The sequence below is a fragment of the Stenotrophomonas sp. 8(2023) genome, assembly GCF_030345295.1.
In the GTDB taxonomy this organism is placed as follows: Bacteria; Pseudomonadota; Gammaproteobacteria; order Xanthomonadales; family Xanthomonadaceae; genus Stenotrophomonas; species Stenotrophomonas muris.
Genome location: NZ_CP128404.1, coordinates 2807314 through 2921964, shown reverse-complemented (window position 1 = coordinate 2921964; position 114651 = coordinate 2807314). Strand labels below are relative to the sequence as shown.

Here is a 114651-nt window from a genome sequence, read left to right as displayed (position 1 = left end):
ACCCTGCTCGACTGCCGCCAGTTCCGCCCGGCCAATCCCTGCGGTGTGGGCGAGTCACCGCGCTGCGAAGCGGCGCTGGATCCGCGCATGAGCATGCTCGGCACGGGGCAGGAAGCGTGGTTCACGCAGTCGATGGCCGCCGCGCAGGGCACGCGCTGGAACGTGGTGGTGCAGCAGCTGCTTATGTCGCAGCTGCGGCTGGACGGCGGCACGCCACGCGAGCGCTTCTGGAACGACGCCTGGGATGGCTATCCCGCCGCACGCAGGCGTCTGCTGCAGGCGATGCAGGCAGGCGGGCAGGGCAACGCCATCGTGCTGGGCGGCGACTGGCATTCCACCTTCGTCAACGACCTGAAGCTGGATTTCGACGCGGCCAGTGCGCCGGTCGTGGCCACCGAATTCATCGCCCCGGCGATCAGCAGTGGCGGCGACGACACGCCGTACGGGCCGTACTACGGGCCGTCGATTCCGCAGAACCCGCATATCCGCTATTTCGACGGCGACCGCCGCGGCTGGTGGGAGCTGCAGCTGAACCGGCAGACCGTGGACGCCGAGCTCCGCTTCGCCGACAGCGTGCTGCGCCCCGATGCCGCAGTGCGTACCGCGGCGCGATTCCAGGTGGTCCACGGCCGACCGGGGGCGGTGCAGCTCCTGTAGAGCCGAGCCCACGCTCGGCTGTCGCGCGCAGCGCGGGTTTTCTGTGATCTCAACGAAGAGCAGCCGAGCGTGGGCTCGGCTCTACAACGACGGCCCTGCACCGGATTTCATCGCCCCCAGCCCGGTTTCGTCGCAAACCGTTTGCCGGCGGCGAGGGCGGGGCGCCAAGGTGTCCGCAGGCGGCAGGGTGCCGCCCCAAGGAGACCGTGATGAAGACCCTGTTCGCGCTCGGTGTGTGGTGCCTGCTGTTCGTGCTGTGCTGGCCGCTGGCGATCCTCGCCCTGATCGTCTGGCCGTTCGTGTGGCTGCTGAGCCTGCCGTTCCGCCTGATCGGCATCACCTTCTCGGCGTTGTTCGCCTTCCTGCGCGCGCTGTTCATGCTGCCGGCGCGGTTGCTTGGCGGCCGGGCGGTTCCCGCATGAGGAGGGTGCTGCTGGCCGGTCTGGTTCTGTTGCCAGGCCCGGTGCTGGCCGCACCCCCGGCACCCCCGTCGGCGTGGCTGGAGCGCGAGCAGAGCGCTGCGGCTGACGAAGCCAATGCAGCGGCGGTCCCTGCGCCGAAAGCCGAGGCGCGCTGCCGGGTGGTCAAGCAATGGAAGGCCGGCGATACGGTGGTACAGCACAGGGTCTGTGAGGATCCACCGAAGAAGCCGGCTGGAAAGGTGTAGCGCCGGGCCCATGCTCGGCGGCCTTTGCAGGGCAGCCGAGCGTGGGCTCGGCGCTACAGGGAAACGGGCAACAAAAAAACCCGCCGAGGCGGGGTTTTTCGTCTGCAGGTGAGTGCCGACCAACGGTCGGCACCTACCATGATGCCGATCAGTTCGCCTTGTGGATGGCGCGCTTGCTGACCGCCATCGCCGCGTCGTGGACCACTTCCGACAGCGACGGGTGGGCGTGGCAGATGCGGGCCAGGTCATCGGCCGAACCGCTGAACTCCATGGTCAGCACGCCTTCGTGCACCAGCTCGGAGACGTTGGCGCCGACCAGGTGCATGCCGAGGATGCGATCGGTTTCGGCATGGGCCAGGATCTTCACGAAGCCTGCCGGCTCGATCATCGCCACGGCACGGCCGTTGGCGGCGAACGGGAAGCTGCCGGCCTTGTACGGAATGCCTTCGGCCTTCAGCTGCGCTTCGGTCTTGCCGACCCAGGCCAGTTCCGGTTCGGTGTAGATGACCCACGGGATGGTGTCGAAGTTGACGTGGCCCGGCAGGCCGGCGATCAGCTCAGCCACCGCGATGCCTTCCTCGAAGCCCTTGTGCGCCAGCATCGGGCCGCGCACGCAGTCGCCGACTGCCCACACACCGTTGACGCCGGTGTGGCAGTGCGCATCGACTTCGATCTGGCCGCGCTCGTTGATCTTGACGCCGGTGCCTTCGGCCAGCAGGCCCTTGGTGGCGGCGCGACGGCCAACGGCCACCAGCAGCTTGTCCACGGTCAGGGTCTTTTCGCCTTCCGCGTCGGTGTAGGTGACGATGACTTCCTTCTTCTTGCCCTTGCCGGTGATCTCGGTCTTGGAGACCTTGGCATTGAGCTTGATGTCCAGGCCCTGCTTCTTGAATTCCTTGGCAGCCGCCTTGGCCACTTCCGCATCGGCAGCCGCCAGGAACTCCGGCATGGCTTCCAGGATGGTGACTTCAGCGCCCAGGCGCTTCCACACGCTGCCCAGTTCCAGGCCGATCACGCCAGCGCCGATCACGGCCAGGCGGTTCGGCACTTCGGTGAAGTCCAGGCCGCCAACGTTGTCGACGATGGTCTCGCCGTCGAACTTGGCGAACGGCAGTTCGATCGAATCCGAACCGGCCGCGATGATGACGTTGGTGCCCTTCAGCTCGACGATGGAACCGTCATGCTGGGTGACCTTGACCACGTTGCCCGGCTGCAGTTCACCGAAGCCGTAGTAGGCGGCGACCTTGTTGGCCTTGAACAGCATGCCGATGCCGCCGGTGAACTGCTTGACGATCTTGTCCTTGCGGCCAACCATCGCCTCGACGTCGATCTTGGCATCCTTGAAGCTGATGCCGTGGTCGCCAAAGATGTGGCCCATGTTCCAGAACTGGCGCGAGGAATCCAGCAGCGCCTTGGACGGGATGCAGCCCACGCGCAGGCAGGTGCCGCCGAGGGCCGGCTTGCCGTCCTTGCCCAGCGCTGCATCGATGCAGGCGGTCTTCAGGCCCAGCTGGGCCGCGCGGATGGCAGCGTGGTAACCGGCCGGGCCGGCACCGATGACGACGACGTCGAATTGTTCAGCCATTGAATTATTCCTTGATGCATTACCAGAACCCCTCCGCGCAGGCGCGGAGGGGCGGGAGGTGTCTTACAGGCCGAACAGCATGCGGCCCGGGTTTTCCAGCTGGTTCTTGATGTCCACCAGGAACTGCACCGAGTCCTTGCCGTCGATGATGCGGTGGTCGTAGGACAGCGCCAGGTACATCATCGGCGCGATCACGACCTGGCCGTTCTGGGCGATCGGACGCTCCTTGATGGCGTGCATGCCCAGGATGGCGCTCTGCGGCGGGTTGATGATCGGGGTCGACAGCAGCGAACCGAAGGTGCCGCCGTTGGTCACGGTGAAGGTGCCGCCCTGCAGTTCTTCCAGGCCCAGCTTGCCGTCACGGGCCTTCTTGGCGTAGTCGGCGATGGTCTTCTCGATGTCGGCGAACGACATGCGCTCGACGTTGCGCAGCACCGGCGTGACCAGGCCCTTCTCGGTCGAGACGGCGATCGAGATGTCCGAGTAGCCGTGATAGATGATGTCGTCGCCGTCGATCGAGGCGTTGACCAGCGGGAAGCGCTGCAGCGCGTTGGCGGCGGCCTTCACGAAGAAGCTCATGAAGCCCAGCTTGATGCCGTGTGCCTTGACGAACTCGTCCTGCAGTTCCTTGCGCGCCGCCGACACCTTGGACAGGTCGACTTCGTTGAAGGTGGTCAGCATCGCGGTGGAGTTCTTCGACTCCATCAGGCGCTCGGCGATGCGCTTGCGGATGCGGGTCATCGGCACGCGCTCTTCCGGGCGTGCGCCACCGGCCTTGCCGGCGCCGCCGTTGCGGGCGAAATTGACGATGTCTTCCTTGGTGACCGCGCCGCGACGGCCGGTGCCGTCGACATCGGCCGGGTTCACGCCTTCAGTGATGGCGGTGAAGCGGGCGCCCGGCGGCAGCGCATCGGCGGCCGACTTGGCGGCCGGGGCCGGCGCAGCGGCAGCGGCCGGAGCCGGAGCGGCGGCGGCCGGAGCAGCGGCCGGAGCGGCCTCGGCGGTCGGTGCCGGAGCAGCTGCAACGGCGCCTTCCTCGATGATCGCCACGACCTGGCTGGAGGTCACGGTCGAGCCTTCGGCGAACTTGATTTCCTTCAGCACGCCGTCGACCGGCGACGGCACTTCCAGGACGACCTTGTCGGTTTCCAGGTCAAGCAGGTTTTCGTCGCGCTTGACAGCGTCGCCCACCTTCTTGTGCCAGGTGGCGATGGTGCCGTCGGCGACGGATTCGGGCAGTACCGGGGCTTTGACTTCGGTGGCCATTGCGGGAGCTTCCTGGTTTGTCTTCTAAATAGGGGGAGGATTATTCAGCGAACGTGTCGTTGAACGGGTTGACCAGTGCGTCGGCGATCAGCTGCTGCTGCTCGCGGACGTGGTCAGCCATGTGACCGGCAGCCGGCGAGGCCGAACGTGCGCGACCGGCGTAGTGCAGGTTCTGGCCATCGGCCAGGCAGAACTGCAGGTGGTGGCGGATCTGGTACCACGCGCCCTGGTTCTGCGGTTCTTCCTGCGTCCACACCACGTCGGTGGCCTTGGCGTACTTCTTCAGTTCGGCCGCCAGCAGCGCACGCGGGAACGGATACAGCTGCTCCACGCGGATGATCGCCACGTCGTCCTGGCCACGCTTGATCTGGTCCTCCAGCAGGTCGTAATAGACCTTGCCCGAGCACAGCACCACGCGCTTGACCTTCTTGGCGTCTGCGTTGGCGTCGCCGATCAGGTGCTGGAACTCGCCGTTGGCCAGCTCGTCCAGGGTCGACACGGCCAGCTTGTGGCGCAGCAGCGACTTCGGCGACATCACCACCAGCGGCTTGCGGGTGGTCATGTGCAGCTGGCGACGCAGCATGTGGAAGGCCTGGGCCGGGGTCGACGGCACGACCACCAGCATGTTCTCCAGCGCGCACAGCTGCAGGAAGCGCTCCAGGCGCGCCGAGCTGTGTTCCGGGCCTTGCCCTTCATAGCCATGCGGCAGCAGCAGGGTCAGGCCGGAAATGCGGCCCCACTTGGCTTCACCGGCGGCGATGAACTGGTCGATCACCACCTGGGCACCGTTGGCGAAGTCGCCGAACTGGCCTTCCCAGATGCACAGCGTGTTCGGATCGGTGGTGGAGAAGCCGTACTCGTAGGCCATCACCGCTTCTTCGCTCAGCAGCGAATCGATGACGGTGGCCTTCTCCGGCGAATCCACCAGCTGCCGCAGCGGCATGTAGTAGTTGTCGGTCTTCTGGTCGTGCAGGATCGCGTGGCGATGCGTGAACGTACCGCGGCCCACGTCCTGGCCGACCAGGCGCAGTGCATGGCCTTCGTCGAGCAGGGTGGCGTAGGCCAGGTTCTCGGCAAAGCCCCAGTCGCCCGGGATCTCGCCGGCGGCCATCTTGCGGCGGTCGTCATAGACCTTGGCCACGCGCGAGTGCAGCTGCACTTCATCGGGAATGGTGTTGATCAGCTTGGCCAGCTCGACCAGCTTGTTCTTCTCGACCTTGGTCGAGACCGGGTCGGACAGCTTGCCTTCCAGCAGCTTCGGCCAATCGACGAACAGCGGGCTGCTCGGCGGGGTCTTCTCGACCTTGGCCAGCTCGGTGGTCACTTCACCGGCGTCCAGCTTCTCGCGGTAGGCATCGACCATCGCCTTGCCGGCGCCGGCGGCGATCACGCCCGCCTTTTCCAGCTGCTCGGCGTACATCTCGCGGGTGGTCGGGTGCTTGCGGATCACCTGGTACATCAGCGGCTGGGTGATCGCCGGTTCGTCGGCCTCGTTGTGGCCCCAGCGGCGGTAGCACATCAGGTCGATGACCACGTCCTTGGCGAACGTCTGGCGGAATTCGAAGGCCAGCTGTGCGGCGAACACCACTGCTTCCGGGTCATCGCCGTTCACGTGCAGCACCGGCGCGGCGATCATCTTCGCCACGTCGGTGGCATAGCGCGTGGAACGCGTATCCAGCGGGTTGGAGGTGGTGAAGCCGACCTGGTTGTTGACCACGATGTGCACGGTGCCGCCGACGGCGAAGCCGCGGGCCTGTGACATCTGGAACAGTTCCATGACCACGCCCTGGCCGGAGAAGGCCGCGTCGCCGTGGATCAGGATCGGCATGACCTGCTTGCGCGCGGTGTCCTTGCGGCGCTCCTGGCGCGAACGCACGGAACCGGCCACGACCGGGTCGGCGATTTCCAGGTGCGACGGGTTGAACGCCAGCGCCAGGTGCACCGGGCCGCCATCGGTGGCGACGTCGGCGGAGAAGCCCATGTGGTACTTCACGTCGCCGGCCGAGGCGTGCTCGTCGTGCTCGAACTTGCCTTCGAACTCGTCGAACAGCTTGCGCGGGTTCTTGCCCAGGGTGTTGACCAGCACGTTCAGGCGGCCACGGTGGGCCATGCCGATCACCACATCCTTGACGCCATCCTTGCCGGCGTTGCGGATGATGGTGTCCATCATCGGGATCAGCGAATCGCCGCCTTCCAGCGAGAACCGCTTCTGGCCGACGTACTTGGTGTGCAGGTAGCGCTCCAGGCCTTCGGCCGCAGTCAGGCGCTCCAGGGTGCGGCGCTGGGTGTCAGCGTCCAGCTGGTAGTTGCCACCGGCCGCTTCCAGCTTCTTGTAGATCCACTGGCGCTGCTCGACCTCGGAGATGTGCATGAACTCCGCACCGATCGAGCCGGTGTAGGTCGCCTTCAGGCGTGCCAGCAGGTCGCGCAGCTTCATGCGCGGCTGGCCGCCGACGCCGCCGGTGCTGAACTCGCTGTTGAGGTCGGCATCGGACAGGCTGTGGAACGGCAGGCCCAGATCCGGGGTGTTGACCGGTGCGGCCAGGCCCAGCGGATCGAGGCGGGCGTCCAGGTGGCCGCGCGAACGGTAGGCGGTGATCAGACGACCGACATTGCGCTCGCGCTCGTCGCCTGCACCGTTACCGGTACCGGCCTTCAGCGCATCCTTGGCCGCGTCCGCAATGTGGGAGATGACGGCCGAGTGCGGAATGTCACCTGCTTCGCGGCCCTTGAAGCCGTCGAAGTAGGTTTTCCATTTGGGATCGACACTATCCGGGGAGACCAGGTACTGCTCGTACAGGTCCTCGACATAGGAGGCGTTGCCGCCGGCGAGTTGCGAAGATTGCGCAAACTGCTTCAGTTGATTGTCCACGATGGAGGGTGTTGATTCGCTTTGTGGGGTATGGCTTCAGAAGGACCCGGCAGGAAGATGAATAGCCCTGCGCGGGCGCGTTCAAACAGCCAAATTGTACCCCCAACCGGACACGAAGGGGCACCACCACAGGTATCCCGCGTCCGCCGGTGCCGGTTCCAGACAGGTTCGGTCGGCTGTGCCGACTCAGATGCCGAGCGCACGCAGTTCGCTGCAGACGCGCGAACGGTCCCAGACACGCTGCAATTGCTGCTCGAACGGCTGCGAACGTGCTGGCAGCGCGATGCCGGCCTCGCCGTCGAGGCGATGGCCGATCAGACGAAAGTAGAAGTCGCCCGCATCGTTGAGCAGGCAGGCCGAGGCCAGCGCGCGGTCGACCGGATCGCTGACCTCGCGGAACTGGATCACGCTGGGCAGGCGCTGGGCCAGCGCCAGCAGCGGCGACCCGGCAGACGCGATCGCGGCGGCGTCGTGCACGATCACCCGCAGCTGCTTGTCGTGGCGGGCGGTGACGAAGCGGCGCAGGGCGGACTGTACCGGGGGCGCGTCGAGCAGCCCCGGGTCCAGTTGGCGGCTGTGCAGCCACAGCTGGCGACGGGCGCGGTGGATGATGGCCGTGGTGATCGCCACCGCCTCGGCGCGGCTGTCGATGGCGCTGGCCACGCCCAGCCGGCGGCGCATCTGCTGGTGTCCGATGCCGGCTTCCTCGAACACCTCGCCCTCGGGCAGGAAGCCCTGGCGTGCATAGAAATCGCGCGCGGGCAGCTGCGCGTGCAGGTGCAGTTCGGCCAGGCCGAGCCGGCGCCCGGCTTCGACCAGGGCCGCCAGCAGGGCCTCGCCGACCCCGTTGCTGCGATGGGTGGCCAGCACGGCCATGCGGCCGATGCGGCCGTCCGGAGCCAGCCTGCCGGTGCCGACCGGCTGGCCGTCACTGTCCAGCGCCAGCACATGGGCACTGACCGGGTCCAGCGCATCGCGTTCCAGCTCGGCGGCGATGCCCTGTTCCTGCACGAACACGCGTTGGCGCACGTCGTGGATGGCAACGTGGGCGTCGGCGTGGCTGACCTGCTGGACCCGGATCATGACGATGGCTCAGGCCCGGCCGGTGCTGTCGTCTTCGTCGTCGTCCTCGAAGTTGACGATGACCTCGATACCGTCGTCGTGCACGGTCACGGAGTGGACATCGTCGGACACCGCGTCGGCGTCGATCGTCTCGACGCGGTCGCGGCCTTCGACGACCTCGCCGAGCACCACGGCATCCTCGCTGTCTTCCTCGTCTTCGGCCTCGTACACCTCATTCGGGTCGATCAGCTGGAACACACCACCGACCAGCAGCTGCTGGACCACGGCACGGCCCTTGTCGGACAGGCCGCGATAGGCGGCGGCGTCGAGCTGCTCGGCGCCGGCCAGGCGCTGCGCGTCCTTCACCGGCAGCGCGAAGTCCTGGCCGCTGACATACAGGCTGGCGCCACGCTTGGCCCGGCGCCAGGCCAGGCGGGCCCACGGGTGGCGCTGCAGCAGCATGCCCGAGGCCAGCGCTTCGACCACTTGCTCCGCGGCCGGCGCGGCCTGGTGGGCCATTACTTCGCCGGCGGCGCGGTAGGTGGTGATGAAGCGGCCGAACCAGTCACCCAGCTTGTCCGGGTCGTTCATGCGGATGGCGTTGAGGGCGGTGATCACCCGCGCCATCGCCACCGTGTCGATTTCGTTCGGGTCGGCCGGCACCTTCAGGTCGGCATCCTGGTAGCGGATGTTCTCATCGGCATCGGCGATCAGGGTGTCCAGATAGTCGCTGATCAGCTCGGCAGAAGACGGCGCACGCATGCCGAACGAGAAGGTCAGGCAGGGGTCTTCGGCGACGCCGTGGTGCGGCACGTTCGGCGGCAGGTACAGCATGTCGCCCGGCGCCAGCACCCAGTCGTGGGTGGGCTTGAACACCTTCAGCAGTTTCAGCTCCACGTCCGGGCGGAAGCCCAGCGGCGGCTGCCTGCCCTTGATCGATTCGCTCGCATCGATCTGCCAGCGGCGGTGGCCGTGGGCCTGCAGCAGGAACACGTCGTACTGGTCGACATGGGCGCCGACCGAGCCGCCGGTGGCGGCGAAGCTGATCATCACGTCATCCATGCGCCAGCGCGGCAGGAAGCTGAAGTGTTGGATCAGGGCGCGCACGTCCGGGTCCCACTTGTCCACGTCCTGCACCAGCAGGGTCCAGTCGTGGTCGGGCAGGGCGGGGAACACGTCTTCCTGGAACGGGCCGGTGCGCACGCGCCAGCCGTCCTGGGCCTTGTCGTGCTCGATCAGGCGCGCCAGCACACCTTCCTCGCAGGCCAGCCCGGCCAGGTCTTCCGGCTGTACCGGGGTCTGGAAATCCGGAAAGGCATTGCGGATCAGCAGCGGGCGCTTCTGCCAGAAGTCGCGCAGGAAGGTGGCCGGCGCCATGCCGAGCGGCTGGCCAGGGCGGGCGGTGACTTCGATCAGGGGGGCGGAGGACTTGCGGGCGGCCATGGGGGAATCCTTGCAGCGGAAAGCGGGAGGGGCGGCGTGGCGGGCCGCCAAGGGTTCCATTGTCCGCCGTTCGTCGGGATTGCGCACGTGCGGTGGTTTGTCGCGGGGGGGCCGGCCAACGGCGGAGCCCCTCGTGGCGGGGTCTGGGTTGGTCGCTGAAAGCAAAAGCCGGGTTTGGCCGGGCGGGTGGGCTGCGCGGGGGACGCTGCAAGTACGTCCCTGTAAGCTTGGCCGCCGCATCCATGCGGCGGACACCCCCGCGCAGCCCACCCGCCCGGCCCCTGACAGTTTCCTGCGTGGCCCGCCACGGAATGGAAGAAGAAGATCAAAGGCAACAGTGGGTCGCGCGCTGCGCTTGCTCATGCCCTTGTAGAGCCGAGCCCACGCTCGGCTTGCTGTTGCCCACGCCCAAAAGCAGCCGAGCACGGGCTCGGCTCTACAAAAGACCCTCAAACAAAGACGGACGCGGCGAAGCCGCGTCCCTCTTTCAAATTCCGTCCCGACAACCCAATGCTCTTCGATCCGTCACCGGGAATCTGCCAGAGGTGGGGCGGGAGGGGCCAGCGGGACCGTTGGCGCCATGGATGGCGCCATCGAGCCCCCATGGATGGGTTCACGGCGTGTCCCGCTGGCCCCTCCCGCCCCACCCAGCTAGCAGCAATCCAGAGCCGCTCTTGACGTTGCTATTGCCGTTGCCGTTGCCGTTGCCTGCCGCAGGCAGCGCCCGCGGCCGCCGCCGCAAGCAAACCCCTTAAATCTTCTTCGCCAGCGACTCAGCCAGGCCGGTGTAGCTGCCCGGGGTCATCTCAAGCAGGCGCTGCTTCGCATCCGCCGGCAGCTCCAGCCCCTGCACGAACGCACGCATCGACTCGGCGGTGATGCCCTGGCCGCGGGTCAGCGCCTTCAGCTGCTCGTACGGGTTCGGCAGGCCGTGGCGGCGCATCACCGTCTGCACGGCCTCGGCCAGCACTTCCCAGGCTGCGTCCAGATCGGCATCCAGGCGCTGCGGGTTCACTTCCAGCTTGCCCAGGCCCTTGGCCAGCGAATCCAGTGCCACCTGGCTGTGGCCGAACGCGGTGCCCAGCGCACGCAGCACGGTGGAATCGGTCAGGTCACGCTGCCAGCGGCTGATCGGCAGCTTCGCGCTGAAGTGCTCGAACAGCGCGTTGGCGATGCCGAAGTTGCCTTCCGCATTCTCGAAATCGATCGGGTTGACCTTGTGCGGCATCGTCGACGAACCAACTTCGCCTTCCTTCAGGCGCTGCTTGAAGTAGCCCAGCGAAACGTAGCCCCAGATGTCACGGGCCAGGTCGATCAGGATGATGTTGGCGCGGCGTGCGGCATCACCGATCTCGGCGATGTTGTCGTGCGGCTCGATCTGCGTGGTGTACGGGTTGAACACCAGGCCCAGGCCGGTCACGAAGCGCTCGGCGAAGGCTGGCCAGTCCACGTCCGGGTAGCTGGCGATGTGGGCGTTGTAGTTGCCCACCGCGCCGTTGATCTTGCCGGCCAGTTCGACCGCGGCAATCTGCCGGCGCTGGCGCTCCAGGCGCGCGACCACGTTGGCCAGTTCCTTGCCCAGGGTGGTCGGCGAGGCGGTCTGGCCGTGGGTGCGCGACAGCATCGGCTGGCCAGCCTGGGTGTGGGCCAGGGTGCGCAGGGTGCTGGCGATGCCGTCCAGGGTCGGCAACAGCACCTCGCGGCGCGCCTGTTCCAGCATCAGGCCGTAGCTGAGGTTGTTGATGTCTTCGCTGGTGCAGGCGAAATGCACGAATTCCAGCGCCGGCGCCAGCTCGGCGTCGTCCTTCAGCTGTTCCTTGATGAAGTACTCCACCGCCTTGACGTCATGGTTGGTGGTGCGCTCGATCTCCTTCACGCGCGCGGCCTGGGCCGGGCTGAAGCTGGCGGCCAGCGCGCGCAGGCGGGCGATGGCAGCGTCGGAGAACGGGGCCAGTTCGACGATGCCCGGCTCGGCGGCCAGGGCCAGCAGCCATTCCACCTCGACCGTGATGCGGGCCTTGATCAGGCCGTACTCGGAGAAGATCGGGCGCAGGGCGTCGACCTTGCCGGCATAGCGGCCATCGAGCGGGGACAGGGCGAGCAGGGCGGAATCGGACATGTCGGCAGGGCTGGGACGAGCGGCGGGGCCGATATTCTACGACGTGCCGGCGGGGCGTGCCCTGTAGAGCCGAGCCCACGCTCGGCTGCTTCGGAGAATCCGGCGCCCCGCGGGCAGCCGAGCATGGGCTCGGCTCTACAACACGGCCCTGCGGACGGAACGATCTGGCCCGTCCTCGTCATCCCACGCTGCGGGCAAGGGAGTATCGTTGGCGCAGCCGCCAGCCCGGGAAGCGACACCCTGCCAGCCGCCGCTTCCCTTTCCCCAACTGAAGTAGTGCGGAGTTGATGCAATGAGCAGAGCTGCAAGCAAGGGTTTCAGAATTGAACACGACAGCATGGGCGAACTGCAGGTGCCTGCCGACGCCCTGTGGGGCGCGCAGACCCAGCGTGCCGTGCAGAATTTCCCGGTGTCGGGCCAGCGCATGCCGCGCGGTTTCATCCGTGCCCTGGGCCTGGTCAAGGGCGCTGCCGCTGGCGTCAACGCCGAGCTGGGCCATCTGCCCAAGAACGTGGCCAAGGCCATCCAGACCGCTGCCGCCGAAGTGGCCGCCGGCACCTGGGACGCGCAGTTCCCGATCGACGTCTACCAGACCGGTTCTGGCACGTCCTCGAACATGAATGCCAACGAGGTCATCGCCACCCTGGCCAACCGTGCCGGCAAGGCGGGCAAGACCGCGGTGCACCCCAATGACCACGTCAACCAGGGGCAGAGCTCCAATGACGTGATCCCGACCGCGTTGCGCGTATCGGCGGTACTGGCGGCACATGAGCAGCTGCTGCCGGCGCTGGTGCACCTGCGCAAGACCCTCGACAAGAAGGGCCGCAGCCTGCGCAAGGTGGTCAAGACCGGCCGCACGCACCTGATGGATGCGATGCCGCTGACCTTCGAGCAGGAGTTCGGCGCATGGTCGGCACAGCTGGCCTCGGCACAGGAACGCATCGAAGACAGCCTCAAGCGTGTGCGCCGGCTGCCGCTGGGCGGCACCGCCATCGGTACCGGCATCAATGCCGACCCGCGCTTCGGCGCGCAGGTGGCCAAGGCGTTGAAGCAGCAGACCGGGTTCAAGTTCGACAGCGCCGAGAACAAGTTCGAGGGCCTGGCCGCGCAGGATGACGCGGTGGAACTGTCGGGCCAGCTCAATGCACTGGCGGTGGCGCTGATCAAGATCGCCAACGATCTTCGCTGGATGAACGCCGGTCCGCTGGCCGGGCTGGGCGAGATCGAACTGCCGGCGCTGCAGCCGGGCAGCTCGATCATGCCGGGCAAGGTCAACCCGGTGATTCCGGAAGCGACGGTGATGGCCTGCGCGCAGGTGATCGGCCACCACACCGCGATCACCGTGGCCGGGCAGACCGGCAACTTCCAGCTCAATGTCACCCTGCCGCTGATCGCGGTGAACCTGCTGGATGGCATTGGCCTGCTGGCCAATGTGTCGCGCCTGCTGGCCGACAGCGCGATTGCCGGGCTGAAGGTGCGTGAGGATCGCGTTGCCGAAGCATTGGCGCGCAACCCCATCCTGGTCACCGCGCTGAACCCGATCATCGGCTACGAGAAGGCGGCGGCGATTGCCAAGCGTGCCTACAAGGAGCAGCGTCCGGTGCTGGATGTCGCGCTGGAGGACAGCGGCCTGGATGAAGCCGAGCTGCGCCGCCTGCTGGACCCGGCCGCACTGACTGCCGGTGGCATCCACGCGGGGGGCGGTGGCGGCGGCGGTTGATCTGCCGGTCGTAGGGCCGAGCCCATGGCCGGCTGCTTCCTGGACCTGGGCCGAGCATGGGCTCGGTTCTACAAGAGGAAACGCCGCCCAGGGGGCGGCGTTTTTTCAGCGACGGTCGGCGACGATGTTGCCGAAGGTGTCGGTGTAGTCCTTGAACTCGGGGATGCGCTGGACCAGGTCGGCCGGGATCACTTCCATGCCTTCCGGCGGCTGGATCTTCACCGGCTGCATGTTGGGATCGGCCGGGGCGGCGACCAGGGTGTTCTGGCGCAGCACCTGCAGCTTGCCGAACATGGTCTGCAGCATCTGCTTCTGTGCCTCGTCCAGCGGAATCTGGATCTCGTCCACCTTCATCGAACCATCGCCGAGGATGATGATGTTCGGCGCCGGCGGGCGACGCACAGTGACCATGCCTTCGCTGACGGAGATCTTTGGCTTGCCGCGCTCGGCGCGGTGGTTGCGGTAATCCTTGTCACAGCCGACCAGGCCCAGGCAGAGCAGGGCGGCCAGCAGCAGGAACAACTTCTTCATGGCATTCGGTTGGGGGGCCTCCGGGGCCGCCATTGTAAGCCGGCCGGCGCACGACGGCCGGCAGCGGGGCGCCGCTGCCGGCCGGGTGCGCTGATCTGTCACAGGCCTAGCGTTGGACCACGGTGTCCTTGCCGCAGTCGTCGACGTCACTCTGGTCCATCGTTGCGTAGGGCTTGAACGCCGGCAGCTCGCGCGCCAGTGCCTGCTGGCTGGCCAGCATCGCCGGCAAGCGGTTGCAGATGCGCTTGGCCTGGGCTTCGATCTTCTCCGCCTCGGCATTGATCCGCTTCTCGATGCCTTCGCTGTCGCCGCTGAAGATGCCCTTCAGTGCCTCCCCGGCAGCGCTGGCGCCGAGCTTGGCGCCGGCCAGGCCGACATCCATGCCGTCCATCGCAATGGCGACGACGTGGCCGCGGTACTCCAGCAACCGCTGTCGCTGGGCCTCGTTGGCCGGCACGTCCTTGCCGTCGATCAGCAGGTGGCCATCCGGCGTGATCTCCGCACGCGGCTGCTTGTCGGCGGAGATGTTGATGTTGCCCTGGGTAATGTCCTTCCGGGCATCAGCCATGGCCTCCTTGACGGTCTGGCCGACGCCGCTGGTGGCTTCGGCGACGCTTTTGCCGACGGTCTTGTCGGGCGTGGAAGAAGTGCCGCCGCAGGCGATCAGCGGCAGGCACAGCAGGGTGGCAGGCAGCAGGCGCAGCAGGTTCATGGCAACTCCCTCGAATTGGTCCGGTGGCGGTTACTTGTTGCGGGGCAGGGTGACCGTGCCGCCGACGTTGCGGTGGCCGACATCGCCGCTGCCGCTGTGGTCGACGGTCAGGCTGCCGCGCACGCCGTCGACCTGGATGTCACCCGAACCATGGCTGCGCACGTGCACGTTGCCGCCGATGTCGGACAGGTCGACATCGCCCGAGCCGACCACGCCGACCTCGACGTTGCCTTGCACGCGCTTGAACCCGATGTCGCCGGAACCGACCGTGTCCAGCCGGGCGTTGCCGCGGACATCGCTGATCTTCAGGTCACCGGAGCCGACGGTGCCGGTGACCGCATCGCCGCCGATGTTGCGCGCCTTGACGTCGCCGGAGCCGAGCGACAGCAGGTTCAGCGAGCCGCCACCGTCGATGTCCAGGTCACCCGAACCCACCGCTGCGTGGATGCTGCCGCGGGTGCCGCGAACGATCGCGTCGCCCGAGCCGACGTCCACGCTCAGCGATTGGGCGTTGTCCACGCTGGCATCGCCGGAGCCGACCTTGAGCTGCAGGGGCAGGTTGTCGGGCACGCTGCCGCGGATGTCGAGCCACGCATAGCTGTTGCCCAGGCTGATGCCGCTGTGGCGGCCGTCGCGGCGCAGGCTGACGACCAGCTTGTCGCCTTCCCTGCGCTGCTCCAGTACCAGCTGGTCCAGCCATTCCTGGCTGGAGGCGCAGGCGCGGCCATCGAGCTGGCCACCGCCCTTGCTGGCGACGACCTTCAGGTCATGCTGGTTCACCTCCAGCACCACCGCCTTGGCGCCGGCCACATCCAGCTTCAGCGTGCGGGCGGCGGTGAACTTGCAGTTCGGAGCATCGGCGGCCAGCGCCGACAGAGGCAACAGCAACAACGCAGAACAGGCGAGCAGGGAACGCATGGGTGGTGCCTCCGGGTGGATGGAATCAGATCTCGCCGGCGCGCTTGCGCAGGCGGATGGCGAGGACGATGAACACGACACCGACGGCGGCACCGATCCATAGTTCCGGCATCGCCAGCGACTTCAGCTGCGAGGCCGGGGACATCAGGCTGACCACCGATTCGAGATCGCGACGCGTGCCTTCCTCGGCGCTGAGGCGATACACCAGGTCGGTGCCCGGCACGCCACCCAGCAGCAGGCGGCCAACGATGTTCTGCCAGAACCAGCCGGTGGTCAGGCCGATCAACGGCATCACCTTGGTGGTGCTGACAATGACGCCGGCGAACAGCGGCAGCATCACCGCCCACAGGAACGGTTTGGTGCGGGCCCAGGCCGAGCACAGCAGCAGCCAGCCGGCGGTGGGCAGGGCCCACAGGGCGTAGACCGGAATCCAGGCCAGGTGACCGGCGGCCAGGGTCAACGGGCTGGCCGGGCCCCAGATCAGGGTCATCGGGCTGCCACCGTGCATCAGCGCGACGATGCTGATCACCAGCATGAAGCCGAACATGGTGATGATGCCGGCGATCACCGCGATCAGCGGGGCCACGACCAGTGCGCTGATCACCTTGGACAGCACGGTCTGGGTGTCCGACAGCGGCAGCGACTTCCAGAACAGGATGCTGCGGTCGCGACGGTCGTCGTACAGGGCGCCCAGGCAGTAGAAGAACACCACGAAGGCCAGCACCAGGAACGGCCAGGCCGAGCTGAGCACCAGGGTCAGGTCGAGGCCGTTGCCGAGGTCGGCCAGGTCCTTGGCGCTGATGTCGCGGGTCAGCAGGGCCAGGTCCAGGCCGTTGATGTTCACGCTCTCGCCGTCGACATGCAGTGCGCCGTTGCGTGCTGCACGGTTCAGTGCAAACAGGCCGAAGGCGATGCCGACGGTGCTCATCACCAGCGAGATCAGGCCGGCGATCAGCGGCGCATACAGGAAACCGCCACGGTTCTCCCAGTACTCGCGCTTGAGCAGCCAGCGCAGGGTGCCCATCGGGCTGACGGGGTGGTTGACGGCAGTCATGCGTAGGTCCCCTTCATGATGGCGACGAACAGATCGGCCAGGCCCGGGCTGCGGGTCTCGCCAAGGGTGGAGAGCTGGGTGCGCGGCACACCGTCGAACAGCATTACGGTCTTGCCGAACGTCAGGCTGCGCTCGTCGATCGGCTTCAGCGCACGCGCGGTCTCCAGCTGGTCGGCGTTGACCAGAAGCTCGGTGTAGCGCTGGCCGACATCGTCCATTTCTGCATCGAGCACGATGCGACCATCACGGATGAACATGACGTCGCTGAGGATGTGCTCGATCTCCTCCACCTGGTGGGTGGTGACGATGATGGTCTTCTGTTCGTCGAAATAATCTTCCAGCAGGCGCTGGTAGAACTCCTTGCGGTACAGGATGTCCAGGCCCAGGGTGGGCTCGTCCAGCACCAGGATGCGCGCATCGATGGCCATCACCAGCGCCAGGTGCAGCTGCACGATCATGCCCTTGGACAGTTCGCGCACGCGCTGCTTCGGCTGCAGCTTGGTGTTGGCCAGGAAACGCTCGCAGCGGGCACGGTCGAAGCGCGGATGGACACCGGCGACGAAATCGATCGCTTCACGGACCTTCAGCCAGCGCGGCAGCACGGCGACGTCGGCAATGAAGCAGATGTCGTTCATCAGCGCGTCGCGGTGCTGCCGCGGGTCGCGGCCGAGCACGCTCAACTCACCTTCCACCGAGGTCAGGCCGAGGATGGCCTTCAGCGCGGTGGTCTTGCCGGCGCCGTTGGGCCCGATCAGGCCGACGATGCGCCCGCTCGGAATGCTGAAGCTGGCATTGTCGAGGGCCACGGTGGTCTTGTAGGCCTTGCGCAGGCCTCGGGCGGTGATGACCGGTTCACTTGCAGTGCTATTCATCAGACTTTCCCCTGGGGCAGCAATTCGTCGAGGCTCAGGCCCAGGCGCTGGATGCGCTCCAGCACCGCCGGCCATTCTTCGTTGAGAAAGCGCTCGCGCTCGCTGCTGCGCAGCTGCGTGGCCGCCTGCTCGGTCATGAACATGCCCAGGCCGCGGCGCTTCTCGACCAGGCCTTCATCGGCCAGTTCCTGGTAAGCGCGCGAAACGGTGATGGGGTTGAGCTGGTAGTCGGCGGCCACCTGGCGCACCGAAGGCAGGGCATCGCCCGGCTTGAGGATTCCGTCGAGCATCATGGCGATCACGCGCTCCTTCAACTGACGGTAGATGGGAGCGCCGTCGCTCCACTGGATGTCGCTCATATTCAGCTCCGTGGGGTCAGCGGCTGTGCGAACGAGAAGTACGGCATGGACAGGGAGCTGTGCAGCCGACGCGGGGGAGAGGGGGAGGGATCGGCGTTCCCGGCCGGCGAAACGGATGCATCCTGCGCACTGTCGGCGGAGGCGGGAGCGGTTGGCATGGCCAGCCAGGCCAGCACGATCAGGGTCGAAACGGCAGCGGCCGCGGGTGCGGTGAGGTTGCGACGGATCCGGGCGTTCATGGCTCCCCCTGTCTCAGGTGACTGGTGTTGTATGCAACTATAACACCGGCACGCCCACGTGCAACCCCTTGCCGTGCCCAACTGATGGCAGGGGTGGTCAAACCGTTGAAATATCCCCTTATCCCCTTGATTGAAAAGGGAAACGGAATTGTCGTGCGGGCCGATCACGCCCTGCCTTCCATTCAGCGTTGTCCATGCTATGTCATCCCTGCGCCGTTGAGGGTGGGTCCTCCCGGGAAAGGCCACGCCGCGCAAAGCCGCCGGCGCCCGCCGCAACAAGGGGCAACGGAGCCCGGTGCTATAGTTCGGCCGATTCCCGGCCGCTATCGGCCGGCCCTGTGAATGGCTACCGCGGACTGCTCTCGATGCCCCTGCCGACCGTTGTTCCGCGCCGACTGCGCGGCCTGTCCCTGTTGACCCTGCTGGTGGCCGGCCTGGCCGGTTCCGCCCACGTGCTGGCGGCCGATCTGCTGGACCTGGACTATCGCCCGCTGGCAAGCAAGCAGCAGGTCAACCTGCAGCAGCGCTACCACGGGCAGGTGCTGCTGGTGGTCAATACCGCAAGCAAGTGCGGCTATACCCCCCAGTACGAAGGCCTGGAGGCGCTGCAGAAGCGTTATGCCGGCCGCGGCTTTGCCGTGCTGGGTTTCCCGTCCAACGATTTCAAGGGCCAGGAACCGGGTGACGAGAAGCAGATCCAGGATTTCTGCACGCTTACCTATGGCGTCAAGTTCCCGATGTTCGAGAAGGTGCACGTCGTCGGTGCGGAGGCCACGCCGCTGTACCAGCGGTTGACCGCAGCCACCGGCGTGGCGCCGGGCTGGAACTTCCACAAATATCTGGTCGGCCGCGATGGCAAGGTCATCGCCCAGTTCGCCAGCAAGGTGACGCCGGACGATCCACAGCTGACCGCCGCCATCGACAAGGCGCTGGCCGTCGCTCCTACGCATTGATATCCGGCACGGATGCCTCGACATCGACGGCATGCGTGCGACAATGCTTCTTTTCGCGCCGACGTCGGCGCCCAGACACTTCCAGGAATGCAGCGAATGAAGATGGGAATGCGCGGCGCCGCGGCGTCGGTTCTGATTCTGGCGATGGGCACTTCGGGTGTCGCTCTGTCGCAACAACCGGCTGCCCCCGCAGCCGCCAAGGAGACCGCAACCTTGAATTCCCCCAAGCAGAAGCTCGGCTACGCCATCGGCCTGGACGTCGCCAAGTCGTTCACCCCGATCGCCGATGAGATCGATGTGGCCGCGTTGCGCACCGCCGTGGAACGTTCGTTCGAAGGCCTGCAGCCGCAGATCACCCAGGAACAGGCCAAGGCCACCGATGCCGCACTGCGCCAGGTCGTGATGGCCCGCAGCGGGCAGCAGGTGCCGGGCATGGCGCCGGGTTCGCAGCCGCCGAAGGTCGACCGCGTCAAGGTGTCGCAGATGATCGGTTCCTACTCGGTCGGCCCGTCGCTGGCACAGCTGAAGGACGACATCGATGTCGCCTCGCTGTTTGACGCGATCAGCACCGGCCTGAGCAAGGGTCAGCCGAAGATGACGGAAGCTGACGCGACCGCCACCATCCAGGCGTTCATGGGCAGCAAGCAGGCCGAAATGCAGGCCAAGGCCGCCGCTGCCGCGCAGACCAACCGCGAGGAAGGCAATGCGTTCCTGGCCAAGAACAAGACCCAGCCGGGCGTGGTAACCACCCCGTCGGGCCTGCAGTACCAGGTCATCCGCCCGGGCAGCGGCGAGCGTCCGCTGCCGAGCAGCAAGGTGCGCGTGAACTACGAAGGCAAGCTGCTCAACGGCACCGTGTTCGACAGCTCCTATGGTCGCCAGCCGGCCGAGTTCGGCCTGGACCAGGTGATCAAGGGCTGGACCGAAGGCGTCGCGCTGATGCCGGTCGGTTCGAAGTACCGCTTCTGGATCCCGGGCGAGCTCGCCTACGGTGAGAACGGCACCCCGGGTGGCCCGATCGGCCCGAACGCGACTCTGACGTTCGACGTCGAGCTGCTGGGCGTCCTGCCGTAAGCGACCACGGAGCCAGCACGGACATGCGCGTTGCGATTTTCGGTACCGGTTACGTAGGGCTGGTGACCGGTACCTGCCTGGCCGATGTCGGCCACCAGGTGGTCTGCGTCGATATCGACCAGGCCAAGGTCGATGGCCTCAACCAGGGCATCATCCCGATCTATGAGCCGGGCCTGGAACCGATGGTGAAGGCCAATCACGCCGCGTCGCGGCTGACGTTCACCACCGATGCCGCAGCCGCGATCGGCCACGGCCAGGTCGTGTTCATCGCCGTCGGCACGCCGCCGGACGAGGATGGCAGCGCTGATCTGCAGTACGTGCTGGCCGTGGCCCGCACCATCGGCCAGCACATGAGCGTGCCGACCGTGGTGGTCAACAAGTCGACGGTGCCGGTGGGCACCGCCGACAAGGTCCGTGCCGCCATTGCCGCAGAGCTGGCGGCACGTGGCGCCGACATCGCCTTCGACGTGGTGTCCAACCCGGAATTCCTGAAGGAAGGCGACGCCGTTGCCGACTGCATGCGTCCGGATCGCATCATCATCGGTGCGACCAGCGCCGAGTCGGTGGCGGTGATGCGGCGCCTGTATGCACCGTTCAACCGCAACCACGACCGCGTGGTGGAAATGGACGTGCGTTCGGCCGAGCTGACCAAGTACGCCGCCAACGCGATGCTGGCGACCAAGATCTCGTTCATGAACGAAATCGCCAACATCGCCGAACGTGTCGGCGCCGATGTGGAGCAGGTCCGCCAGGGCATCGGCTCGGATCCGCGCATCGGCTGGCATTTCATCTACCCGGGCGCCGGCTATGGTGGCTCGTGCTTCCCCAAGGATGTGCAGGCGCTGGCCCGCACCGCGCAGCAGGCCGGCCTGGAGCCTAAACTGCTGAACGCCGTGGAAGCGGTCAACGATGCGCAGAAGGGCCATCTGTTCGCCCTGGTCCAGCGCCATTACGACAAGGGCGAGGACGAAGGCGTGCGTGGCAAGACCTTTGCCGTGTGGGGCCTGGCATTCAAGCCAAACACCGACGACATGCGCGAAGCCTCCAGCCGACGCCTGCTGGCGCAACTGTGGGAAGGCGGTGCGACGGTGCGTGCCTACGATCCGGAAGCGATGCATGAGGCGCAGCGCATTTTCGGTGAACGCGATGACCTGGTGTTCTGCAGCAATGCCAGCGAGGCGCTGCAGGGCGCCGATGCACTGGTCGTGGTGACCGAGTGGAAGCAGTTCCGCAGCCCCGATTTCCAGACGCTGCGCGAGCAGTTGAAGGACGCGGTGGTGTTCGACGGCCGCAACCTGTACGAGCCGGCGGACGTGGAAGCAGCGGGCCTGGCGTATTACGGCATTGGCCGGGGGCGCTCGCTGCATGTCTGATCTGCTGCCAACCGAACGCGAGCAGGCGCTGGAAGCGCGCCTGGTCGAACTGGAAATGCGCGTGTCCTTCCAGGAACAGGCGCTGGCCGAACTGAGCGATGCGCTGGCCGATGCCCGCATGCAGGGCATGCGCAACGCCGACGTGCTGCGCGTGCTGCTGGAAGATCTGGGCAAGGTCCGCAACGCGCTGAATTCTTCCGATCCGGCGAGCGAACCGCCGCCGCCGCACTACTGATCCGAATCCTATGAGCGATACCCTCCGCGACCAGCTGATGGGCCTGGGCTTCAAGCCTGCGCCCAAGCCAGAGCGCAAGAATGATGGCCCCCGCCGTGATGGCCGCCCGCAGGGCAAGGGTGGCAACGGCAATGGAAAGCCGCAGGGCGCTGGCAAGGGCGAGCACAAGCCCGGCCAGCGTCGCGGTCCTGGCCATGGCGGCCCGGGCAAGCCCGGCCAGTCGCGTGGCCCGGGCCAGCAGGGCCCGCGCAAGCCGCGCAGCGCAGAAGAGATTGACCTGGCCAAGGCCTACGCCATCCGCGCGCAGAAGGAAAAGGAAGAGCGCATCGAAACCGAGCGCCTGAAGCAGGAAGAGGCGCGTGTGCGCCGCGAGGCCAAGGCCAAGCTGGAAGAACTGCTGAAGGACAAGGGCCTGAATGCCGAAGCGGCGGACATTGCCCGCCACTTCCCCTACGGCGGCAAGATCAAGCGCATCTATGTGACCGCCGAACAGCTGACCGCGCTCAACGCCGGTGAGCTGGGTGTGGTCCAGCTCAATGGCCGCTATCTGCTGGTGACCGCCGAGGTGCTGGCGCAGTGCGAGGCGGTGTTCGCCGCATCGGTGGCGCTGAAGGTCGATCCGAATGCGCCGGCCGAGGAAGATCCGTACGCGGACCCGCAGTACCACGTGCCGGACGACCTGGTCTGGTAAACGCGTGACCGCCGCGGGCGCGCTGCCGTCGCGGCCGTGGGGGTAGGGATGACCGCTGATCCAAGCCGTGGCTACGTGCCGCACATTGACGGCCTGCGCGCGATCGCCGTGCTGGCCGTCATCGTGTTCCACCTGGACCCGGCCTGGTTGCCAGGCGGGTTCACCGGCGTGGATGTGTTCTTCGTCATCTCCGGTTTCGTGGTCAGCGCGTCGGTACACCGGCTGCCGCCGCTGTCGCTGGGGCAGTCGATGCTGCGCTTCTATGCGCGCCGCATCCGTCGCATCGCGCCGGCGCTGTTGGCCTGCCTGTTGCTGACTGCCGTGGCAAGCGTGCTGTTCATTCCCGAGTCCTGGCTCAGCGAAGCCAGTGACAGGACCGGACTGATGGCGTTCTTCGGCTTCAGCAACTGGGTGCTGGCAGCGATCGGCAACGACTATTTCGCACCCAGGGCCGAATTCAATCCCTACACCCACACCTGGTCGCTGGGCGTGGAAGAGCAGTTCTACCTGCTGTTCCCGCTGCTGTTCCTGGCTTGGGCGCGCGGTGCACGCGGGCGCTGGATCAGCCTGGGCCTGTTCGCCCTGGTCAGCATGGCGTCGCTGCTGCATGCGGCGGTGCTGGGTCTGCGCGAGGCGCCGCCATCGTGGGCGTTCTATGCCACCAGCACCCGCCTCTGGCAACTGGGGGTGGGCGTGCTGCTGTTCCAGCTGCTGCATGTGCGCGAATCGCTGGACCCGGCAACCGGCCAGGCACTGAAGCGCGCCGCGCCGGTGTTCTCCCTGCTGGCCATGGTGGCGCTGGGCCTGCTGGGGTGGGCGTTGTGGTCCGCGCGTGCCGGGCGGTCACCGTGGCCTGACGGCGTGCTGCCGGCCTTCGCCACCGCGGGCCTGCTGTGGGCGCTGCATCATCATCCGCAGGCATGGGTGGCGCGCCTGTTGGCCAGCGCCCCGATGCGCCGTATCGGCCTGCTGTCGTACTCGCTGTACCTGTGGCACTGGCCGGTGTTCGTGCTGATGCGCTGGACCGTGGGCCTGCAGACACCCTTGCAGATGACCGCCGCGATGGCGTTGGTGCTGCTGCTGTCATGGCTGTCGTGGCGCTGGGTGGAACAGCCGTTCCGCGGCACGTTGGCGCAGCGTCTGCGTCCCGGGCGTTGGGTGCTGGCCGGCGCGGTCGTACTGCTGTGCGCCGCCGGCATCCAGACAGTGCTCTACCTGCAGGCGCCGCGGCTGTCGTTGAGTACGGTCAGCCGGCATCCGACCGATTGGTACCCCAATGGCAAGAGCGTGGCCGGTGACTATCCCGAGTGTGCACTGGTGGTCGCCAAGCATCGTTTCGAAGGCGGTAGTGCGCGCACCTTTGCGCGTGGAGACTGCGACCGCCCGCTACCGGTTGGCGCGCCGAAGCGGGTGTTCGTTGCTGGTGATTCGCATGCGATGGCCTACATCGAGCTGCTGCAGCGACTGGCCCTGGAAACCGGCTCGGCGGTCTCCCTCTATGGCCGCGGCGGATGCCCGCAGGTGAGCCTGCAGAAGTGGCGCGGTGCCGGTGCCGGTTGCGCTGATTTCGACGCCGCGGTGTTCGCCGATATCGCGCGGCGCGCGCAGCCGGGGGATGCCGTGGTGCTGGTGTCGTTGCGCGTGCCACGCCTTTCCGATCAGTTCGTGCTGTTCGATGCGCAGGCGCAGCTGGCGGGCGAACTGACGGCAGAGGCCGCGGCAGGACGCGACGCCGAAGTGGCCGAGGCGGTCGCGCAGTGGAGACCCCTGGCCGAGCGTGGCGTACGCATCGTGCTGGAGGCGCCCAAGCCAGTGCTGCCAGCGCCTCCTTATCGCTGCTCGGACCGCTTCAATGCCCGCAACGAGGTCTGCCGCAACGGCCTGGACAGCACGCGCGTCGCGATGGAAACGTTGCGGGCACCCATGCTGGGCAGCCTGCAGCAGGTGGTCGATGGACTGCCAGGTGGCGTGCTGTGGGACCCGATGCCGGTGCTGTGCGACGACGCGTTATGTCCAGCCCAGCGCGATGGGCGGCCGCTGTTCTTCGATGGCGATCATCTCAGTGCGCATGGCAACCGGGTGCTGCTGCCCTCGCTGCAACAGGTGCTGTTGCAGCGCTGAGCCGGGCAGGGGTCAGCGCACGCGGCTGTTCCGTCGCGCACGTATGAGCGGCAGGCTCAGTGCGAAGAAACAGAGCAGGGCGCCAATCAGGGCGAAGCCGCTGCCGGCCAGGAACGCGGTGCGACCATCGTCGATCTTCCACAGTTGGCCGGCAATGAGTGCGCCGAGCACACCGCCGACACCGGACGAGAATCCGTACAGCAGCCCCTGGCCATGCCCATTGAGGCGACCGGGGAAGTAGGTCGCCAGCATCTGCATCGCTGCTGCGAAGAACGCCGCAAAGCCCAGCGCGTGCGCGCTCTGCGCCAGCAGCATCACCGGCAGGTTTTCCGGGAACAGTGCGGTCACGGCCCAGCGCAGGCAGGAACTGACCAGCGCGATCAACAGCATCCAGCTGGCGTCATAGCGGCGGAAGAAGCGGCCGATGGTGAAGAACACGCCCACTTCGAAGACCACACCGATGGTCCACAACAGGCCCAGGGTGGAGGTGCGGTAGCCGTGATGGTCCATGTAGACCGAAAAGAACGTGTAGTACGGGCCGAAAGACAGTTGCTCCATGAAGGCGGCCAGGAAGAACGCCAGCACCGGCGGTCGGCGCACGATCTGCCAGAAGCCGCTGGCGTCGCCGCCGGTCTTGCCGACGCCGCGCGCGTAGTGGTTGCTGAAGGCCGAGGCGACCAGCAGCGCGAACAGTGGCAGCATCATCCACGGCAGCAGCCCGGCGTGGCTGGCCGTACCGTCACCTTCGATCAGCCAGCCGAACAGGGTCACGACGGCGATGAAACCGAGCGAGCCCCAGACCCGGATCAACCCGTAGCGATGGCTGTCGTTGCCCAGATGGGTGAGGGTGATCGACTCGAACTGCGGCATCACCGCGTTGTAGAAGAAGCAGAACACCACCATCGCCGGGTACATCCACGGCTGTGGCAGCGGCAGCAGGAATACCGCGAAGCTGAGCAGGGTCAGCACGCAGCCCGCGCGCAGCAGGCGGATCGGTCGTGGCGATGCGGCCGCCAGCGAGGTCCAGGTGCTGGGCGCGATCACGCGGGTGGCGTACCACAGGCCCATCATCACGCTGATGGCCGTCACGCTCATGCCGCGCGCGCTCAGGAACAGGCTCCAGTACGGCGTGAACGCGCCCAGCGCCGCGTAGTAGAACAGGTAGAAGCTGGAGAGGCGTGCAACGGGAACGGTCATCGCGGAATGATGAGGCAAAAAAGGGGACGGAGGGAATTAAGTCGCGAATGCATAAACGACTTAATCCCCTCCGTCCCCTTTTTGTGTCATTCGGGGTCGTAGTCGAGGTTGGAGGCCAGCCAGCGTTCGGCCTGGGCGCGGTCCACGCCCTTGCGGCGGGCGTAATCGCTGACCTGTTCGCGGCTGAGCCGGCCGACCACGAAGTACTGGCTCTGCGGATGGCTGAAGTAGTAGCCCGAGACAGCGGCCGTGGGCAACATCGCGAAGCTCTCGGTCAGTTCCATGCCGGCGTTTGCTTCGGCCTGCAGCAGGTCGAACAGGCGCCGTTTCTCGCTGTGTTCCGGGCAGGCCGGATAGCCAGGCGCCGGCCGGATGCCGCGATACTGCTCGTCGATCAGGGCGTCGTTGTCCAGCGCCTCGGCGCGCTCATGGCCCCAGAATTCGGTACGCACGCGCTGGTGCAGGCGCTCGGCCAGCGCCTCGGCGAGGCGGTCGGCCAGTGCTTTCAGCAGGATCGCGTTGTAGTCGTCATGCTCGGCCTCGAAGCGCGCGACGTGCGCGTCGATGCCGATACCGGCAGTGACTGCGAACGCGCCGATCCAGTCCTGCTTGCCACTGTCGAGGGGCGCGATGAAATCGGCCAGGCAGAAGTCCGGGCGCTCGGCCGGCTTGTCTACCTGCTGGCGCAGGAAGTGCAGGGTGGTTTCGCCCTGCGGGTGCTGCACGCGGACGTCGTCGCCGATGCTGTTGGCCGGCCACAGGCCGAACACGGCCTTGGCCGTCAGCCACTTCTCGCCGACGATGCGCTCGAGCATCGCGCGCGCATCGCGGTACAGCTCGCTGGCCTGGGTGCCGACGATCTCGTCGGTGAGGATGGCCGGGAACTTGCCGGCCAGCTCCCAGGCCTGGAAGAACGGCGTCCAGTCGATGTAGTCGACCAGCTCGTCCAGCGGGTAGTCGTCGAATACGTGCAGGCCGGGGTGTTCCGGTGCCGGTGGCGTGTAGCTGTCCCAGCCGCCCTGGAATTTCTGCGCGCGCGCATGTTCCAGCGTCACCAGGCGCTTGGCGTCGCCACGGTTGCGGTGGCGGGCGCGGATCTCGGCATAGTCGGCTTCGTTGGCGGCGACGAAGGCTTCGCGCAGGTCGCGTGAGATCAGCGACTGGGCCACGCCCACCGCGCGCGAGGCGTCCTTCACCCACACCGTAGGCGCTTTGTAGTGCGGGTCGATCTTCAGCGCGGTGTGCGCGCGCGAGGTGGTGGCGCCGCCGATCAGCAGCGGCAGGTCGAAGCCCTGGCGCTCCATCTCGCGGGCGACGTGGCTCATCTCCTCCAGCGACGGGGTGATCAGTCCGGACAGGCCGACCAGGTCGGCGTTGTGCTCGCGGGCGGCATCGAGGATCTTCTGCGCCGGCACCATCACGCCCAGGTCGACCACCTCGAAGTTGTTGCAGGCCAGGACCACGCCGACGATGTTCTTGCCGATGTCATGCACATCGCCCTTCACCGTGGCCATGATGATCTTGCCATTGCTCTTGGCGGTATCACCGCTGCGTGCCTTCTCCGCCTCGATGTACGGCAGCAGGTAGGCCACCGCCTTCTTCATCACGCGTGCGGATTTCACCACCTGCGGCAGGAACATCTTGCCGGCACCGAACAGGTCGCCCACGATGTTCATGCCGTCCATCAGCGGGCCCTCGATCACGTCCAGAGGGCGGCTGGAGGCCTGCCGGGCCAGCTCGGTGTCTTGCTCGACAAAGGCATCCAGGCCGTGCACCAGCGCATGTGCCAGGCGCTGCGCCACCGGCTTCCCGCGCCAGGCCAGGTCCTCGGTCTTTGCCGCGCCCTTGCTGCCCTTGTAGCGCTCGGCGATCTCCAGCAGGCGCTCGGTGGCATCGCTGCGGCGGTTGAGGATCACGTCCTCGACGCGCTCGCGCAGCTCAGGCTCCAGCTCGTCGTAGATCGGCATGGCGCCGGCGTTGACGATGCCCATGTCCATGCCGGCGGCGATGGCGTGGTAGAGGAACACCGAGTGGATGGCCTGGCGCACCGTTTCGTTGCCGCGGAACGAGAACGAGACGTTGGAGACGCCGCCGGAGACGTGGCAGTGCGGCAGGGTCTGCTTGATGATGCGGGTGGCTTCGATGAAGTCCACCGCATAGTTGTCGTGCTCTTCGATGCCGGTGGCGACGGCGAAGATGTTCGGGTCGAAGATGATGTCCTGCGGCGGGAAGCCGATCTCGTCGACCAGGATGCGGTAGGCGCGGGTGCAGATCTCGACCTTGCGCGCGCAGGTATCGGCCTGCCCACTTTCATCGAAGGCCATGACCACCGCGGCGGCGCCATAGCGCAGGACCTTGCGCGCGTGTTCGCGGAACAGCGCCTCGCCTTCCTTCAACGAGATCGAATTGACCACGCTCTTGCCCTGCAGGCACTTCAGCCCGGCCTCGATCACGCTCCACTTGGAGGAGTCGACCATGACCGGGATGCGGGCGATGTCCGGCTCGGACATGATCAGGTTGAGGTAGCGGGTCATCGCCGCTTCCGAATCGATCAGGCCCTCGTCCATGTTGACGTCGAGGATCTGCGCGCCGCTGGCGACCTGCTGGCGGGCCACGTCCACCGCTTCTTCGTAGCGGCCTTCCTTGATGAGCTTGCGGAACTGCGCACTGCCGGTGACGTTGGTGCGTTCGCCGACGTTGATGAACAGCAGGTCCGGAGTGATGACCAGGGGTTCCAGGCCGGACAGGCGGGTAGGGCGGACAGGCGTCATGGCAGGCGTCGGCTCAACAGCAGGAGGGCGGGAAGTGTGGAACGGTGGCGGCGACATTCATGCGGCCTGCTCCTGGACACCGGGCAGGGCGCGCGGCGGCAGCCCGGCCACGGCGCGGGCGATCGCACGGATGTGGTCGGGGGTGGAGCCGCAGCAGCCGCCGACCAGGTTCAACAGGCCATCCTCGGCGAAGCCGCGCAGGGTGGTGGCCATCTCCTCAGGCGTTTCGTCGTACTCGCCGAAGGCGTTGGGCAGGCCGGCGTTGGGATGTGCGCTGACGTAACAGTCGGCGACCTGCGAGAGGGTTTCCACGTGCGGGCGCATCGCCTCGGCGCCCAGCGCGCAGTTCAAGCCGATCGACAGCGGGCGCGCATGCGCCAGTGACGCATGGAAGGCCTCGGCGGTCTGCCCGGACAGGGTGCGCCCGGAGGCGTCGGTGATGGTGCCGGAGATCATCACCGGCAGGCGTGCACCACGCGCGTCGAAGGCCTCCTCCAGCGCATACAGCGCGGCCTTGGCATTGAGCGTGTCGAAGATGGTCTCGACCATGAGGGTGTCGGCGCCGCCATCGATCAGGCCCTCGATGGCTTCGCGATAGGTGTCGCGCAACTCGTCGAAGCTGGTGTTGCGGAAGCCCGGATCGTTGACGTCGGGACTGATCGAAGCGGTGCGGCTGGTGGGACCGATCACCCCGATCACGAAGCGCGGCTTGCCCGGCGTGGCCGCAGCCACCGCATCGCAGCAGGCGCGTGCAACGGCGGCGCCGGCCTTGTTCAGCTCGTACACCAGGTGTTCGAGGTGGTAGTCGGCCTGGCTGACCGAAGTGGCGTTGAAGGTGTTGGTCTCGACCAGATCCGCCCCGGCGTCCAGGTATGCGGTATGGATGTCGGCGATGACCTGCGGCCGGGTCAGCAGCAGCAGGTCGTTGTTGCCCTTCAGGTCATGGCCTTCAGGCGTGCCGTGGTCGCAGCCGGGACCGTGCGCATGGTCATAGCCACCGGCGAATCGCTCGCCGCGGTAGTCGTCTTCCTGCAGACCATGGCGCTGGATCATCGTGCCCATCGCGCCGTCGATGATCAGGATCCGCTCGCGCAGGGCGTCGAGCAGGGCGTTGGCACGGTCAGGATGCAACCAGGGCAGGGCGGGCATGGTGGTCTCGGGCTCAGGGCTTGTTGGCGATCAGCGAAATCACTTCGAAGTGCGGCGGACGCTTCTCGCGGGTGACCGTTTCCAGGCTGGACACCTGCAGGCCGGCCTTGTCGACGAACTTGCGCAGCTCCTTGTCGCTGAAGCCGAGGTTGACGTGGCCATAGGCCTCCACCGCTGCCTTGTGCTCGTGACGGGCCAGGCTGCACAGCAGCAGGCGGCCGCCCGGGCGCAGCACGCGTGCGGCTTCGGTTACGGCCTGCGCCGGCTTGCTGGCATAGGTCAGCGCGTGCATCAGCACCACCAGGTCGAAGCTGCCGTCCTTGAACGGCAGGGCATGCATGTCACCCTCGCGGACTTCCACATTGGGCAGCCGGCGCAGGCGCTCGCTGGCAGCGGCGACCACGCGCGCGCTGGTATCGATGCAGATGTAGCGCTTGGCGTGGGGGGCGACCAGTTCGGCCAGCACGCCGTCACCGGAGGCGATGTCCAGCACGTCGCCGGTCTCCAGCAACGGCAAGGCGGTGCGCGCCAGCGCCTCCCAGGTACGGCCCGGAGAGTAGTGGCGCTCCATGTCGCCGGCCACGCTGTCGGCCCAGTTCTGGTCAGAGGCGCGGTGGGCCAGCACTGCAGCCACGCGCTCGGCATCCTGGCGCAGCAACGGGTCGTCGCTTCCGTTGCTCAAGGCATGCCACAATGCACGCTGCGCCGGGTCCAGCTGGGCTTCGTCGAAACGGTAGTAGGCCGACACGCCGGCACGGCGGTCGCGGACCAGGCCGGCTTCCTTCAGGCGCGCCAGGTGGGTGGACACGCGCGGCTGCGCCAGCCGGGTGATTGCCGACAGTTCGGCCACGGTCAGTTCCTCCTGCTCCAGCAGCGCCAGCAGGCGCACGCGGGTGGCATCGGCGAACACCTTCAGGCGGGTCGACCAGTCTTCCAGATCCATAAATATCTACCTATCGCGATATAGAGATATATTCGCCGAGAAGACCTGCCGCGGTCAAGTCGCCAGCGTACGGAAACAGCCGGCCCCCGGTACAATCGGAGCACCTGGGCGCGCCGTATGCGGCCCATAACTTCATGTACCCGGGAGGGTGTTGTGGATTTCAGCTTTACCGAAGAGCAGTTGATGCTGCAGGACGTGGCGCGGCGCATCGCGCAGGAAAAGATCGCCCCCAGCGCGGAGCACCATGACCGCACCGGCGAGTTCCCGCTGGACAACATCCGCCTGCTGGGCGAGAACGGCCTGATGGGCATCGAAGTGCCGACCGAGTACGGCGGTGCGGGCATGGACCCGGTTGCGTACGTGCTGGCGATGGTGGAGGTCGCCGCCGCCGACGCCGCTCACTCGACCATCATGTCGGTCAACAACTCGCTGTTCTGCAACGGCATCCTCACCCACGGTACCGAGCAGCAGAAGCAGACCTACGTGCGTGCCATCGCCGAAGGCACCGCCATCGGCGCGTTCGCGCTGACCGAGCCGCAGTCCGGTTCCGATGCCACTGCCATGCGCTGCCGCGCGGTGAAACAGGCCGACGGCACCTTCGTCATCAATGGCAAGAAGAGCTGGATCACCTCCGGCCCGGTGGCCAAGTACATCGTGCTGTTCGCGATGAGCGAGCCGGACAAGGGCGCGCGCGGCATCACCGCCTTCATCATCGATACCGACAAGGCCGGTTTCGGTCGTGGCAAGACCGAGCCCAAGCTGGGCATCCGCGCCTCGGCCACCTGCGAGATCGAGTTCAACGATTACGTGGCGCAGGCCGAGGACGTGCTGGGCCAGGAGGGCGAGGGCTTCAAGATCGCCATGAGCGTGCTCGATGCCGGCCGCATCGGTATCGCCTCGCAGGCCATCGGCATCGCCCGTGCCGCCTATGAAGCGACCCTGGAGTACGTGAAGGAGCGCAAGGCCTTCGGTGCCGCCATCGGCACCTTCCAGATGACCCAGGCCAAGATTGCCGACATGAAGTGCAAGCTGGATGCAGCGCTGCTGCTGACGTTGCGCGCGGCTTGGGTGAAGGGCCAGGGCAAGCGCTTCAGCAACGAAGCCGCCATCGCCAAGCTCACCGCCTCGGAAGCGGCGATGTGGATCACCCACCAGGCGGTGCAGATCCACGGCGGCATGGGGTATTCGAAGGAGATGCCGCTGGAGCGTTACTTCCGTGATGCCAAGATCACCGAGATCTATGAAGGCACCTCGGAAATCCAGCGCCTGGTGATCGCCCGCAACGAAACCGGGCTGCGCTGAGACGCAACGGCCGCGCCGCTGCAAGGGCGGCGCGGCCGGTCGATCCACGCCACGCGTGGATGCGCTGTGCTCTTGGCCGAACGATGCCGGATCTGTTCCAATGCAGGCCGTTTCCATACGGTCTGCACAGATGATCTATCGTGGTTGGGGAATCCTGACACTGATCACGCCGATCGCAGCGATCCTGCTGCTGGCGTATTTCTTCCCGCACGCAGGCCCCAAGGGCAACACCCCACTCTCGCAGGTGTTGCTGGGTGCCAGCATTGGCGCGGCGGTGAACGTGCTGCTGGGCCTGTGGCTCAACCGGGCACCCCGGCAGAAGGGCGAAGTGGCGCCCCATCATTTCTTTTTCGTGCCGATGCAGTGGGCTGCACTGGTAATCGTGGCAGTGTGCGTGGTGGTCGCGCTGTTGCGCTGAGACGTGACTCGAACGGCGCCCACCAAGGTTGGCGGCCACCGGGCATGCCGTTGCCCTGGTAGATGCCAACCTTGGTTGGCATGAATTCAAAGGCGGCAAGAAAAAGGCCCCGGATCGCTCCGGGGCCTTTTCGTTTCAGCGCACTGCCGGATCAACGATCCGGGCGGTGTGCAGCATCCGCGTCGCGCTGGCGTTCCATGAACTCCTTGGACGGTTCATCCAGCTTGTCGCCCAGCATGCGGCGCACGACCACGAAGAACACCGGGATCATCAGCAGGCCGAGCAGGGTGGCGAACAGCATGCCGCCGATCACGCCGGTACCGATGGCGTGGCGGGAATTGGCGCCGGCGCCGGTGGAGATCGCCATCGGGATCACGCCCATGATGAACGCGAACGAGGTCATCAGGATCGGGCGGAAGCGCAGGCGGGCCGCTTCGATGGTGGCATCGCGCAGGTTCTTGCCGGCTGCGCGCTGCTCCACCGCGAACTCCACGATCAGGATCGCGTTCTTCGCGGCCAGGCCGATCACGGTGATCAGGCCGATCTTGAAGAACAGATCGTTGGGCAGGCCGCGCAGCATCGACAGGCCCAGTGCGCCCAGCACGCCCAGCGGCACCACCAGCAGCACCGCCACCGGGATCGACCAGCTTTCATACAGGGCGGCCAGGCACAGGAACACCACCACGATGGACAGCACCAGCAGCAGCGTGGCGGCATTGCCGGCCAGGATTTCCTGGTAGGACATGCCGGACCAGTCGTAGCCGAAGCCGGCCGGCAGGTCGTCGTTGACGATGCTCTCCATGGTCTGCATCGCTTCGCCCGAGCTGGTGCCCGGGGCCTGCGAGCCGACGATGTTGATCGCCGAGTAGCCGTTGTAGCGGCTCAGCGACGGCGGTGCCGACACCCATTCGGACTTGACCACCGTGTTGAGCGGGATCATCGCGTTGGTGCCATCGGCGTTCTGGGTCAGGGTGGAGGGGCTGTAGAAGCTCTTCAGCGACTCCTGGCCGGTGCGGTACGGGCCATCGGCCTGCATGGTCACGCGCTTGATGCGGCCTTCGTAGAAGAAGTCGTTGACATAGACCGGGGCCAGCATCAGCTGGATGGTGCTGTACACGTCCGACACCGACATGCCCATCGACTGCGCCTGCACGCGGTCCACGTGCAGCTGCAGCTGCGGGGCGTTCTCCAGCCCGTTCGGACGCACGCCGACCAGGGCTTCGGGCTTCTGCGCGGCCTTGCCCAGCAGGATGTTGCGCGCCTGGGTCAGCTGTTCGTAGCCGGCACCACTGCGGTCCTGCAGCCACATGTCGAAGCCGCCGAACTGGCCGAGGCCCTGCACGGTGGGCAGGTTGACCACGAAGATCTGCGCTTCCTTGATGCCGTAGAACGCGCCGTTCATGTTCTGGATGAACTCGGGCGCGGTGAACTTGCGTTCCTCCCACGGCTTCAGGCGGATGAAGCCCATGCCCACGTTCTCGCCGGAACCGACGAAGCTGAAGCCGGCCACCTGCAGCATGCCTTCATAGCCATCCTGCTTTTCCAGGATGCCACGCATCTGCGCGAAGACTTCGTTGGTCTGGCCCTTGGTCGAGCCCGGCGGCAGCTGCACGATCGCCAGCGCATAGCCCTGGTCTTCTTCCGGCAGGAAGCTGCCCGGCATGCGGGTGAACAGGAAGCCGCACAGCGCGGTCAGCACCACGAACAGGATCATCCAGCGCGGCGCATGGCGCACCGCCGAGGTGATGTGGCCCACGTAGGTGTGGCTGATCTTGTCGTAGTACTTGTTGAAGGTGCGGTAGACGATGTTCGGGTTGTCGTTGTGCGTCGGCTTGAGGAAGGTCGCGCACAGCGCCGGGGTGAAGCCCAGTGCCAGGAACGCCGAGAACGCCATCGAGATGGCGATGGTCAGGGCGAACTGCTTGTAGATCTCACCGGCGGCGCCGCCCTGCAGGGCGGACGGGATGAACACCGCCGCCAGCACGACGGTGATCGCCACCACCGCGCCGGTGATCTGGGTCATCGCCTTCTGCGTGGCCGGCTTCGGCGCCAGGCCTTCCTCGCTCATGATGCGTTCGACGTTCTCGATCACCACGATCGCATCGTCGACCACGATGCCGATCGCCAGCACCATCGCGAACAGGGTCAGCTGGTTGATCGTGAAGCCGATCATCCACATGCCCAGGAAGGTACCGAGCAGGGCGACGGGGATGACCAGGGTCGGGATCAGTGTGGCGCGGAAGTTCTGCAGGAAGATCAGCATCACCAGGAACACCAGCAGGACCGCTTCAAACAGGGTCTTGACCACTTCCTGGATCGAGATCTTGACGAAGGTGGTGCTGTCGTACGGCGAGAACCAGGTCACCCCGGACGGGAAACTGGGCTGCAGCTCGTCCATCTTGGCGCGCACCGCTTCGGCCACGTTCAGGGCGTTGGCGCCCGGCAGCAGCTGGATGGCGAAGGCGCCGGTCGGCTTGCCGTTGTACTGGGTGTCGAAGCCGTAGTTGTTGGCACCGAAGGCGACGCGGGCGATGTCCTTGAGCAGCACGCGCGAGCCATCGGCGTTGGCGCGCAGGATGATGTTCTCGAATTCCTGCGGCGAGCTGAAGCGGCCTTCGGCCGAGACCGTGGCGGTGAAGTGCTGGCCTTCCGGCGACGGGTCCGAACCCAGCGCACCGGCGGCGAACTGCACGTTCTGCGCACGTACCGCGGCCAGTACCTGGCTGGCCGACAGGCCATAGCCCTGCATCTTCTCCGGGTTCAGCCAGATGTTCATGGCGTACTCGGAACCGAACTGCTGGGTGCTGCCGACGCCGGGGATACGCGAGACCTGGTCGAGCACGCGCGAGCCGACGATGTCGTTCAGGGCGTCACGGTTGATGGTCGGGGTATCGGACTGCAGCGCCACCACCATCAGGAAGCCGGCATTGGCCTTGGCCACCACCACGCCCTGCTGGGTCACTTCCGAAGGCAGTCGTGGCGTGGCCAGCGACACCTTGTTCTGCACCTGCACCTGGGCGATGTCCGGATCGGTACCGGTCTCGAAGGTCAGGGTGATCTGCGCGCGGCCGTTGGAGGCCGACGAGGAGCTGAAGTACAGCAGGTGATCGATACCGGTCAGCTGCTGCTCGATCACCTGGGTGACCGATTTCTCGGTGGTGTCCGCGCTGGCGCCCGGGTAGGTCGCCGAGACGGTGACCTGCGGCGGGGCGATGTTGGGATAGGACTCCACGCCCAGGTTGAGGATCGCGATCACGCCGCTGAGCGAGATCAGGATCGCAACCACCCAGGCGAAGACTGGATGTTCGATGAAAAATTTAGGCATGACGGAAGGTTCCCGTTACTGCTTGTTCGAATCGGTGGCGGCCGGCTTGGCCGCATCGGCCTGTTCCGGCTTGGCCGCGTCGGCCGGTGCCTTGCCTGCCGCCGGTGCTGCGCCCGCCGGAGCGGCGCCGCCTGCGGCAGGCTTGCCGTTGGCGTCCTGCCCCGGGGTCCACGGCTTGGCCACCGCCGGTGCACCTTCCTTGACCTTCTGCACGCCGGCCACGATCACCTTGTCACCGGCGGCCAGACCGTCGCTGACCAGCCAGTTGCCGTTCTGCGCGCCATCGGTCTTCACGTTCTTGCGCACCACCTTTCCGTCGGCACCGACCACCATCACGTAGCCGCCGGTGGTGTCACGCAGCAGCGCCTGCTGCGGCACCAGGTAGGCATTGTTGCGCTCGCCCAGGTTGGCCTGGAAGCTGACGAAGGCGCCCGGCAGCAGGATCTGCTGGGGGTTCGGCAGCAGCGCACGCAGCGACACCGCACCGGTGGCCGGGTCGACCGTGGTCGAGGAGAAGTCCAGCGTGCCCGGCTCACCATAGGTGCTGCCGTCGGCCAGCTTGACGTTGACCGTGGCCTTGCCGTCGCCGGACAGCGCCAGCGAGCCCTTGGCCTGCTGCGCGCGAAGCTGGGTCAGCTCATCCACGCTCAGCGAGAAGTTCACATACAGCGGGTCGAGCTGGTCAACGGTGGTCAGCAGGGTCACATCGCCCTGGCCGACCAGCGCGCCCTCGGTGACCTGCTGCTTGTTGGCCACGCCACTGATCGGCGCGGCCACTTCGGCGTAGCCCAGGTTGATCCGCGAAGAGGTCACTGCCGCTTCGGCCTGCTTGACGGCGGCCAGGGCGGTGCGCTCGGCCGATTCGGCGTTGTCCAGGTCGGACTTGGAGACGAACTGCTGCGGCGCCAGCGAGCGCGCGCGATCGGCGGCGACCTTGGCATTGGCGTAGGTGGCGCGGGCCGAAGCCAGCTGGGCCTCGGAGGCGTTGAGCGAGGCACGCAACGGCGCCGGGTCGATCAGGAACAGGGTCTGGCCCTGCTTGACCTGCGAACCTTCCTGGTAAACGCGCTTGAGCAGCACGCCGGGTACGCGTGCGCGGACGTCGGCGCTGCGGAACGGCGACAGGCGGCCGACCAGCTCGCGCTGCAGCGGCAGGGTCTGCGGCTTGGCGTCGATCACGCCCACCTCCGGCGGCGGGGGCGTCTGCTGTTCCGGCTTCTTGCAGGCAGCCAGCGCGACAGCAACGGCGCACGTCAAGGCAAGGGTGCGGAGTGGGGCGGTCATCAGGAGGAACTCCGGGGTTGGTTTGTAGACGGGGCCGGCGACGGCTGTGGCGCGAACGCGCGCAGGAAGCTGTCGACGGAGAACTCTGCCCAGCGCCGACGCAGGAGCGCGTCATCACGATGGGGGGTATGGAAGCGCTGTTTGTCGAAATCCTGACCGGCGATCATGCTCAGCAGCAGTTCGGCCATGAAGTGCGGGTCGTCATGCCGGAGCTGGCCTTGCATGCAAACGGTTTCAATCCATTCAGCAAGATGAAGCGTCAGCGCGCCGGCACCGTGCCGGTACAGCGTACGCGCCTCTTCGGGAAACTGGGCTGCCTCGGCTGCAATCAGCCGGCAGGCCTGTCCTACGTGCGGTTGGTTGAAATGCTCCAGGCAGTCGGTGGCGAACTGGAGAAGGCTGGCACGCAGGTCGTCACCGCGGAGTGCACGCAGCATGGCCCCGGTGGCGTGGCCGACGTGGCGCTGCATCACCCGGCGCAGCAGTTCCTGCTTGCTGCCGTAGCGCGAGTACAGGGTCTGCTTGGAGCAGCCGGCATGCTGGGCCACTGCGTCCATGCTCATCTGCATGCCCTGCTCGGCCAGCAGTCTGCGCACGGCATCGAACACGCGCTCATCGCGCGCGTCGAGGGCAACGGGGAGGTAGGCCGGGTTCACGCGGTGGACTATACCGTCCAGTTCAGGATTGTGGAATCGAATCGGCGTCGCCGCGTGTGTCTTTCGGTAACACGCTTTGCCGATCCTGTCGGCAGTGCTGAAGCAGGCGCCAGCTCCATACCGGAGCGAACTGAATAGGCGTCTAAACCGGAGCAAACCCGAATCTGCTTATTCCGTCCTGCAGCAAGGCCTTTTCGTGCGGTGGGGCTACAATTTCATTTTCCCAACTGAGCAAGCGCATCGCTCTGCCATGAAACCGCAAAAAACCGCAGCCAAGACCGTGAAAAACAAGACGAAACCAGCAGAGTCGGAGGTCGCAGTGACCGCTGGTTTCTCCCTGGAGCCGGTGTACACGGCCTTGCGCAAGCGCTACCCCGCGGCCGCACAGGCCGAAGCGGTGGCCTTCGCCACTGACTTCTACAAGCGCATGGAATCGGACGAGTTCCCGCACCACAGCGCTGAAGAGTGGGCCGCGCTCGCGGCTGAGACGCTGGAATTCGCCCGTGCCCGCAAGGCCGGCAAGGCCAACGTCCGCGTGTTCAATCCGACTGCGAAGGCCAACGGTTGGGAATCGCCGCACACCGTGCTGCAGATCGTCAACGACGACATGCCGTTCCTGGTCGATACCGTCACCATGTCGCTGGCCGAGCAGGGCGTGGGTGTCCACGTGCTGGGCCACCCGGTGCTGCGCTTCACCCGCGACAAGGCCGGCAAGCTGGTCAAGGTCGGCGAGGGCGATGCCGAGTCGGTGATGCTGCTGGAGATCGACCGCCAGCCGGCCGACGCCATGGCTGCCATCGAACAGGCCATCAACAAGGCGCTGGACGAAGTGCGTGCGATCGTGCGCGACTGGCAGCCGATGAAGGACAAGGCGCTGGCGCTGGCCGACGACCTCGGCAGCCGCCAGCTGCCGGTCGACGACGCATCGCGCAAGGAAGCACAGGAGTTCCTGCGCTGGGCCGCCGACAACCACTTCACCTTCTTCGGCTACCGCGAATACCGCGTCGAGAAGCAGGGCAAGGAAGAGGTGCTGGCGCCGCTGAACGACACCGGCCTGGGCCTGATGCGCGGCAAGGACAAGTCCGCCGCCCGTCCGGTCAAGACCTTGGCCGCGCAGGGCCTGAACACCACGTCCGGTCTGAAGGATGCGCTGATCCTGACCAAGACCAATGCCCGTTCGCGCGTGCATCGCGCTGGCTACATGGATTACATCGGCGTGCTGGAATTCGACGCCAAAGGCAAGATCATCGGCGAGCAGCGCTTCCTCGGCCTGTTCACCTCCAGCGCCTACAACCGCCGCCCGTGGGAAATCCCGCTGGTGCGCCAGCGCCACGAGCACGTGATGAAGCAGTCGGGCCTGGCCCCGGCCAGCCACAGTGGCAAGGCCCTGCGCCACATCCTGGAAACCCTGCCGCGCGAAGAACTGTTCCAGTCCAGCGAGGACGAACTGTTCCGCACTGCGATGGGCGTGCTGGGCCTGCAGGAGCGCGTGCGCAGCCGCCTGTTCCTGCGCCGCGACAAGTACAGCCGTTTCATCTCCGCGCTGGTCTACCTGCCGCGTGAGCGCTTCAACACCGACGTGCGCCTGCGCATCGAAGCGATGCTGAAGGACGCGCTGCACGGCGAGTACGTCGACAGCTCGGTGGTGCTGGGCGAATCGCCGCTGGCCCAGGTGCACCTGATCGTGCGCCCGAAGCCGGGTGAGATGCTCGACGTCGATACCGCCGAACTGGAGCAGAAGCTGGCCCAGGTGCTGCGCAACTGGCAGGACGACCTGCGCGAAGCGCTGGTGGCCCGCCACGGCGAGACCGAAGGCCTGCGCATCGCCGCCCGTATCGGCAAGGCGCTGCCGGCCGGCTACATCGAAGACAACAGCACCGCGGTTGCCGCCAACGATGTCAGCCAGCTCGACGCCCTGACCGGCCCGGACGACCTGCGCCTGAGCCTGCAGGCCGTGCCGCGCGAAAGCGGTGATGGCCTGCGCCTGAAGCTGTATCGCCAGCTGGACGACATTCCGCTGTCGGACGCGCTGCCGATGATGGAAAACATGGGCCTGCGCGTGATCGCCGAGCGTCCATACCGCCTGTCGGTCGACAACGCCCCGGTGTACGTGCAGGACTTCGAGGTCGAGTCGACCGCCGGCGCGATCGATGCCGCCAGTGTCGATGAAGCCTTCGGCGAGACCTTCGCCCGCGTCTGGCACGGCGATGCCGAGAACGACGGCTTCAACCGCCTGGTGCTGGCTGCCGGCCTGCACTGGCGCCAGGTCGCCATGCTGCGCGGCTACTGCAAGTACCTGCTGCAGACTGGCGTGCCGTTCTCCCAGGCCTACGTGGAAGGCACCTTCGCGCGCTACCCGCTGCTGGCCCGCCTGCTGGTCGAGCTGTTCGAAGCCCGCTTCGATCCGGCCACCGGCCACGAAAGCAAGGACGACATCGCCGCCGGCCAGGCCCAGCTGAAGGCCCACTTCGACGTGCTGGCTGCCGGTGACGATGCCACCTTGAAGGTGCTCAAGACCGTGGTCGACGCCCGCAAGGGTGACCGCGACGCGCAGATGCAGGCCGCGCGCGATGCGCTGCTGAAGCTGATGGACCGTGTGTCCAGCCTGGACGAGGACCGCATCCTGCGCTCGTTCATGGGCGTGATCGACGCGACCCTGCGTACCAGCTACTACCAGACCGATGCCAACGGCCAGCACGGCCATGTCATCAGCTTCAAGTTCGATTCGGCGCTGGTGCCGGACCTGCCGAAGCCGCGCCCGTACCGCGAGATCTTCGTCTACGGCCCGCGCGTGGAAGGTACCCACCTGCGCTTCGGCGCGGTCGCCCGTGGTGGCCTGCGCTGGTCGGACCGTCGCGAAGACTTCCGTACCGAAGTGCTGGGCCTGGTCAAGGCACAGATGGTCAAGAACACCGTCATCGTGCCGGTCGGCGCGAAGGGCGGCTTCTTCGCCAAGACCCCGCCGGTGAACGGCGACCGTGATGCGATCTTCGCCAACGGCGTGGCCTGCTACAAGCTGTTCATCCAGGGCCTGCTGGACATCACCGACAACATCGTCAACAACAAGATCGTGCCGCCGGTGGATGTCGTGCGCCACGACATGGACGATCCGTACCTGGTGGTGGCCGCCGACAAGGGCACTGCGACCTTCTCCGACATCGCCAACGGCCTGGCCATCGCGCACGGCTTCTGGATGGGCGATGCGTTTGCCTCCGGTGGTTCGGTCGGTTACGACCACAAGGGCATGGGCATCACCGCACGCGGTGCGTGGGAGTCGGTCAAGCGCCACTTCCGTGCGCTGGGCCGTGACAGCCAGAGCCAGGACTTCACCGCGGTCGGCGTCGGCGACATGTCCGGCGACGTGTTCGGCAACGGCATGCTGCTGTCGCGCCACATCCGCCTGGTGGCTGCGTTCGATCACCGCCACATCTTCCTGGACCCGAACCCGGACGCGGCCACCACGTTCGTCGAACGTGAGCGCCTGTTCACCGTGCCGCGTTCGAGCTGGGCGGACTACGATGCCAAGTTGATCAGCAAGGGCGGCGGCGTGTACCCGCGCAGCCTGAAGTCGATCGAGATCACCCCGCAGGTGCGTGAAGCGCTGGGCCTGGACGAGAACGTCAAGGCGCTGTCGCCCAACGAACTGATGAGCGCGATCCTGAAGGCACCGGTCGACCTGCTGTGGAACGGCGGCATCGGTACCTACGTCAAGGCCGCCAGCGAGCAGCACAGCGATGTCGGCGACCGTGCCAACAACGCGCTGCGCGTGAACGGTGGCGAGCTGCGCTGCAAGGTCGTGGGCGAGGGCGGCAACCTGGGCATGACCCAGCTGGGCCGCATCGAAGCCGCGCAGGCCGGCGTGCTGCTCAACACCGACTTCATCGACAACTCGGCCGGTGTCGACACCTCCGACCATGAAGTCAACATCAAGATCCTGCTCAACGATGTGGTGCGGGCCAAGAAGCTGACCGTCGAGCAGCGCAACAAGCTGCTGGCCTCGATGACCGATGAAGTCGCCGAGCTGGTGCTCAACGACAACTACCGCCAGAACCAGGCGCTGAGCCTGATGGAGCGGATGGCGGTCAAGCGCCTGGGTTCCAAGCAGCACTTCATCCGTACCCTGGAACAGCAGGGCCTGCTTGATCGCCAGATCGAGTTCCTGCCGTCCGATGCCGAGCTGTCGCAGCGCAAGGCGCGCGGCCAGGGCCTGACCCGTCCGGAACTGTCGGTGCTGCTGTCCTACTCCAAGCTGGTGGCATTCGCCCAGCTGCTGGATTCGGACATCCCGGAAGATCCGTACCTGTCCAAGGAACTGCAGCGCTACTTCCCGACCCCGCTGCAGAAGAAGTATGCCGACGCAATGGAGCGTCACCGCCTGAAGCGCGAAATCATCGCCACGGCCGTGACCAACCAGACCATCAACCGCATGGGCGCCACCTTCCTGATGCGCATGCAGGAAGACACCGGCCGTTCCATCGCCGAGGTTGCCAAGGCCTACACCATCAGCCGTGAAACGCTGGATGCACGCGCGCTGTGGGCGCAGATCGATGCCCTCGACGGCAAGGTGCCGGAGTCGGTGCAGATCGACGCCCTGGAAGTGATCTGGAAGCTGCAGCGCTCGTTCGTGCGCTGGCTGCTGTCGCGCCCCGGCGCGATGCCCGGCATCACCGAAGCGGTCAACCGCTACCAGGGCCCGTTCAACGACATCCGCGTTGCCTCGGGTGTGCTGCCGGATTCGCAGCGTCCGACCTACGAAGCCCTGGTGGCCGAGTGGAAGGAAAAGGGCCTGCCGTCCGCGCTGGCGCAGCAGCTGGCCGAACTGCACTTCCTGGAGCCGGCGTTCGACATCATCGAACTGGCCCGTACCCGCAAGCTGAAGCCGGTGGACGTGTCCAAGGTCCACTTCCGCCTGGGCGATGCCCTGCAGCTGCCGTGGCTGTTCGAGCAGGTCGATGCGCTGGAGGTCAATGGCCGTTGGCACGCGGTGGCACGTGGCGTGCTGCGCGACGAGCTGGCCGCCAACCACCGCAACCTGGCGGGCCAGGTGCTGGGTACCAAGGGCAGCAGTGCCGAAGCAAAGGTGGCGGCCTGGATGGGTCGCGACGACAGCAGCCTGCGCTTCACCCTGGCGATGCTGGCCGAACTGGCCGAGCAGAAGACCCTGGACTACCCGACCGTTTCGGTCGCGGTGCAGCGCCTGGGTCAGCTGGCCGCGCATGGTGCGTAAGCGCATTCGCGCTGGCGCCCCACGGTTTGCTCTGCAAACCGTGGGCCCCATGCCAACCATGCTCCCAGACCCCCGCGCCGTTGGCGCGCCCCCCTGACTCAGGGGGGCTCCTGATCTGCAGCAGTTGGAGGAACGGCCCCGCGAAAGCGGGGCCGTTCTGCATTGCCGGGTAGTGCCGGCCGCTGGCCGGCAACTGCATGGACCACAATCGGGTGCAGCTGCCGGCCAGCGGCCGGCACTACCGGGTATGCTCTTGCTGGCACACCCACCCGGATCCACCGATGAGCGACACCCCCCGCATCGCTTTCCTGGCCAGCGCCACCGAACCTGCACAGATGGCCCGCGCCGCGATGGTCTCGCGTTATGGCGATCACGCGCCGGAGCAGGCCGACGTGCTGTGTCCGCTGGGGGGCGACGGCTTCATGCTGCAGACCCTGCACCGGCATGGGCACCTGGGCAAGCCGGTGTTCGGCATGAAGCTGGGCACCGTCGGCTTCCTGATGAACCAGTACCGTGGCGACGACGACGTGCAGGCCCGCATTGCGCGTGCCGAACCGGCCAACCTGCGCCCGCTGGAAATGGTGGCGCTGACCGAGTCGGGCACCAGTACCGGTTCGCTGGCCTACAACGATGTCTCGCTGCTGCGCCAGACCCGGCAGGCCGCGCATATCGGCATCGACCTCAACGGCCAGGAACGCGTGGCCGAGCTGATCGGTGACGGCGTGCTGGTGGCCACCCCGGCGGGCAGCACCGCCTACAACTATTCCGCGCATGGCCCGGTATTGCCGCTGGGCTCGCACACCATCGCGCTGACGCCGTTGGCCCCGTACCGGCCGCGTCGCTGGCGCGGGGCGATCCTCAAGGCCGATACCGAGGTGCGCTTCCGCGTGCTCGATCCGTACAAGCGCCCGGTCAGCGTCACGGCGGATTCGCACGAGACCCGCGACGTGGTCGAGGTGACCATCCGCGAGTCGAAGGACCGCCGCGTGACCCTGCTGTTCGACCCGGAGCACAACCTGGAAGACAGGATCCTGAGCGAACAGTTCGTTTTTTGAGGACAATGGGCGGCCGGCCCCGCCGACCGCTTGAAGGACCCCCACCGATGGGCGACAACTCCCCCCGTTTGCTGACCGTCGCGGTGACCTCGCGCGCGCTGTTCGACCTCGAGGAAAGCCATGCGCTGTTCGAAAGTGATGGCGTGGCGGCCTACGCCGAATTCCAGCGCCAGCACGAGGACGATATCCTCGGCCCCGGCGTGGCCTTCCCGGTGGTGCGCAAGCTGCTGGCGCTGAACCAGGGCGCCAGCCCGGAGAACCCGCGGGTCGAGGTGATCCTGCTGTCGCGCAACTCGGCCGATACCGGCCTGCGCATCTTCAATTCGATCCAGCACTATGGGCTGGGCATCATCCGCGCGACCTTCACCGCCGGCGAGCCGACCTGGCCGTACGTGAAGCCGTTCGGTACCGACCTGTTCCTGTCGGCCAACCCCGAATCGGTGCGCAGCGCGCTGCGTCATGGCATCGCGGCGGCAACCATCCTGCCCAAGCCGCCGGGCGAGACCGCTGCGGCAGCCGCCGACCAGATCGATACTGGTCGCCCGGCCGGCCAGCTGCGCATCGCCTTCGATGGTGACGCGGTGATCTTCGGTGACGAGAGCGAGCGCATCTCGCGCGAGCAGGGCGTGGAAGCGTTTGGCCGCCACGAGCGCGAGCGCGCCCGCGAGCCGCTCAGCGGCGGTCCCTTCCGTGGCTTCCTGTCGGCCCTGCATACGCTGCAGGAAGTGTTCCCGGCCGGCGAGAGCGCGCCGATCCGTACCGCGCTCGTGACCGCGCGTTCGGCACCGGCGCATGAGCGGGTGATCCGCACCCTGCGCGAGTGGGGCGTGCGCCTGGACGAGGCACTGTTCCTGGGCGGCCGTCACAAGGGCCCGTTCCTGCAGGCCTTCGGTGCCGACATCTTCTTCGACGATTCGCAGCACAACATCGACAGCGCCCGCGAGCATGTGGCCGCCGGCCACGTGCCGCACGGCGTCGCCAACGAGGGGTAGGGCGGACTCGACCGGTAGGTGCCAACCGTTGGTTGGCACTGCCTACGACCCATGCCCACCAAGGTGGGCATCTACCAGAGCCACATGCCCCGGTAGTTGCCAACCTTGGTTGGCGCTGCCGTCAGGCCACGGGTCCGATCAAGGGCTGCCCGACATTCCCAGCTGCAGGTCCACCACCTTCCAGCGCAGGCCCTGCGGCTCCAGCACCACCTTCAACGGTGGCTGGCCGGGGCCGCGATCGACGTCGATCACGAATCGGTCCAGTGCCTCGAAATGATGCTCGGCATGCTTCAGCGGCCGCGCCGGTTCGGTCGCACCGAAGGCATCGCCGCCCTGCAGTTCATTGCGGCCACGCTTCCACAGCACGTGGCCCTGCAGCATCGCGCCGATCCCGGTCGGGGTCACCATGGTCTCCACTGCGGCACCGCCAAGCTGGTCGCCCAGCCCATAGAGCAGGGCGCCGAACGGGCTGGATGCCACGTCGGGGCCGGCCTGGCGCACCAGGTAGTCGTTGAGCTGCGCACGCAGGCTGCTGCGCACGCGCGGGAAGTCGACGTAACGCTCCAGTCGGGCGGTGTCGCGCTGCTCGATGGCCTTGGACAGGCCATTGACGGTCATGTAGGGGCCGCCGAACCACCAGGCGGCGACGGCCAGGACCAGCAGCACAATGAGTGCGGTGAGTTTCTTCATGCCGACCAGACTGCCGCAATGGCGGCAGTGCCGGGTGAAGACTCAATGACTGGGCGAGCCACGGCCGTCACCGAAGGCATCGACCAGCTGTTGCCGTTCGGCCGGGGTCAGCGCTTCCAGCCGCGTCGCCAGCACCTCGTCGAGGCTGCGGGTACGGGTGGTGCCAAGGATGCCGCTGGCCACGCCGGGATGGCCCAGCGCATAGGCGAAGGCGGTCTGGGCCGGGCGTTGGCTGCGGATCGCGGCCACTGCCCGGCGCATCTGGCGGGCACTGCGCATCAGCTGCCGGCTGCTGGGCTTCAGCCAGGCGCGCGCCAGGTACCAGCCATCGGCCAGCCGTGGCAGGCGCGGGCGCGCGGGCAGCAGGTGGCCCTGCGCCAGCACGGTCCCGGCCAGCACGCCGATGCCCACCGCCTGCAACTGGTCGATCAGCGGTTCGCGGTCCTGCTGCAGGGCGTTGTAGTCCAGCAGCACCACATCGAAGGCGTCGGGATGGGCGATCATCCAGCGCAGGGTCGAGGCCGAGTGGGTGTTGATGCCGGTGTGCCGGATCAACCCGCGTTCGCGCAGGCGCTGCAGCGCGGCCAGCAGGTCATCGTTGATGTCGTGCTCGCTGGCGCCATGCAACTGGTAGATATCCAGGTGATCCAGGCCGAGATTGCGCAGCGAAGCCTCGCAGCTGGCGGTGATGGCTGCCGGCGAGAAATTGCGTTGCTCGGCGCCGCTGACGCCGGCCTGGCCGGTCAGCGTGCCGCCCTTGCTGGAAATCACCAGCGCGTCGCGCGGGTATTGTTTCAGCAACGTGCGCAGGATGCGGCCCAGCCGCGGCTCGGCGTGGAAACCGGAGTAGTTGTGGCCGGTGTCCAACAGGTTCACGCCTTGTGCCAGTGCATGCTCGACCACGTTCGCGGCCGATTGTTCCGGGAATCGGCGATGCCCCCAGAAGCCGGAACAGCCCAGGCCCACCGGCGAAACCGCCAGGCCGGTGCGGCCCAGCGTGCGGCGTTGCTGTGCCAATGGCATCAGAATTCCAGGTCCAGCGCCGCGCACAGGTAGTCGACGAACGGGCCGAGCGCGGCCAGATCCTTGCCCAGCGTGGACAGCAGGCGCGGACCGGTCATGGTGGCGTCGTCCAGCGAGCGCCACATCACCCAGTTGCGGTGCTTGAGGTCGTCGATGAACTCGAAGTCGGCGGGGAAGCCACGCGGCGGACGCACCAGCTTTTCGCTCTCCTCGAAATCGAAGCGCTTGCGCAGGCCCGGTGCGTGCGCGGCGGCCTTCCAGCTGCCCGGGTTGTCGAGGATGAAGTGGCGCACGCGGCGCTGGGTTTCCGGTTCCGGATGCCACAGGCCGGCACCGACGAAGCTCTCGCCCGGCTGCAGGTGCACGTAGAACGAAGGCGCGGCTACTTCACGGCGGCGCTCATGGAACAGGCGTGCGCCCTGCCAGGTCTTGTACGGTGACTTGTCGTTGGAGAAGCGCGCGTCGCGGTGGATGCGGAACAGCGAGCCACCGACGCCGCGCGTATCGGCGCGGAAATGGTCGCTGACCTCGGCCAGTGCCGGCTGCAGGTCGCCCAGCAGGCGCAGGAACGGCTGCCGTACGTGGTCTTCATACTGCTGGCGGTGGTCGTTGAACCAGGCCTTGTCGTTGTGCCGCGCCAGGCTGCGCAGGAACCTGAAACTGGCGTCCGAGAAGTAGGTGCTCACAGCGTCTCCTGCAGGTGCTGGCCCCAGTCGCGCAGCGATTGCAGCAGGGCCTGGCGCCGCGCATCGTCGGGCGCTTCGGCGGCCAGTGCATCGAGCTGCTGCCGGTACTGGGGCAGGTTGAGTTCGCCCAGCCCGCCGTCGCCGAGCAGGCGCTGGCGGCGGTAATCCTGCCAGCGCTGGCGTTCCGCCGGCGCGAGGCTGTCGGGGTGGTTGCGCGCGCGGTAGCGGAACAGCAGCTCCGGCAGGCGCGGGTCGCGGAAACGGCCTTCCAGCGCGGCCAGCTGCTCGGGCGCGGTGGTGCGTGCCAGCGCAAGCAGCGGTTTGTCGCCGTTGCCGAGGAAACCGTCGTACAGCGAGGCATCGACGTCGGCCACGGTGGCGACGCGGGGCTGGTTGTAGACCTGGCGCGCCTTCTCGGCCAGCTGCGGGGCGAACGCGCGCAGCCGTTCCACCTTGGCCTCGATCGCGGCCACTTCCAGGCCGAGGCGCGCGTGGTCATCGGCGCGCAGGTGGTTCCAGGCGATCAGCGCTGGCACCTTGTTCAGATGCACTTCCTTCAGCGGCACCCGCGCCACGCCTTCGGGCAGCTCGCTGGCGCGCAGGTAAAGGCGCTGTGCGATCACCTCGGCCGGCAGTTCCAGCAGGTCGTCGATCTCGCCTTCCAGGTCGAACACGATCACCCGGTTGTTGATGATGGGGTGCACGGCCAGCGGCAGTACTGGCGCCGCGCACAGGCGACTGGCCGGGTAGCGCATGGAAATGTGCAGTACCGGCTTCATCGCGGCCACGTCCAGCAGGCCGCCGACGAAGCGCTTGTCACGCAGCTTCAGCGCGTACTCCCACAGGTGCGGCTGCGACTGCTTGAACAGGCGTGCCATGCCGATGGTGGCACGTACGTCGGACAGCGCTTCGTGCGCATCGCCCTCGCGCACGTTGTTGGCCTCGGCCAGGTGCTCAAGCTTGAACGAGGTGGCGCCGTCCTCGCGCAGCGGCCACTGGATGCCGTCCGGGCGCATCGCGCGCATCAGGCGCAGCATGTCCAGCAGGTCCCAGCGCGAATTGCCGTTGCGCCACTCGCGCTCGTACGGGTCGTGGAAATTGCGGAACAGCCCGTAGCGGACGAATTCATCGTCGAAGCGCAGCGTGTTGTAGCCCAGCGCGCAGGTGCCGGGGCGCGACAGCTGTTCGTTGATGCGGTCGAAGGCCTCGGCCTCGCTGATGCCCTCGGCCAGGGCCTGCTGCGGGGTGATGCCGGTAACCAGGGTCGCCATCGGTGAGGGCAGCAGGTCATCGGCCGGGCGCACGAAGAAGCTGACCGGCGTATCGATCTCGTTGAGGTCGGCATCGGTACGGATCGCGGCGTACTGCGATATGCGCGTGCGCCGCGGGTCCTGGCCGAAGGTTTCCAGGTCGTAGAACAGGAAGCTGTCGGCCATCAGTGCGCGCCCTCCAGGACCGGCAGCTGCGCGTGGATCTGCGCTTCCAGCGCGGCCCAGTCGATGTTGTCCAGTGAATCGTGACCGGTGGTGGCGGCCACCAGCATGTCGCGTTGCAGTTCGGTGCGGCGCAGCGCCTCGGCGTACGGTGTGTGCAGGAAGGTGACCATCGTGTAGTGCGGCACGAAGCGGGTCGGCCAGCGCCGCTGCAGTTCCTGCTCCAGTTCGCGCTGCAGCAGGAACGCAGGATCGGCGACACGGTCGCGCATCTCCAGGTAGTTCTCCAGCGCCATCTGCTGGATGGCACGTGCATTCGGCTTGCGCTCGGCTTCGAACGCGGCGAACGCGCCTTCCAGGTCATCCGCTTCCATCAGGTGGCGGGCCAGCGCAACGCAGTCCTCGAACGCGCAGTTCATGCCCTGGCCGTGGAACGGCACCATCGCATGCGCGGCATCACCGATCAGTACGGCGCGACCGTGCTGGTGCCAGCGCTCCAGGGTGAGCGTGCCGAGCAGCCCCGGCGGGTGCTGTTCCCAGTCCGCGCGCAGATTCGGGATCAGCGGCAGGGTGTCGGCGAACTCCCGCGCGAACAGCGCCTCGGCCTGCGCGCCGGTGTTGACCGTGGCGAAGCTGGGATCGCCCTGGTTGGGCAGGAACAGGGTGACGGTGAAGGTGCCTTCGTGGTTGGGCAGGGCGATGCACATGTAATGGCCACGTGGCCAGATGTGCAGCGCATTGCGCTCGATGCGGAAGCTGCCGTCGGCGGCCGGAGGGATCTCCAGCTCCTTGTAGGAGTGGTCGAGGAAGGCGATGTCCTCGCCCAGCGGGGCACGGCGGTTCATCGCCGCGCGCAGGGCCGAACCGGCGCCGTCGGCACCGATCAGGGTGTCGAAGCGGATGTCGTGCGGGCTGTCGTCGCGGTCATCGATGAAACGCGCGTAACCGGCGTCGAAATCAACGGTGTGCAGGCGCCGATGGAAGTGCACGGTGGCGCCGGCCTGCTCGGCCAGTTCCAGCAACGTGGTGTTCAGATCGCTGCGGTGGATCGACCAGATCACTTCGCTGTCATCACGGCCATAGCGCTGCAGCTGCGGTTCGCCGTCGCGGGGGTGCACCATGCGGCCGCGCATCATCACCGCGCGTGCCATCACTTCGTCCTCCACACCCGCCTGGCGCAGCGCATTGCGCCCACGCTCGGCCAATGCCAGGTTGATCGAGCGGCCACTCTCGTAATCAGCCACGCGCGGATCACCGCGGCGTTCGTACAGGGTGATGCGCCAGCCTTGCCGCGACAGCAGGATGGCCAGCAGGGACCCGGCCAGGCCGGCACCGATAATGCTCAACGAGCGGGAAGCATGTGCGATCAACGAACTGTCCAGCAGCAGGGGAGGGACCGGCTCAAAGGCCGGCCCAGGCTTCCACTTCCTCGACGAAGTGGTGCACGTCCAGGTAGCGGTTGTAGAGCGGGGTGGGCGAGATGCGGATCACGTCGGGTTCGCGCCAGTCGCCGAGCACACCGATGCCGCGCAGGTGCTCGAACAGTGCGCGGCCACGCTCGCGGCCACCGATCACGCGCAGCGACAACTGGCAGCCGCGGCGCTGCGGATCGGCCGGGGTGATGATGTCCAGCACCTGCGGCAGGCGTGCGCGCACCAGTGCTTCGAGCATGCCGGTGAGCGCCAGCGATTTGCTGCGCAGCGCCTCCATGCCGGCGCGCTCGAACAGGTCCAGCGAGGCGCGCAGCGGTGCCAGGCCGAGGATCGGTGGATTGCTCAGCTGCCAACCCTCGGCGCCGATGGCCGGGGTGAACTGCGGCGCCATCTGGAAGCGGGTGGCTTCCTCATGGCCCCACCAGCCAGCAAAGCGCGGCAGGGTGGTATCGCGGTGGTGGCGCTCGTGCACGAAGGCGCCAGCCACTGCGCCCGGGCCGCTGTTGAGGTACTTGTAATGGCACCACACGGCGAAATCGGGGGCCACGTCATGCAGGCGCAGCGGCAGGTTGCCGACCGAGTGCGCCAGGTCGAAGCCGATGCGTGCGCCCTGCAGGCGGGCGGCGCGGGTGATCGCATCGAGGTCGAAGGCCTGGCCGGTGCGGTACTGCACGCCAGGCCACAGCACCAGCGCCAGGCGCGGGCCGTGTTCGGTCATGGCGCGCTCGATGGCGTTCAGTGAAATCGTGCCGTTGGCTTCGTCCGGCTGCACTTCCACCAGGCACTCGGCCGGGTCGAAGCCATGGAAGCGGATCTGGGCTTCCACCGCGTGGCGATCGGTCGGGAACGCGCCGGCTTCCATCAGGATCACCGGGCGCTGCGTGGTCGGCCGGTAGAAGCTGACCATCATCAGGTGCAGGTTTACGCTCAGCGTGTTCATCGCCACCACTTCGCTGGGCAGCGCGCCAACCACGCGGGCCAGCTGCGCGCTCACCAGGCGGTGGTAGGACAGCCACTGCGTCGGGCCGGTGAAGTGGCCTTCCACCGCCAGTTCGCCCCACTGCTTCATCACTTCCTGCACCGCTGCCTGCGCGCCGCGCGGCTGCAGGCCCAGCGAGTTGCCTACGAAGTAGGTCTGCTCGCCGCCCTCATGGCGCGGAATCAGGAATTCACTGCGCAGCGGGCGCAGCGGATCGGCGGCGTCCAAGGCGATGGCGTGGGTGCGGCTGAGCAGGTCGGACATGGTCGGGCAACAGGCTGCAACGGGACCGCCAGTGTAGCGCCTGGGATGGTGGGACCGACGCCCTGAACGCCTGCGCGCCGGTTGAACTGTAGAGCCGAGCCCATGCTCGGCTTCGCGGCCCGGCAGCCGAGCATGGGCTCGGCTCTACAAGGGCCATGCCCGGCGACCGTTCAGCCCACCGCCGGCGCGGGCAGCGGATCCACGTGCCCGCACTGGCTGCAGGTACGCAGCTCCAGGCTGGCGTGGTAGCGCGCAAACACCTTGGGCAGGTCGGTCTCGATGTTCTGCAGCGGGAAGAACTCTTCGTGCAGCTTGTGGTTGCAGCGCTCGCAGTGCCAGATCACGCCATCCATCTCGTGCGGCAGGCGCTTGCGCTCGACCACCAGGCCGATGCCACCGGGCGGGCGCCGCGGCGAGTGCGGAACCTTTGCCGGCAGCAGGAAGATCTCGCCGGCGCGGATCGGGATGTCGCGCACCGCGCCGTCTTCCTGCACCTTCAGCACCATCTCGCCTTCGAGCTGGTAGAACCACTCGGGGCCTTCGTCGTAGTGATAGTCGGTGCGCGAATTCGGCCCGCCGACCACCATCACGATGAAATCGCCGTTGTCGATCATCTTGTTGCCCACCGGCGGCTTCAGCAGGTGGCGGTTCTCTTCGATCCAGGCGTGCAGGTTGATCGGCGAAGCGAGCATGATGGTCATCCGTAAGGGATCAGTCGCGCTTGCCCTTGCGCGGGATGTAGGACAGGGCCTTTTCATATGCAGGCTGCAGCTCTTCCTGCGAACCGACGTCGATGCCCATCTCGCGCACGCGTCCGTCCTTCAGGCTGTAGACCCAGCCATGCACCATCAGCTTCTGGCCGCGGGCCCACGCATCCTGCACGATGGTCGAGCGGCACAGGTTGGCCACCTGCTCGATCACGTTCAGTTCGCACAGGCGCGCGTGCTTGAGCTCATCGGTCTCGATCGCATCGAGGATGCCAGTGTGCTTCTGCATCACGTCACCGACGTGGCGCAGCCAGTTGTCGGCCAGGCCGACGCGGGTGTTGTGCAGGCAGGCATGCACACCGCCGCAGCCGTAGTGGCCAACGATCAGGATGTGCTTCACCTTCAGCTGGTCCACCGCATACTGCACCACGCTCAGGCAGTTCAGGTCGGTGTGCGCGACCACGTTGGCGACGTTGCGGTGCACGAACACTTCGCCCGGGGCCATGCCGATGATCTGGTTGGCCGGCACGCGCGAATCGGAGCAGCCGATCCACAGGTATTCCGGGTGCTGCTGCTTGGCCAGCTGGTGGAAGAACTCGGGGTCTTCCTTCTCGATCCGGTCGGCCCAGTCGCGGTTGTTCTGCAGCAGCTTGTGGATGTCTTTCATGTTCGGGTCCCTGGCGTCGGGTGGGGGCGCGCCGCAGCCGTCCGGCTGCGTCGTCGCGGGAATCTGCGGCGTTCAGTCGCTGCGGGCGGCCTGTTCGCGGTGCCAGCGCATCCACTGCGCCAACTCGGTGGAAGAGGGGGTGCCCAGCTGTTCCAGTTCGGCGATCACCGCACGCTGGTTGGCGTCGGGATGGTTCTGGCTCAGCTTGAGCTTCATCTGCACATGTTCGACCTGGAAACGGAAGCCGACGATGGCGCGCAGCTCCGGGCCATGTTCGGCACGCGTGGCATCGAACTGCCAGGCCTGGCCGACGCTGGCTTCGAAGCGGTCGCTGATCGCGCCGACCAGCTCCGCCAGCGCGCCGGCATCGTCGAAGGTCTGCAGCTGGCCACGCAGCTCGGCAGCAGCGTAGTTCCATGTGGGTACCCGCGCGGCGGGCTCCTTGTCCGGATACCAGCTGGCGGAGACGTAACCGTGCGGTCCATCGACCAGCACCTTGGCCGCGCCGCTGTGGCGCGACTGCGGGTTGGCGCGGGCCCAGTGGCCGCGCAGTTCGATCTGGTCGCCGTCACGCCGGTACAGCACCGGCATCCGGGTCAGCTCCGGCAGGCCATCGCTGCCGGGGGTGAGCACGGTAACGAACGGGTCGCGCGCCAGCAGGCGGTCCAGCCAGAGCAGGTCGGTCTCGGCGAAGGCGCGCGGGGTGAACATGCAGGGGTCAGGCGCGCCCGCCGAGTGACTGGATCATGCGGCCACGCAGGCCCTCGTCGCTGTCGGCCTGCGGCGGCTGCACTTCGTGCAGGCTGAAGCCGCGCACCAGTGCGTCCTCCTCGTCCAGGCCGTCGTACTCGACGAACTCGGCGTCGAACAACTGCGAACGGGCGGTGTCTTCGCTGTCGTAGCTCAGCGTGTTGCCATCGCTGTCGAGCACTTCGGCGGTGCCGGCCGGGCGAACGCGCAGGCGCGCCCAGATGAGGGTGTTGCCGAGGCTGGCCAGCCACCAGCTGTCGCGCGAGGCGGTGATGTCATTCATGAGCGTATTACCAGAGCGAGGCCAGCCAGAGCAGGGCGGCCATGCCCAGTCCGGCCAGCAGGGTCAGCAGCGATACCCAGGCCGGTGTCGCCAGCCCGGACAGCGAGCGGTCCGGTTGCTGCCGATAGTCGCGTCGCAGCAGCCAGGCCAGGGCATCGGGCTTGAGGAAGGCGCTGCTGCCGAAGCGCGCGGCGAGCGCCGGATGGCGGTCGCGCACGTGCACCAGGGTCAGCGGCCAGAAGATCACGAAGGCACTGAACCCGGCCACTGCAACGCCGACGAAACAGAGGGCGAAGAACAGGGTCATGGGGCGGTACCTCCGTGGTCGTGTGGGGCTTAGAAGTCCGCGCTGCCCGGCGCGCGCGGGTAGGGGATCGCATCGCGGATGTTGGACAGCCCGCAGACGTACACCACCAGGCGTTCGAAGCCCAGGCCGAAGCCGGCGTGCGGCACCGAACCATAGCGGCGGAAATCGCGGTACCAGCTGTAGTGCTCGCGATCCAGGCCGAACTGGGCCATGCGCGCGTCCAGCACGTCCAGGCGCTCTTCGCGCTGGCTGCCGCCGATGATCTCGCCGATGCCCGGGGCCAGCACGTCCATCGCGGCAACGGTCCTGCCGTCGTCGTTCAGGCGCATGTAGAAGGCCTTGATGTGCTCCGGATAGTTGGTCACCACCACCGGGCGGCCGACGTGTTCCTCGGTCAGCCAGCGCTCGTGCTCGGTCTGCAGGTCCAGGCCCCATTCGACCGGGAAGTCGAACTTCCTGCCGGACTTCTGCAGCAGGCTGACCGCGTCGGTGTAGTCGATGCGCTCGAACGGTGCGTTGATGAAATCTTCCAGCTTGGTGATCGCGTTCTTGTCCACGCGCTCGGCAATGAAGGCCAGGTCGTCGCTGCGTTCGTTCAGCACTGCGCGGAACAGGTACTTCAGGAACTCTTCGGCCAGGCGCGCGTCTTCGGCCAGGTCGGCGAAGGCGATTTCCGGCTCGATCATCCAGAACTCCGCCAGGTGGCGGGTGGTGTGGCTGTTCTCGGCGCGGAAGGTCGGGCCGAAGGTGTAGACCTTGCTCAGCGCCAGGCAGTAAGCCTCGACGTTCAGCTGGCCGGACACGGTCAGGAAGGTTTCCTTGCCGAAGAAGTCGCGGCTGAAATCGATCGCGCCCTTCTCGTCACGCGGCAGGTTCACCATGTCCAGGGTGGACACACGGAACATCTGCCCGGCGCCTTCGGCGTCGGAGGTGGTGATGATCGGGGTGCTGATCCAGTTGAAGCCGTTCTCGTGGAAGAAGCGGTGCACGGCCTGGGCCAGGCAGTTGCGGATGCGGGTGACCGCGCCGAACAGGTTGGTGCGCGGACGCAGGTGCGCCACTTCGCGCAGGAACTCCGGCGACATCGGCTTGGGCTGGATCGGGTAGGTGAGCGGGTCTTCGACCCAGCCGACCACGTCCAGCGTGCTGGCCTGGATCTCGAACGACTGGCCCTTGCCCTGCGACTTCACCAGCGTGCCGGTGGCGATGACCGAGCAGCCGCTGGTCAGGCGCTTGATCTCATCGAAGTTGGCCAGGCTGTCGCCGGCCACGACCTGGATCGGGGCGAAGCAGGAGCCGTCGCTCACATTCACGAAGGCCAGATTCGCTGAACCGCGCACCGTGCGCACCCATCCGCGTACCGTGACTTCGCCGCCTTCCGGGATCTTCCCGGCAAGCGCATGTTCAACGCTGACCACCGTCATGACTTGAATCCTCTGCTGATCGACTCGATCTGTGAACACGGGAGTTTACCGGTTGCAGCGTTCTGCTTGCGAGGCATTTTTCGTGGCAACGGCTCCTTATAATGTCCCCGTACCTCTGGAGTAGCCCCATGGCCGTCAGCCTGACCCCCATTGCCTTCGAGCGCGTGCAGCGCTTCGTCGCCCAGACCCCCGGCGCGCTGGGCCTGCGTTTCGGCGTGACCAAGACCGGCTGCTCCGGCTGGGGCCACGTGACCGACCTGGCCCGCGAAGAGCGCGAGGGCGACACGGTGTTCGAGCAGGATGGCGTGAAGATCTACGTCGACGCCAAGAGCCTGGCCCTGGTGGACGGCACCGTGATCGACTTCGGCAAGCACGGCCTGAGCGAGACCTTCACGTTCAGCAACCCGAACGCCACCGCCGAGTGTGGCTGCGGCGAGAGCTTCACCACCGACGCCGACAAGGCCTGAGGGCCGGCCACCGGGCATGGCCCGACGCTGACCAGGCGTGCTCTGGTGGGCGCCGACCTTGGTCGGCACGCTGGGCTCGGCAGGGACCCCACGGATGGAACGACCGCTTTTCACCTATCACCCCAATGCCTACGACCTCTCCTTCGAAGAGGTCGAGGGGATCTGCGACTGCTGCGGACAGGCGCGCGCACTGCGCTATCGCGGACCGTTCTACACCCGCCTGCGCCCGGATTACCTGTGCCCCTGGTGTATCGCCGATGGCAGGGCTGCGGCCAGTTACGAGGGGGAGTTCATCGGCTGGAGCGATATCGAGGGGGTATCCCCGGATCCGGCTGATCCGCCGCCGACCATCGCCCGTGAGCTGCTGCTGGAGATCTGCGAGCGCACCCCGGGCTACTCCTCCTGGCAGCAATCGGTCTGGTTGAGCCATTGCGAACGGCCCTGCGCCTTCCTCGGCTACGCCGGCAGCGACGATCTGCTGCCGATCCTCGACCAGGTCCGGCCGGACGTGGCGGCGGTCAATCCGCGCGACGCCGACTGGGTGCTGGAGCATCTGAGCCGGGACGGGATGATGGTCGGCTGCCTGTTCCAATGCCTGGAATGCGGCCAGCATCGTCTTCACGTCGATCTGGAATGAGCACGTGCCGGACATGGGCCGGCGCTCCCGTTCAGGTTGCCCGGTTTGCGCCCGGTTGCCCGGTGGCGCCGCTTGCCGCATAATGCGCGGCTTCCTGCCTTCCCGGCGGGAATCCTTGCCCCACCGCGGTCTCAACGGCGGGGGGCTGTCCGGCCGCAAGGCCACATCCGAAAGGTAGAAAAAACATGAGTCGTCATTACGAAATCGTGTTCATGGTCCACCCGGACCAGAGCGAGCAGGTCCCGGCCATGATCGAGCGCTACAAGTCGCTGGTCGAGAACGGCAACGGCACCATCCACCGTCTGGAAGACTGGGGCCGCCGCCAGCTGGCGTACCCGATCCAGAACCTGGTGAAGGCCCACTACGTGCTGATGAACATCGAAGCCGACCAGGCCGTTCTGAACGAACTGACCGAAAGCTTCCGCTTCAACGACGCCGTGCTGCGCAACCTGGTCATCAAGCGTGACGAGGCTGACACCGAGCAGTCGCTGATCATGAAGAGCAAGGACGAGAAGGGTGACAAGCCGGAGCGCGGTGAGCGCCGTCGTCGTGACGACGAAGAGGGCGAGTCCACCACCACCGCTGACAACGAAGCCGGCGACGACGCCGCTTCCGCCGCCTAAGGAGCCTTCCCATGTCCAAGTTCTTCCGTCGCCGCAAGTTCTGCAAGTTCACGGCTGAAGGTGTGAAGGAGATCGACTACAAGGATCTCAACACCCTGCGCCAGTACCTGACCGAGAACGGCAAGATCGTGCCGAGCCGCGTCACCGGTACCAAGTCGAAGTACCAGCGCCAGCTGGCGACCGCCGTCAAGCGCGCTCGCTTCCTGGCCCTGATCCCGTACACCGACAACCACGACGTCTGATGCCCGGCGGGGCGGCCCGGTGCCGCCCCCGCTGTGCCAGCTATTCGGACAGCCTTTGTTGCGGGGCATCGCCTCGCTAACGAATAACTCATCTGGAGCAATACCATGCAGCTGATCCTCCTGCAGAAAGTCACCAACCTCGGCAACCTGGGCGACCTGGTCGACGTGAAGCCGGGCTACGGCCGTAACTTCCTCGTGCCGCAGGGCAAGGCCGTTCCGGCCACCGAGAGCAACAAGGCCGAGTTCGAAGCCAAGCGCGCCGAATACGAAGCCAAGGCCCAGGCCATCCACGCCGACGCTGACGCCCGCAAGGCCAAGCTGGACGGCGCGAGCGTGACCATCCCGGCCAACGCTTCGACCGAAGGCAAGCTGTACGGCTCGGTCGGCGCCCGCGAAATCGCCGATGCCTTCACCGCTGCCGGCCTGCCGGTCAGCAAGAGCGAAGTCATCCTGGGCGAAGGCGCCTTCCGCAACATCGGCGAGTACGACGTGCTGATCCACCTGCACGCCGACGTCGAGACCACCGTCAAAGTCGTCGTCGTCGCCGAAGCCTGATCCCACGCCGCAAGGCCTGGCATCACCGCAGAACGGGCGCCCGCAAGGGTGCCCGTTTTGTTTTATGGCTCCGTTTCGTGGCGTGCGGCCACGTCCGGCCCACGGGGTGGGGCTGGACAATGTTCCACGCCCATTCGTAGAACACGGCCACATCGGTATACTCAGGGCGTCACACCCGTTCCACGGGCATCGATCCCAGCAGGATCAATGACTTGGAGGGTAAACGCAGGCCGCTTGCCGGCCCCAGTCCGGAACCCCTATGCGTCTTTCCACGATCAAGCTGTCCGGCTTCAAGTCGTTCGTCGATCCGACCACCCTGCACCTGCCGACCAACATGACCGGCGTGGTGGGCCCCAATGGCTGCGGCAAGTCGAACATCATCGATGCCGTGCGCTGGGTCATGGGCGAGAGTTCGGCCAGCCGCCTGCGTGGCGACTCGCTGACCGACGTGATCTTCTCCGGGTCCAATGCCCGCAAGCCGGTCTCGCAGGCTACCGTCGAGCTGATCTTCGACAACTCCGACCACACGATCTCCGGCGAATACGCCTCGTTCAACGAAATCTCGGTCAAGCGCACGGTCAGCCGCGACGGCACCAGCAACTATTACCTCAACGGCACCAAGTGCCGCCGTCGCGACATCACCGACCTGTTCCTCGGCACCGGCCTGGGCCCGCGCAGCTACTCGATCATCGAGCAGGGCATGATCAGCCAGATCATCGAGGCGCGCCCGGAAGACCTGCGCGTGTACCTGGAAGAGGCAGCCGGCATCTCCAAGTACAAGGAGCGCCGCAAGGAGACCGAGACCCGCATCCGCCACACCCGCGAGAACCTGGACCGGCTGGGCGACCTGCGCGACGAGATCAGCAAGCAGCTCGAACACCTCAAGCGCCAGGCCAGGCAGGCCGAGCAGTACCAGGCCCTGCAGGAAGAGCGCCGGGTCAAGGATGCCGAGTGGAAGGCGCTGGAATTCCGTGGTCTCGACGGTCGCCTGTCGAAGCTGCGCGAAGGCCTGTCGCAGGAAGAGACCAAGCTGCAGCAGCTGATCGCCGACCAGCGTGATGCCGAGGCCCGCATCGAGACCTCGCGCGCGCGGCGCGAAGAGGCCGCCGACGCGCTCAACACCGCGCAGGCCGCGGTCTACCAGGTCGGCAGCACGCTGGCGCGCCTGGAACAGCAGATCCAGCACCAGCGCGAGCTGTCGCAGCGCCTGCACAAGGCGCGCGATGAAACCCAGCAGGCCCTGGCCGAACTGGGCCAGCACATCAGCGGCGACGAGGCCAAACTGAGGGTGCTGCGCGAGGCAGTGGAGGCCGCCACCCCGCAGCTGGAAGCGCTGCAGGAAGAGAACGAGATCAAGCAGGAAAGCCTGCGCGAGGCCGAAGACCGGCTGGCCAGTTGGCAGCAGCGCTGGGAGCAGCACACCTCGCAGAGTTCGGAGGCGTCGCGCGCCGGTGATGTCGAGCGCACGCGCGTGGACTACCTGGACAAGCAGATCCTCGACGCCGACCGGCGTCGCGAGGCCCTGGCCGCCGAGCGCGCCGGGCTGGACGTGGACGCGCTGGAAGAAGCCTTCGAGCAGCTGCACCTGCAGCACGACACGCAGAAGGCCGCGCTGGATGAACTGAGCGAAGACGTCGAGCTGCGCAAGCAGGGCGTGGCGGCCGTGCAGGAACAGCAGCGCAATGGCCAGAACGAACTGGCCGAACTGCGCAAGCAGGCCAACGGCCTGCGCGGTCGCCTGGCCTCGCTGGAAACCCTGCAGCAGGCCGCGCTGGGCCAGGAGCAGGGCGCGGCCGTCGCGTGGCTGAAGGCGCGCGGGCTGGATTCGGCGGCACGTGTCGGCGAACGCCTGGACGTCGATGCCGGTTGGGAAAACGCGGTGGAAAGTGCGCTCGGCCAGCTGATCGAAGGCGTGCTGGTCGATGACCCGGGCAGCCTGGTCAACGCCCTCGGCGAACTCGGCGACGGCCACATTGCGCTGGTCGCCAGCGCGGATGCCGAGGTCAAGGCTGCACCGACGTCGCTGGCCGCACGCGTGCGTGGCCCGGCGGCGATCCGTCGCCTGCTGGCGCACCTGCATGGTGCCAAGGACCTGTCCGAGGCGAAGGCCCTGCAGGCCAGCCTTCCGGAAGGCGATTCGATCATCACCCAGAGCGGCGAGCGCCTGGGCCAGGGCTGGCTGCGCGTGTCGCGCTCCGGTGCAGCCCAGCAGGGCGCGCTGCTGCGCGAACGCGAGATCAACGAGCTGCGCGAGCAGATCGAGCAGCTGCAGGACCGCGAGGCCGAGCTGGAAGAACAGCTGGCCGGTTTCCGCGAGCAGCTGCAGGCCGCCGAACAGCAGCGCGAGGACGCGCAGCGCGCGCTGTACCAGGCCCACCGCGCGGTGTCCGAGCTGGCTGGCCAGCTGCAGGGCCAGCAGGGCAAGGTAGAGGCTGCACGCACGCGCATCGACCGCATCGAAGGCGAGCTGAAGCAACTGCAGGAAACGATTGAAGCCAACAACGCGCAGGCGCGCGAAGCGCGCTCGCGGTTGGAGAACGCGGTCAGCAGCATGGGTGACCTGGAGTCGACCCGGCAGCGGCTGGAGGGCGAGCGCCGCCAGCTGACCGAGGCGCGCGACCTGGCCCGCGATGCTGCCCGTGCAGTGCGCGAGCGCTCGCATTCGCTGGCCCTGACCCTGGAATCGCAGCGTGCGCAGCTGGCCTCGTTGAGCCAGGCGCTGGAGCGCATGGGCACCCAGCGTGGGCAGTTGGATTCGCGACTGGGCGAGCTGCACTCGCAGCTGGACGAAGGTGATTCGCCGGTCGAAGCGCTGCAGGCCGAACACCAGAACGCGCTGGAAGAGCGCGTGCGCGCCGATCGCGTGCTGACCGAGGCGCGGACGCTGCTGGACGGCATCGACGCCGAGCTGCGCAACTACGAGCAGACCCGCCACCAGCGCGACGAACAGGCGCTGGCCCAGCGCGAGCGTATTTCGCAGCGCAAGCTGGACCAGCAGGCGCTGGTGCTGAGCGCGGACACCCTGCAGGGCGCGGTGGAGAAGGCCGGTTTCGTGCTGCAGGACGTGCTCAACGCACTGCCCGAGGATGCGCGCCTGGGCGACTGGGAGCAGGCCGTGCATCAGATCGACGCACGCATGCGCCGGCTGGAGCCGGTCAACCTGGCCGCCATCCACGAGTACGGCGAGGCTTCGCAGCGCTCGGATTACCTGGATTCGCAGCACGCCGACCTGACTACGGCGCTGGAAACCCTCGAGGATGCCATCCGCAAGATCGACCGCGAGACCCGCGGCCGTTTCAAGGACACCTTCGACCGCGTCAATGCTGGCGTGCAGGCGCTGTACCCGCGCCTGTTCGGTGGCGGCCACGCCTACCTGGAGCTGACCGGTGAAGACCTGCTCGACACCGGTGTGACCATCATGGCGCGCCCGCCGGGCAAGCGCGTGTCCAGCATCTCGCTGCTGTCCGGCGGCGAGAAGGCGATGACGGCAGTGGCGCTGGTGTTCGCCATCTTCCAGCTGAACCCCGCGCCATTCTGCCTGCTGGACGAGGTGGACGCGCCGCTGGACGAAGCCAACGTCGGCCGGCTGGCCAACATGGTCAAGGAAATGAGCGAGAAGGTGCAGTTCCTGTTCGTCAGCCACAACAAGGCGACGATGGAGGCCGCGCACCAGCTCTCGGGCGTGACCATGCGTGAACCGGGCGTCAGCCGCCTGGTCAGCGTGGACCTGGAAGAAGCCGCGCGATTGGCGGGCGCGGCCTGACGTGCCATCCTAGTTACCTGAATGAACTAGCCGGAGAACCTATCGAATGTCCGACACGGCACTGTTGCGCATCGGCATCCTGGCCGCCGGCCTGCTGTTGATCGCCGCGATCTTCCTGTTTGGCCGTCCGAAGAAGAAGCCCCAGGGACGCCGCGTGGAAAGCGCGGAACCGGCCAGCGGCGAGCGCCGCGAACCGGTATTGGGCGAGGACGGCGTTGTCGTGGCCGATGGCCGCGTCGAACCGGGCATGGGCACGGAAGGCGAACAGGCCGAACTCGGCCTGGGTGATACCGACCCGGGCGCCAGCGATCTCGGCAAGCGCGCCACCCAGGATTTCGACAAGATCGTTTCGCTGTTCGTGGCCGCCCGGGCCGGTGAGCAGCTGCGCGGCGAAGACATCGTGGTAGCCGCGGAGAAGACCGGCCTGGTGTTCGGCCACATGAACGTGTTCCACCGTCTGGTGGAAGGCCATCCCGAGCGCGGGCCGATCTTCTCGATGGCCAGCATCATGAAGCCAGGCAGCTTCGACATGGCCAACATCCGTGCCATGGAAACCCCGGCCATCGCCTTCTTCCTGACCCTGCCGGCGCCGCTGACCGCGCTGGATGCCTGGGAGAAGATGCTGCCGACGGTGCAGCGCATGGCCGAACTGCTGGATGGCGTGGTGCTGGATGACAGCCGCAACGCCTTGGGTCGCCAGCGCATCGCGCACATCCGTGACGAACTGCGCGCCTACGACCGCCAGCACCAGGCGCCGCCGCTGACCAAGACCCCGCGCTGGTGAGCGCCATGGCGTGCCGACCAACGGTCGGCACCCACAACAGTAGATCCACGCCCTGTGTGGATGGGGTCTACGCCGGTACGCCGGCCACCTTGGCAAACGCGCGGCGGAACGCGGCCATCTCGTCCTCGCTGCCGACGGTCACGCGCACGTGCTGCGGCCAGATCGGCCAGCTGCGCCCGATCACCACACCGTTGTCGGCCATCGCCTTGGCGAACGTGCTGCCGTCGCGTTGCACGTCGACCACGAAGCAGTTCGCTTCCGACGGCAGGCAGCTGAAACCACGCTTGCCCAGCCATGCGATGGTGGCCTGGCGCACCTTGGCGTTCTGCAGGCGACGCTGCGGAATCAGCTGCGGATCCTGCAGGCTGGCCAGCGCCGCCGCCAGCGCGGGCACCGGTAGCGGGTTGTCGCCGGGGCTGGCCAGCTCGCGCAGACGCTCGGGATGTGCGGCCGCCAGGCCCAGGCGCAGGCCGGCCATGCCGTACAGCTTGGAGAAGGTACGCAGCACGATCAGATCGTCGCGCTGCGCCACCTGCGCGATCAGGCTGGGCTGCTCGCTGTATTGCAGGTAGGCCTCGTCGACCAGCACGCGGGTGGAAGCAGGCTTGTGGGCCAGCAGCCAGGCGAGCTCATCCGGTGGGCTGATCGAACCGGTCGGGTTGTTCGGATTGCACACGTACAGCAGCCCGGTCGGGCGCGCATGCGTGGCTGCGACCATCGCACGCAGGTCGTGTGCGCCGTCATTGCGCAGCGGCACCTTCTGCACGTGTGCACCATGTGCGGCAGCGACCTCGCCCAGGGTCTCGAAGGTGGGGTCGGCCACCACCAGTCCCGCCTGCGGGCCGGTCCACAACGTGGCGGCGCGGTTCAACGGTTCGCTGGAGCCCGGATAGAGGCGCACATGGTCGGCCGGGATACGGGCCTGCTCGATGAAGGCATCGCGTACCTGTGCCGCCAGGGCGAAGCGGTAGCGGCCGCAGCTGGCGATGCTGTCGCGCGCCGCCTGCTGGGCAGCGGGGGAGGGGCCGTAGGGGCATTCGTTGAAGTTCAGTAGTACCGCGCCTTCGGCAGGGGCCGCACCGACGGTGGCCGCGGATTGGGCCTGGCCACGCAGCGGCAGGCCGCTGCCGGCGACGGCAAGGCTGGCACCGGCCAGCTGCAGGAAGCGTCTACGGGAGTCAGGCAGGGTCATGGGCAGGATTCCGATGGGGCCGTCGCACGCTAGCGCCGGCGTGAGCGGGCGGCAAGGTGCTTTTTGTGGCGTCGAGCCATGCTCGACTACAGACGTGCCAACCAAGGTTGGCACCTACCGGAGCGGGGAGTGCCCGTCGAGCACGCTCGACGCTGCGAAGGCGGGGCGTTACAGGGCCTGACGGCCGGGCGCGGTAGAATCCCCGGCCATCCCAGAACCACCGGATCCCGATGAGCCCCAGCCCCGCCGAACGCGCCGAAGATCTCCGCCGGCAGATCGCCCAGGCCAACCGCGCCTACCACGAGCTGGACGCGCCGGAGATCCCCGACGTCGACTACGACCGGATGGTGCGCGAGCTGGAAGCGTTGGAGCGCGAGCACCCGGAGCTGGCCCGTGCCGACAGCCCGACCCAACAGGTCGGTGCACGCCCGTCCGGCCGCTTCCCCGAAGTGCGCCATGCGGTGCCGATGCTGTCGCTGTCCAATGCCTTCAGCGATGAGGAAGTGGCCGACTTCGTGCGCCGCATCGATGAGCGCCTGGGCCGCCGCAGCCTGCAGTTCTCGGCCGAACCGAAGATGGATGGCCTGGCGATCAGCCTGCGCTACGAGGACGGTCATTTCGTACTCGGCGCAACCCGCGGTGATGGCAGTACCGGCGAGGACGTGACCGCCAACCTGCGTGAAATCGGCGATGTTCCCAAGCGCCTGCACGGCAAGGACTGGCCGGATGTGCTGGAGGTGCGTGGCGAGGTGTACATGGCCCGCGCCGACTTCGAGGCCTACAACGAACGTGCGCGCCAGCAGGGCGGCAAGGTGCTGGCCAACCCGCGCAACGCGGCAGCGGGTTCACTGCGCCAGCTCGATCCGAAGATCAGTGCGCAGCGCCGGCTGAGTTTCTTCGCCTACGGCACCGGTGAAGTGCAGGGCGGCGAGCTGCCGGACACCCATTCGGGCACGCTGGCCCAGCTCGGCGCCTGGGGCTTCCCGGTCAGCGGGTTGTGCAAGGTGGTGCAAGGCGCCGACGGCCTGCTCGGCTACTACCGTGACATCGGCGAGCGTCGCGATGGCCTGCCGTTCGACATCGATGGTGTGGTCTACAAGCTGGATGACCGCGCCGGCCAGCAGGCCATGGGGTTTGTCTCGCGTGCGCCACGCTGGGCCATCGCGCACAAGTTCCCGGCACAGGAACAGAGCACCACGGTGGAGGCGATCGAGATCCAGATCGGCCGCACCGGTGCCGCCACGCCGGTCGCGCGGCTGGCGCCGGTGGCTGTGGCCGGCGTGATCGTGTCCAATGCCACGTTGCACAATGCCGATCAGATCGCGCGTCTCGATGTGCGTGTCGGTGACAGCGTGATCGTGCGACGTGCTGGCGACGTGATTCCGGAAGTGGTCAGCGTCATCCTCGACCGCCGTCCACAGGGCACCTCGCCCTGGCAGATGCCGACGCGCTGCCCGGTGTGCGGCTCGGAAATCGTGCGCGAGGAAGGTGCAGCTGCGTGGCGCTGTTCGGGCGAACTGTCCTGCCCTGCGCAGCGCAAGGAGGCCATTGCCCATTTCGCTTCGCGCCGTGCGATGGATATCGACGGCCTCGGCGACAAGTACATCGAAACCCTGGTCGACGCCGGCATCGTCAGGAGCGTGGCCGATCTGTACCGGCTCAACCGTGACCAGCTGTTGCACCTGAAGCTGGTGCTGGATGCCGGGGACCCTTCCGCACTGGCCGCCGCGCTGAAGCTGCACCTGCCGGCAGAAGGCAGCGGCGCGGTGCTCAATGCGGTGCTCAAGCTGGATGGCAACGATCCGGCGTGGCGCGCGCAGGCGCTGGCACAGCCGGCCAGCTTCGAATGGAACACGAAGAAGATCGCCACCAGATGGGCCGACAACCTGATCGCGGCAATCGACGCCAGTCGCGCAGCCACGCTGGAGCGCCTGCTGTTCGCGCTTGGCATCGAGCACGTCGGCGAGAGCACGGCCAAGGCGCTGGCGCAGTGGTTCGGTGACCTGGAACTGATCCGCCACCTGCCATGGCCGTTGTTCAAGCGCGTGCCGGACATCGGTGGCGAAGTGGCGCGTTCTCTCGGCCATTTCTTCGAGCAGCAGGGCAACCAGCAGGCCATCGACGACCTGCTGCAGGTCGGGCAGGTGCGCATCAGTGATGTGCACGCGCCCAGTGCCAAGCTGCGCGAAGGCCTGGATCTGGCGCAACTGCTGGTCGAATCGGAAATCCCCGGCATCACCCGCCTGCGTGCGGAGAAGCTGGTGGCTGCCTTGCCGGATGCCCAGGCGGTGCTGGATGCCGAGCATGGCCAGTTCGTCAACGCCGGCCTGCCGGACGACACTGCGCGCGGTCTGGCCGACTGGCTCGATGCCGATGGCCATGGCGCGATGCTGCTGGCAGCCGAGAAGGCGATGCAGCAGATCCTGGCCAAGGCGCCGGCGCTGGCCGAGATCGTGGCCGGCCCGCTGGATGGGCAGACCGTGGTGCTGACCGGCACCCTGGCCCAGCTCACCCGCGATGCCGCCAAGGAACGCCTGGAAGCGCTGGGTGCCAAGGTCTCCGGCAGTGTGTCGAAGAAGACCAGCTTCGTGGTCGCCGGTACCGAGGCCGGCTCCAAGCTGGACAAGGCGCAATCGCTGGGCGTGCCGGTGTGGGACGAAGACCGCCTGCTGGCCTACCTCGCCGAACACGAATGATGACCCGCCGGGTGCCCGGCGCCCGGCATGAAAGACGAAGGAACACCGATGCAGACCGCCCCGCTGGATTTCCGCCTGGCCACCCGTGCCGACGAAGAACTGTTGATCGCGTTGATGCGCGAGTTCTACGCCGAAGACAGGATCGACTTCGATGACGCGCGCGTGCGTCGCGGCGTGGACGCGCTGCTGGCCGATCCGCGCAATGGCGAAGTGCTGCTGTGGCTGGACGAGGCCAGCGAGGTGGTCGGCTACGCGGTGATCGCGATGGGCTTCAGCCTGGAGCAGGGCGGCCACTTCATGCTGCTGGACGAGCTGTACCTGAGCCATCGCGCGCGCGGTCGTGGTCGCGGCAAGCAGGCGCTGGCCATCTGTGAACAGCGCGCTCGCGGGCGTGGTGTCAGCCGCCTGCGCCTGGAGGTGAACCACCACAACGAACTGGCCCGCCGCCTGTACCTGGCCAGCGGCTACATCGACGACACCCGCGATCTGCTGACCCTGCCGCTCGACCATCCGCGCCCGGAGGGCATCCTGTGAGCGAGGCCCTGCTGCGCGCGCTGCAGCAGCGCGCCACGCTCAATGCACTGGTGCGCCGCTTCTTCGCCGAGCGCGATGTGCTGGAGGTGGAAACGCCGATCCTGTCGGTGGCAGGCAACACCGAGCCGAACATCGACAGCTTCCATACCGATTTCACCGGCCATGTCGATGCCGGTGGCCGTCGTCGCTGGCTGCGCACTTCGCCGGAATATCCGCTCAAGCGCCTGCTGGCGGCCGGTGTGGGCGACTGCTACGAACTGGGCCGGGTGTTCCGCAACGGCGAGGCCGGTGGCCGCCACAACCCGGAATTCACCATGCTGGAGTGGTATCGGGTCGGCTGGGACCACCACCGGTTGATGGAGGAAACCGCCGAGTTGGTCGGCCAGGCGCTGGCCCTGGTCGGACGCCGTGCAACGCTGCGTGTGTTGAGTTACCGCGAGCTGTTCCAGCAGCACGTGGGCCTGGATCCGTTCGAGGCCGATGAAGCCGCGCTGCGTGTTGCACTTGGCGACGTGCACATCGACCCGGTCGGGTTGACCCGTGATGACTGGCTGGACCTGTTGATGACCCACCACATCCAGCCGCAGTTCGATGACGCGGTGATGACCGTGGTGCATGACTGGCCGGCCAGCCAGGCCGCGCTGGCCCGCATCCGTCCGGGCACGCCGCCGCTGGCCGAGCGTTTCGAGCTGTACCTGGGTGCAGTGGAGCTGGCCAACGGCTATCACGAACTGAACGACGCCCACGAGCAGCGCGCCCGGTTCCAGCGTGACCAGCAGCGCCGCCACGAACGTGGACAGGTGCAGCCGGCCGTGGACGAGGCACTGCTGTCGGCGTTGCCGTCGATGCCTGCCTGTGCCGGCGTGGCGGTGGGTGTCGATCGCCTGTTGATGGCGATGAACCGCACGCCACGCATCGCCGATGTGCTGGCCTACGACTTCGCCCACGCGTGATCCCCGCGTGTTGCTGAACATCGCAGGCTGAACGAAACGCGGGTTCGGTGCGCTTGCGTCGGTAAGCACGATGATGCTCTTATCACGGCCAATGCCGGACACTGGCATCCAGTTCATCCATTCCTGCTGGGGAAGGCTTTGGTCAAGTGGTTCGCGGTTGTCGCTGCACCGGTGTACTCCATTGCGCTCTGGGGTGCCTGGCTGCCGTCGCCGGCGTCGGCCCAGCAGGTGGGCTACGACGATGAAGTGGTGACCTGCGAATCACGCGACATGGGTTGGGTGCACTGCGATATCGAGGTTGCCAACGGCGTCGACCTGGTGCGCCAGCTGTCCAGCAACAGCTGCATCCGCGGCAGCGAGTGGGGCACTGACCGCAGTGGTGTGTGGGTCACCCTGGGCTGCCGTGCCGAGTTCCGCGCCCGGCGCGCAGCGGGCGCGGCGCCGCCGGCTGACAGCTCGGGCAAGCGCCTGGTGCGCCGTGTGGTGCGCTGCGAGTCCAATGGCCGTCCGCAGAGTTGCCCGGTACGACTCGATGGCGCGCCGGTGCGCCTGCTGCGCCAGTTGTCGGTGTTGCCGTGCCGCGAAGGGCAGGGCTGGGGCTACAAGCGCAATGAAGTCTGGACCAGCCGTGGCTGCCAGGGTGACTTCGAAGTGGCCGATGACGATGGCCGCTTCGTCGACATGCCGCGCCGCCTGACCTGCGAATCGAAGTCGAAGAAGCGGCGCTTCTGCGGTGCCAGCATCTCGGTTGGCGCCGCGGTCTCCGAGCAGCTGTCCAGCACGCCCTGCGAGGAAGGCAGTACCTGGGGCTGGAGCCGCAACGGGATCTGGGTGGACGGCGGCTGCCGCGCCGAATTCTCGGTGAATTGAGCCCGGGCAGGCTCCAACCCTGCGGGGCGTGGCCCTACAATGGGCCCATGAACACTGCCTCTGACATCGACTACGCCCGTTACGACCACATCCGCCCGATCCTGTGGACCGGCGATGCCCTGCAACTGCTGGACCAGCGCAAGCTGCCGTTCGTGGTCGAGCACGTGGTCTGCCATGACAGTGACGAGGTTGCCAGCGCGATCCACGCATTGACCGTGCGTGGCGCGCCGGCGATCGGCATTGCCGCTGCCTGGGGTGTCGTGCTGGCTGCACGCGAGGTGCAGGCCGCCGATGGTGCGCACGCCCTGCAGCAGCTGGAACCGGCCCTGCAGCGCCTCAATGCGTCGCGCCCGACTGCGGTCAACCTGGCCTGGGCGCTGGCGCGCATGCGCCGTTGCCTGAACGCCGCCGGCGCCGACTGGAAGGCGTTGCTGGAATCGGAAGCGCAGGCCATCGCCGAGGAAGACCTGGCCGCCAACCGCCACATGGGTGCACTGGGCGCGGGCCTGATCGAGGCTGGCAGCGGCGTGCTGACCCACTGCAATACCGGCTCGCTGGCCACTGCGGGGTTCGGTACCGCGCTGGGCGTGATCCGTGCCGGCATGGCCCAGCACCGCATCGCCCGCGTCTTCGCCGGCGAGACCCGGCCGTGGCTGCAGGGCGCGCGCCTGACCGTGTGGGAGCTGCAGCAGGACGGCATCGATGCCACCCTGATCGCCGATTCGGCTGCCTCGCACCTGATGAAGACCGGCGCCGTGCAATGGGTGATCGTGGGCGCGGACCGCATCTGCGCCAATGGCGATACCGCCAACAAGATCGGCACCTACCAGCTGGCCATCGCCGCCCGCCACCACGGCGTCAAGTTCATGGTGGTCGCTCCGTCCTCGACCGTGGACATGGAGACCGTGGACGGCAGCCAGATCGAGATCGAGCAGCGCGACCCGGGTGAGCTGTACGGCGTGGGGGGTACCCGTACCGTCGCCGAGGGCATTGCCGCCTGGAATCCGGTGTTCGACGTCACCCCGGGCGAGCTGATCGACGCCATCGTGACCGAGCGCGGGGTCATCCTGAACCCGACCGCCGGGAACATGCGCACCGCCTTCGGCGGCTGAGGCGGGCAGGAAGGTCCCGGGGTCGGATCCCTTTTCGCAGGAAAGGGCTCTGACCCCAGGCAGGCCTCATCCACGCACGGCGTGGATCTACTGATTTCGCGCAGCCGAGCATGGGCTCGGCTCTACAGGGGCGGTATGGGGCCCTAAGTTCCTGATTTGTGCCGGTAAAATCCCCGTAAAGGGAGGCGGAAAACGGCCTGTTGTGGTAGTATCCACAGGTTGAATCGAGGTTCCGGCGCGACCCCCTCCCGCAGAGGGCTGCGCCGGACTGGACCGCTACCAGACAACGGAACCCGAATGGCAGAAACCGCCAAGGAAATCATCCAGGTCAACCTGGAAGACGAGATGCGCAAGAGCTACCTCGATTACGCCATGAGCGTGATCGTGGGCCGCGCGCTGCCGGATGCGCGCGACGGCCTCAAGCCGGTGCATCGCCGCGTGCTGTACGCGATGAACGAACTCAACGCGCACAGCAACAAGCCCTACTTCAAGTCGGCGCGTATCGTCGGTGACGTCATCGGTAAGTACCACCCGCATGGCGATCAGTCGGTGTACGACACGCTGGTGCGCTTGGCACAGCCGTTCTCGCTGCGCTACATGCTGGTCGACGGCCAGGGTAACTTCGGTTCGATCGACGGCGACTCCGCTGCAGCAATGCGATACACCGAGGCGCGCATGTCGCGCCTGGCGCATGAGCTGATGGCGGACATCGACAAGGAAACCGTCGATTTCCAGCCCAACTACGATGAGAAGGAACTGGAGCCGACGGTCATGCCGACCCGGTTCCCGAACCTGCTGGTCAATGGTTCGGCTGGCATCGCGGTGGGCATGGCGACCAACATTCCGCCGCACAACCTGAGCGAATCGATCAACGCCTGCATCGCGCTGATCGACAACCCGGACATCGATGTCGACGGCCTGATGGAATACATCCCGGGCCCGGATTTCCCGACTGCCGGCATCATCAACGGCACTGCCGGCATCGTCGCCGGCTACCGCACCGGCCGTGGCCGCGTGCGCATCCGTGCCAAGGCCGATATCGAAGTGGCCGACAACGGCCGCGAATCGATCATCGTCACTGAAATTCCTTACCAGGTGAACAAGGCGCGTCTGATCGAGAAGATCGCCGAGCTGGTCAAGGAAAAGAAGATCGAAGGCATCAGCGAGCTGCGCGATGAGTCCGACAAGGACGGCATGCGCATCTACATCGAGATCAAGCGCGGTGAATCTGCCGAGGTTGTGCTGAACAACCTGTACCAGCAGACGCAGATGGAATCGGTGTTCGGCATCAACATGGTGGCGCTGGTCGATGGCCGCCCGCAGTTGATGAACCTCAAGCAGATGCTGGAGGCGTTCGTCCGCCACCGTCGCGAAGTGGTCACCCGCCGCACCGTGTTCGAGCTGCGCAAGGCGCGCGCCCGTGCCCACGTGCTGGAAGGCCTGACCGTTGCGTTGGCCAACATCGACGAGATGATCGAACTGATCAAGACCTCGCCGAACCCGAACGAAGCCCGCGAGCGCATGCTGGCCCGCGTGTGGGAGCCGGGCCTGGTCGGTGCGATGCTGGGTGCGGCCGGTGCCGAGGCCTCCCGTCCTGAAGACCTGCCCAAGGGCGTGGGCCTGATCGGGGGCGGCTACCAGCTGACCGAGATCCAGGCCACCCAGATCCTGGAGATGCGGCTGCACCGCCTGACCGGGCTGGAGCAGGACCGCCTGACCGACGAGTACAAGCAGCTGCTGGAAGTGATCGCCGGGCTGATCCACATCCTGGAAGATCCCGACCGCCTGCTGCAGGTGATCCGCGAGGAGCTGGTCAACGTCAAGGCCGAATTCGGCGACGAACGTCGTACCGAAATCCGCCACAGCGAAGAGGACCTGGACATCCTCGACCTGATCGCGCCGGAAGACGTGGTGGTTACCGTGTCGCATGCCGGTTACGTGAAGCGGCAGCCGGTGAGCGTGTACCGCGCACAGCGCCGTGGTGGCCGTGGCCGCAGCGCGGCGGCGACCAAGGAAGAGGATTTCATCGAACAGCTGTGGCTGGTCAACACGCACGACACGCTGCTGACCTTCACCAGCTCGGGCAAGGTGTTCTGGCTGCCGGTTTACCAGCTGCCCGAAGCCGGTTCCAACGCCCGCGGCCGTCCGATCATCAACTGGATCCCGCTGGAGCCGGGCGAACGCGTGCAGGCCGTGCTGCCGGTGCGCGAGTACGCCGATGGCCAGTTCGTGTTCTTCGCCACGAAGAACGGTACGGTCAAGAAGACCCCGCTGAGCGAGTTCGCCTTCCGCCTGGCCCGCGGCAAGATCGCGATCAACCTGGACGAGGGCGATGCGCTGGTCGGTGTCGGCCTGACCGATGGCGAGCGTGACATCCTGCTGTTCGCCTCCAACGGCAAGACCGTGCGCTTCGGTGAAGACAAGGTCCGCTCGATGGGCCGTACCGCCACCGGCGTGCGCGGCATCAAGATGCCGGCCGGCGAGGAAGTGGTCAGCCTGATCGTGGCCGAAAGTGCCGGTGGCAGCGAGGACGAGAACGAGGACGACAGCGGTGTCGAGGAAGCCGCTGCCAATGGCGACGCGGTGATCGACGGCGCCGACGACGCCAGCGTTCAGTACATCCTTACCGCCACCGAGAACGGCTACGGCAAGCGCACCCCGCTGCCGGACTACCCGCGCAAGGGCCGTGGTACGCAGGGCGTGATCGGCATCCAGACCACCGAGCGCAACGGCAAGCTGGTCGCCGCAGTGCTGATGGGCTCCAGCGACGAAGTCCTGCTGATCTCCGATGGTGGCACCCTGGTGCGTACGCGTGGCTCGGAAATCAGCCGCGTCGGCCGCAACACCCAGGGCGTGACCCTGATCCGCCTGTCCAAGGACGAGAAGCTGCAGGCGGTGGAGCGCATGGATGCCTCGATCGACGAGGACGAGGATGAGGTGGCAGTGCCTGCCTCTGCCCCGGCCGCGACCACGACCGATGGCGCCCCGGCGGCTTCCAGCAGCGAGGACGCCGCGCAGGAGTGATCCTGCCGCAAGGTTGAGCTACGCGACGACGCCGGCCCTGTGCCGGCGTCGTCGTATCCGGATGCCGCACATACGCGCGCGCTTCACGTCGGCGGTGGGATAACGGCGCATGCTGCCCCCGGAGATCGACGATGTCCGCCACGCCGCCGTCCGCTCCTGCTCCCGTCCGCGCCTCCCGGCATCCTCTCGTTACCGTGCTGTCGCTGCTGCTGGTCCTGCTCGGCCTGGTCATCGGCGGGCTCGGCGCATGGCTGCTCAGCCTGGGCGGCTCGGCGTACTACGCCATCGCCGGGGCCGGCCTGCTGGCCAGTGGCCTCCTGTTGTTCGGCAATCGCCGCAGCGGCGCGCTGCTGTATGCGCTGGTGTTCGCCGGTACGCTGTTGTGGACCTGGTGGGAGTCGGGCAGCGACTACTGGCGCTGGGTACCGCGGCTCGGCCTGGTGACCGCGCTTGGCATCGTGCTGGCGCTGCTGGCGCCCACCCTCCACCAACCGGTTTCCAGGCGCCTGTCGCGCAGCGTGGCCGGCGTGCTGATGCTGGTGTTCGTCGCTGCCTTCGGATTGGCGTTCGCGCCGCACGGCGAAGTGGACGGGCACCAGCCGTTCCCGGAAGGCGCGGCCAGCGTCGGGCTGGAACCGACCCGCGACACCACCGGCCTGCAGCCGGCCGACCAGCCTGCCGAAGGGGACTGGCCGGCGTGGGGGCGCAGCAATGCCGCCACCCGCTATTCGCCGCTGCAGCAGATCACCCCGGCCAACGTGGCCACGCTGCAGCTGGCCTGGCAGTTCCGCACCGGCGATATGCCGAAGAAGCGCTGGGGTGCGGAAACCACGCCACTGAAGATCGGCGACCGTCTGTACCTGTGCACCGCCCGCAACCGCCTGATCGCACTGGATGCGGCCAGCGGCAAGGAAGTGTGGCGGTTCGATCCGAAGGTAAAGGACGCTTCGATTCCATACACCGCCGCCTGCCGTGGCGTGAGTTATTACGAGCAACCGGCCACGCCGATCCTCGCCGATGCCGCATTGGCCGATGCCGCTGCTGATCTGGCGTTGCCGGAACCGCCGCCCAGTGCCACCCGCAGCGCTGCACCGGGCAGTCGTCCGGCATGCTGGGCGCGCATCATCGAGGGCACGCTGGACGGGCGCATCATCGCGGTGGATGCCGACAGTGGCCGCCCCTGTGCGAATTTCGGCAACAACGGCCAGGTCGACATCACTCTGGGCATGGGCGAGGTGCCACCGGGCTATGTGTCGATCACCTCGCCACCGGCCATCGTGCGCGGGGTGATCGTCACCGGCCACCAGGTGCTGGATGGTCAGCGCCGCGACGCGCCGTCGGGGGTGATCCAGGCCTACGATGCGATCACCGGCAAGCTGCGCTGGGCGTGGGACATGGACCAGCCCGAACGCAGCGGCCTGCCGCCGCATGAGCAGACCTACACGCGCGGCACGCCGAACATGTGGACCACCGCGACCGGTGATGAGGCGCTGGGGCTGGTCTATCTGCCGCTGGGCAATTCCGCTGGCGATTACTGGAGTGGCTCACGCACGGAAAACCAGAACCGCTACGCGACGTCGCTGGTGGCGATCGATGTGGCCACGGGCAAGCCGGCCTGGCATTTCCAGGCGGTGCGCAAGGATGTGTGGGACTACGACCTGGGTTCGCAGGCCAGCCTGATCGATTACCCGACGGCGGCTGGCAAGGTGCCGGCGCTCCTGCTGCCGACCAAGCAGGGTGATCTCTACATCCTTGACCGCCGCAACGGCCAGCTGCTGACCGCCGCCGAAGAGCGCAGGGTGCCGGTCGGCGGTGTCGAACCGGAACAACGCTCACCCACGCAGCTGTTCTCGCTGTATCACACGCTGCGCCGGCAGCATGACCTGACCGAGCGCGACATGTGGGGCATCACCCCGGTCGACCAGCTGATCTGCCGCATCCAGTTCCGCAAGGCGTACTACGAAGGCTTCTACACCCCGCCGAGCAGTGATCGCCATTCCATCGAATATCCCGGCTACAACGGCGGTTCGGATTGGGGAAGTGTGTCCATCGATACACGCCGCGGCGTGATCGTGGCCAACTACAACGACATGCCCAACTACAACCGGCTGGTGCCACGCGCCGAGGCCGACAGGCTGGGCTGGCTGCCACGCGAGAAGGTCCGGTTCGACAAGGGCGGCGCCGAAGGCGCGGGCGACCCACAGGTGGGCACGCCCTACGCCATCCAGGTGAACGCCGGTTGGCGCCTGCCGTTCACTGGTCTGCTGTGCAAGCAGCCACCCTATGGCGGCATCCGGGCCATCGACCTGCGCACCGGCAAGCTGCTGTGGGACCGTCCGTTCGGCAGTGCGCGCGGCAACGGACCATTCGGCATCCGTTCCGGCCTGCCCATCGAGATCGGCACGCCGAACAATGGCGGTTCGGTAGTCACCGCCAGCGGCCTGATCTTCATCGCCGCCGCCACTGATGACCTGCTGCGCGCCATCGACCTGAAGACCGGCAAGGAGCTGTGGCATGCCAAGCTGCCCGCGGGTGGCCAGGCCAATCCGATGGTGTACGCGCAGGGCGGGCGCCAGTACGTGGTGATCATGGCTGGCGGCCACCATTTCATGGAAACCCCGAACGGCGATTACGTGATGGCCTACGCACTGCCGAAATAGCGCTGCCGGCCTGAGTGCGGCCTACGGGCTGTGACCGCTGTCGCTGAAGTTGCGCTGGCGACCGGGCAGCATCCATCATCGGAACAGGACGGGGCCGGCCAACGCCCCCAGGGAAGGAAACGCATGCTGAACTCCGAACGCCTGCCGGGGCGTGCCACCCGGTTGCTGGCAGGACTGCTTCTGCTTGGCCCTTGCCTGTGGACAAGCGCGCAGGCGTCGCCCCAGCCCGCGGCACGCAAGGTGCCCAGCGGTGCCGAACTGATCGCAGGCGATGCGCGCTATCTGAGCCCCGCCCATGCGCCCTGCATGGCGGCCGCAGGCACCGCGCTGGACGCCCGTCGCCGTTGTGCCGATGCTGAACTCAAGGTGCACGACGATGCACTCAATGCCGCCTACAGCGCGGCGCGCTCCACACTGACCGCCAGTGATCAGCAGGTGCTGCGCGATCTGCAGCGGCAATGGCTGCGCCAGCGCGACAACCGGTGCCCGGAAGGCAGCACGGCCGTTGCCCAGCTGGATTCACAGCAGTGCCGCACGCACATGACCCTGCTGCGTGCCCGCCAGTTGCAGGGGGGCGGTGCGGCGGCGCTGGTGGCGGAAGCCAAGGCGGCCCCGGCGCCGGCGCAGGCCGCTGTGCATGCCGCCGATGCCGCGCCCGACAAGCAGGGCAGGATCGTCCTGCGGCCCGGCGAGGGCAGGCTCACACCGGCACTGCAGGTGGTCTTCCAGGTGACCGATTGCAGCGGCACCGACAACGTGACGACCTGCCAGGTGCGAAGCATGGGCGTGACCCGTGGTGGGCGCAACGTGGTGGTCACGGACGTGCAGCCGCGCCTGACCCGCGCCGGCACCGGTGCCCAGGGTGCGACCGCCGTGCTGCTGACCGTTTCGGATTTCAATGGTGATGGCGTGCCGGACCTGCAGGTGTGGCAGGACAACAGCGGTGTCTACAACGTTCCGGTGCATGCGTTCTACCTGTTCGATGCCAAGCGCAACCGCTATGTGCGTGCCAAGGCGTTGGAAGCGGCCATCGGTGGGCGCGACATCGACCATATCGACAATGGGCGGTTCGTGCTTCGCGCGAAGGTCAGCCCGTGCGAGCGCGAGGACAAGGTCATCCAGCTGCGCGGAACCGGCACGCGCACGTTGCTGCAGCGCCGCTATGACACCTGCAGGGGCGAGGTCCCGACCGAACCGGACCTGCTGAAGTAGGTCTTCCCCCGACGAATGGATGCGTTCCGGAACTGGAGAGCTGAAGGATGAGCGAAGGCTATGGAAAAGGTGGGTCGGGCTTCGGCCTGACCCGGGACCAGTCGGTCGAGATGATCGTGCGTACCTGCATCGACAACGGCATTACCGACCATCGGCAGATTGCCTATGTGCTGGCCACGGCGCAGCACGAATCGCGTGATTTCGCCGCGCCCGAGGAAGACTGGGGCAGGAAGCAGGCGGTGGATCTGCGCTACTTCGGCGGCGAGGAGTACTTCGGCCGGGGCTTTGCCCACCTCACCCACGTCAACAACTACGAGCGGCTGGGCGAGGCGCTGGGGATCGGCCGCGAGCTGGTCGAGCATCCGGAACGGGCTGCCCAGGCAGACATCGCCACCAAGGTGCTGGTGGTGGGGATGCGCGACGGCCTGTTCGGTGCGCGGCTGTCCGACAACGTCAACGCCAACCATGCCGACTACCGGCAGGCGCGGGCCTCGGTCAATGGCGGTGAGCTGAACAACGGCAGTCCCTATCCAGACGCCATCGCCACACGGGCCACTGAATGGGAATCCCAGGTTGCCGGCCTGGTCCAGCGTGTGCAGCAACCAGGCTTCCAGATGCCGGTGCCGACCCCCCAGGCGCCCACCGGGGCGATGGACCTGCACCGGGGTGACGCCAACCAGCACGTGCTGGAAGCGCAGCAGTACCTGCAGCGCTTGGACATCCGCAACAACGCCAATGCCGCGATCAAGCCCGACGGTGATTTCGGCGCCTCCACCGAGCAGGCCGTGCGCCGCTTCCAGACCGAGCGGGGTATCAGCCCGGCCAATGGCCGCATCGACGCTGCGCTGCTGGAACGCATGCGCAGCGACACGCTGGCGGTCGATCCGGACTTCAAGCGCCGGACGGTGACCGACCTGACCGGGCCGCTGGCCGACGGCAACCTGGGCCCCGGTGAGAAGGGCGAGCCGGTGTTCGAAATGCGCCGGCAGCTGGAGGCGTTGGGGTACCTGACCGAACCGAACCCACGTGCCGAGCGCGATGCGCGCACGTTTGATGCCGGCATGCAGGCGGCCATGCGCAACTTCCAGCAGGACTATGGCCTGCCGCTGCGCCCCGGCGGCGTCATCGACACGGATGCGCGCCGGCAGTTGAACGATGCCGCCGTCGCTCGCGAGCATGCGCCGACCACCGAGTTCGACCGCGCGGAGAACTGGCCGCCGCGGCGTCCGCCCTATACGCGGGCGGAGTTCCAGCCGGAGCAGGTGCAGGCGCGGCAGCAGGCAGCGGCGAATGCACCGGTCGCTGGTCCGGCCGCGCCGGAGCCCGCACCGCAGCCCAATGGCATGGAATCGCTGTCGCCCAGGGACGCCGCGCTGTTCGAGCGCATCCGCCAGGGGGTACCTGGCACCATCGGCGACGAGCACGTCATGCAGGCAGTGCTGGAGTCCAAGCGCAACGGCATCGATGATGCCGCGCGCGTCGACCGGGTGATGATGGCCGGAGATCGCCTGTGGGTTGCCGGTTTGATTCCCGGTGAGCGCGCCAGTGTGGATACGGCACAGCCCGCGCGCTCGATGGAGGAAACGGTGAATGATCTGGCCGGTGACAACCGGCAGCGCGAGCACCAGCTCGCCCTCGAAAGCCGCCACCATGAGAACCGCGGGCCTTCAATGGCCTGAGCCTGCGGCAGCGACGTGCCCGCAGTGGGTCCGTCGCTGCCGGCAGGGTGTTTACAGCGTCACCACCACTTTGCCGATCTGTTCGTTCGATTCCAGGTAGCGGTGGGCGTCCTGGATCTGTGCGAAGGGGAACACCTTCGCGATCTTCGGCGCCAGCGTGCCCTTGTCCAGGCCATCGACGATGAACGCCTTGGCACGTGCCAGCGCGGCATCGTCGGAGACGATTTCCGAGTACAGGTAGCCCTTCAGCGTCAGCGACTTGCCCAGCACGTTGAACAACGGGAACGGGGTGGGTTCGCTGCTCAGCGCGCCGTATTCCAGCAGGATGCCGCCACGGGCCATTGCCTCGGTCAGCGGCACGAACTGCGGGCCACCGATCGGGTCGAACACCACGCGGGCGCCGGCACCGCCGGTGATGCGCGCCACCTCAGCTGCCAGGTCCTGCTCCTGGGTGGCGATGACATGGGCGGCACCGGCATCGAGCAAGGCCTGGCGCTTGCCCGGGCCACGGGTCACCGCAATCGGCGTGGCACCCACTGCATTGGCGATCTGGATCGCGGCCAGGCCGACGCTGCTGCTGGCAGCGGTGATGATGACGGAATCCCCGGCGGCCAGCTGCGCCTGCTCCAACAGTGCGCCCCAGGCGGTGACGTACTGCATCCACACCGCAGCCGCCGTTTCGAAGCCCAGCGCCTGCGGGTGCTTGACCACCAGTCGTGCCGGCACGTTGGCCAGCTCGCCGTAGGTGCCCCAGCGGGCGATGTCCAGCGGCGGCACCACGCTCACCGCATCGCCAGCAGCGAATCCGCTCACCGCACTGACGACCGCCTCGACCATGCCGGCCGCTTCATAGCCCAGCCGGCTGGGGAACTGCGCCTCCTGCAGATAGGCGCCGTTGCGGAACATCACCTCGGCACGGTTCAGGCCGATGGCCTTGACCCGGATCTGGACCTCGTCGGCGGCGGGGGCGGGAACATCGATGTCGTCGATGCGCAGCACATCGGCGCTGCCATATTCGTGGATGCGGACAACCTGGCTCATGGGGGGCTCCTGGGCAAGGCCGGCGCTGGGGCCGGCGGAAAGGTGGAGGCTACTGTGCGCGTGGCCTGCCTCCAGAATAAGGGGTAATCTGGCGTTTCATTGAAAACCAATTGTTTGCAATGGACCTGATCGCTCCCCTGCGGACCTTCGTCAAAGTGGCCGAGGTTGGCTCCTTCGCCGCTGCCGCCGACGCGCTGGGCCTGTCGCCACAGCTGGTCGGCAAACACGTGCAGTCGCTGGAACAACACCTGGGCGTGCGCCTGCTCAACCGCACCACGCGCAAGCAGAGCCTGACCGACTTCGGCCAGGCCTATCTGGCGCGTGCGCGGGTGATCCTGGAGGAGGTGGAAGGCGCCGAGCAGCTGGCCGAAGTAGCGCGCGGGCGGCCGATGGGGCGCCTGCGCGTCAGCGCACCGGTCACCTTCGGCGTGCATGCACTGGGGCCGGCGGTGGTGGCCTACCTGCAGCAGTACCCGGACGTGCAGGTTGATCTGAACCTGTCCAACAGCCTGGTGGACATCGTCGAGGACGGCTTTGATCTTGTGTTCCGCACCGGTGATCTGGCCGACAGTGGGCTGGTGGCGCGACGCCTGGGGCCGTATCCGCTGGTGCTGTGTGCATCGCCGGCGTACCTCGCATCGCGCCCGGCCATTGTCCATCCGGCCGATCTGAGTCGGCACGAGTGCCTGGGCTTCGCCCATTCGATCATCCGCACGCGCTGGAGTTTCCGCGATGCTGACGGCAGCGTGCTGAGCGTGCCGGTGTCCAGCCGCTTCATGGTCAACCAGGCCGAGCCGCTGCTGACCGCGGCAGTCGGAGGGCTGGGGTTGATCCTGCAGCCCCATGAAATGCTTGCCGCCGCGCTGGCGCGTGGTGAACTGGTGGAAGTGCTGCCGGACTACGTGCCGGTATCGACGTGGATCAACCTGGTGTACCCGCGCGACCGCCAGCTGACGCCCAAGCTGCGCAGTTTCCTGGACTTCTGCGTGGCACGCTTCAGCGAGCAGACGATGGCACGGCGATAGCACGGCATCGGTTGGCATTCCTGTGACTGCCTGCGAAGGATCGCCCTGAGACGATTGGCCGGTTGCCGCTGCGTAGCGCGCGCTTGCTGCTGGGGCTGGCGGCATTGCTGTTCGCCGCCAACGTGATTGCGCAGCAGACGACTGCGCATGCGCTGGCCGCGTGGGAAGCGCAGGGGCGTGCGGATGGCCTGGCGCGACCGGATATCGAATGCCAGGATTTCCTGCAGGCAATGGGCCGGAAGCCTGCGGGACTGGAATACAGCGGCTGCAGCCAGGACGACGCGTCCTGCATGAAACCCATGCAGGCCCACTACCGCGTTCCAGGTACCCAGGCAGTGAAGGTGGAAGCCTATCTGCGCGAGACCTTTGGCATGCCTGCATTGCGCTACGCCTGTTGCGGCTGGAGCAATGGCGCGCCGTACTACTGGCGCGACGGCCCGGATGCGGTGAGGTACCAGATCGGCATGGGCGTGGAATCGCTGCCGCATGAGCGGGGCGATTGGCATCGCATCGAGGCGTTCATCGTCACGGCTGAGGTGCTGCGGCAGGGTCCCTGGCATGGATGCAGCGGGCGGTTCCATGATCTAGGATGCGCCCAGGGATACCCGCAAAGGAACTGCCATGAAGGCTGTTGGATGCCTGCTGCTCTGCAAAGTACTGGCCTGTTCGGTGCTGATGACGCTTTGGGCTGTTCCGGCAGTGGGCGCCGCCTCCAGCGTGCGTGCACATCCGCGTGCGCAGGACGCCATCGGTGACTGGCTTGCGGCCTTCAATGCGGGCAGCCTCGAGGGGTTGCAGGCATTCGCCGATAGATACGCGAAGAAGCAAGGCAGCGGTCCCAAGGACTATCTCGAGTTCCGCGAAAGCACAGGCCCCTTGCGCGTACTCGAATCAACCGAGAGTGCACCCGGCCAAGCGAAGCTGCTGGTGATGGGCCAGATGAACGAACGCGCGATGTGGGTGACCGCCGTCATGGACCCGGCCAATCCGTCGCACCTGATGCAGTTCCAGATCGAGGGTACTGAAACGCCGGACAAGCACAAGCCGGCACGGGTTGCATTGCCTGCCCTGATGGCCGACGTCACAGCAAAGCTGGAGGCGCTGCGGGCACAGGACGCGCTGTCGGGCGCGTTGCAGGTGGCACAGAATGGGAAGGTGCTGCTGGACTGGCGCGGTGGTGATGCCGATCGCAGCACTGGAATTGCAGTGGGCGTGGAGACGCAGTTCCGCCTTGCGTCCTCCAACAAGATGTTCACCGCCCTGGCCATCCTGCAGCTGGTGCAGGATGGCAGGCTCAGTCTCGATGACACGATCGGCAAGCACTTGCCGGACTATCCGAACAAGGCTGTCGCCAGCAGCGTGACCGTGCGCGAGTTGCTGTCACACACCAGTGGCCTGGGGGACTTCTTTGGCGATGGTTTCGAACAGTATTCCGCGTCCCTGAAGACGCTGGATGACTACGTGCAGCGGTTCGCCAGGGATGCGCCGCAGTTCACGCCCGGCAGCCAGGACAGCTACTCCAACTATGGCTTCATCGTATTGGGACGCATCATCGAGGCGGTATCGGGGCAGTCGTACTACGCATATGTGGAGGAGCACATCCTGCACCCGGTGGGCATGACCGGCACCGGCTTCGAGCCGGAAACAGCGAGCGTTCCAAAGCGTGCCGTCGCTTACACGAAGCACGATGGGCAATGGGTCCGTGAAACGAAGTCGCTGCCCTGGCGCGGCATGTCGGCCGGTGGTGGCTACAGCACAGTGGCCGATATGGTGAAATTCGCCGAGGCACTGCAAGGCGGGAAGCTGGTTTCACCTGCATTGCTGCAGCAGGCCACCACGGCGCAGAACCACAAGGGCTGGTATGGCTTTGGTTTCGTGGTTCAGGGCGAGGGCAGGGAGCATCAGTACGGCCACGAAGGCGGTGCGCCCGGATCGAACAGTGCCATCGTGGTGCTGCCGGCGCAGGGCTACGTGATCGTTGGCCTGGCCAATGTCGATCCGGATGCGATCGGCAATGTGGTCAACTACATCGCGCGAAGGTTGCCACTGTGAACGCGGCAGGTGCCGTTCATTCCGGTACCCGCACCATCTTCGTCATCAAGTGTTCCACCACACCCGCCGGGTCCGCAGTGCGGCCGACATGCGTGCTCGACATCTGTACAACCGAGCTGCGCTTGGCGGTGAGGAAATGAAAGCGGGCGCGCGCGGGCAGCTTTGCGATGGGTCCGGCGCTGGCGTCGCCACGGCAGATGGCCACGATTGCATCCAGCCATGGCTGCAGCGCGTCCTGGTCCAGCGCCGGTGCGAAGGCACGCAGGCGCTCAGGATCGATTTCGATGGCCGCCTCCAGATGGCGCGCGCCAGGGCAGGAGACGATCACCCCGACGTTGATGAATTCCTCGCGTTCCACCCGCGGCACGACGCGGATGACCGCATAGTCATACGTGTGCAGCGTGGGCACGGATGGCCTCCTGCACGAACACTGCACGCACTTTCAGGCGGTGCTTGAGATAGTCGATATAGCCCTGGCGATAGGCCTGTGGGCTGTCGAACGCCGGTTCGTCCACCAGCCAGCTGTCCGGCACCAGGCCAACGATGCGCTCGATTTCGGCATCGGTCAGGCACGCAGCCAGTTCTGCGTCCACCTCGGCAATGCGGCTGGCGAACGACAGCAGCACGTGGTCGCGGATCAGCACGAACGGCTTCTCGCAGGCATCGCCGGCGCTGGCCCAGTCGTGGTGGAAGTACATGGCCGCACCGTGGTCGATCAGGTACAGCTTGCGATGCCATACCATCAGGTTGGGGTTGCGGGTGGTGCGATCGACGTTGCTGGTGAATGCATCGAACCAGACGATGCGCGAGGCCAGCTCGGCATCCACAGGCATCGCGGCCGGGTCGTAATTGATTGCACCGGGCAGATAGTCCAGGCCCAGGTTCAGGCCCTCGCTGGCGCGGATCAGCTCCTGGATTTCCGGGTCGGGCTCGGTGCGGGCGAACTCGCGGTCCAGCTCGACGAACAGGATTTCCGGAATCGGCAGGCCCAGCGTGCGTGCCATCTCGCCGGCGATCAGCTCGGCGATCAACGCCTTCGGGCCTTGGCCGGCTCCACGGAATTTCAGCACGGCCATGCCGTCGTCGTCGGTCTCGACCACGGCGGGCAGGGAGCCGCCTTCCCGTAACGGGGTGATGTAGCGGAGGGCATGTACGGTGCGCATGGACGCATTCTAGCGTCCTGCCAGGGCAGGCGTGCCGCAGCAGAGCGGGGCGCCAGCTTAATGAACGGGTACCGCGCGAACCGCTTGTTGCAGGTCGCCTGCAATCTTCACTTGTTCCTTCCGCGTGGAGTGGCAGCATTCGTTCCAACGGAGCAACGCACCCGCGTGTGACCTTCAACAGGAGGCGCTCATGCCACTACAGTGCAGCTGTCACGCTTCACCGTGTATGCAACGCAACGCGTGGTGTTGATCTTGACCTGACACGGTCCCGCCATCGGCGCAGATGGCCATCCGCCGCAGTTCCAGCCAAGTTCCAGACACCTTTCACCCATCGCACCCCCGCGTTGCCCGGTCGGGCCTGCGATCCAGCTACTTGCGCCCCGAGAGAGATTCCTGCGTTGCCGTCGACGCTGGCAGCGTGGGACCGCCGAACCCACGCTATCCCCACAGGCTTTGGAGGTGCACCGATGAACGACGAATTCAATGCCATGCTGCCCCCACTGGACGATGCCAAGGCCGAGGAAATGATCGGCAAGGTCGTGCTGGTGGGTGTCACCCGCTATGGTGGCGACGGCCAAGTGCAGGGTCTGGAGCAGTACGCGGGCACCGTGCTGCGCATCAGCGCCGACGAAGGCGTGGTGCTGGCCGACGAAGACGATGGTCATGAGCGCTACCTGCCGCCCATGCTCGACCAGTACCAGCGGGCCGAGCCAGGCGAATACCGCATGCGGAACAGTGGCATGATCGTGGTCGACCCCGATTACCTGACCGCCTGGGACCTGCACGCCCAGCAGTGACGACAGACCACGCCTGGCAGATGCCGGTCCATCGCCGGCCTCTCCGGGCGTGTCCCACTTTGCCCCATCCGGCCTCTAGCCCTTCCGGCCCATTCATCCCATCCCCTGCGGTGCTAGATTCGGGTCCATGCCCGATTCCGGGTACCCATTCACACCCAGGGGATAAGGATGCTGATCCGTCGAACCTCTCTGGCGGCGGCTGTTGCCGTTGCCACCGTCGGCCTGTTGGCCGCTGGCCCGGCCTTGGCCGACTACGCCAAGCCGCCGGAACACCTGCTCAAGGTGCTGAAGGCACCGCCACCGCCGGCGCCGAACGTGGCCCCGGGCGGCCAGCGCCTGCTGCTGACCACCGCGCAGACCTACCCCTCGATCAGCCGCGTGGCCCAGCCCTACCTGAAGCTGGCCGGCGTGCGGCTGGAGCCGAAGAACCGCAGCCGCCATGACACCCCGGGTGGCTACGGCATTCCGGCCTGCGTGGCCGACTTCACCCTGGTCGACATCGGCAGTGGCAAGGAGACCAAGGTCAACCTGCCGCAGGGCTGTGCCACCGGCGCGCTGTGGTCGGCCGATGGCAGCCATTTCGCCTTCCAGAATGCGGTCGATACCAGCGTGCAGCTGTGGGTGGGCGATGCGGCCACCGGGCAGGTGAAGCAGGTGCCGAACGTGCAGCTGAACCCGATCTTCGGCTACACCGTGCAGTGGCTGGGCGGCAGCCAGAATCTGCTGGTGAAACTGGTACCGGCCAACCAGGGCCCGGCACCTTCCAACGGCGGCGTACCGACCGGCCCGGATGCACAGGAGTCGCTGGGCAGCAGTGGCGAGAGCAGCACCTATGAGGCCCGCGACACGCTGACCAGCGTGCACGACGAAAAGCTGTTCGCTTACTACGGTGCCTCGCAGTTGGCCGTGGTAGATACCGCCGCAGGCAGCGTGCGCCCGGTCGGGCAGCCGGCACTGTTCAACGAAGTCAGCGCCGCGCCCGATGGCGTGCACGTGCTGACTGAATCGATCAAGGCACCGTATTCGCACGCGGTGACCTACCAGCGTTTCGCCAACGACGTGGCCGTGCTGGATATCAGCAGTGGCCGCAGCACGCCGATCGCCAGCCTCCCGCTGGCCGACCGCGTGCCGGTGCACGGCGTGCCGGAAGGCCCGCGCGGTTTCGACTGGCGCGCCACCGATCCGGCTACCCTGGTCTACGCCGAAGCGCTGGACAAGGGCGACTGGAAGGTCAACGTGCCGCATCGCGATCGCGTGCTGATGCTGAAGGCGCCGTTCAACGGCAAGCCGACCGAAATCACCCGCACCGCGCAGCGCTTCGAAGGCTTCGCGTGGACCGCCGATCCGGCCGTGGCCTTCCAGTACGAGAACGACGAGAATCGTCACTGGATGCAGACCCGCATCGTGGATGTGGACCAGCCGAAGAAGGAAGGCCGCCTGCTGTGGGACATGTCCAGCGATGAGCTGTACGGCAACCCTGGCAATCTGGTCTTCACCCGCCTGCCGAATGGCGCGCAGGTGGTGCGCCGTGAGGGCAACCATGTGTTCCTCAGCGGCCGCGGTGCCTCGCCGCAGGGCGACCGTCCGTTCCTCGACCGCCTCGACCTGGCCACGTTGAAGAGCGAGCGCCTGTTCCGCAGCAGTGCAGACGCCTACGAACAGTTCCTCGGTTTCAGCAACACGCCGGGCCGCTACCTGACCTGGCATCAGTCGGTGATCGATCCGCCGAATGCCTTCGTCCGCCAGCAGGGTGAGGCGGTGGCTGATGCGAAGGCCGGCGAGGCGCAGTTCGCGTCCACCGCGACCGCACTGACCAAGCTGGTCGACCCGACACCGGAAGTGCGCCAGATCAAGAAGCAGCTGGTGACCTACAAGCGCGCCGACGGCGTGGACCTGTCGTTCACCCTGTACACGCCGCCGGGCTACAAGGAAGGCCAGCGCGTGCCGGCGATCCTGTACGCCTATCCGGCCGACTTCGCCAACGCCGCGCAGGCGGGGCAGGTGTCCGGTTCGCAGCAGACCTTCACCCGCCTGCAGCCGTACCGCCTGATGCTGCTGGCCGGCTACGCGATCATCGACAACGCCTCGTTCCCGATCGTGGGCGATCCGAAGAACGCCTACGACACCTACCTGGAGCAGCTGGAAGCCGACGCCAAGGCGGCGGTGGACAAGGCCGTGGACATGGGCGTGGTTGACCGCAACCGCATCGGCGTGACCGGCCACAGCCACGGCGGCCTGATGACCGCCAACCTGATCGCGCACACCAAGCTGTTCAAGGCCGGTGTGGCGACCAGCGGTTCGTACAACAAGACCTTTACCCCGTTCGGCTTCCAGAACGAGCGTCGCTCGGTGTGGCAGGCGCAGGACGTGTACCTGAAGGCCTCGCCGTTCTTCTATGCCGACAAGATCAAGCTGCCGCTGCTGCTGGTCCACGGCGAGGACGACGCCAACCCGGGCACCGAGCCGTTCCAGTCGCGCAAGCTGTACCAGGCGATCCGCGGCAACGGCGGCACCACCCGGCTGGTGATGCTGCCGAACGAGCCCCACTGGTACACCGCGCTGGAATCGAACGAACAGTTGGTGGCGGAAATGCTGAACTGGTTCGATACCTACGTGAAGAACGCCAAGTGAAGGAACAGGAAGGCCGCCTCAGAGCGGCCTTCCTGCATTCTGTAGAGCCGAGCCCATGCTCGGCTGCCGCTCGTCGGAACCCCAGAGGCAAGGCAGCTCCATGAAGACTTGGTTGTTGGGACTGACAGCGGTGTGCGCATCGTCTGCGGCGATGGCGGCACAGCCACAGATGAGCGTCGATGTGAGATACGACTGGTACGGCTGGGGCTCGGTATCAGAGCACTGGGTGATCCGGCGCGATGCCTATGGCCTGACCACCCGCGTGCAGGTGGTGGAGACGCCCGACGGCAAGGCGCGATTGCCGGAGCTGCTGCCGTTTGGCGCCATGGCGGCGCTCGACACCGCGCTGCAGACCGCCCCGCTGACCAGGGCGGCCGCGGTGCAGCGGATCGCTTCGCGGCTGGATCGCGCCGAAATACTGTCCCTGGACCCGGGGCTGCACAGCTTGGACACGGATGCCTGTTCGTTCGCACAGCAGCGCGCGTGGGCGCGCAAGGCGCTGTCCGGACGGAGCCTGCAGTCGCGTGTCGACCGGCATTTCTCCGGGCTCTGGACCGATGATGTGCCGATGATGACGGTTGTCGTGAGCCGGCCGGGGCGTCCGGATGTGGTGCTGGTGTCGACCTCACAGAAGGTAATGATGCTGCCCTGGAAACGCCTGCCCTCGGTGGTCTTCGAGCAGCAGGACCTGGACAACGCGCAGGAGCAGTGGCACCCGGAACTGAGCGAAGCGGTGATTGCCCTGCTGCCGGAAGGGGAAGACTCACGCAGGCGTTTCCAGACTCGCTGGTTGCATGACCGGCTGCGCAGGGATCTCGCGATGGAGTCGCTGGACTGTGGCGCCAGGGGCAGGGATTCCGCCATGTGATCAATCGCACATGCCCTGCAATCAACTGTGGAGACTCGGTAACGACGTGTTACCGGCACATTCGCACGCCACGCAAATGATCTAGGCTGAACCTGATAGCTCGTTTCAGGTCACTGCGATGAAAGCCATTCTCCTTGCTGCAACGTTGTCGTTGGCCCTGGTTTCAACCGCCCATGCCCAGTCGTTTCCTGCTGAGCTGACGCAATTGGGCATCATCGCCGGCATGCCCTATGCCAAGGCCAAGCGCCTGCTGGATGCGGCAGGCTGGCAGGCGAGTCCGGCACAGGGCGCCCCCGAGTCACTTGAGGGCTTTCCCGAAGTCGGATGCCAGAAGGGCGGAAAGCAGTGCGCGACAACCTTCGAGAAGGGCGGGCAGCAGATCGCGGTGCAGCTGGGCACTACCTTGGCAGGGCAGCCGTTCGTGCAGGGCGCTGATTGAGCGTCTGCCACTCTCACGCCAGCGGTAGGCGATCCTGCGCGCGTGACAGCCGGTCATGCAGGTCACGCACATGCTCGGCCTTGGCATGCACCCGGGTGGTATCACCGAAGCTGCGCAGGTAGGCGCAGGCGGCGAAGCCGGCACTCTTCTTTTCGTAATCGGCAATCCAGGCCAACCGGTCCGGGTTGTTGGCCTGTTCGGCTGACCACGCAGCCACCGGTGGCCTGATGCGATAACGCAGACCGACGCGCCACGGCTTCGGTGTCAGTCGCGCACGGAAGCAATGCTGCAGCCGGCACATGCGCGCGTACAGGGTGTCGGTGCCCAGTGCCTTGAAGAATGACTGGAGCTGCTCGTCCTCGGGTGAGAACGTGGCATGCATCGCCAGCACGCGCAGCCCCGCCGGGGTGCGGTAGACGCGCAGATGCCAATCGGGATGCTGCTCGCTGAAGGCGTCCACGCGCTTCAGCGCAAGCCCTTCAGCACCGCCGGCAGCGGCCAGGCGCTGCTTCCGCCGCATCAGCAGTGCCGCGTTGACCAGCAGCACTGCCGCCACGCCCAGTACCAGGCCCACCAGCCAATGCCAGAGCACGGTGCCGATGACGGCGCCGGCAAGCAGCACGAGCGCAGCGACGATGGCCGGTATCACACATCCAGCCGGTGGCTGCGCATGGTCGATGTCGGCGAACAGCACGTCGGGGCTGTTGAGGCACAGCGCGCCATAGCTGTTGCGGGTGATGATGACATCGCCATCGCGCTGCACGATCTGCTCGCGGATCGGCACGCCCTCCACACCGTAGTTGCTGCGCACTTCGCGACGCGGCAGCACCTGCCCGGCGATGATGGCGTTGAGGGCTTCATGGGCACGTGCGTCGGCGTGGGCCTGGGCTTGGGCAGGCCCCTCGTCGGACCAGCCGAAGCGGCGCACGACCATCGGCCGGCCACGGAAACGGGCCTGCAGGCGGGCTTCGGCCCAGTACGCGGGAACGATCATCATCGTGCGGTGCTCCATCATCCATGGCAGGTGCCTGAGTGAGTCTGGCACAGCCCCGAAGGGCCTGCATGTGCCCGCTGCGGTGGCCGGGGCGGAGTGGTAGATTGCGCGCTTCGCATGCACTCCACCAAGGACGGAGCGATGTCCAGTTTCCTGCGTTGCCTGCTTGCCCTGGCCTGTGCCGGGGCGGTCGGCGTGGCGTCGGCGGGAACCCCGCCGGGGCCGCAGATCCTCACCACCGATGCCAGCCGCTTCTACGCGCTCTACGACAGCACCGGCGGCAAGCCCAGCATCGCCCAGCTGGCCGGTTACCTGGCCGAAGGCAGTCCGGGCCTGGGTGAACTGGCGAAGGCGCGCCGGGTCACGCCCGAGCGTATGGCCGAGGCCATTGCCAGCCAGCCCGGGGTGTATGCGCAGGGACGCGGTTGCCTTGCAGAGCTGCCGGCGGTGAAGCAGCGCCTGGTGCAGGTGTTCGGCAACCTGCAGGCGATCTATCCGCAGGCCGCGTTTCCGCCGGTGACCATTGCGGTCGGCCGCGGCCGACCGGTCGGGTTGACCTCCAAGAGCGGGGTGATCATCGGCCTGGAAGCGCTGTGCGCAGCCGATTTCATGAATCCCAATGTGCAGGACCGCTTCGTGCACGTGATCGCGCACGAGTACGTGCACATCCAGCAGACCGGCCTGACCGACGTCGAGCCGGGCGACCCGCATGCGACGGTGCTGCGTGTTTCACTGGGCGAAGGCATCGCCGAGTTCATCGGCGAGCTGATTTCCGGCAATGTCGGCAACGGTCGCCACGCGGCCTGGACCCGTGGCCGGGAAGTACATATCGAAAGCGCCTTCGCACTGGATGTGGACAGCACCGATCTGTCGCCGTGGCTGTACAACTACAGGCCCGGTTCGCAGGAACCCTATGATCTGGGCTACTGGGTGGGCTATCGCATCGCCAAGGCCTATTACCTGCAGGCCAAGGACAAGCGTGACGCGGTGCGTGCGCTGATCCAGCAGGACAACCCGAAGGCGATCCTGGCCGCCAGTGGCTGGACGCCAGGCATGTGGATGCCGGCCAAGGTGACCGGCGTGGCGGCGCGGTCGGCGGCACGCTGAGCGCGGGGCCGCGCGCTAGACTGGCGCAGACATTCAACGGAGAGACCCCATGCGTTCCTTGTCCGCTGGCCTGGCCGCGGTTGCCCTCGGTAGCGCGATGAGCGCCCATGGGATGGCGGCCGACGTGCCCGCCGTAAACCCGTTGTTGGTGGAACCTGTCGAGCGACTGCGCCCGGACGAGGTGCGCTTCATGCAGCAGCGCCTGGCCGATTGGCCGGAACTGCAGCGTTACCGCGATGCCAACGCGCGACTGCCTGCCGCCGTACCGGGGCAACCACGCGTGGTGCTCTTCGGTGACTCGATCACCGAAGGCTGGGGCAGGGAGGGCAGCGCGACGTTCTTTCCCGGCAAGGGTTGGCTCAATCGCGGGATCAGCGGCCAGACCACGGCGCAGATGCTGGTGCGTTTCCCGCAGGACGTGCTGGCACTCAAGCCGCGGGTGGTGGTGATCCTGGCTGGCACCAACGACATCGCCGGCAACACCGGCCCGTCCACGCAGGCGATGATCGAAGACAACCTGCACGCGATGGTGGACCTGGCTCGTGCACATGGCATTGCCGTGGTGCTGGCATCGGTGCTGCCGGTCAGCGATTACCCGTGGTTGCCGGGCACGGCACCTGCGCCCAAGGTGCGCGCATTGAACGCGGCATTGAAGCGCTATGCCGATGCGAAGCAGCTGGTCTATCTGGACTACTACACGCCGATGGCCAATGCCGCCGGAGGGCTGGATCCGCAGCTGGCCGACGACGGCGTGCATCCCACCGCGAAGGGCTATGCGGTGATGGCGCCGTTGGCCGAGGCGGCGGTCAAGCGCGCAATGGCGCTGGAGTAGGCACAGTACCCGCACTGCACAGGATCCAGCCCGCCAAGGTACAGTGGCGCCGAAGCTGGCCACGCCGCGTGGCCGCCAGGAACGATGGGGTGGGTGATGCGGAAGGGAATCCAGGGATGGCTTTGCCGCAGTGGCGCAACGATGGCCTTGCTGCTGGCCGCCGTGCCGGCGTTCAGTGCAGACACGGCGGTGCCTTCGCCGCTGACGCGTGAACCGGTGGGCGGCGTTTCGTTGGCCGAATGGACCGCCCGCTGGTGGCGCTGGGCCGACGGCCAGGGCGGCGCGCCCTATCTCGACCCGGATGGCCGTGTGTGTGATCTGGGCCAGGAAGGCCCGGTCTGGAACCTGGCCGGCACCAATGGCCGTTTCCGGCCACATCGCGAATGCGTGGTGCCGGCTGGCAAGTACCTGTTGCTGCCGATCATCAACATGGCGCACTACCAGGTGGATGAGGCTGTGTCCTGCAAGGAGCTGCAGGCGGGGGCGGCGGTCAACAACGATTACCTGATCAGCGCGGTGGTGCTGCTGGACGGCCAGCCACTGGGCGACATGCGCAGGCATCGGGTCCGCAGCGAAGGCTGCTTCCGCATGGCTGCCGACGACGAACACTCTCGGCTGGTCGCCGCCGACGGCTACTGGGTAATGCTCAAGCCGTTGCCGCCGGGCCGGCATACCCTCAGCGTGGGTGCCAACTACGGCGTGCCGGATGGCGGCGCATACAGCCGCATGCGGCAGTCCTTCGAGTACGTGCTGCACGTGGGAGGGCGCACCCAGGTCGTGTCGCGCGAACCGCACGCGGTGCCGGTGGCGGCCCCCTGAAGCTCAGGCGTCGTCCTGCTTCAACGCCGCATCGGCGGCCAGCAACGCTTCGGCGGCCGCACTGAGCGGCGGCGACGGCGGGGCGACCACGCCGATCGCTTCCATCATCTTCGGCATGCCCAGGAACTGGCGCGCACGCCGGTCGTAGATGCCGGTGACCAGCAGCGCGCGCGTGGCGATCTTCTGCTCGGGCCCGATCAGCACGCGCTGCTCCATGATGCCGCGCGAGCCGACCCAGCCCACCAGGCGCGTTTCCAGGGTGAAGCGCTGGAACGGCTTCAGCTCGCGGCGGAACTGGATGGTGCCGGCGCCTACGATGGGCGCCCACTTCTCGCGCAGCGCCACCCGGCCCAGGCCCATGCGCAGGATCAGGTCCAGCCGGCCCAGGTCGAAGATGTTCCAGTAGCGACCGTTGGTCATGTGCAGGTTGCTGTCCAGATCGTTGGGCAGCACCCGGAACTGCAGGCGCGAGACCCCGAACGGCGCCTCCAGCTTCGGCCGGAACAGGCTGCACAGCAGCAGGTGGAGCAGGCGGAACCAGAGATTCATGGTTATGACGACTGTTATAGAATCGCCGGTACGCTAATCTATGACGACTGTCTTAGCAAGGAGCCCGCCGTGAGCCCGCGTCCCTCTGATGCGCCACAACGCGTGATTGATGCTGCGGCACAGATGCTGGCGCGCGTGGGTCTCAATGCCACCAGCATCCGTGAGGTGACCAAGCTGGCCGAGGCACCGCTGGGCTCCACCTATCACCACTTTCCCGGCGGCAAGCAGGAGTTGCTGGCGCGCGCCACCCACATGGCTGGCGACAAGGTAGAAGCGCTGCTGGTGGAGCTGCTGAAGGGGGGGGCGGTGCAGGGCCTGCCGCAGTTCCTGGCGATGTGGCGTGAGCGCTTGCTGCGTTCCGGGTTCCGCGCGGGCTGTCCGGTGCTGGCCGCGGCAGTGGAAGAGCCGGTGGAGGCCGTGCCCAGCCAGCCACGTGTTGCTGCTGCCGAAGTGTTCGCGCGCTGGCAGGGGCACCTCGCCTCGGCGTTCGTCGCTGAAGGGCGCGCCCCCGCAGCGGCGGGCGAGCTGGCCAGCCTGGTGATTGCCAGCGTGGAAGGCGCAGTGGCGATGTGCCGCGCACTGCAGGACATCGCCCCGTTCGACCAGGTGACCGCGCAGTTGCTGAAGGCGGCCGCGCGTCCTTGATCCGGCTATCCGCGTGCGTGAGACGCGCAGCAGGTCATCGGAAGATCATCAGATAGCCCCAGCCGAGTCCGATGGGCAGGAAGGCAGCGATGGCCGACGCGCCCAACCAACGCAGGTAGCTGCGGGAGGCGGGGGATCCCTGCCGCTTGAGGGCCCAGGCATGCGTCGGGAGCACCAGCAACGCCTGCACCGCAAAGGTGGCCACGGCGGCAAGCCATGCCACCAGGACGCCGAGGCAGCCATCGCTGATGCAGCGGCTACCAAACCACGAACCCCAACCGGCGAGGCCAATCATTGGAACGAACATCACGAGGGCGGTGGAGCGGGTGAGCTGGGAGACGTGCATGCCGTAGAGCATACTTTTTCGTAGCGGAAAGTCATGATCCAGCCGCCGGCGCGCGGGTACAAGGCCGGCGCCAGTGCGGCCTGTGGGTGATGGACCCACGGCCCCATCGCGCTGGAATCCGTCCACCACCGCCTACGCGTGCCCGGCAAGGATGTCCGCATGCAGCATCAGGTTCCCGAAGTCCCTGGCCGCGCTGCCTCCGGCCCCCGGCGGCGGAATGAAGCGCTCACGCCATTTTTCACGCAGTCCACTGAAATTGCCCGTAAACCACGGCAGCGAAGTCGTGCGTGCGCGCCAGCACCTGCAGCAGCGGGGTTGGCCACGCCTGCAGATGGCCCTGATCGTCGCCCTGACCGGTGCGGCCGGATTCCTTGCCTCGTACCTGCTGCGCCTGGCCGGCATCGACGCGATGTTGCTTCGCTACCCGATGGCCGTGTTGCTGGCCTATGGCGTGTTCCTGCTGCTGGTGTGGATCTGGATCCGCTGGCGCTGGGCAACGTACTGGAGGGACTGTCGCCGGATGTGGGCGGTGGCAGCCCATCGCCTCGCATGCAGGGCATGCAGGAACAGGGATGGTGGCGGGTATGCGTGTCGCATACGATCTGGCCGCTGCTCGGCCTGCTGCTGTTTTTCGCCGTACTGGGCTGGCTCGCGCAGGAATGCGTGCCGGGTGCGAGCCATCTGCTGCAGGTCATCCAGGGGGGGGAGTGCGGTTGGCTCCTTCATATCGCCTGGACCCGCCCCGTTTTCAGCTGCACTGAACAGTAGGCTATGATCGCGGTCGGCCGGGATTCGTGTCCCGGCGGTGTCACCTATCGGGAGCTTGTCGTACTGCATCTGAAACAGGGGCGCTGGATGGCCGGACGCCCACTGGGACACACAACCACTGACGAGGAAGAGCGCATGGATGTCGCTGCACGCAGGAACAGGACGTTGTTTCGTTGGATCATGGTGACGCTGCTGGCGGCGTTGTTGCCGTTTGCAGCACTGGCGCAGCCCGCAGCCGGGCAGGCCGATGGCGCCGAAGCCGCCACCGCCGCGGAAGAGGCGCAGTGCCGCGCCTGTACCTATGAGCGCATTGGAACCAAGGTCGATATCGGCCTGGTGGCACTGGTGTCGCTGCTGGTGGTGGGCCTGCTGACCGCGGCGTCGCGGGAATGGGGCACTACCTCGCAGCGCTGGACCTGCCGCACGCTGGCCCTGCTGCTGGTGGGTGTCGGTCTGGCGTTGCTGTGGTGGGCTGGCAGCGTCGTCTACCTGGGCTACAACCCGTGGCAGGAAATGGCCGCCCCCGCCGATGGCTCGCTCACCTCGACACTGCTCAGTACCTCGCCGAAGTGGTTGGCGGCACTGGTGCTGATCGGCTTGGCGCCTTCCATCTGGAAGCGCAGCGAGCGCCTGCCGGCCTGGCGTATCGGCTGACACTGGAACGGCGGCGCCGGATCACACCCGGCGCCGCCTGCGGTCATCAGTCAAACCGCAAACGCACACCAGCGTAGATGCCACGGCCTTCGCCCGGCGTCGAGCGGGCAATATCCCTGCCTACGTCGTCGTAGCCCGGCGTGACCGTGGCGGTGTAGTGGCGGTTGCCGAGGTTGCGCATCTCCGCCCAGGCCTGCCAGCGGCCACCGGGTGCGTCGTAGCCGATGCGGCTGCCGAAGATCACGTGGCTGTCGGCCCAGTAGCTGTTGGCGTAGTCGACGGCGATGCGCGAGGCGTATTCGGTATTGAGCGCGGCGTACAGGCCGGATGCGTGATCGAAGCGCAGCTCGGCCTGGTAGGCGTGGCGCGGCAGGCCGGGCAGGCGGTTGCTGCCGAAACGCGCGTCGTGGCGGTAGCGGAAATCGCTGAAGGTATAGGCCTGGCGAAGCGACAGCCGGCCCGGTGCAGCCCGCCACAGCGTGCTGTCCAATCCGGCCTCGATGCCGCGGTGAACGGTGGGGCTGGCGTTGTTCTCGGCGATGAACAGGTTCGGCACCGGTTGCAGTTCAACGCTCAGCAGTTCGTGGTTCACGTGCGCGTAGTAGCCGGTCAGTTCCCAGCGGCCCAGCGCCGCGTCACCGCGCGCGCCCAGTTCCAGCGTGGTGGCGGTCTGGTTCTGCATCGGCACCGGCGCGCGCTGGCGGCCGGTAGACGGGCCATTGCCTGGCCCGAAGTACTGGTTCGAGCCCCAGATCATCGACCACGGGTGCGGCGCCTCCACCGAGCGGCTGAGGTTGCCGAACCACTGGGTCCGGGCGCTGTGCTGCCAGGTGAAGCCCAGTCGCGGCGCGTAGTCCCAGTCGTGGTCGCGCAGGCGGCCACCGCTGCTCGGCCAGGTCACCTGCACATCGCGACGGGTGTTGATCAGTGCCAGCCCGGTCTGCATGCGCAGGCGGTCATTGAAGGTGAGGGTGTTGCCGACGTGCAGCGTGCTGTCGGTGCCGTGGTGCCGGAAGTCACGCGTGCGCGTGCCGGCGGCATAGCCGTTGCTGGCAAAGCGCAGCGACTCGCGCACATCGGCGTCCAGATCGTGGGTGACGCGCAGGCCGACCGTGGTTTCGCTGTCCAGGCCGAACAGCCGGTGGCGGCGGCGGTAGTCCAGCGTGGCGTTGAGGTTGGCGTAGTCCAGCTGCTGCCGGTACAGGCTCTCGTTCAAGTCCATCGGGTACGTGTGATAGACCAGCCCGGCCTGCAGCGAGGAATCCTCATCGATCTGCAGCGTGGTGACGTTACCCACCCAGGTACTGCCCGGCTGCGGGCGGCGCGCATCGATGGCCAGGTTGGCCGCGTTCGCGGCGTGCGGATCGTTGCGGATCTGGTCGCGGGTCAGGCGACCGGGTGTTTCGTGATTGGTTTCGCGGTAGCGCACGAAGAAGCGTGTCTGCAGGTCGGGCGTGATCTGCCAACCGATGTTGGCCATCGCACCCTTGCCGTCGCCGCGCGCATGACGCTGGTAACCGTCGAATTCGGTATCGGTGTAGGCCAGGAAGTAGTCGACATCACCACTGACGCCGCCCCAGCTGATGCCGCGCTTCTGGTAGCCACGGCTACCGGCTTCGTAGTGCAGCTGCACGCCCGCCGAATCACGACCGCTGCGGCTGACGTAGTCGATGGCACCGCCCAGCGCCAGCGCGCCACGCTCGAAGCCGTTGGCGCCGCGCAGCACTTCCACGCGCGACAGCCACAGCGGTTCCAGCAGCTCGTAGGGCGTGCCGCCCGGGCCGGTCAGTGGCAGGCCGTCGATCGACACCGCAATGCCCGAGGCGTGCGCGCCCGGGCCCCGGTTGATGCCCGAGCCACGGATCGAGATCTTGGTGCCCTCATTACCCGGCGACTGCGCGCTGATACCCGGCTGGTAGGCCAGCACATCGGCGCTGGTGGATAGTCGGCTGTCGGCCTTGGCCACGTCGATGACGTTGCTGGCGCCGGGGATGCGCTTCAGGGCCTCGCGCGCCTGCGCGCTGGCATCGGCGGCAGCGGTGACCTGCACGGCATCGAGGGTGGTGGCCTGCGGGGCGGCGGCGGCGGTGGAAGCCAGGGCGAGGGAAACAGGCAGGAACAGCAGCGACGGGTGAGGGCGGTACGACGGAAGCGACATGCGGGAATGCTGTAAACCACGAAAGTGGCGCGCAAGTTAACAGGTCGACAGAGCCGCGTCACCCGCCGGCGGCGTATGGCCGCCCGCCGTGTTCCTGTAGAGCCGAGCCCACGCTCGGCTATCGTACGCAGCGCGGGTTGTCTGCCATCGCGACGAAGAGCAGCCGAGCATGGGCTCGGCTCTACAGCAGGGTTTATGGCGAGGGTTTCGCCATCGACTTCGACTTTGCGTAGAGCTGATCAGCTGCTTCCTTCTCTCCCAATGCTGCATGACACTCGGCCAGGCTGTCCCACACATTGGCCGAATCCGGATACAGCTCGGTGTTGAGGGCGAATACCTTCAATGCCCTGCGTGCACCCAGACTCTGGCGGATGGCATAGCCGCTGGCGTTGATCGCACGTTCCAGCTCGCTGCCCGTCACCCGGTTGTTATCGCGCAACCAGCTGCGTATCGCCTGGGCGGCGCCTGCATCATCATCCAGCGCATACGCAGCCAACCGCTCGGACAGCACCGCGTGCGGGAACTCTCCCGGCGCGGCCACCGCCATCGTGCTCTCCACCAGCGTGCTGGACCAGACGTTGCGGGCACTGCCGCTGGTCAGGTACACGAACACCCAGTAGCCGCCGGCCAGCGTGTCCTTGTAGGCCAGCCGCGCCCTAACGCGGGTGCCCCCATCGTGGCCGACCTGGGTGTAGCCGTCGCTGCGGGTGGTGTCCCAACCGGTGGAGAAGAAATTGCTGCCGCCACCGACCAGCTTCTGCGGCTGCCAGAGTTTTTCCAGGGTCGCCGTGCGCACCAGCTTGCCGGTCGCCAGCGCCTGCAGGAAACGGTTCATGTCGCCTATGGTGGTCTGCAGATCAGCATGGCCCCAGCCGTAGTCCGGCCAAGGGTCTTCATTGGCCGGCTGTAGTTGACCATCCTTGCCGATGTAAGGCACGGCCGCGCGCGTGGCTGGCACGCTGGTGACGCCCCATGAGGTGCTGGCCATCTTCAATGGCTGCAGGATGCGTTCGCGCGCGATGGCCGGGTAGGGCTTGCGGTAATGCGCTTCCAGCAAGGCGGTCAGCACCAGGTAGTTGGCCTGGGTGTACTGCACGCGACTGCCGGTGGCGAACTGCATCGGTGCCGCACCGGCCACCTTCAGTGCCGCGCCAAGGTCAGGCGCTACACCGGGGTAGCCCTTGCTGACCCAGCGGTTATCCACCCGGTCGTAGTACTCGCCGATGCCGGAGCTGTGGTTGAGGAAATCACGCAGGCGGATCGCCTGCCATGTGGTCGGCAGGTCCGGAACATAGCGGCTGGCCGGTGCATCCAGATCCACCTTGCCCTGATCGACCAGTTGCATCACCAGCGTGCTGGTCAGCAGCTTGGCCATCGACTGCGCGGCGAAGATGGTCTCGACGGTGGCAGGCGCATGGGCAGCGGGATCACGTTCACCGCTGGCGCCCTGGTAGAGCACCTGGCCGTTGTGTGCGACCAGTACCGCCTGGCCGGCAATGCCGTAGCGCTCGCGGTTGCTCTGCAGTTGGGCGTCTAGCTGAGTGGAGAGAGTGGTGGGGACGTCACGCGCCGAAGCGGGCGGGATCGCAAACAGCGTGCAGAGCAATGCGGCAGCGAGCGTGCGGTACATCGCGGTGATCCATCAGCGGTGATGGCGCATGTTGGTCACGACCGACGAGCGGGTCAAGGGCGCCGATTCCCGCATCGGGGAGAGCCGGCCAGCGGCCGGCACTGCCACACGTTTCGGTAGTGCCGGCCGCTGGCCGGCACCTCCGTGATCAGCCGAGGATTCCCGGCAGATCCAGTCCCTTTTCCTTCGCGCAGTCGATCGCGACTTCATACCCCGCATCGGCATGGCGCATCACGCCAGTGGCCGGGTCGTTCCACAGCACGCGGCCAATCCGCTTCGCCGCCGCTTCGGTGCCATCACACACAATCACCATACCGGCGTGCTGCGAGAAGCCCATGCCCACGCCGCCACCGTGGTGCAGCGAGACCCACGTCGCGCCGCTGGCGGTGTTGAGCAGGGCGTTCAGCAGCGGCCAGTCGGACACCGCATCGGAACCGTCGGCCATCGCTTCGGTTTCGCGGTTCGGCGAAGCGACGCTGCCGCTGTCCAGATGGTCACGACCGATCACCACCGGTGCCTTCAGTTCGCCGTTGGCCACCATTTCATTGAAGGCCAGGCCGAGTCGATCACGATCACCCAGGCCGACCCAGCAGATGCGTGCCGGCAGGCCCTGGAACTTGATCTTCTCGGCGGCCATGTCCAGCCAGCGGTGCAGGTGCGGGTTGTCCGGAATCAGTTCCTTCACCTTGGCATCGGTCTTGGCGATGTCTTCCGGGTCGCCACTCAGTGCCGCCCAACGGAACGGGCCGATGCCACGGCAGAACAGTGGACGGATATAGGCCGGCACGAAACCCGGGAAATCGAAGGCATTGGACACACCTTCTTCCAGCGCCATCTGCCGCAGGTTGTTGCCGTAATCCACGGTCGGCACGCCCAGCGCGTGGAAGCCGAGCATGGCGCGGATGTGGTTGGCCATCGATGCACGCGCAGCCTTCTCCACTTCCTTCGGTGCACTCACACGCTTCTCGTCCCACTGCTCGACCGTCCAGCCCTGTGGCAGGTAGCCGTTCACCGGGTCGTGCGCGGAGGTCTGGTCGGTCAGCAGGTCCGGCTTCACGCCACGCTCGAGCAGTTCGGCCAGCACGTCGGCCACATTGCCGAGCAGGCCCACCGACTTCGGCGTGCCGGCCTTGCACGACTCGTCGATCAGGCGCAGCGCTTCGTCCAGGTTGTCGGTCCAGGTATCGAGGTAGCCGGTGCGCAGGCGCATGTCGATGCTGCTCTTGCGGCACTCGACGGCCAGGCAGGAGGCGCCGGCCATCACCGCGGCCAGCGGCTGTGCGCCACCCATGCCGCCGAGGCCGCCGGTGAACAGCCACTTGCCGCTCAGGTTGCCACCGAAATGCTGGCGTCCCATCTCCACGAAGGTCTCGTAGGTGCCCTGCACGATGCCCTGCGCGCCGATGTAGATCCAGCTGCCGGCGGTCATCTGGCCGTACATGGCCAGGCCTTTCTTATCCAGCTCGTTGAAGTGGTCCCAGTTGGACCAGCGCGGCACCAGGTTGGAATTTGCGATCAGCACGCGCGGCGCGTCGGCGTGGGTGCGGAACACGCCTACCGGCTTGCCCGACTGCACCAGCAGGGTCTGGTCGTCGTCCAGGCGCTTGAGCGTCTCGACGATGGCATCGAAGCTTTCCCAGTCGCGCGCGGCGCGGCCGATGCCGCCGTACACCACCAGTTCCTGCGGGCGCTCGGCCACGTCCGGGTGCAGGTTGTTCATCAGCATGCGCAGCGGTGCTTCGGTCAGCCAGCTCTTGGCATTGAGCGTGGTGCCGGTCGGCGCGGCGACGGTGCGGGACGGGTCGTTGCGGGTCATGCGGCGCTCCGGTTCGTAGCGAATTCAAGGCAGGCGTTGAGCACCTGCGCCAGGGTGTGGCGCAGTGGTGCGGCGAGGTCGGGGTCGAGCGGGGTGGGCCAGCTGTGCTCGTCCACCTGGTCCGGCAGGGGCTCGTGCATGTAGCCGCGGCAGGCAAGTTCCATCTGCAGGCTGTGCACGCCGCCCGGGATGTTGCTGTAGTGGCGGGTGATCCAGCCGCCCTTGAAGCGGCCGTTGCGCACCTGGCTCATGCCACTGAGCGCCAGCAGGTTCTCCACCACATCGCTCAAGGCGTTGTCGCAGGAGGTGTCCGGTGCGCCGGAGGGGCCGGCGGTACCCAGGTTGAACTGCGGCAGCTCGCCTTCGAACAGGTGCGGGATGTGTGAGCGGATCGAGTGCGCGTCGTACACCACCACGGTACTGTGGTGTGCGCGCAGGCGCGTGATCTGCGCCGCCAGCGCATCGTGGTAAGGCAGGAAATACGTGTCGCGGCGACGGGCGATTTCCGCTTCGTCCGGTTCGTGCCCGGCGTGGTACAGCGGCTGGTTGTCGAAGGTGGTCAGCGGACACAGGCCGGTGGTGTTCTGGCCCGGGTACAGCGAGACGCCGCTGGGATCGCGGTTGAGGTCGATCACCGAACGCGAGATCGCCGAGCGCACCGTGGTCGCGCCCATGCCGCGCACGAAGTCGTACAGTTCGTGTACCCACCAGTCTGCGTCGCGGCGGGCCAGCCACGGCGAGTGGTAGTCGCCGATCAGGTCGTGCGGCAGCTCGCTGCCGGTATGTGGGAAGCTGACGATCAACGGGGCGTCGCCCTCGTGCACCGTCAGCCATTCGGGATGGGTATTCATGCCTGCGGTTCCACGGTTGGCAGCAGGTCGGTCAGGCCCTGCGCCAGCGCGCCACTGCGCACCAGATTCGTGGCGGTCACCATGTCCGGATGGAAGTAGCGGTCTTCTTCCAGCGTCGGCACCTGCGCACGCAGGGTGGCGCGCACGGTTTCCAGCGCGGCGCTGGAGCGCAGTGGGGCGTGGAAGTCGCAGCCCTGCGCAGCGGCCAGCAGCTCGATGCCAATCACGTTGGCCGCGTTCTCGGCCATCTGCATCAGCCGGCGCGCGGCGTGCGCGGCCATCGACACATGGTCTTCCTGGTTGGCCGAGGTCGGGATCGAGTCAACGCTGGCGGGGTAGGCGCGCTGCTTGTTTTCCGAGACCAGCGCGGCAGCAGTCACCTGCGGAATCATGAAACCGGAATTCAAACCGGGACGCGGGGTCAGGAAGGCGGGCAGGCCGGACAGCGCCGGATCGACCAGCATCGCCAGGCGGCGCTCGCTGATCGAACCGATCTCGCACACCGCCATCGCCAGCATGTCGGCGGCAAAGGCCACCGGCTCGGCGTGGAAGTTGCCACCGGACAACGCTTCGCCGGTATCGGTGAACACCAGCGGATTGTCAGAGACGCCGTTGGCTTCGATTTCCAGCGTGGTAGCGGCCTGGCGCAGGATGTCCAGCGCCGCGCCCATCACCTGCGGCTGGCAGCGCAGGCAGTAGGGATCCTGCACGCGCACGTCGTTGTCACGGTGCGATTCACGGATGTCCGAGCCCTGGATCAGCGTGCGCAGGGTGGCGGCGGTGGCGATCTGCCCGCGCTGGCCGCGGATGGCGTGGATGCGGGGGTCGAAGGGCGTGTCGGAACCCTTGGCAGCTTCCACCGACAGCGCGCCGGTCACCAGTGCGGCCTGGAACACGGTTTCGATCTCGAACAGGCCGGCCAACGCATAGGCGGTGGAGAACTGGGTGCCGTTGAGCAGCGCCAGGCCTTCCTTCGCGCCCAGTTCGATCGGCTGCAGGCCGGCACGTGCCAGTGCGTCGGCTGCCGGTAGGCGCTCGTCACCGATGAAGGCTTCGCCTACGCCCAGCATCACGCTGGCCAGGTGCGAGAGCGGCGCCAGGTCACCCGAGGCACCCACCGAGCCCTGTGCGGGCACCACCGGCAGCACGCCCTTGACCAGCATCGCTTCCAGCAGCAGCAGGGTCTCCTCGCGAATGCCTGACGCACCCTGCGCCAGGCTGACCAGCTTCAGCGCCATCATCAGGCGCACCACGCTGGCCGGCATCGGCTCGCCCACGCCAGCGGCATGCGAGAGCACGATGTTCCGCTGCAGGGTGGCCAGGTCTTCGCGCTCGATGCGCACGCTGGCCAGCTTGCCGAAGCCGGTGTTGATGCCATACACCGGCGCGCCCTTGGCGACGATGGCGGCCACCGCCGCCGCACTGGCGCGCACCACCGGCAGCGCGGCCGGGTCCAGTGCGAGCGGCGCACCGCGATAGACCTGCCGCCACTGGGCGAGAGTGACATGGCCGGGGCGAAGAACCAGGGTGTTGCTCATGTGTTGCTCCAGGAGGCAGGCAGGTCGGGCTGTCCGCGCACCACGCGCGCGTGCAGCGGGTTGAATCCAATGCGATAGACCAGGTCGGCGGGGGCATCGATGTCCCAGATCGCCAGGTCGCAGTCCATGCCCACCGCCAGGCGGCCGATGCGCTCGCCATGGCCCAGTGCGCGCGCCGCTTCACGGGTGAAGCCGGCGATGCACTCGTCCACGGTCAGGCGGAACAGGGTGGCGCCCATGTTCATCGCCAGCAGCGGGCTGGTCAGCGGCGAAGTGCCCGGGTTGCTGTCGGTGGCCAGCGCCAGCGGTACGCCGGCCGCACGCAGCGCGGCGATCGGCGGCAGGGTGGTATCGCGGGTGAAATAGAAGGCGCCGGGCAGCAGCACGGCGACGGTACCGGCAGCGGCCATCGCGGCGATGCCGGCGTCGTCCAGATGTTCGATATGGTCGGCCGACAGTGCCCCGAAGCGGGCCGCCAGTTCGGCGCCATGCTGGTTGCTCAGCTGCTCGGCGTGGATCTTCACCGACAGCCCGTTGGCGCGCGCCGCCTCAAAGACCTGGCGCGCCTGCGCCGGCGAGAAGGCGATGTTCTCGCAGAACACATCCACCGCTTCGGCCAGGCCTTCGGCGGCGATGGCCGGAATCATCACCTCGCACACTTCGTCGGTGTACTCCTGTGCTTCGCGGCCTGGCGGAACCGCGTGCGCGCCGAGGAAGGTGGTCACCACGTTGACCCGGCATTCCTCGCCCAGCGCACGCGCCACCTGCAGCTGCTTGCGCTCGTCGGGCAGGGTCAGGCCGTAGCCGGACTTGATCTCGAGGGTGGTCACGCCCTCGGCGCGCATCGCCAGCAGGCGTGGCCGGCTTTCGCGGGCCAGCTGTTCCGGCGTGGCGGCACGGGTGGCGCGCACGGTGGAAACGATGCCGCCGCCGGCACGGGCGATCTCGGCATAGCTGACGCCCTGCAGGCGCTGCTCGAACTCGTTGGCGCGGTTGCCGGCGTAGACCAGGTGGGTATGGCAGTCGATCAGGCCGGGCGAAATCCAACGGCCTTCGCCGTCGATGCGGGTGGTCGGCTGCAGGTGGGCATCGCTGCCGGCCGCGCCGACATGGACGATGCGGCCGTCGGCGCAGGCCAGGACGCCATCGCGGATGACACCCAGCCCTTCGCCATCAAGGGTGATCAGGTGGACGTTGGACCAGAGGGTATCGACGTGCATGGCATCCACAACGCGGCTGTGCTTATATGTCTATACAATATAGGCGTCCATTTCGGGTTGTCCAGCCATGTCCGATTCGCGTTCCCCGCACAGTTTCCATGCCGCCCACGCCCTGCTGGCCGAGGGTTGGGTCCGCGATGTCCGCCTGCAGGTGCAGGACGGTCGCATCGCGGCCATCAGCACGGGGCAGGGCGCGCAGGCGGGCGACACCCGCGTCGGCATCCTGGTGCCGGGCCTGCCCAACCTGCACAGCCATGCCTTCCAGCGCGGCATGGCCGGGCTGACCGAGATCGGCGGCGGCGACGGTGACAGCTTCTGGAGCTGGCGCGAGCTGATGTACCGTTTCCTGGCCCACCTGCGCCCAGACGCGGTGCAGGCCATTGCCGCCCAGGCCTACATGGAAATGCTGGAAAGTGGCTTCACCCGCGTCGGTGAATTCCATTACCTGCACCACGACGCCGAGGGCCACGCCTATGCCAACCGCGCCGAGATGAGTGCACGGATCGCGGCGGCAGCCGAGCAGACCGGCATCGGCCTGACCCTGCTGCCGGTGTTCTATGCGCATGCCGATTTCGGCGGGGCGGCGCCGAATCCAGCGCAGCGGCGCCTGATCCACGACGTGGACGGCTTCGCGCAGCTGCTGGAGGCCGCCAAGCCGGCCTTGGCCGCGCTGCCCGACGCGGTGCTCGGCATCGCACCGCACAGCCTGCGTGCGGTCACCGGCGAGGAACTGAGTGCGTTGCTGCCGCTGACCGACGGCCCGGTGCACATCCATATCGCCGAGCAGGTGCGCGAAGTGGAGGCCTGCCTGGCCTGGAGCGGCCAGCGCCCGGTGCAGTGGCTGTACAACCATGCGCCGGTGGATGCGCGCTGGTGCCTGGTGCATGCCACCCATATCACTGATGACGAGCGCGCGGCCATCGTCGCCAGCCAGGCCGTGGCCGGCCTGTGCCCGATCACCGAGGCCAACCTGGGCGACGGCCTGTTCCCGATGCAGGCGTTCGCGCGCGAGGGCGGGCGCTTCGGCGTCGGTTCCGATTCCAATGTGCTGATCGACGCGGCCGAAGAACTGCGCCTGCTCGAGTACGGCCAGCGGCTTACCCTGCGCGGGCGCAACGTGCTGGCGCCGGATGCCACCCGCAGCAGCGGTCGTTTCCTGTTTGAAGGTGCACTGCACGGTGGCGCACAGGCGCTGGGCGTGGCCGCCGGCCTGCAGGTCGGCGCCAGTGCCGACCTGGTTGAACTGGACGCCGCACACCCGGCGCTGCAGGCGCGACAGGATGACGCATGGCTTGACAGCTGGGTGTTCGCCGCACGTAATGGCGCGCTGCGATCGGTCTGGCGCCATGGCCGCCAGTGCGTGGCCGAGGGCCGCCACCTGCAGCGCGAGGCGATCACCAGCGCCTTCGCTGCCGCCCTGCGCGGCGTGCTGGGCTGATCGCCTCCCGCCACCGAGACCCCATTACGTGAAGGCCAGCAAGTCCGCCACGCTCAACCAGCGTATCCGCAGCGATCTGGAAAGCCGCATCCTCAGTGGAGAGTGGGTGCCGGGCTTCCGGATTCCGTACGAGCACGAGTTGATGGAGCAGTACGGATGCTCGCGGATGACAGTGAACAAGGTGCTGACCGCACTGGCCGAGAGCGGCATGATCGAGCGCCGCCGTCGCGCGGGTTCGTTCGTGGCGCGGCAGCCGCCGCACCTGGAGCAGGTGGCGCTGGAGATTCCCGATATCGCGATGGAAGTCGGCTCGCGGGGACATCAGTACGCCTATCGACTGCTGCAGCGCGACCTGCGCCTGGCCGATGCCGGCAATGCCGGCGAAGTGGAGCTGGCCGGCAGCGAAATGCTGCTGGCGATGCGCTGCCTGCACCTGGCCGATGGTCGCCCGCTGGCACTGGAGCACCGCCTGATCAGCCCGGTGGGCGTGCCCGAGGTGTTGGAGGTCGACTTCAGCACCACCGCCCCGGGCAGCTGGCTGCTGCAGAACGTGTCCTGGACCCGTGCCCAGCATCGCATCAGTGCCTGGGGCGCGGATACTGCCACCGCCAGGCTGCTGGATGTGAAGCCCGGTACCGCCTGCCTGGTGATCGAACGCCTGACCTGGCGTGGCGAACAGCCGATCACCCGCGTTCGCCAGGTGTTCCTGGGGGATGCCTGGGACCTGGTGGCGCGCTTCGCGCCGGGCGCGCGATAGGGATTCCATCCACGCATGGCGTGGATCTACTCTGCCGAAACGACTGTCGCCTTGAACTCTGTCGGGGCGTGTGTACGATGTGTATCGTCCCTGCATGAAGAGCAGGGACCTCATCCGGGAACTGGAAGCGGCAGGTTGGATCTGTCGTCGGATCCGCGGATCCCATCATGTATTCGTGCACTCGCAGCACCCTCACATCATCACCGTTCCTCACCCAAGGAAGGATCTGGGGAAAGGGCTGGTGCAGGCGTTGCGGAAGCTCGCAGGACTGACGTAGGAGGGCCCATGCGATATCCAGTCTTGATCGAGGCGGGCGATGAGCGCACCGCGTGGGGTGTGGTCGTTCCAGATCTGCCGGGGTGCTTCTCAGCGGCCGACACGCTTGATGATGCGCTCACTGCGGCGGAAGAGGCGGCGCTCGCCTGGATTGATGTGGCCCTGGATGAGGGGCGCTCGATTCCGACACCTTCAGCGCCGCAGAAGATCGCCGCCGAGGCATCCAAGGACATCTGTTGGATTCTTGCGTACATCTGCGTTGATCCGGCTCTGCTGGACGACACCATCGAGCGGGTCAATATCAGCCTGCCACGCCGGATCCTGGCGAGGCTGGATGCGCAGGCCAGAGCGGCGGGTGAATCGCGCTCCAGTTACATCGCCCATCTCGCGGCATTGGGCTGAGCAGGCGCCATGTGGAGCCGAGCCCATGCTCGGCTGTTGTTCGCGCGTGGCTCAACTCTGCAAAGGCATCCACGCGTGGCGTGGATCTACCAAGGGGTCGCGCATCGGGATTCAGTAGATCCACGCCATGCGCGGATGCTGCGCCATCAATACGTAGCGCACTGCCGCCAGCGTACGGGCTCATCCACGCCGGGGCGGGCGTTGAGCTGGATGCGCACGTTGCGCAGCGCGGGGTAGTGCAGCACTTCCTCGCAGACCAGCGGCCACACCGCGTCCAGTTCGCCGGTGCGGTTGATCGCCAGTGTCTGCCGGGTCAGCCAGACACCGCTGGCGATGCCGGGCTTGCCGGCCAGGGCGCGGGCCAGATCGGCCTGGAAGCGCTCCAGCGTGGCGGCATCGGGGTCGGGATTGCTGCGCGCGTCGGTCGCGGGCGCGACGGCAGGCGTGGGAGCGGGGGCGACCGCAGGGACTGCTTCGATCGGGGCGGGTGCGGCTGAAGGCGCGGCCGAAGGCGTTGCCACCACCGGCGCCGCAGCGACCGGAGTGGCCTCTTCCACATGCAGGCCCTGCAGACCCAGGCCGACAAGCAGCCCCAGCGTGGCCGAACCCAGTGCGGCAATGGCAATGCGGCGCAGCGCTTCGTGCCGGGCGCTGGCGCGCACGCGCGCTTCGATGTCGCCGGGCAGGTAGGGCTGCAGCAACGGCCACAGGCGCGGCCCGTCCAGCACTTCAACCGCCTGCTTCTCGGCGGCGCCACGGCCGTCGCGTTCGATACGGCCTTCGGTCAGCAGCACGCCACCCTTGGCGCCGGCCAGGCGCGCGGCCGCACCCAGTTCGTTCACCGCGGCGGTGCCGATGCGGTAGGCCAGGCCGTGCTTGCACGACACCAGCCATTGATTGGGGCCATCGCTGAGCAGGAAGTCGCTGCTCGGCTCGCGGGCATCTTCGGCCGGATCGATCAGCTCACGCAGGCCGCGCTGTTCGCGCAGCATGCGCTTGACCAGAACCGAGAATTCGCGCCAGTGCATGCCTGCCAGGGCCTGCAGGCCGAGTTGCATCTCCTTCTGCCGCCGCTTGATCCACCACAGATAGACAACGGCCAGGGAACAGGTAAGCAGGGCCGACAGCAGGGCCAGGATCCAGGGGAGCATGCAGGAGTAGGGCGGAAGGGGCGAAAGCGGAGAGCGACAGTGTAAAGGTCGCGGTGCCCGGCTGGGTCAGGATGTTCCTGACAGGAAGCGTGATGGAGCGCGCAGATCGGTATACGGCGGACACGAAAAACCCGCCAATCCTGAAGCCGTGAGGGGAGGGAACAAACGGCAGCCGAAGCGATTGGCGGGTTGCTCGCGATTGTCAATCAAAATTTATTGCATTGCAACAATTGCGCTCAGGGAATGCTGTCCGGCGATTGATGGCTGCCCGGGGCGGGGGCATCTGCACCCGAAGCCGCCCGGTTTTCCAGCCTGGCCAGGCGCGCGTGCAGGGCATCGATGCGGGCTTCCAGCGCGGTCACCTCGTCGGCCGTGGGCACATGCAGCCGCTTGAGCACGCCCTGCACCTGGTCATCGAAGGCCTTCTCGACCTTGTTCCAGGTGCCCGAGGCCTTCTCGCGGGCTTCATCCAGGGACGATTCGACGTTGTCACGCCAGCCCGGGCCCTGTTCGCCGCTGCGTTCACGGCGGCGGGCTTCCCAGGCTTCGCCTTCCTTCACCAGGCCGTCGAAGAAGCGGCTGCCCTCGGCCTGCGCGCGCCCCAGCGCACCCAGCCCGGCCAGCCAGACCTGTTGCGCCGAATCGCTGAGCTTGCGCGAGAAGCGCTCGGCCTGGTCACCGAAAGAGGCGTCGTCGTTGCGGCGGTCGTCGTTCTCGTAGTGGTTCATCGCACTTCCCGTGGGAGTTGGGCCTGCCCCGAGAGTAGCGCGCGGTGGCGTTGCACGGCCGTGATGGCCGCCGCCAGGATTCAGCCCAGCTTTTCCTTCAGCACGCGCTGGATCTCGCCTTCGACCATGCCCTTCATCGCCGACAGCAGGAAACCGAGCTTGGCGGTCACGCGCACGGCGCCCGGCTGCAGTTCGATCGCACCGTCCACACCGCTGCCGGAGAAGTTCAGGACGTCGGCGGTCCAGGACGACTTCAGGCCGAAGCGCTCGGACAGCTTGGCAGCGACCTGTTCGATCGCGGCGCGCGCCTGTGCGTCGGGCAGGGCGTGGGCGTGGCGGACATCGATGGTGGACATGCAGGCTCCTGGCGCAGGGCGGGGATGATCAAAGAGGGCGAGCATTGTGCGCATCAAGGGCCGCCGCGCCAAGCACTCATCGTGGGTTCTTCTTCGTTGGCGACCAACCTGCTAGGCTGCGCCGCGTGCAGAACCTGCTAGTTCACTTCAGTCAGCAACAACAGCCCGACCAGCCCCTGCGGCCCGGGGTGCAGCGCATCGTGCGCCAGGCCAACGGCAGCGTGCGGCTCGGTGATGCCGGCCACGGCGCCCTGCTGCTGGCCCAGTTCTGCATGGACGATCGCGGCCTCTGGCTGCAGGTCGGCAATGGCATCCGCGGCATCCACGTCAATGGTCGACCGGTGCGCCGGATGGCCCTGCTGCGCGCGGGCGATGCGGTATACGTGGATGGCGTGGAGATGGTGCTGCAGGGCGAAGTCGAGAGCCTGCTGCAGGCGCCTGCGCCGAAGAACGAGGATGGCAGCGACGAGCAGCAACGACTGCTGCGCGGTGTCGGTGGCCTGCACCATGGCCGCAGTTTCACCCTGTCGCAGGCCCGCCTGATCGGCCGCGGCAACGAGGCCGACATCGCCATCGATGACCCGGCCTTCGCCGAACAGCATGCCCGCGTGGAAGTGCACGGCGAGCGCGTGCTGCTGCGCGACCTGGGCAGCGCCGACGGTACCCGGGTCAACGGCGTGGCCGTGCGCCACTGCTGGCTGCAGGCCGGCGACCAGGTCGTGTTCGATGGCCAGCACCGGTTCGTGCTGGAAGTGCCGCACGATCCGCGCCGGCGGCCGCTGCCCGCCGAGGACGACGCCAGCCACGAGGCCGAGCAGGCGCCGGTGCTGCCGGCCGCGCCGCGCAGGGTCCGGCGCTGGCCGTGGCTGCTGGTGAGTGCGCTGCTGCTGGCCGCACTGCTCAGCCTGCTGCTCTGGTTCGGCGCGCGCTGATCTGAATCCGCTGGGTCCGCGCCCTGGTGGGTGCCGACCTTGATCGGCACGCTCCGTCGGCGGGCTTGACGCCTGGCAGCACACGGCTTTGGTAGGTGCCGACCTTGGTCGGCACGCTTTTTCGGCGGGCATGACGCCTGACGGCGTACGCCGACCGAGGTCGGCGACTACCGGCGCCACGCCGGCGGCGAATGGATTCCAATGAAACCAAATTTCCCTTGCCGCACTAGGCCGCAAGGCTGGTGCACTGCGGCATACTAGGGGTCTTGCCCCACAGGTGTGACATGACGCGCGCGTTCAACTTCAGTGCCGGCCCTGCGACCTTGCCGGAATCGGTCCTGCGCCAGGCGCAGGCGGAAATGCTGGACTGGCACGGTAGTGGTGCCTCGATCGTGGAAATGAGCCATCGCGGCGCGGAATTCATGTCCGTGGCCGCCGAGGCCGAGGCCGACCTGCGCCGCCTGCTCGATATCCCCGACGACTACGCGGTGCTGTTCCTGTCCGGTGGTGCCACCACCCAGCAGGCGCTGATCCCGCTCAACTTCGCCAGCCCCGGCCAGCGCGCCGACTACGTGGTCAGTGGCCATTGGGGAAAGACTGCGGTCAAGCAGGCCGGCGTCTACGTCGACGTCAACATTGCCGCCAGCAGCGAGCCCGACGGCTATCGCACGCTGCCGCCCCGCGCCGACTGGCAGCTCTCGCCCGACGCCGCCTATGTGCACATCACCGCCAACGAGACCATCCACGGCGTCGAGTTCCGTGATGTGCCGGATACCGGCGATGTGCCGCTGGTGGCGGACTTCAGCTCGTCCATCGCCAGCGAGCCGCTGGATGTACGCCGCTACGGTGTGATCTATGCCGGCGCGCAGAAGAACCTGGGCCCGGTCGGCATCGCAGTGATGATCGTCCGCCGCGATCTGCTCGAGCGCACTGGCCAGCCGCGCGCGGACATCTTCGATTACCGCTCGCATGTCGCCCGCGATTCGATGCTCAACACCCCGCCGACCTGGAACTGGTACCTGGCCGGCCTGGTGTTCAAGTGGATGCTGGCCGAAGGCGGCGTGGCCGAATTCGCCAGGCGCAATGCCGCCAAGGCGGCACTGGTGTACGGCGCCATCGATGGCTCCGGCGGCTTCTACCGCAACGAGGTCGCGCATGCGGCACGCTCGCGGATGAACATCCCGTTCTTCCTGCCCGATGCCGGGCTTGATGCCCGCTTCGTCGCCGAAGCCAAGGCTGCCGGCCTGCTGGCGCTGAAGGGACACAAGGTGGTCGGGGGCATCCGTGCCTCGCTGTACAACGCCATGCCGCTGGCCGGGGCCGAGGCGCTGGTCGCCTTCATGGCCGATTTCCAGCAGCGTCACGGCTGAGCAATGAACGGCGCGCACCGTCGGGTGCGGGTCCCGCAACAAGGAATTCCGATGGCAAGCAGCAAATCCAGCAAGAAGGCGCCGAAGAAGGCCGAACCGGCCAAGGACAGCGCGCCCAGCAAGGCGAAGGGCAAGGCCAAGGCCGCCTCGAACCCGGCACCCACCCTGGCACCGCTGGCGCTGGCCGATGTGCGCTCGAAGATCGACCAGATCGACCGTGACATCCAGAGCCTGATCGCCGAGCGCGCGCGCTTCGCCCACCAGGTCGGCAAGGCCAAGGGCAAGCTGGCCGCCGCTGTCGACTACTACCGCCCCGAGCGCGAAGCGCAGGTGCTGCGCATGGTGGTGGACCGCAATGAAGGCCCGCTCAGCGACGAGCTGCTGGTGCATGTCTATCGCGAGATCATGTCGGCCTGCCTGGCCCAGCAGGAGCCACTGAAGATCGGCTACCTCGGCCCGGAAGGCACCTTCAGCCAGCAGGCCGTGCTCAAGCACTTCGGCCGCTCCGCGCTGGGCCTGCCGATGGCCAGCATCGAGGAAGTGTTCCAGGAAGTGGAAGCGGGCAACGCCGATTTCGGCGTGGTGCCGGTGGAGAATTCGGGACAGGGCACCATCCAGATCACCCTGGACATGTTCCTGACCTCCAACCTGAAGATCTGTGGCGAAGTGGAACTGCGCGTGCAGCAGTTCCTGATGTCGCGCAGCGGCCGCATCGAGGACATCGAGCGCATCTACGCGCATCCGCAGTCGTTCATGCAGACCTCGGCGTGGCTGCGCGCCAACCTGCCGAAGGCCGAGAAGATTCCGGTCTCGAGCAATGCCGAAGGTGCGCGTCGTGCGCGCAACGCCGACGACGCAGCGGCCATCGGCGGCGAGAGTGCCGGCCACGTGTACGGCCTGAAGAAGGTGGTCACCAAGCCGATCCAGAACGATGCCGACAACACCACCCGCTTCCTGGTGGTGGGCCGCAACATCTTCCCGACCTCCGGCCACGACCGCACCTCGGTGCTGGTGTTCATCCATGACAAGCCCGGTGCGCTGTTCGATGTGCTCAGCCCGTTCGCCCGCCACGGCATTAGCATGAACCGCATCGAGTCGCGGCCGTCGCACCACGGCAAGTGGGAATACGGCTTCTTCATCGACCTGGCCGGCCACATCGACGACGCGCCGATGCAGGCGGCGCTGGCCGAACTGGAAGCGCACTCGGCGCAGATCAAGGTGCTGGGCTCCTACCCGGTGGCCGTGCCCTGAGTGCTGCTGTGGCGGCCCTGGCCGCCGCTCCCTGATGCATCGCCGGCGCTGCCGGCGTTTACGGAACGATCGAACGATGAGCAACGCGCAACATTGGATCGCCCGCAAGGGCCAGCCGCTGCAGGGCAGCCTGACCATTCCCGGCGACAAGTCGGTCTCGCACCGATCGGTGATGTTCGCCGCGCTGGCCGATGGTACTTCGCATATCGAAGGCTTCCTGGAAGGCGAGGACACCCGCGCCACCGCGCGCATCTTCAGCCAGCTGGGTGTGCGCATCGAAACCCCCAGCCCGTCGCAGCGCATCGTGCATGGTGTGGGTATCGACGGCCTGAAAGCACCGGAGGCACCGCTGGACTGCGGCAATGCCGGCACCGGCATGCGCCTGCTGGCCGGCCTGCTGGCGGGCCAGGCGTTCGACTGCACGCTGATCGGCGATGAGTCGCTGTCCGGCCGCCCGATGCGCCGTGTCACCGGCCCGCTGTCGCAGATGGGCGCAAGGATCGATACCCAGGACGACGGCACGCCGCCGCTGCACGTGCATGGCGGCCAGACGCTGCATGGCATCGACTTCGCCTCGCCGGTGGCCAGCGCACAGATCAAGTCGGCCGTGCTGCTGGCCGGCCTGTACGCGCAGGGCGAAACCCGCGTGGTGGAACCCCACCCGACCCGCGACTACACCGAACGCATGCTGTCCGCCTTCGGCGTGGACATCGAATTCTCGCCGGGCGAGGCGCGCCTGCGGGGCGGCCAGCGCCTGCGCGCCACGGACATCGTGGTGCCGGCCGACTTCTCTTCGGCCGCGTTCTACCTGGTCGCCGCCAGCATCATTCCCGGTTCCGAACTGCGCCTGAAGCAGGTCGGCCTGAACCCGCGTCGCACCGGCCTGCTGCACGCGCTGCGCCTGATGGGGGCGGATATCAGCGAAGAGAATCCGGCCGAGCAGGGCGGTGAGCCGGTGGCCGATCTGGTGGTGCGCTACGCTCCGCTGAAGGGCGCGCGTATTCCCGAAGCACTGGTGCCGGACATGATCGACGAGTTCCCGGCGCTGTTCGTGGCCGCCGCCGCCGCCGAAGGCCAGACCGTGGTGAGCGGTGCTGCCGAACTGCGGGTGAAGGAATCCGATCGTCTTGCGGCGATGGCCACTGGCCTGCGCGCGCTGGGCATGCAGGTGGACGAGACCGAGGATGGCGCCACCCTGCATGGCGGGGCTCGGCTGGGGAGTGGCACCATCGAAAGCCACGGCGACCATCGCATCGCCATGGCATTCGCCATTGCCGGCCAGATCAGCGACGGCGAAGTGCGCATCAACGACATCGCCAACGTCGCCACGTCCTTCCCGGACTTCGATGGCCTGGCGCGCAGCGCCGGCTTCAACCTGGCCTGATCGGCGGATCGCGTTTTCCGGCAGGTGCCAACCTTGGTTGGCACGCTCACATCACCCGGTAGGTGCCAACCTTGGTTGGCATGCTCACATCGCCCGGTAGGTGCCAACCTTGGTTGGCATGCTCACATCGCCCGGTAGGTGCCAACCTTGGTTGGCACGCTCACATCGCCCG

Annotated in this window: 99 protein-coding genes and 1 pseudogene (1 of these 100 only partly in view); 52 read left to right on the top strand and 48 right to left on the bottom strand. The window is 67.0% G+C overall.

The annotated features are described in order from the left end of the window. The 3 genes from QP609_RS13720 to QP609_RS13710 all read left to right on the top strand — a co-directional run. Window positions 1-657, top strand: partial view of an alkaline phosphatase D family protein gene (locus tag QP609_RS13720; RefSeq protein ID WP_197621485.1) — the 3' end only. The gene continues 936 nt to the left of window position 1, outside the view; 657 of the gene's 1593 nt are visible here — the last part of the coding sequence; its start codon lies beyond the left edge, outside the window; its stop codon occupies window positions 655-657. Between the two features lie 209 nt (window positions 658-866). Further along, complete coding sequence (locus QP609_RS13715; protein WP_197621486.1) at window positions 867-1079, top strand: hypothetical protein; 213 nt, start codon at window positions 867-869, stop codon at window positions 1077-1079. Beyond that, a complete protein-coding gene (locus QP609_RS13710; protein ID WP_032958904.1) occupies window positions 1076-1324 on the top strand; it encodes a hypothetical protein in 249 nt (82 codons plus the stop codon). The genes QP609_RS13715 and QP609_RS13710 overlap by 4 nt, the downstream gene beginning before the upstream one ends. Window positions 1325-1472: 148 nt before the next feature. On the opposite strand, the gene lpdA is transcribed toward QP609_RS13710, so the two are convergent. The 6 genes from lpdA to purB all read right to left on the bottom strand — a co-directional run bounded on the left by lpdA (window position 1473) and on the right by purB (window position 11671). Continuing rightward, a complete protein-coding gene (gene lpdA, locus QP609_RS13705) occupies window positions 1473-2909 on the bottom strand; it encodes a dihydrolipoyl dehydrogenase (RefSeq protein WP_014647703.1) in 1437 nt (478 codons plus the stop codon). A 63-nt stretch (window positions 2910-2972) separates the two neighbouring features. Then, window positions 2973-4175, bottom strand: a complete 1203-nt coding sequence (gene sucB, locus QP609_RS13700; RefSeq protein WP_014647702.1) for a dihydrolipoyllysine-residue succinyltransferase — start codon at window positions 4173-4175, stop codon at window positions 2973-2975. 40 nt (window positions 4176-4215) lie between these two features. Next, a complete protein-coding gene (locus QP609_RS13695; protein WP_197621487.1) occupies window positions 4216-7047 on the bottom strand; it encodes a 2-oxoglutarate dehydrogenase E1 component in 2832 nt (943 codons plus the stop codon). Window positions 7048-7233: 186 nt separating this feature from the next. Beyond that, window positions 7234-8130 (bottom strand): GNAT family N-acetyltransferase, encoded by an 897-nt coding sequence (locus QP609_RS13690; RefSeq protein ID WP_100450318.1) that lies wholly within the window; start codon window positions 8128-8130, stop codon window positions 7234-7236. 9 nt (window positions 8131-8139) lie between these two features. Then, window positions 8140-9552, bottom strand: a complete 1413-nt coding sequence (locus QP609_RS13685) for a cupin domain-containing protein (RefSeq protein ID WP_197621488.1) — start codon at window positions 9550-9552, stop codon at window positions 8140-8142. Between the two features lie 751 nt (window positions 9553-10303). Then, window positions 10304-11671 carry an adenylosuccinate lyase gene (purB, locus tag QP609_RS13680; protein ID WP_289213798.1) on the bottom strand — a complete coding sequence of 456 codons (1368 nt, stop codon included), beginning with the start codon at window positions 11669-11671 and terminating at the stop codon, window positions 10304-10306. Window positions 11672-11963: 292 nt separating this feature from the next. On the opposite strand from purB, the gene QP609_RS13675 reads away from it, so the two are divergent. Beyond that, window positions 11964-13391, top strand: coding sequence for a class II fumarate hydratase (locus tag QP609_RS13675; protein ID WP_032962093.1), 1428 nt, complete (start codon window positions 11964-11966; stop codon window positions 13389-13391). 105 nt (window positions 13392-13496) lie between these two features. Here QP609_RS13675 and QP609_RS13670 read toward each other — a convergent pair whose 3' ends face one another. The 7 genes from QP609_RS13670 to QP609_RS13640 form a co-directional block, all read right to left on the bottom strand. Next, the gene (locus QP609_RS13670) at window positions 13497-13922 is read right to left on the bottom strand and encodes a hypothetical protein (protein WP_014647695.1); all 426 of its coding nucleotides are present in this window, start codon (window positions 13920-13922) and stop codon (window positions 13497-13499) included. Window positions 13923-14028: 106 nt separating this feature from the next. Beyond that, the gene (locus QP609_RS13665; protein WP_197621538.1) at window positions 14029-14634 is read right to left on the bottom strand and encodes a hypothetical protein; all 606 of its coding nucleotides are present in this window, start codon (window positions 14632-14634) and stop codon (window positions 14029-14031) included. Between the two features lie 30 nt (window positions 14635-14664). Then, window positions 14665-15552 carry a DUF2807 domain-containing protein gene (locus QP609_RS13660; protein WP_014647693.1) on the bottom strand — a complete coding sequence of 296 codons (888 nt, stop codon included), beginning with the start codon at window positions 15550-15552 and terminating at the stop codon, window positions 14665-14667. Between the two features lie 25 nt (window positions 15553-15577). Then, the gene (locus QP609_RS13655; RefSeq protein WP_046431579.1) at window positions 15578-16606 is read right to left on the bottom strand and encodes an ABC-2 transporter permease; all 1029 of its coding nucleotides are present in this window, start codon (window positions 16604-16606) and stop codon (window positions 15578-15580) included. After that, a complete protein-coding gene (locus tag QP609_RS13650; protein WP_014647691.1) occupies window positions 16603-17478 on the bottom strand; it encodes an ABC transporter ATP-binding protein in 876 nt (291 codons plus the stop codon). The genes QP609_RS13655 and QP609_RS13650 overlap by 4 nt, the downstream gene beginning before the upstream one ends. Next, complete coding sequence (locus QP609_RS13645) at window positions 17478-17837, bottom strand: GntR family transcriptional regulator (RefSeq protein ID WP_005410261.1); 360 nt, start codon at window positions 17835-17837, stop codon at window positions 17478-17480. The genes QP609_RS13650 and QP609_RS13645 overlap by 1 nt, the downstream gene beginning before the upstream one ends. A 2-nt stretch (window positions 17838-17839) precedes the next feature. Next, window positions 17840-18076 (bottom strand): hypothetical protein, encoded by a 237-nt coding sequence (locus QP609_RS13640; protein WP_014647690.1) that lies wholly within the window; start codon window positions 18074-18076, stop codon window positions 17840-17842. 365 nt (window positions 18077-18441) lie between these two features. Here QP609_RS13640 and QP609_RS13635 point away from each other — a divergent pair, with 365 nt between their 5' ends. The 6 genes from QP609_RS13635 (at window position 18442) to QP609_RS13610 (ending at window position 24523) form a co-directional block, all read left to right on the top strand. Beyond that, window positions 18442-19029: a glutathione peroxidase gene (locus tag QP609_RS13635; RefSeq protein ID WP_014647689.1), complete on the top strand. Its 588-nt coding sequence runs from the start codon at window positions 18442-18444 to the stop codon at window positions 19027-19029. 96 nt (window positions 19030-19125) lie between these two features. After that, window positions 19126-20103, top strand: a complete 978-nt coding sequence (locus QP609_RS13630) for an FKBP-type peptidyl-prolyl cis-trans isomerase (RefSeq protein ID WP_032962085.1) — start codon at window positions 19126-19128, stop codon at window positions 20101-20103. Between the two features lie 23 nt (window positions 20104-20126). Further along, window positions 20127-21476 carry a UDP-glucose/GDP-mannose dehydrogenase family protein gene (locus tag QP609_RS13625; RefSeq protein ID WP_014647687.1) on the top strand — a complete coding sequence of 450 codons (1350 nt, stop codon included), beginning with the start codon at window positions 20127-20129 and terminating at the stop codon, window positions 21474-21476. Then, window positions 21469-21711, top strand: a complete 243-nt coding sequence (locus QP609_RS13620) for a SlyX family protein (RefSeq protein ID WP_005410256.1) — start codon at window positions 21469-21471, stop codon at window positions 21709-21711. Before QP609_RS13625 ends, QP609_RS13620 begins: the two co-directional genes overlap by 8 nt. 10 nt (window positions 21712-21721) lie before the next feature. After that, entirely contained in the window at window positions 21722-22402 is a 681-nt protein-coding gene (locus tag QP609_RS13615) for a DUF2058 family protein (RefSeq protein WP_197621537.1), read from the top strand. A gap of 48 nt (window positions 22403-22450) precedes the next feature. Further along, window positions 22451-24523, top strand: a complete 2073-nt coding sequence (locus tag QP609_RS13610) for an acyltransferase family protein (protein ID WP_126411149.1) — start codon at window positions 22451-22453, stop codon at window positions 24521-24523. A gap of 12 nt (window positions 24524-24535) precedes the next feature. Here QP609_RS13610 and QP609_RS13605 read toward each other — a convergent pair whose 3' ends face one another. The 4 genes from QP609_RS13605 to QP609_RS13590 form a co-directional block, all read right to left on the bottom strand. Next, entirely contained in the window at window positions 24536-25720 is a 1185-nt protein-coding gene (locus QP609_RS13605; protein WP_197621536.1) for an MFS transporter, read from the bottom strand. Between the two features lie 86 nt (window positions 25721-25806). Then, the gene (gene metH, locus QP609_RS13600; RefSeq protein WP_197621535.1) at window positions 25807-28491 is read right to left on the bottom strand and encodes a methionine synthase; all 2685 of its coding nucleotides are present in this window, start codon (window positions 28489-28491) and stop codon (window positions 25807-25809) included. 57 nt (window positions 28492-28548) lie between these two features. Then, window positions 28549-29640 (bottom strand): homocysteine S-methyltransferase family protein, encoded by a 1092-nt coding sequence (locus QP609_RS13595; RefSeq protein ID WP_014647681.1) that lies wholly within the window; start codon window positions 29638-29640, stop codon window positions 28549-28551. Between the two features lie 13 nt (window positions 29641-29653). Continuing rightward, window positions 29654-30583 carry a metalloregulator ArsR/SmtB family transcription factor gene (locus tag QP609_RS13590; protein ID WP_014037755.1) on the bottom strand — a complete coding sequence of 310 codons (930 nt, stop codon included), beginning with the start codon at window positions 30581-30583 and terminating at the stop codon, window positions 29654-29656. Between the two features lie 153 nt (window positions 30584-30736). On the opposite strand from QP609_RS13590, the gene QP609_RS13585 reads away from it, so the two are divergent. Both QP609_RS13585 and QP609_RS13580 read left to right on the top strand, forming a co-directional pair. Then, window positions 30737-31885, top strand: a complete 1149-nt coding sequence (locus tag QP609_RS13585; RefSeq protein WP_014647680.1) for an acyl-CoA dehydrogenase family protein — start codon at window positions 30737-30739, stop codon at window positions 31883-31885. 130 nt (window positions 31886-32015) lie between these two features. Then, window positions 32016-32303: a hypothetical protein gene (locus QP609_RS13580; protein ID WP_046431564.1), complete on the top strand. Its 288-nt coding sequence runs from the start codon at window positions 32016-32018 to the stop codon at window positions 32301-32303. Window positions 32304-32454: 151 nt separating this feature from the next. On the opposite strand, the gene QP609_RS13575 is transcribed toward QP609_RS13580, so the two are convergent. The 3 genes from QP609_RS13575 to QP609_RS13565 are packed head-to-tail and all read right to left on the bottom strand — an operon-like array spanning window position 32455 to window position 37568. Beyond that, complete coding sequence (locus tag QP609_RS13575) at window positions 32455-35628, bottom strand: multidrug efflux RND transporter permease subunit (RefSeq protein WP_046431562.1); 3174 nt, start codon at window positions 35626-35628, stop codon at window positions 32455-32457. Between the two features lie 15 nt (window positions 35629-35643). Continuing rightward, window positions 35644-36912 carry an efflux RND transporter periplasmic adaptor subunit gene (locus QP609_RS13570; protein WP_046431561.1) on the bottom strand — a complete coding sequence of 423 codons (1269 nt, stop codon included), beginning with the start codon at window positions 36910-36912 and terminating at the stop codon, window positions 35644-35646. Further along, the gene (locus QP609_RS13565) at window positions 36912-37568 is read right to left on the bottom strand and encodes a TetR/AcrR family transcriptional regulator (protein ID WP_197621533.1); all 657 of its coding nucleotides are present in this window, start codon (window positions 37566-37568) and stop codon (window positions 36912-36914) included. The genes QP609_RS13570 and QP609_RS13565 overlap by 1 nt, the downstream gene beginning before the upstream one ends. 250 nt (window positions 37569-37818) lie before the next feature. Between QP609_RS13565 and QP609_RS13560 the strand changes: the two genes are divergently transcribed. From QP609_RS13560 to QP609_RS13550, 3 genes are all read left to right on the top strand, one after another. Then, on the top strand, window positions 37819-42795 hold the full coding sequence (locus tag QP609_RS13560; RefSeq protein ID WP_046431556.1) for an NAD-glutamate dehydrogenase domain-containing protein: 4977 nt from the start codon (window positions 37819-37821) through the stop codon (window positions 42793-42795). Between the two features lie 281 nt (window positions 42796-43076). Then, window positions 43077-43850 (top strand): NAD kinase, encoded by a 774-nt coding sequence (locus QP609_RS13555; RefSeq protein WP_032962058.1) that lies wholly within the window; start codon window positions 43077-43079, stop codon window positions 43848-43850. A gap of 47 nt (window positions 43851-43897) precedes the next feature. Further along, the gene (locus QP609_RS13550; RefSeq protein WP_005410242.1) at window positions 43898-44842 is read left to right on the top strand and encodes a 5'-nucleotidase; all 945 of its coding nucleotides are present in this window, start codon (window positions 43898-43900) and stop codon (window positions 44840-44842) included. 138 nt (window positions 44843-44980) lie between these two features. Here QP609_RS13550 and QP609_RS13545 read toward each other — a convergent pair whose 3' ends face one another. From QP609_RS13545 to asnS, 12 genes are all read right to left on the bottom strand, one after another. Then, complete coding sequence (locus QP609_RS13545; protein ID WP_014647672.1) at window positions 44981-45532, bottom strand: DUF2939 domain-containing protein; 552 nt, start codon at window positions 45530-45532, stop codon at window positions 44981-44983. Between the two features lie 42 nt (window positions 45533-45574). Next, window positions 45575-46555: an aldo/keto reductase gene (locus tag QP609_RS13540; RefSeq protein WP_164077093.1), complete on the bottom strand. Its 981-nt coding sequence runs from the start codon at window positions 46553-46555 to the stop codon at window positions 45575-45577. After that, on the bottom strand, window positions 46555-47241 hold the full coding sequence (locus tag QP609_RS13535) for a DUF2461 domain-containing protein (RefSeq protein ID WP_046431548.1): 687 nt from the start codon (window positions 47239-47241) through the stop codon (window positions 46555-46557). The genes QP609_RS13540 and QP609_RS13535 overlap by 1 nt, the downstream gene beginning before the upstream one ends. Beyond that, window positions 47238-48677 (bottom strand): exodeoxyribonuclease I, encoded by a 1440-nt coding sequence (sbcB, locus tag QP609_RS13530; RefSeq protein ID WP_197621825.1) that lies wholly within the window; start codon window positions 48675-48677, stop codon window positions 47238-47240. The genes QP609_RS13535 and sbcB overlap by 4 nt, the downstream gene beginning before the upstream one ends. Next, window positions 48677-50044: an NAD(P)/FAD-dependent oxidoreductase gene (locus QP609_RS13525; RefSeq protein ID WP_014647668.1), complete on the bottom strand. Its 1368-nt coding sequence runs from the start codon at window positions 50042-50044 to the stop codon at window positions 48677-48679. Before QP609_RS13525 ends, sbcB begins: the two co-directional genes overlap by 1 nt. 31 nt (window positions 50045-50075) lie before the next feature. Next, complete coding sequence (gene kynU, locus QP609_RS13520; protein WP_014647667.1) at window positions 50076-51350, bottom strand: kynureninase; 1275 nt, start codon at window positions 51348-51350, stop codon at window positions 50076-50078. A gap of 170 nt (window positions 51351-51520) precedes the next feature. Continuing rightward, window positions 51521-52042, bottom strand: a complete 522-nt coding sequence (locus QP609_RS13515; RefSeq protein ID WP_049442510.1) for a 3-hydroxyanthranilate 3,4-dioxygenase — start codon at window positions 52040-52042, stop codon at window positions 51521-51523. 19 nt (window positions 52043-52061) lie between these two features. Next, a complete protein-coding gene (gene can / locus QP609_RS13510; protein WP_010480460.1) occupies window positions 52062-52724 on the bottom strand; it encodes a carbonate dehydratase in 663 nt (220 codons plus the stop codon). Between the two features lie 72 nt (window positions 52725-52796). After that, window positions 52797-53435 carry an FMN-binding negative transcriptional regulator gene (locus QP609_RS13505; protein WP_014647665.1) on the bottom strand — a complete coding sequence of 213 codons (639 nt, stop codon included), beginning with the start codon at window positions 53433-53435 and terminating at the stop codon, window positions 52797-52799. Window positions 53436-53442: 7 nt separating this feature from the next. Beyond that, window positions 53443-53757: a hypothetical protein gene (locus QP609_RS13500; protein ID WP_006453002.1), complete on the bottom strand. Its 315-nt coding sequence runs from the start codon at window positions 53755-53757 to the stop codon at window positions 53443-53445. Window positions 53758-53764: 7 nt separating this feature from the next. Then, window positions 53765-54064 (bottom strand): hypothetical protein, encoded by a 300-nt coding sequence (locus tag QP609_RS13495; protein ID WP_014647664.1) that lies wholly within the window; start codon window positions 54062-54064, stop codon window positions 53765-53767. 29 nt (window positions 54065-54093) lie between these two features. Beyond that, window positions 54094-55488, bottom strand: coding sequence for an asparagine--tRNA ligase (asnS, locus tag QP609_RS13490; RefSeq protein ID WP_014647663.1), 1395 nt, complete (start codon window positions 55486-55488; stop codon window positions 54094-54096). 128 nt (window positions 55489-55616) lie between these two features. On the opposite strand from asnS, the gene QP609_RS13485 reads away from it, so the two are divergent. The 7 genes from QP609_RS13485 (at window position 55617) to zipA (ending at window position 62559) form a co-directional block, all read left to right on the top strand. Then, complete coding sequence (locus QP609_RS13485) at window positions 55617-55955, top strand: iron-sulfur cluster assembly accessory protein (protein WP_014647662.1); 339 nt, start codon at window positions 55617-55619, stop codon at window positions 55953-55955. A 94-nt stretch (window positions 55956-56049) separates the two neighbouring features. Then, window positions 56050-56592, top strand: a complete 543-nt coding sequence (locus QP609_RS13480; RefSeq protein WP_014647661.1) for a CbrC family protein — start codon at window positions 56050-56052, stop codon at window positions 56590-56592. Between the two features lie 185 nt (window positions 56593-56777). After that, a complete protein-coding gene (gene rpsF, locus QP609_RS13475) occupies window positions 56778-57215 on the top strand; it encodes a 30S ribosomal protein S6 (RefSeq protein ID WP_006452997.1) in 438 nt (145 codons plus the stop codon). Between the two features lie 11 nt (window positions 57216-57226). Further along, window positions 57227-57457, top strand: coding sequence for a 30S ribosomal protein S18 (gene rpsR, locus QP609_RS13470; protein ID WP_002804494.1), 231 nt, complete (start codon window positions 57227-57229; stop codon window positions 57455-57457). Window positions 57458-57562: 105 nt separating this feature from the next. After that, complete coding sequence (gene rplI / locus QP609_RS13465) at window positions 57563-58012, top strand: 50S ribosomal protein L9 (protein WP_014647660.1); 450 nt, start codon at window positions 57563-57565, stop codon at window positions 58010-58012. Between the two features lie 259 nt (window positions 58013-58271). Beyond that, the gene (gene smc / locus QP609_RS13460; protein ID WP_197621661.1) at window positions 58272-61775 is read left to right on the top strand and encodes a chromosome segregation protein SMC; all 3504 of its coding nucleotides are present in this window, start codon (window positions 58272-58274) and stop codon (window positions 61773-61775) included. Between the two features lie 46 nt (window positions 61776-61821). Next, on the top strand, window positions 61822-62559 hold the full coding sequence (zipA, locus tag QP609_RS13455) for a cell division protein ZipA (RefSeq protein ID WP_014647658.1): 738 nt from the start codon (window positions 61822-61824) through the stop codon (window positions 62557-62559). Window positions 62560-62626: 67 nt separating this feature from the next. Here zipA and QP609_RS13450 read toward each other — a convergent pair whose 3' ends face one another. Further along, the gene (locus tag QP609_RS13450) at window positions 62627-63751 is read right to left on the bottom strand and encodes a pyridoxal phosphate-dependent aminotransferase (protein WP_289213797.1); all 1125 of its coding nucleotides are present in this window, start codon (window positions 63749-63751) and stop codon (window positions 62627-62629) included. Window positions 63752-63975: 224 nt separating this feature from the next. Between QP609_RS13450 and ligA the strand changes: the two genes are divergently transcribed. From ligA to QP609_RS13405, 9 genes are all read left to right on the top strand, one after another. Then, window positions 63976-66447 carry an NAD-dependent DNA ligase LigA gene (gene ligA / locus QP609_RS13445; RefSeq protein ID WP_197621662.1) on the top strand — a complete coding sequence of 824 codons (2472 nt, stop codon included), beginning with the start codon at window positions 63976-63978 and terminating at the stop codon, window positions 66445-66447. A gap of 48 nt (window positions 66448-66495) precedes the next feature. Next, window positions 66496-66981 (top strand): GNAT family N-acetyltransferase, encoded by a 486-nt coding sequence (locus QP609_RS13440; RefSeq protein ID WP_197621660.1) that lies wholly within the window; start codon window positions 66496-66498, stop codon window positions 66979-66981. Next, window positions 66978-67934: an EF-P lysine aminoacylase EpmA gene (gene epmA, locus QP609_RS13435; RefSeq protein WP_014647654.1), complete on the top strand. Its 957-nt coding sequence runs from the start codon at window positions 66978-66980 to the stop codon at window positions 67932-67934. Before QP609_RS13440 ends, epmA begins: the two co-directional genes overlap by 4 nt. 138 nt (window positions 67935-68072) lie before the next feature. Continuing rightward, entirely contained in the window at window positions 68073-68804 is a 732-nt protein-coding gene (locus QP609_RS13430) for a DUF3011 domain-containing protein (RefSeq protein WP_197621659.1), read from the top strand. 47 nt (window positions 68805-68851) lie between these two features. Continuing rightward, window positions 68852-69916: an S-methyl-5-thioribose-1-phosphate isomerase gene (gene mtnA, locus QP609_RS13425; protein WP_014647652.1), complete on the top strand. Its 1065-nt coding sequence runs from the start codon at window positions 68852-68854 to the stop codon at window positions 69914-69916. Window positions 69917-70213: 297 nt separating this feature from the next. Continuing rightward, complete coding sequence (gene gyrA / locus QP609_RS13420; RefSeq protein WP_289213796.1) at window positions 70214-72940, top strand: DNA gyrase subunit A; 2727 nt, start codon at window positions 70214-70216, stop codon at window positions 72938-72940. Window positions 72941-73071: 131 nt separating this feature from the next. After that, window positions 73072-75600, top strand: a complete 2529-nt coding sequence (locus QP609_RS13415; RefSeq protein WP_069118332.1) for a membrane-bound PQQ-dependent dehydrogenase, glucose/quinate/shikimate family — start codon at window positions 73072-73074, stop codon at window positions 75598-75600. Between the two features lie 123 nt (window positions 75601-75723). Continuing rightward, window positions 75724-76812, top strand: a complete 1089-nt coding sequence (locus QP609_RS13410; protein ID WP_197621583.1) for a lysozyme inhibitor LprI family protein — start codon at window positions 75724-75726, stop codon at window positions 76810-76812. Between the two features lie 47 nt (window positions 76813-76859). Continuing rightward, window positions 76860-78491 (top strand): peptidoglycan-binding protein, encoded by a 1632-nt coding sequence (locus QP609_RS13405; RefSeq protein WP_197621584.1) that lies wholly within the window; start codon window positions 76860-76862, stop codon window positions 78489-78491. Window positions 78492-78542: 51 nt separating this feature from the next. On the opposite strand, the gene QP609_RS13400 is transcribed toward QP609_RS13405, so the two are convergent. Next, a complete protein-coding gene (locus QP609_RS13400) occupies window positions 78543-79532 on the bottom strand; it encodes a zinc-dependent alcohol dehydrogenase family protein (RefSeq protein WP_197621585.1) in 990 nt (329 codons plus the stop codon). 119 nt (window positions 79533-79651) lie between these two features. Between QP609_RS13400 and QP609_RS13395 the strand changes: the two genes are divergently transcribed. The 3 genes from QP609_RS13395 to QP609_RS13385 all read left to right on the top strand — a co-directional run bounded on the left by QP609_RS13395 (window position 79652) and on the right by QP609_RS13385 (window position 82609). Next, window positions 79652-80557, top strand: a complete 906-nt coding sequence (locus tag QP609_RS13395) for a LysR family transcriptional regulator (RefSeq protein WP_032962018.1) — start codon at window positions 79652-79654, stop codon at window positions 80555-80557. 83 nt (window positions 80558-80640) lie between these two features. Next, complete coding sequence (locus QP609_RS13390; protein ID WP_289213795.1) at window positions 80641-81312, top strand: DUF4952 domain-containing protein; 672 nt, start codon at window positions 80641-80643, stop codon at window positions 81310-81312. Continuing rightward, the gene (locus tag QP609_RS13385; RefSeq protein ID WP_289213794.1) at window positions 81233-82609 is read left to right on the top strand and encodes a serine hydrolase domain-containing protein; all 1377 of its coding nucleotides are present in this window, start codon (window positions 81233-81235) and stop codon (window positions 82607-82609) included. The genes QP609_RS13390 and QP609_RS13385 overlap by 80 nt, the downstream gene beginning before the upstream one ends. Before the next feature lie 16 nt (window positions 82610-82625). Here the strand turns inward: QP609_RS13385 and QP609_RS13380 are convergent, their stop codons facing one another. Together QP609_RS13380 and QP609_RS13375 are read right to left on the bottom strand one after the other, a co-directional pair. Beyond that, window positions 82626-83018, bottom strand: coding sequence for a DUF3037 domain-containing protein (locus QP609_RS13380; RefSeq protein ID WP_014647643.1), 393 nt, complete (start codon window positions 83016-83018; stop codon window positions 82626-82628). Beyond that, entirely contained in the window at window positions 82996-83772 is a 777-nt protein-coding gene (locus tag QP609_RS13375; RefSeq protein WP_046431494.1) for a HipA family kinase, read from the bottom strand. Before QP609_RS13375 ends, QP609_RS13380 begins: the two co-directional genes overlap by 23 nt. Window positions 83773-84239: 467 nt before the next feature. On the opposite strand from QP609_RS13375, the gene QP609_RS13370 reads away from it, so the two are divergent. The 4 genes from QP609_RS13370 (at window position 84240) to QP609_RS13355 (ending at window position 88507) form a co-directional block, all read left to right on the top strand. Next, window positions 84240-84569, top strand: a complete 330-nt coding sequence (locus tag QP609_RS13370) for a hypothetical protein (protein WP_014647641.1) — start codon at window positions 84240-84242, stop codon at window positions 84567-84569. A 168-nt stretch (window positions 84570-84737) separates the two neighbouring features. After that, entirely contained in the window at window positions 84738-87200 is a 2463-nt protein-coding gene (locus QP609_RS13365) for a prolyl oligopeptidase family serine peptidase (protein WP_111207043.1), read from the top strand. A 169-nt stretch (window positions 87201-87369) separates the two neighbouring features. Continuing rightward, window positions 87370-88068, top strand: coding sequence for a hypothetical protein (locus QP609_RS13360; RefSeq protein WP_235319615.1), 699 nt, complete (start codon window positions 87370-87372; stop codon window positions 88066-88068). A 118-nt stretch (window positions 88069-88186) separates the two neighbouring features. Continuing rightward, window positions 88187-88507 (top strand): hypothetical protein, encoded by a 321-nt coding sequence (locus QP609_RS13355; RefSeq protein WP_126411130.1) that lies wholly within the window; start codon window positions 88187-88189, stop codon window positions 88505-88507. Window positions 88508-88520: 13 nt separating this feature from the next. Here QP609_RS13355 and QP609_RS13350 read toward each other — a convergent pair whose 3' ends face one another. Beyond that, entirely contained in the window at window positions 88521-89504 is a 984-nt protein-coding gene (locus QP609_RS13350) for a membrane protein (protein WP_032962095.1), read from the bottom strand. Between the two features lie 138 nt (window positions 89505-89642). Here QP609_RS13350 and QP609_RS13345 point away from each other — a divergent pair, with 138 nt between their 5' ends. From QP609_RS13345 to QP609_RS13335, 3 genes are all read left to right on the top strand, one after another. Next, the gene (locus QP609_RS13345; protein ID WP_032962009.1) at window positions 89643-90608 is read left to right on the top strand and encodes a DUF2268 domain-containing putative Zn-dependent protease; all 966 of its coding nucleotides are present in this window, start codon (window positions 89643-89645) and stop codon (window positions 90606-90608) included. Window positions 90609-90705: 97 nt separating this feature from the next. After that, window positions 90706-91440, top strand: a complete 735-nt coding sequence (locus QP609_RS13340; protein ID WP_229653779.1) for an SGNH/GDSL hydrolase family protein — start codon at window positions 90706-90708, stop codon at window positions 91438-91440. A 141-nt stretch (window positions 91441-91581) separates the two neighbouring features. Further along, window positions 91582-92259 carry a hypothetical protein gene (locus QP609_RS13335; RefSeq protein WP_197621587.1) on the top strand — a complete coding sequence of 226 codons (678 nt, stop codon included), beginning with the start codon at window positions 91582-91584 and terminating at the stop codon, window positions 92257-92259. Window positions 92260-92262: 3 nt separating this feature from the next. Here QP609_RS13335 and QP609_RS13330 read toward each other — a convergent pair whose 3' ends face one another. After that, window positions 92263-92808: a thioesterase family protein gene (locus QP609_RS13330; RefSeq protein ID WP_049397600.1), complete on the bottom strand. Its 546-nt coding sequence runs from the start codon at window positions 92806-92808 to the stop codon at window positions 92263-92265. A 69-nt stretch (window positions 92809-92877) separates the two neighbouring features. On the opposite strand from QP609_RS13330, the gene QP609_RS13325 reads away from it, so the two are divergent. Then, entirely contained in the window at window positions 92878-93453 is a 576-nt protein-coding gene (locus tag QP609_RS13325) for a TetR/AcrR family transcriptional regulator (protein ID WP_197606218.1), read from the top strand. A gap of 34 nt (window positions 93454-93487) precedes the next feature. On the opposite strand, the gene QP609_RS13320 is transcribed toward QP609_RS13325, so the two are convergent. Beyond that, window positions 93488-93811 (bottom strand): hypothetical protein, encoded by a 324-nt coding sequence (locus QP609_RS13320; RefSeq protein WP_014647632.1) that lies wholly within the window; start codon window positions 93809-93811, stop codon window positions 93488-93490. A gap of 205 nt (window positions 93812-94016) precedes the next feature. On the opposite strand from QP609_RS13320, the pseudogene QP609_RS13315 reads away from it, so the two are divergent. Both QP609_RS13315 and QP609_RS13310 read left to right on the top strand, forming a co-directional pair. Beyond that, window positions 94017-94498: pseudogene (locus QP609_RS13315) on the top strand (hypothetical protein); the annotation flags it as partial. 204 nt (window positions 94499-94702) lie between these two features. Beyond that, a complete protein-coding gene (locus tag QP609_RS13310) occupies window positions 94703-95221 on the top strand; it encodes a hypothetical protein (protein WP_014647630.1) in 519 nt (172 codons plus the stop codon). A 46-nt stretch (window positions 95222-95267) separates the two neighbouring features. Here the strand turns inward: QP609_RS13310 and QP609_RS13305 are convergent, their stop codons facing one another. The 6 genes from QP609_RS13305 to hutI form a co-directional block, all read right to left on the bottom strand. After that, window positions 95268-97379 carry a TonB-dependent receptor gene (locus tag QP609_RS13305; RefSeq protein ID WP_197621588.1) on the bottom strand — a complete coding sequence of 704 codons (2112 nt, stop codon included), beginning with the start codon at window positions 97377-97379 and terminating at the stop codon, window positions 95268-95270. Window positions 97380-97572: 193 nt separating this feature from the next. After that, the gene (locus QP609_RS13300) at window positions 97573-99009 is read right to left on the bottom strand and encodes a serine hydrolase domain-containing protein (RefSeq protein ID WP_197621589.1); all 1437 of its coding nucleotides are present in this window, start codon (window positions 99007-99009) and stop codon (window positions 97573-97575) included. Between the two features lie 148 nt (window positions 99010-99157). Next, the gene (gene hutU / locus QP609_RS13295) at window positions 99158-100825 is read right to left on the bottom strand and encodes a urocanate hydratase (protein ID WP_289213793.1); all 1668 of its coding nucleotides are present in this window, start codon (window positions 100823-100825) and stop codon (window positions 99158-99160) included. Then, the gene (gene hutG / locus QP609_RS13290) at window positions 100822-101676 is read right to left on the bottom strand and encodes an N-formylglutamate deformylase (RefSeq protein WP_134809054.1); all 855 of its coding nucleotides are present in this window, start codon (window positions 101674-101676) and stop codon (window positions 100822-100824) included. The genes hutU and hutG overlap by 4 nt, the downstream gene beginning before the upstream one ends. Then, complete coding sequence (gene hutH, locus QP609_RS13285; protein WP_164077076.1) at window positions 101673-103214, bottom strand: histidine ammonia-lyase; 1542 nt, start codon at window positions 103212-103214, stop codon at window positions 101673-101675. Before hutH ends, hutG begins: the two co-directional genes overlap by 4 nt. Then, window positions 103211-104434, bottom strand: coding sequence for an imidazolonepropionase (hutI, locus tag QP609_RS13280; protein ID WP_046431452.1), 1224 nt, complete (start codon window positions 104432-104434; stop codon window positions 103211-103213). The genes hutH and hutI overlap by 4 nt, the downstream gene beginning before the upstream one ends. A 67-nt stretch (window positions 104435-104501) precedes the next feature. Here hutI and QP609_RS13275 point away from each other — a divergent pair, with 67 nt between their 5' ends. From QP609_RS13275 to QP609_RS13260, 4 genes are all read left to right on the top strand, one after another. Continuing rightward, window positions 104502-105872, top strand: a complete 1371-nt coding sequence (locus tag QP609_RS13275) for a formimidoylglutamate deiminase (protein WP_197621702.1) — start codon at window positions 104502-104504, stop codon at window positions 105870-105872. 28 nt (window positions 105873-105900) lie between these two features. Further along, entirely contained in the window at window positions 105901-106629 is a 729-nt protein-coding gene (gene hutC / locus QP609_RS13270) for a histidine utilization repressor (RefSeq protein ID WP_169411385.1), read from the top strand. A gap of 94 nt (window positions 106630-106723) precedes the next feature. Next, window positions 106724-106906 (top strand): type II toxin-antitoxin system HicA family toxin, encoded by a 183-nt coding sequence (locus QP609_RS13265; RefSeq protein ID WP_080053039.1) that lies wholly within the window; start codon window positions 106724-106726, stop codon window positions 106904-106906. 8 nt (window positions 106907-106914) lie between these two features. Beyond that, complete coding sequence (locus QP609_RS13260) at window positions 106915-107307, top strand: type II toxin-antitoxin system HicB family antitoxin (RefSeq protein ID WP_041863589.1); 393 nt, start codon at window positions 106915-106917, stop codon at window positions 107305-107307. A gap of 146 nt (window positions 107308-107453) precedes the next feature. Here the strand turns inward: QP609_RS13260 and QP609_RS13255 are convergent, their stop codons facing one another. The 3 genes from QP609_RS13255 to QP609_RS13245 form a co-directional block, all read right to left on the bottom strand. Beyond that, window positions 107454-108458 (bottom strand): restriction endonuclease, encoded by a 1005-nt coding sequence (locus tag QP609_RS13255; RefSeq protein ID WP_197621703.1) that lies wholly within the window; start codon window positions 108456-108458, stop codon window positions 107454-107456. Between the two features lie 236 nt (window positions 108459-108694). Next, complete coding sequence (locus QP609_RS13250; protein ID WP_014647619.1) at window positions 108695-109186, bottom strand: phasin family protein; 492 nt, start codon at window positions 109184-109186, stop codon at window positions 108695-108697. Window positions 109187-109266: 80 nt separating this feature from the next. Then, window positions 109267-109542, bottom strand: a complete 276-nt coding sequence (locus tag QP609_RS13245; RefSeq protein WP_005417302.1) for a polyhydroxyalkanoic acid system family protein — start codon at window positions 109540-109542, stop codon at window positions 109267-109269. A 125-nt stretch (window positions 109543-109667) separates the two neighbouring features. On the opposite strand from QP609_RS13245, the gene QP609_RS13240 reads away from it, so the two are divergent. The 4 genes from QP609_RS13240 (at window position 109668) to aroA (ending at window position 114479) form a co-directional block, all read left to right on the top strand. Beyond that, the gene (locus QP609_RS13240; RefSeq protein ID WP_032961655.1) at window positions 109668-110474 is read left to right on the top strand and encodes an FHA domain-containing protein; all 807 of its coding nucleotides are present in this window, start codon (window positions 109668-109670) and stop codon (window positions 110472-110474) included. Window positions 110475-110758: 284 nt separating this feature from the next. Then, the gene (gene serC, locus QP609_RS13235; protein WP_014647617.1) at window positions 110759-111844 is read left to right on the top strand and encodes a 3-phosphoserine/phosphohydroxythreonine transaminase; all 1086 of its coding nucleotides are present in this window, start codon (window positions 110759-110761) and stop codon (window positions 111842-111844) included. Window positions 111845-111889: 45 nt separating this feature from the next. Then, window positions 111890-113095 carry a prephenate dehydratase gene (gene pheA, locus QP609_RS13230; protein WP_169411434.1) on the top strand — a complete coding sequence of 402 codons (1206 nt, stop codon included), beginning with the start codon at window positions 111890-111892 and terminating at the stop codon, window positions 113093-113095. A gap of 76 nt (window positions 113096-113171) precedes the next feature. Next, window positions 113172-114479: a 3-phosphoshikimate 1-carboxyvinyltransferase gene (gene aroA / locus QP609_RS13225; protein ID WP_014647615.1), complete on the top strand. Its 1308-nt coding sequence runs from the start codon at window positions 113172-113174 to the stop codon at window positions 114477-114479. Window positions 114480-114651: the final 172 nt, after the last annotated feature.

Excerpts from the sequence above, each read along its gene's own strand:
- QP609_RS13715 (WP_197621486.1), top strand. The coding sequence starts at position 867 with ATGAAGACCCTGTTCGCGCTCGGTGTGTGGTGCCTGCTGTTCGTGCTG.
- QP609_RS13710 (WP_032958904.1), top strand. The coding sequence starts at position 1,076 with ATGAGGAGGGTGCTGCTGGCCGGTCTGGTTCTGTTGCCAGGCCCGGTG.
- lpdA (WP_014647703.1), bottom strand. The coding sequence starts at position 2,909 with ATGGCTGAACAATTCGACGTCGTCGTCATCGGTGCCGGCCCGGCCGGT.
- sucB (WP_014647702.1), bottom strand. The coding sequence starts at position 4,175 with ATGGCCACCGAAGTCAAAGCCCCGGTACTGCCCGAATCCGTCGCCGAC.
- QP609_RS13690 (WP_100450318.1), bottom strand. The coding sequence starts at position 8,130 with ATGATCCGGGTCCAGCAGGTCAGCCACGCCGACGCCCACGTTGCCATC.
- QP609_RS13685 (WP_197621488.1), bottom strand. The coding sequence starts at position 9,552 with ATGGCCGCCCGCAAGTCCTCCGCCCCCCTGATCGAAGTCACCGCCCGC.
- purB (WP_289213798.1), bottom strand. The coding sequence starts at position 11,671 with ATGTCCGATTCCGCCCTGCTCGCCCTGTCCCCGCTCGATGGCCGCTAT.
- QP609_RS13675 (WP_032962093.1), top strand. The coding sequence starts at position 11,964 with ATGAGCAGAGCTGCAAGCAAGGGTTTCAGAATTGAACACGACAGCATG.
- QP609_RS13670 (WP_014647695.1), bottom strand. The coding sequence starts at position 13,922 with ATGAAGAAGTTGTTCCTGCTGCTGGCCGCCCTGCTCTGCCTGGGCCTG.
- QP609_RS13665 (WP_197621538.1), bottom strand. The coding sequence starts at position 14,634 with ATGAACCTGCTGCGCCTGCTGCCTGCCACCCTGCTGTGCCTGCCGCTG.
- QP609_RS13660 (WP_014647693.1), bottom strand. The coding sequence starts at position 15,552 with ATGCGTTCCCTGCTCGCCTGTTCTGCGTTGTTGCTGTTGCCTCTGTCG.
- QP609_RS13655 (WP_046431579.1), bottom strand. The coding sequence starts at position 16,606 with ATGACTGCCGTCAACCACCCCGTCAGCCCGATGGGCACCCTGCGCTGG.
- QP609_RS13650 (WP_014647691.1), bottom strand. The coding sequence starts at position 17,478 with ATGAATAGCACTGCAAGTGAACCGGTCATCACCGCCCGAGGCCTGCGC.
- QP609_RS13645 (WP_005410261.1), bottom strand. The coding sequence starts at position 17,837 with ATGAGCGACATCCAGTGGAGCGACGGCGCTCCCATCTACCGTCAGTTG.
- QP609_RS13640 (WP_014647690.1), bottom strand. The coding sequence starts at position 18,076 with ATGAACGCCCGGATCCGTCGCAACCTCACCGCACCCGCGGCCGCTGCC.
- QP609_RS13635 (WP_014647689.1), top strand. The coding sequence starts at position 18,442 with ATGCCCCTGCCGACCGTTGTTCCGCGCCGACTGCGCGGCCTGTCCCTG.
- QP609_RS13630 (WP_032962085.1), top strand. The coding sequence starts at position 19,126 with ATGAAGATGGGAATGCGCGGCGCCGCGGCGTCGGTTCTGATTCTGGCG.
- QP609_RS13625 (WP_014647687.1), top strand. The coding sequence starts at position 20,127 with ATGCGCGTTGCGATTTTCGGTACCGGTTACGTAGGGCTGGTGACCGGT.
- QP609_RS13620 (WP_005410256.1), top strand. The coding sequence starts at position 21,469 with ATGTCTGATCTGCTGCCAACCGAACGCGAGCAGGCGCTGGAAGCGCGC.
- QP609_RS13615 (WP_197621537.1), top strand. The coding sequence starts at position 21,722 with ATGAGCGATACCCTCCGCGACCAGCTGATGGGCCTGGGCTTCAAGCCT.
- QP609_RS13610 (WP_126411149.1), top strand. The coding sequence starts at position 22,451 with ATGACCGCTGATCCAAGCCGTGGCTACGTGCCGCACATTGACGGCCTG.
- QP609_RS13605 (WP_197621536.1), bottom strand. The coding sequence starts at position 25,720 with ATGACCGTTCCCGTTGCACGCCTCTCCAGCTTCTACCTGTTCTACTAC.
- metH (WP_197621535.1), bottom strand. The coding sequence starts at position 28,491 with ATGACGCCTGTCCGCCCTACCCGCCTGTCCGGCCTGGAACCCCTGGTC.
- QP609_RS13595 (WP_014647681.1), bottom strand. The coding sequence starts at position 29,640 with ATGCCCGCCCTGCCCTGGTTGCATCCTGACCGTGCCAACGCCCTGCTC.
- QP609_RS13590 (WP_014037755.1), bottom strand. The coding sequence starts at position 30,583 with ATGGATCTGGAAGACTGGTCGACCCGCCTGAAGGTGTTCGCCGATGCC.
- QP609_RS13580 (WP_046431564.1), top strand. The coding sequence starts at position 32,016 with ATGATCTATCGTGGTTGGGGAATCCTGACACTGATCACGCCGATCGCA.
- QP609_RS13575 (WP_046431562.1), bottom strand. The coding sequence starts at position 35,628 with ATGCCTAAATTTTTCATCGAACATCCAGTCTTCGCCTGGGTGGTTGCG.
- QP609_RS13570 (WP_046431561.1), bottom strand. The coding sequence starts at position 36,912 with ATGACCGCCCCACTCCGCACCCTTGCCTTGACGTGCGCCGTTGCTGTC.
- QP609_RS13560 (WP_046431556.1), top strand. The coding sequence starts at position 37,819 with ATGAAACCGCAAAAAACCGCAGCCAAGACCGTGAAAAACAAGACGAAA.
- QP609_RS13555 (WP_032962058.1), top strand. The coding sequence starts at position 43,077 with ATGAGCGACACCCCCCGCATCGCTTTCCTGGCCAGCGCCACCGAACCT.
- QP609_RS13550 (WP_005410242.1), top strand. The coding sequence starts at position 43,898 with ATGGGCGACAACTCCCCCCGTTTGCTGACCGTCGCGGTGACCTCGCGC.
- QP609_RS13545 (WP_014647672.1), bottom strand. The coding sequence starts at position 45,532 with ATGAAGAAACTCACCGCACTCATTGTGCTGCTGGTCCTGGCCGTCGCC.
- QP609_RS13540 (WP_164077093.1), bottom strand. The coding sequence starts at position 46,555 with ATGCCATTGGCACAGCAACGCCGCACGCTGGGCCGCACCGGCCTGGCG.
- sbcB (WP_197621825.1), bottom strand. The coding sequence starts at position 48,677 with ATGGCCGACAGCTTCCTGTTCTACGACCTGGAAACCTTCGGCCAGGAC.
- kynU (WP_014647667.1), bottom strand. The coding sequence starts at position 51,350 with ATGTCCGACCTGCTCAGCCGCACCCACGCCATCGCCTTGGACGCCGCC.
- QP609_RS13515 (WP_049442510.1), bottom strand. The coding sequence starts at position 52,042 with ATGCTCGCTTCGCCGATCAACCTGCACGCCTGGATCGAAGAGAACCGC.
- can (WP_010480460.1), bottom strand. The coding sequence starts at position 52,724 with ATGAAAGACATCCACAAGCTGCTGCAGAACAACCGCGACTGGGCCGAC.
- QP609_RS13505 (WP_014647665.1), bottom strand. The coding sequence starts at position 53,435 with ATGTTCACCCCGCGCGCCTTCGCCGAGACCGACCTGCTCTGGCTGGAC.
- QP609_RS13500 (WP_006453002.1), bottom strand. The coding sequence starts at position 53,757 with ATGAATGACATCACCGCCTCGCGCGACAGCTGGTGGCTGGCCAGCCTC.
- QP609_RS13495 (WP_014647664.1), bottom strand. The coding sequence starts at position 54,064 with ATGACCCTGTTCTTCGCCCTCTGTTTCGTCGGCGTTGCAGTGGCCGGG.
- asnS (WP_014647663.1), bottom strand. The coding sequence starts at position 55,488 with ATGACGGTGGTCAGCGTTGAACATGCGCTTGCCGGGAAGATCCCGGAA.
- QP609_RS13485 (WP_014647662.1), top strand. The coding sequence starts at position 55,617 with ATGGCCGTCAGCCTGACCCCCATTGCCTTCGAGCGCGTGCAGCGCTTC.
- QP609_RS13480 (WP_014647661.1), top strand. The coding sequence starts at position 56,050 with ATGGAACGACCGCTTTTCACCTATCACCCCAATGCCTACGACCTCTCC.
- rpsF (WP_006452997.1), top strand. The coding sequence starts at position 56,778 with ATGAGTCGTCATTACGAAATCGTGTTCATGGTCCACCCGGACCAGAGC.
- rpsR (WP_002804494.1), top strand. The coding sequence starts at position 57,227 with ATGTCCAAGTTCTTCCGTCGCCGCAAGTTCTGCAAGTTCACGGCTGAA.
- rplI (WP_014647660.1), top strand. The coding sequence starts at position 57,563 with ATGCAGCTGATCCTCCTGCAGAAAGTCACCAACCTCGGCAACCTGGGC.
- smc (WP_197621661.1), top strand. The coding sequence starts at position 58,272 with ATGCGTCTTTCCACGATCAAGCTGTCCGGCTTCAAGTCGTTCGTCGAT.
- zipA (WP_014647658.1), top strand. The coding sequence starts at position 61,822 with ATGTCCGACACGGCACTGTTGCGCATCGGCATCCTGGCCGCCGGCCTG.
- QP609_RS13450 (WP_289213797.1), bottom strand. The coding sequence starts at position 63,751 with ATGACCCTGCCTGACTCCCGTAGACGCTTCCTGCAGCTGGCCGGTGCC.
- QP609_RS13440 (WP_197621660.1), top strand. The coding sequence starts at position 66,496 with ATGCAGACCGCCCCGCTGGATTTCCGCCTGGCCACCCGTGCCGACGAA.
- mtnA (WP_014647652.1), top strand. The coding sequence starts at position 68,852 with ATGAACACTGCCTCTGACATCGACTACGCCCGTTACGACCACATCCGC.
- gyrA (WP_289213796.1), top strand. The coding sequence starts at position 70,214 with ATGGCAGAAACCGCCAAGGAAATCATCCAGGTCAACCTGGAAGACGAG.
- QP609_RS13415 (WP_069118332.1), top strand. The coding sequence starts at position 73,072 with ATGTCCGCCACGCCGCCGTCCGCTCCTGCTCCCGTCCGCGCCTCCCGG.
- QP609_RS13410 (WP_197621583.1), top strand. The coding sequence starts at position 75,724 with ATGCTGAACTCCGAACGCCTGCCGGGGCGTGCCACCCGGTTGCTGGCA.
- QP609_RS13405 (WP_197621584.1), top strand. The coding sequence starts at position 76,860 with ATGAGCGAAGGCTATGGAAAAGGTGGGTCGGGCTTCGGCCTGACCCGG.
- QP609_RS13400 (WP_197621585.1), bottom strand. The coding sequence starts at position 79,532 with ATGAGCCAGGTTGTCCGCATCCACGAATATGGCAGCGCCGATGTGCTG.
- QP609_RS13395 (WP_032962018.1), top strand. The coding sequence starts at position 79,652 with ATGGACCTGATCGCTCCCCTGCGGACCTTCGTCAAAGTGGCCGAGGTT.
- QP609_RS13385 (WP_289213794.1), top strand. The coding sequence starts at position 81,233 with ATGACGCTTTGGGCTGTTCCGGCAGTGGGCGCCGCCTCCAGCGTGCGT.
- QP609_RS13375 (WP_046431494.1), bottom strand. The coding sequence starts at position 83,772 with ATGCGCACCGTACATGCCCTCCGCTACATCACCCCGTTACGGGAAGGC.
- QP609_RS13370 (WP_014647641.1), top strand. The coding sequence starts at position 84,240 with ATGAACGACGAATTCAATGCCATGCTGCCCCCACTGGACGATGCCAAG.
- QP609_RS13365 (WP_111207043.1), top strand. The coding sequence starts at position 84,738 with ATGCTGATCCGTCGAACCTCTCTGGCGGCGGCTGTTGCCGTTGCCACC.
- QP609_RS13360 (WP_235319615.1), top strand. The coding sequence starts at position 87,370 with ATGAGCGTCGATGTGAGATACGACTGGTACGGCTGGGGCTCGGTATCA.
- QP609_RS13355 (WP_126411130.1), top strand. The coding sequence starts at position 88,187 with ATGAAAGCCATTCTCCTTGCTGCAACGTTGTCGTTGGCCCTGGTTTCA.
- QP609_RS13350 (WP_032962095.1), bottom strand. The coding sequence starts at position 89,504 with ATGATGATCGTTCCCGCGTACTGGGCCGAAGCCCGCCTGCAGGCCCGT.
- QP609_RS13345 (WP_032962009.1), top strand. The coding sequence starts at position 89,643 with ATGTCCAGTTTCCTGCGTTGCCTGCTTGCCCTGGCCTGTGCCGGGGCG.
- QP609_RS13340 (WP_229653779.1), top strand. The coding sequence starts at position 90,706 with ATGAGCGCCCATGGGATGGCGGCCGACGTGCCCGCCGTAAACCCGTTG.
- QP609_RS13335 (WP_197621587.1), top strand. The coding sequence starts at position 91,582 with ATGGCCTTGCTGCTGGCCGCCGTGCCGGCGTTCAGTGCAGACACGGCG.
- QP609_RS13330 (WP_049397600.1), bottom strand. The coding sequence starts at position 92,808 with ATGAATCTCTGGTTCCGCCTGCTCCACCTGCTGCTGTGCAGCCTGTTC.
- QP609_RS13320 (WP_014647632.1), bottom strand. The coding sequence starts at position 93,811 with ATGCTCTACGGCATGCACGTCTCCCAGCTCACCCGCTCCACCGCCCTC.
- QP609_RS13310 (WP_014647630.1), top strand. The coding sequence starts at position 94,703 with ATGGATGTCGCTGCACGCAGGAACAGGACGTTGTTTCGTTGGATCATG.
- QP609_RS13305 (WP_197621588.1), bottom strand. The coding sequence starts at position 97,379 with ATGTCGCTTCCGTCGTACCGCCCTCACCCGTCGCTGCTGTTCCTGCCT.
- QP609_RS13300 (WP_197621589.1), bottom strand. The coding sequence starts at position 99,009 with ATGTACCGCACGCTCGCTGCCGCATTGCTCTGCACGCTGTTTGCGATC.
- hutU (WP_289213793.1), bottom strand. The coding sequence starts at position 100,825 with ATGACCCGCAACGACCCGTCCCGCACCGTCGCCGCGCCGACCGGCACC.
- hutG (WP_134809054.1), bottom strand. The coding sequence starts at position 101,676 with ATGAATACCCATCCCGAATGGCTGACGGTGCACGAGGGCGACGCCCCG.
- hutH (WP_164077076.1), bottom strand. The coding sequence starts at position 103,214 with ATGAGCAACACCCTGGTTCTTCGCCCCGGCCATGTCACTCTCGCCCAG.
- hutI (WP_046431452.1), bottom strand. The coding sequence starts at position 104,434 with ATGCACGTCGATACCCTCTGGTCCAACGTCCACCTGATCACCCTTGAT.
- QP609_RS13275 (WP_197621702.1), top strand. The coding sequence starts at position 104,502 with ATGTCCGATTCGCGTTCCCCGCACAGTTTCCATGCCGCCCACGCCCTG.
- QP609_RS13265 (WP_080053039.1), top strand. The coding sequence starts at position 106,724 with ATGAAGAGCAGGGACCTCATCCGGGAACTGGAAGCGGCAGGTTGGATC.
- QP609_RS13260 (WP_041863589.1), top strand. The coding sequence starts at position 106,915 with ATGCGATATCCAGTCTTGATCGAGGCGGGCGATGAGCGCACCGCGTGG.
- QP609_RS13255 (WP_197621703.1), bottom strand. The coding sequence starts at position 108,458 with ATGCTCCCCTGGATCCTGGCCCTGCTGTCGGCCCTGCTTACCTGTTCC.
- QP609_RS13250 (WP_014647619.1), bottom strand. The coding sequence starts at position 109,186 with ATGAACCACTACGAGAACGACGACCGCCGCAACGACGACGCCTCTTTC.
- QP609_RS13245 (WP_005417302.1), bottom strand. The coding sequence starts at position 109,542 with ATGTCCACCATCGATGTCCGCCACGCCCACGCCCTGCCCGACGCACAG.
- serC (WP_014647617.1), top strand. The coding sequence starts at position 110,759 with ATGACGCGCGCGTTCAACTTCAGTGCCGGCCCTGCGACCTTGCCGGAA.
- aroA (WP_014647615.1), top strand. The coding sequence starts at position 113,172 with ATGAGCAACGCGCAACATTGGATCGCCCGCAAGGGCCAGCCGCTGCAG.